The sequence below is a fragment of the Acinetobacter thutiue genome (assembly GCF_030385805.1).
In the GTDB taxonomy this organism is placed as follows: domain Bacteria; phylum Pseudomonadota; class Gammaproteobacteria; order Pseudomonadales; family Moraxellaceae; genus Acinetobacter; species Acinetobacter corruptisaponis.
In genome coordinates this window covers 458,046-570,595 of the sequence record NZ_JAUDZE010000002.1, presented here as the reverse complement: position 1 = coordinate 570,595, position 112,550 = coordinate 458,046, and the positions used below count along the sequence as shown (strand labels likewise).

Here is a 112,550-nt window from a genome sequence, read left to right as displayed (position 1 = left end):
TGTAAAGCCAGTTGATGAGTATTGATCAGGTAAATCATACGTTGGTAACAAGGCAGGCTTTTGAATAAATGAAGATAGTTATGTCTCAGTGCCGTAAAGAATGCTTTAAAGTTATTGAAATGTGAATGTTTATACCAAATTGCAATAAAGACAATTTCAGAAATACTGAGCTGTGCAGGGCGAATTCTTAGGCATTTAAGATTTTGCTTTAAGAATTTCCAGTAAACTGATTCAAATTTTAGAAAGAAATCATCAATTATACAGAATAATTGGGTACTATCGAACATAAGGACTAGAGTCGTAAGTTTTGTGTGGTAACCAACTGATGGCTCTAGTCCTTCTCTTTTTCAAGTCTATGGCTTATCCGTGATTCAGGTTATAATATGTTATTATGCAAAACAACACCAAATATTGTCATATACGAATTTTATACCCAACTAATCAGCATTATGTACTTCATACTTACCATTAAGTATATCTTTCTTTACCTCATCTATTTTTTGTTGTTCTTTTATCAGATTAGCACGATCTGTAAAATTTAATAAATAAGCATGAAAAAAATAGTTTTTGTTAGCCTCAAATTTAACTGGAAAATATTGCTTTCCCAATATTCCTCCTGTCCATTTATACTCATACTCTCCAGGCGACACCTCAAAATACCCATATTCTCCAGTATTCAAAGAAATTGTGGGTTGTCCTTTGATCTCAAACTCCACATCTCTTCCCGCACCATAAATTCCAGATTTCCATTGATAAACATATATACCTGACATATTAGGTGATGGAACTCTAAAGTTTGTTGTCGTGTCTAATTTTAATTGTTCATAAGGCACTGCTGCACAACCAACAAAAAATAAAGATACTAATGTTATTAATGCTAGTTTTTTATACATTTCCAACTCCTATGGAAGCTATTAATTGAATTATTAATCAAATTAAAACTATATTTGGCAAAATTAAAACATAGCTTTGACTAATATAAAAAATTTTACAAAGATACACAAGTTCCACTTAATATTACTAAACTGCTTATTTTACTGTCTTGTTCTCGCATTTTTTGCCACAATATCCACAAATTTTAGGTATAGAATAAGACTATGATCGGATGTTTAATTGGCGAAGTGTTTGCCTTGGAAGCCCCAACAGTTTTACTCAATGTGAATGGTGTTGGCTATGAAATAGACACACCACTTTCGACATTTTGCCAATTACAAAAGGGCCAGAAAGTGACATTATGGACACACTTGGTGGTCCGTGAAGATGCCCAGCAACTCTATGGCTTTAACGATGCGCAGGAAAAAACCATTTTTCGCACTTTGCTGAAAGTTAATGGTGTCGGTCCTAAGATGGCTTTGGGGATATTGTCCACTTTAAGTGTTGAATTATTAATTCATACCATTGAACACGATGACATCAATACCCTGATCAAGGTTCCTGGGGTTGGCAAGAAAACTGCTGAACGCTTGATGATTGAATTACGGGATCGCTTCAAAGCATTGGCACAGTCAAGCAGTAGTAGCAATGCAAGCTCAACCACGGCTCAAATCCAGTTTATGGCAAACTCACCTGTTGCTGAAGCCGAAGCGGCATTGCAGTCACTCGGCTATAAACCTGCTGAGGCACAAAAAGCGGTTGCAGCCGTTAAGGCAGACTATACAGAATCTGCCGATATTATTCGTGCGGCACTTAAATCCATGATGAAGTAATACCTATATGCAAGATCGTCTTATTAGCGGAACAGAAAAACCAGAAGATCATTTTGATCGTGCAATTCGTCCAACTTCATTGGCAGACTATATTGGACAGCCTGTCGTCCGTGAACAAATGGAAATCTTCATTGGTGCCGCACGTGGACGTGGTGAAGCGCTTGACCATACTCTAATTTTTGGCCCACCTGGTTTAGGTAAAACCACGCTTGCCAACATTATCGCTCGGGAAATGGGTGGTAATTTAAAATCAACCTCTGGTCCTGTGTTGGAACGTGCAGGCGATTTGGCCGCAATGCTGACCAATCTTGAAGAGGGGGATGTTCTTTTTATTGATGAAATCCACCGCCTTTCTCCAGTGATTGAAGAAATTCTTTATCCAGCGATGGAAGATTACCAGTTGGATATCATGATTGGCGAAGGCCCTGCTGCCCGATCAATTAAACTGGACTTGCCTCCATTTACACTGGTTGCAGCCACTACCCGTGCTGGTCTGCTCACCTCCCCCTTACGCGACCGTTTCGGGATTGTGCAACGTCTAGAGTTCTATTCGGTTGAGGACTTAACCCATATTGTCACACGTTCAGCAAACTTAATGGATGTACCAATCACACACGAAGGTTCTGCTGAAATTGCTCGCCGTGCCCGAGGAACACCACGTATTGCCAACCGTCTGTTACGTCGAGTTCGTGACTATGCCCAAGTCAAGGGTACAGGTGAAGTGACTCAGGATATGGCCCAGCGTGCCTTGGATATGCTGAATGTGGATAAGGCAGGTTTAGATACGCTGGATCGCCGTTATCTCAGCATGTTGCTTGAGCGTTTTGATGGTGGGCCTGCTGGTGTTGAGGCTCTAGCGGCAGCAATGGCGGAGGACAGTGGCACACTTGAAGATGTCATTGAACCTTATCTCATCCAGCAAGGTTATGTCATGCGTACTGCACGTGGTCGTATTGCCACCAATATGGCGTATTTACAGTTTGGATTAACGCCACCTGAATAATAGAAAAATATTTAAAAACCCTTTTTATAATGAAGTAATTAAAATAATATAGCCACTTTAATTACTTTATTATTTTCTCAGGGTAAAAATGAAAAGCAAAATATTAATCTCCATTTTATTTAGCAGTTTATTATTAACAGCTTGTGGAGGTGGGAGTACAGATTCAAACAATAATGACTCCTTTCAAGGTACAGAAAAGCTGGATTATACAAAAAAAGAAAATATTGCTTTCATTAGTGAACCGGTTGTAAACCTTTCCAATGAATATGATAATCCAGTCATTAATATAGGGACTGTGGCACATGAAATTTATAGTCTCATTCGTAATGCAGATCCCGAGAAATATACGGTATCATGTCAATCAGGGACAACGAAAATCAACAATGATGGTAGTGTCAGCCTAAATAATTGTAAAAATCTTATAATACATTCCACTCAACGCTCAATTCTCGTTTTCGGTGAAGATGAAACCACTATCTTATCTGGTACCATCCAATCCAAAACATCTACGTCCTCAACTTTCGAAAGAACAGATTTAACACTAACAAATTTTAATTTTGATTTGGCAGATGAAATTCATACAGTTAATGGAAATATAAGTACTACATCCACCTCAGTAAGCCCTGATCTTAATCGTGTTTTATTTGAAGCAAACAAGTTTACATATCAATTCGTAGATAAAACAAATAAAAGCAATAATCAAAAATATATCTTAAATGACTATGTCCTTACTTCAAATTATTCAGATTCAACGGGAAATATAGAAAACATAGCAAAGGGCCAATTAAATGGAAATAATAATGGCAAAATTTTCTCTGTCAACTTTAACTCTAAAGTCCCATTTTACGATCAGCGCTCTCTTGAACATTTACAACCAAGTAATGCAATCATTGAGATAAATGATATAAACAACAAACAAAATTCAATCTCAATTACAGAAACTGTTGATGGCCAGGCCTTGATTAATGCCTATGCTGATGGTCATAGCGTTCAAGGATTCCCTCAAACGGTCAATTGGATTGATTTTTATTAATTTTAGCCTCAAAGGCCCCATATCGGGGCTTTTTTCTTCAGCTCAACAATATGTTATTTATTACTATTTCCTTAACTGCATTGAAGCAATATCATTTCCCAGTTGCTTTATAGTACGCAAAAACAGGTAATAGAAATGGCAAATCACTTCCAATTTAATATTCGTGTATATATCGAAGATACTGATGCAGGTGGGATTGTCTACCACGCCAATCACATCCGTTTTATGGAACGTGCCCGTACAGAATGGCTACGCTCCACAGGCATCGCACACTATTGGCATCAAAAGGATTACAGCTTTGTTGTCCACCAGATTCAGGTTAAATATGTACGCCCTATATTAATGGACGATTTAATTACCGTTACAGCACGTGTTATTTCGTGTAAAGCCGCGTCATTTGTGTTGCAACAAAATATATATCGTGGTGAAATCTTGCTGGCTTCAGGTGAGGTTACGTTGGCATGTTTAAACAAGGATTTGATGCCACGCAGACTTCCTGATGAAATTCGTGACCTGATTCAAAAAGAATTGGCACAGGACTAAAAATAAACTTTCGGCACTCAACTTATGGCAACAAATTTAGAATCTTCCCTGCACATTTCTGACCTGATTTTACAGGCAAGTCCTGTCGTACAATTGGTCATGTTGATCCTGTTACTTGCTTCTATTTTTAGCTGGTATTTGATTGCCAAACTACATATGGGCTTTAAAAAGGCAGCGCAGGATGATGAGCATTTTCAAAAAATGTTCTGGTCAGGTGCCGAACTGAATACCTTATACAATAATGCCCAGCTCAACTCCAAGCGTCGCGGTCTAGAAGATATTTTTTATCAGGGTTTGGGTGAGTTCTTTAAACTGCAAAAACGTAAGGCCGACACCAACCAAACCATTGAGGGAACTGAACGTATTCTTCGTGTTGGTTTAAGCCGAGATCAGGGTGGATTGGAGCAAGGTCTAGGCTCATTGGCAAGTATTGGTTCTGTTGCGCCTTATATCGGCCTGTTTGGTACAGTCTGGGGCATTATGAATGCCTTTATAGGTCTTGCCGCAGTGGATCAGGTGACTTTGGCAACTGTGGCACCAGGCATTGCAGAAGCATTGATTGCAACCGCGATTGGTTTATTTGCTGCTATTCCTGCGGTACTTGCCTTTAACCATTTCACCGCAAAAGGTGAAGCGATTTATTCAGACCGTGCCCTGTTTGCCGAAGAAATGGTTGCCCTGTTACAGCGTCAAGCGATTGGAACGACACAGGAAGATGCATAATGGCGATTCAACGATCTGGACGTTTTGAACGCATCAAGAAGCCACTGAAAAGTGACATGAATGTCGTGCCATATATTGATGTCATGCTGGTGCTTTTGGTCATTTTTATGGTCACTGCACCAATGATTACCAGCGGGATCAAGGTGGATTTACCACAAGCCAATAATCACCCAATTGAATCCAAAGATACGCCTGCAATGGTCACCATTGGCAAAGATGGCAATATCTATTTGCAATATCAAGAACATAAAGACAGTGAACCACTTTCCCTAGCACAACTTGAGTCTGTGTTAAGTGATGCTCAAAAACAGGCAGAACAGGAAAATAAGCAACTTACTGTACTGGTTAATGGTGATCAATCTCGCCCTTATGGAGAAGTTGTCTCCCTAATGGCAAGTTTACAAGAAGCAGGTTTAACCCAAGTCGGCTTACTGACAGAGCCATTAAAATAAGTTATGAAAAGATTTCAAGAGCCACCTTTTAAGCAAAATGCGATTGCACTGGGTTTTACACTCGGCGTTCATGCCATCGCCATTGTTGGCTTACTTTTTTTAGGCTTGAGTAAACCACCTGAGCAGCCTAAAAAGCTAACCACCATTTTAGTTAAGCCTGAAGACTTACCTCCTCCATTGGCAAAACCTGTAGAACAGGAAACAACGGCTGAAAATCAGGCAGAAGAAATATTAAGTCCAATTGTAGATGAAGCTCAGCCTGAAAATCTTCCTGTTGCCCCTCCGCCACCTACTGCTCAGCAACTTGCTGCCGAAAAGCTGAAAGCTGAACAGGCGCAACAGGCAAAGTTGGCTGAACAAAAACGTAAGGCTGAGGAAGCCGCCAAAGCAAAAGCACAGGCAGAAGAACAACAGAAGCAAGCGGAAGCTGTCGCACAAAAACAACGTGCAGAAGCTGATGCCAAAGCCAAGGCTGCCGAAGAAAAACGTAAAGCCGATGCCGAGGTGAAAGCAAAAGCTGCGGAGCAAAAACGACAAGCTGAAAATGAGGCAAAAGCCAAACAGGCAGAAGAAAAACGTCAGGCAGATGCCATAGCAAAAACAAAAGCGGCTGAACAGGAAGCAAAACGTAAAGCTGATCTGGCCGCTAAAACCAAGGCAGATAATGCAGCCAAGTTGAAAGCTGAACAAGATGCCAAGGCAAAAGCCACGGAAGAAAAGCGTAAAGCAGACGCTGACGCCAAGAAAAAAGCAGAGGCAGATGCCAAAGCCAAGGCTGCTGAGGAAAAGCATAAAGCAGATGCTGACGCTAAGAAAAAAGCGGAAACAGATGCCAAAGCCAAGGCTGCTGAAGAAAAACGTAAAGCAGATGCTGACGCCAAGAAAAAAGCTGAGCAAGATGCCAAGGCCAAAGCTGCTGAGGAAAAGCGTAAAGCAGATGCTGACGCCAAGAAAAAAGCGGAAACAGATGCCAAAGCCAAGGCTGCTGAAGAAAAACGTAAAGCAGACGCTGATGCCAAGAAAAAAGCCGATGCCGACGCCAAAGCAAAAGCGGATGCTGAAGCCAAGCGTAAGGCAGACGCAGATGCTAAAGCCAAAGCTGAAGCCGATGCAAAACGTAAAGCAGATGCCGACGCTAAAGCAAAAGCGGATGCTGAAGAAGCCAAAGCTGCTGCCGCTAAAAAAGCTGAACAGGAAGCAGCGCAGAAAAAGGCAGATGCCAAGAAAGTTGCCTCAACAGCCAAACGAGATTTTGAAAGCAAAATTAAACGTGCCTGGGACATACCATCAGGTTCATCGGGTCAAAAGGCAACTGCCCGTGTCACCTTAAGTGACAGCGGTGCCGTTTTATCAGTGATTGTTTCAGCAAGCGATCCAGATGTAAAAGCCAGTGTAGAAGCAGCAGTTCGTGCCGCCGCACCTTATCCAATGCCAGAAGATCCTGATGCCCGTCGTGAGGCAAGAAGCTTTACTTCAAGTTTCACAGCAAAATAGTAATTTATCGTGAATAGTTACATGCCTGTCATAGCACAAAGCATGTAACTATGTTAAATAATCAACAGCCACAACAATACTATGCAAATTATTGTAATTATGGACAAGACTCGTAAACATCTCATCTCCTTAGCAGTTTTTACTGCGATTAGCGCTGTTGTTCCAGCAACAACTTTTGCACAACTCCATCTTGAAATTGCCAAAGCCCCTGAACAGGCGCCTAAAATTGCGATTGTACCATTTACCAATGACAAGGCGATTTATCCAATTGTTGAAAGCGATTTAAACCGTTCAGGTCGTTTTACCAGTGCATCACAAAATTTACCTGCCACTGCAAATATTGATCAAATTCAGGCTGGCGACTGGCAAAATGCTGGCATTCCCTATGTTGTTGTCGGACAAATGAAAGCTATTGATGCCAATACATTTGAAATTCAATACCAGTTGTATGATGTACAAAAACAGCAATACCTACTCAATGAAGTCCTGACTGTACCAAGCTCACGTATCCGCCAGGCGGGACATATGATCAGTGATGCGATTTATCAGGCACTGACAGGTATTGCAGGTGATTTTAGTGGTCGTATTGCTTATGTACTTCGAAATCAGGCAACTCCAGCTCAACGTTATACCCTACAGGTTGCTGATACCGATGGCGAACAACCTAAAACCGTTCTTTCGTCACGTGATCCAATCCTCTCTCCTGCCTGGACTCCAGACGCAAAGAAAATCGCCTACGTTTCTTTTGAAACCAAACGCCCTGCAATCTATCTTCAGGACTTGGCCTCAGGACAGCGTGAAGTTTTAGCAAGCTTCAGGGGCTTGAATGGTGCACCAAGCTTTTCACCAGATGGCAAGTCCATGCTCTTTACCGCTTCAATGCATGGTAACCCTGAAATCTATCAAATGGACTTAGTCAGCCGCCAAGTCAAGCGGATGACCAACGATTCAGCGATTGATACCGAAGCACGTTATGCACCAGATGGTAAGTCATTTATCTTCACCTCTGACCGTGGCGGTTCTCCACAAATTTATAGCTATCGTTTTGATGATGGTTCAGTTAAACGCTTAACATTTAAAGGTGCGTTCAATGCCCGTGGCACATTAAGTGCGGATGGTAAAAAAATTGCATTAGTTCATCGTCCAAGTGGGAGCAACTATAAAGTTGCCATTCAGGATATTAATACAGGCATTACCAACATCCTGACACCGACCAGTCTGGACGAATCACCAAGCTTCTCACCCAATGGGCAAATGGTGGTTTATGCGACACGTGAGGGAGAGCGCGGCTTACTCTCTATCATGTCAACAGATGGTCGCTTCCGTATGAACTTACCAAGTGAGCAAGGCGAAGTTCGGGAACCAGCTTGGGCACCCAAATAAATTTGATTAATTGGAGAAACATATGAATATTAAATATCTTACACTTCCCCTACTGGCAGCGACCTTGGTTTTTACAGGCTGTGCAAGCCGTAAACCTGCTGCTGAAATTACCGCAGGTAATACACCAAACAGCGCAACAACGGTAAGTACCGATGGTCTAAGTGAAGATGCTGCACTCAATGCACAAAACTTGGCAGGTGCGTCCTCAAAAGGCGTAACCGCAGCGAATAAAGCATTTTTAGCAAAACGTGTTGTACATTTTGACTATGACAGCAGCGACTTATCTCAGGAAGATTATCAAACATTACAAGCACATGCCCAATTTCTTGTTGCAAATGCCAATTCAAAAGTTGCTTTAACAGGCCATACCGATGAGCGTGGTACACGTGAATATAACATGGCACTTGGCGAACGCCGCGCTAAAGCTGTAGAAAGCTTTTTAATCACCAATGGTGTAAATCCACAGCAGCTTGAAGCTGTAAGCTATGGTAAAGAAGCGCCTGTGAACCAAGGGCATAATGAAGCTGCATGGAAAGAAAACCGCCGTGTGGAAATCAACTATGAAGCGGTTCCGCCATTATTAAGATAATGCTTTAAGAAAAAATGCTCACATCATGTGAGCATTTTTTATGGCTGCTGTTGAGTATTATCATCCTGTTTAGATGACTGCATCGACTCAATCATATCGTGCTTATTAAAGTCCTTATATTCAGGCTTGGCTTCATAATCTTTCCAGGCATCTTTCACATTTTCCTTGGAAATTTCATCCAAACTAATCGGTTCACTTGGGGTTGGGGTCGCTTCAAAATTCTTGGTTGACATTTTATTCTCCAAACATCCTGTCTAATATGCACCCAACATAGCATGTAAATGAATGCTTGTAATCATAAAAGCAACATAAATAAAGTAAGATAATTTTTATTTTTTGGCGTTCTCATCTAGAATAGCCGCATTCTTTTATCAATTTTGATGCAGCAAAATCGGAGCTATTCAATATGTCGTCAAACCTTACTTTGTCCCAATATTTACAACAACAAAATGGGAATTTGACACCAGAGTTGGCTCAGGTCATTGAAACAATTGCAAACACATGCAAAACCATTGACCAGGCTCTGCAAAAAGGTGCCCTGGCAGGTATTTTAGGCAGTGCGGGCAATGAAAATGTTCAGGGCGAAACACAAAAAAAGCTGGATGTCATTTCAAACGATTACCTGATTGATGCCCTGAAAGTTCATCCACAGGTGGGGGGCTTGGCTTCAGAAGAGCTGGATGACTTCACGCCTGCACAGGAAAATGGTAAATATCTAGTTTTGTTTGACCCACTTGATGGTTCAAGCAATATTGACATCAATATGTGTGTGGGTACGATTTTCTCAATCTTACCTGCTAAAAATGCCGTAACTCAATCTGCTGACTTTATGCAGGCAGGCACAGCACAGGTCGCTGCTGGCTATGTACTGTATGGTCCATCCACCATGCTGGCGCTTACTGTAGGTGCAGGCGTTGCTTTCTTCACATTTGATCCAACGACACAAACTTTCCTGCTCACGACTGAACAGGTTCAGGTTTCAGCAGATACCCAGGAATTTGCAATCAATTCATCTAATCAACGCCACTGGGAAAATCCTGTAAAACGTTATATTGATGAACTGTTGGCTGGAAAAACCTCAGTCCGTGAAAAAGATTTCAACATGCGTTGGGTGGCGTGTATGGTCGGTGACATTCATCGTATCCTATGCCGCGGTGGTATCTTCCTCTACCCTTATGACCTTAAGGACCCGAAAAAAGCTGGGCGTTTACGTCTGATGTATGAAGCAAACCCAATGAGCATGCTGATTGAACAGGCTGGTGGTGCATCTACAACAGGTCGTGTTCGCATTATGGACATCCAGCCAACTGAGTTACACCAACGAGTTCCTGTGATTATCGGCTCTAAAAATGAAGTGGAACGCGTAACAAGTTATCATTAATTATTTTTTAATAATCAGGGCATTATAAATTGTAATGTCCTTTTGGATATTTACCCTATGGCGGTTATTTTTTTAGAATCAAAAGACAATGCAAAAATCAAACATTTGCGTGGACTCATCGAACTCAACAGTGCCCGAAAAAAACATCAACAAACGGTACTCGAAGGAACACATCTGTGCCTAACATGGTTACAACAACAAAAGAAAATCTTTTCCCTGTTTACCACTGAACAAGCCTTGTCCCATCCAGATTTGCAAAAGATAATTGAATTGCACAAGGGGCATATCTTTGTGATCAGTGAGGTTTTATATAAAGATCTCAGTACACTAGGTACAACCCTACCCTGTTTGGCCATTATTGATTTGCCCTCAAATATTCAAACTATTGATTTTAACAAAGACACCCTGATTCTTGAAAATGTTCAGGATCCAGGTAATGTGGGTACATTATTACGCTCAGCAGCAGCGGCCAATGTTCAACAAGTCATTTGTACCCAGGGTTCAGCATTACTTTGGTCTCCCCGAGTACTACGTGCAGGCATGGGCGCACATTTTAGTTTAAATTGTTTTGAGAATTATCAACTTACAGATATTTTACCAAAATTTAATATTCCCGTGTTTGTCACCAGCTCTCACCGTTCCACCAGTTTATATGGCAAGGATTTAACCCAGCCCTGTGTCTGGATTCTAGGTAACGAAGGACAAGGTGCAAGTGACTATGCCCTTGAACATGCCCAGGCTGTCACTATTCCTCAACCTGGTGGTCAGGAATCCTTGAATGTTGCAATTGCGGGATCAATCTGTCTGTTTGAGATGGTTCGCCAACGTCAGTAAAACGTTAAATTATTTTAAATACGCTTTCTCCGCCGAGAAAATCAATTACACTACTAAAAATAATTGCTTAAGTTGTCAACGCATCCACCATTTTCAACGTTATAGAACTAATGAATTGAAATAATGGTGGGTATCCATGACAGGATTTTCCATCTCTATGGATTTAGCACCGAAACAGGCCCGAACCGATAATGGTACTGACCGCAGTACTGTTGAACAACGTCTGCGTTTTTTTATGCAAGACGTTACAGGTCGTGCGCTTGTGATGATGGAAAGTGCAACCCAGGGACAACAAGGCATTGCAATGGATTTGGTTCAGGAAGCTTTTATTTCATTGCATAAGTCATATTCAGATAAAAGTACCGAAGAATGGTATCCCCTGTTCTACACCATTTTAAATAACAAACTACAGGATTGGCGACGCAAAGAAGCACGCCGAGCAAGTCCATTTTCATTGTTTAAAAAGGTGAATTTGGATGATGATGATGAAATCATTGATATTGTAGATGAATCCACGCCTAATCCATTCGATTTTCTCGATCAGGAAGTCACAATGGAGGAAATTCAGGCTGCAATCAACCAATTACCAGTACGTCAACAACAGGCATTTATGCTAAGAGCGTGGGAGGGTTTTGATACCATGACCACAGCTCAAATCATGGATTGCAGTGAAGGCAGTGTGAAAACACATTATCACCGTGCAATTCAGGGACTCAGAATCGCTTTAGAGCATTTAAACCCACATATGGGAGGATCATCAAATGAAAAAAGATGAATTCACCAAACGAGTGACTTCCAAGCTTGACCAACTCGCAAGAGAACAGCATCACAATAAAATGTTGGTGATGAATCATGTTCTGGATTCTGTTCAAAAGAGACCTACGTCTTTTTACAGTATCTGGAAAATGACTGGTTTTGCATTTGCCGCTGCAATCATGGGCATTGTAGTTCTCCCAAGCTCTCTGCAACTCGCAGACAAACCGCAAAACCAGGTCATCGTGAATCCAAAGCTTTCTCCACAAATGGTTGAAGATATGGAAATGCTAATGGTCTTAGGTGAGGATAAAGTTCCACATGGCAGCTAGAAAGTTAGCACTTGTTGTGTGTACATTGGGTTTATTACAAACTAGTTTTGCTGGTTCAGAACGGTTTTGGGTTTTCTCTAAACCCAGCAAACCTACAACTGAAGAAGCATGGGATGATTTATCCCCTGAAGAACAGCGTATCTTAATTAAACGCTACCAGACATTAAAAGAGATTCCAACAGACCAAGGTTCACAACTCCAGCAAAGAATGGAGTGGTTTACACAATTACCCGATGATGAAAAACAAAAAATGCGTGACGTCTGGCAGAAAATGAGCACCCAGGAGCGAAATAACTTACGTAAACGCATGCAAAATGCGAGTTTGGAAGAACGTGTAACAATTAGAGATGAATATCTAACTAAATATTCTGAGCACTAATTCATTCAACACATCAATCATTATTTAAAATATATAAAAAATAGCGCTATAAATAGCGCTATTTTTTTAATTCACCGCTTCTATTTTCTGAATCGGCGATAAATAAGTAAACTTAACAACCCCAATATTGAGAAAATCCCCGTGCTGCCACCGCCGCTACCCGCAGGGCGAGTATCATCGGTTGTTGTAGCCGTACTAATGACACTCACTGTTGCAGCATTTGAAGCAGTGCCATCTGCGTCATAAACTTGATAATTAAATGAGAAATTAAATGGATTAAATGTATTTACTTCCTGAACATAAATATTACCACCATAACAGATTTCTTTATCATCTGGCTCAGGACAGGCCCCTTGACGATCTGCTGTTATGGTCAAATCTCTGGTTGGTACATTGGTTAAACGAATTGGTAATTCAACACCCTCTTCATTTTTCCAGAAAGCAGGTTTATTTGGGTTATTCTCAGGTCCTTTACCACCCTCACCTGTATCACCATCATCATTTGCAAAACTTAATAAATTTAATGTGGCTTTTTCATGTTGTCGGTATTTTAAAGTTACAGACGTATCTTTTGCTACAGGAGCAATGTTAACAAATGCTGCCTGAATTAAACCTGATGAAGTTTGTTCAGGCTGAATACCTGGCTTAGTAGTAATTGTATACTTACAAAATGCTTTATCACCCGCCTGTGTAATCACATCATCTTTACGGTAAATCACGATCTGTTGTAACTTTTCATTCCAGTCACACATCAAATTTGGATCGGGAGGTTGTTGAATGTTTAGCACTTTACCATTAAGCTGACCAACCCCAAGTCGTTCTACTTTTATCTCATAACTATCTGGATTAAAGAAATCTAATTTATAACTACCTTTATCATCACCTTCAGTCAATTCAACTTCCCGAGGTAATGGAAGTTTATAATTATTTAGGTCTACAAATATTGCACGATATTTTAAATTTTCTTTTGTATATTTTAATAAGTTCTCATATTGCTCTAATCGAGATTTATAATAAGTCAAAAAAATCTCATCATTTGGTTTCTCAACAAGATCTTTAAAAAAGTCATATTGACTTTGATAACTTTTAATTAATTCACTAATTGAACTATTCGCTAAATCACTAATATCACCTGCTGTTAGCTTCATTAGCTCAACTGAACCAATATCACATCTATTAGCTGCTTCAGGATTAAAATATAGGGTTTGATTGGTATTACGTGCCAAACCACGTTGATCTGTTGAGCTACAACCCGTTCCCTCAATATCAACTAAATCTGTTTCTGTTCCATTATTTTTAGGGTAATACAGTGGAAAGAAAGAAGTATATTTAGAAGCAGGTTGCAATGGACTTAATAATGTTCGAATATCAATATCACTTATATTAATATTGGTTTTATTATCCTTTAAAGCTTCTTTTGGTAAATCACACTGATTAGCTGTCCGATCTGTTGTATCATCTTTCTTTAATGATAAAGCATTATATTGAACAGTAAATCTAACAGATTCCTGCTCCGATACATCTCCCAATAAATAGCGACAAGCGTAACTATCACTTCCACCATTATACGCTATAATATTAGAATTTAGATTTTTAGAACCAAGCTTATCATACAAAAGCGTCGTATAGCCTTGATTTTCAACAATCGTATTACTGGTTAACGTTAAACTACTGCCATTACTTAAAATACTAGACTTATTATTTGAAGTATTTTCAGCTGTAGCGTCACCCGTAAATTTAATTAAATTACCTGTCGATATTTTTACTGAATTTTGGGCAATTGTATTATTAGTTAAAATAACCTCTGGTTCTCCACATAATTCAAACATACTGTCAGAATCTGTGGCCCCATTTTCAATAAAACTACTTCCTGTAAGGTTAACTTTTCTTTTAGAATAAACAACATCATTAAAACAACTCATTGAAAGCACACTGCCTTTAGGTGCAGTATTTTTTTGAATTAAACTGTCAGTTAAAGTTAATGAAGCTGTTGGTCCAGCTAAAAAGATCGCCCCACCTTCCTGATCTGCTTTCGAATTCAAAATTTGAGTGTTTTGTAAAACTACATCTGCTCCAGCATAGATTGCCCCTCCTTTATCACTTGTTCTCCCACCTGTTAAAATAAGATTATTTAATGTTAACTCCTTGGCTCCAAATGTTGTATTAAAAATACGTGAGTTATCTGCTTTAATTATAGTTTTTAATGGTGTTTCCGCAGGATATTGATTCACAATATCATTAATCAAAACCTTTTTTTCTTGCCAATCGACTGGGCTTGCTCCCCAAATCAATACATTAACATTAGGTATTAATTCTTTTTTAAGTATATATTCCCCTGCTTGAAGCTGAATCACTTTTTGAGTTGTTGATAAAATATCAGTGGATTCACACCCACCATAAGGTTTGCGTAGCTCCGCAGCTTTTAATGCTTCTCGCAATGAACAAGCATTTAAGTTTTCGCCATCTTCATCTTCAAAAGTTGTTACATTTATTGGCGCATCACTTGTTGCTGCAAGTAAAGGCATTGTTGCAAGAATCATAGTCGCCAATATGGCTTTTTTATAATTTTTCATCTCATCATATCCCTGATTATGATTTAAAACGACGGAGTCCAACTAAACCTAACAGCATGAGTATTGCACTAAAGCCAATTCCTCCACCTGAAACATTCACTGTTTTACTTTTAAAGTTATTTGGTGGATCCTGAATAATGGTTGTTGGAATATTAATATAATAATTAGACACATCATTAAAGCGAGTGGTCGTTGTTATCACCCGCAAATTAAATTTATCCGCGCCATGCCAGTCCCCATCTGGTAAATAAACCACATTACCATCTTGATCTATGGTTAACTTACCTTTAGATGGAGTTGCTGTTTGTTGTATATCCAAACACCCTGGTTGCCATGCTTGACCATCAGAACGCTTACCCAGAAACTGTTCACAAGAGGTTGGATCTAATAACTCTCCATCCAATAAGCTATCTGCAATACTAAATTTTGCTGTTTCACCATATAAAATGCTTTGTCCCGCTATTGGAACTTCACTACGGTTCACAACAAGCTCTATTGCACCTAAATCACACAGTTCATCATAACCACTACGACTATTTCCTTTTTGATCAGTTGTTTCACAGCTTGCAAGGCCAATACTGCTTCCATCACTATAAATTCGCCCCTTATTCACGATAAGAGAGTCTGACAACTTTTGATAGGACATTAATAGACGTGGTTTAAAAAAACCCAACATTTTATCTTTAGGGGTCGCATATGGGCATAATAAACCATCTGCTGGTGGAGCATCACACACACCCTCATCATTCACACCACCTGCCACTAATTTATTTGCATTAAGCGCAAAATTTGGACGTTCACTTGGTGTATTGTGCCTAAAATCCTCTACAGTGGTTAAATTACTTTGTACCACTGTTGCATCATCAGCCATATAGTCAAAATCACTACCAGTATTTCCTGCAATAATACTATTAGATATATATGAACTAGGAGCTTCTGTTGTTTTCGTTTCACCATCACTGGTTGTCGTATATTTCCATTTTGATGCCTGCAAATATAGCCCACCTGACTTATTTTTAATCAATGTAATATTGTTTAAAAACATACCTTCACGAATATTTGCAATATAATCCCCTATATTGTGAAATATCGTACTATTTCTTAGGCCAGCACTACGATTACTTAATGCACTACCAATAGTATTATCAGTAAAACCCGTTTGAACATACAACACTACACCATTTGTACCTGTTAAGCTTTCATTATCACGAATAACAGTTTGGCTAATTAAATAGAGCGGCATTTCACTATAAAGTACAGCACCTTGGTCTGCTTTATTATTTTGTAGAATACTATTGCTAATCGTTAGTGTACCTGCCGTTTTTTGTGCGTCAGATAAGATACCAGCATTATAAATTGCCCCGCCCTTATTTGAATAACCACCAGTTAAACGGGAATATTGAATAGATAAGGCTTCACGATTTAGAATTAACCCACCATCATTTACTTTGGTAGAAGAGCCTTGTAGGTTTAACTCAATTAAATTTACAGAAATTAAACTATTTTCGATACTGCCATCATCTATAACAAAAATACGGTCTGTTCCCGCCATTTTAATCGTTGCATTGTTTAATCCCTTTTTATCATCGTTAAAGATTTCACTAGCAGCAGTATTAATGGTCATTGCTGCCTTAATATTTAATGCTGAATTAAGCTGGTATATTTGGTCACGCTTTAAAACAATATTTGAGCTAGCTTCCTTATCACCACAACCATGGTAACCATTCTCAAACTCTGTTTGACTACGTTTATTTAAAAATTCTACGGCTTCTCGTAATGAACAAACGGTATCATCCTTGTCTTCATCAACCAACGTTGTGACTTGAATATCCGCAGAATAAACATGCCCAGTAACCGCAAATAAAGCGCAGGCAAGCGTCCGTTTGAGCATACCGATCTCCTTCTATTTTTCATTTTTCTTGGTATTGCAAAATTTAAATTTGCAACCACATCCTTTGTGCGTACTTTGTCATAGCTCTCACAATTTCTCAAGAAATTTTATATTATTGACGATATTCATCAATCAATGCATAGATTTGCTTGAGTGTCATATTGGAAAGCCTGGTTTTTTCGCCTTTCAGCATTTTTTCAAGTTGGGCTAGCGTTTGTAACAATACTGACGCTTGATGAGGGCCATTATTTAATAAATAGTCAACAATTTGCTGATCAAAATGAATACCCCGTCTTATCATAACAGACTGCAGCAAGGCTTGTCGGTCTGCATATGAACTTCCATTTGGAACTTTTACGCTTACCGCCTGCGTTAATCTGGACTGCAAATCAGGTAGTTCAAGTTTTAACTCAATAGGTGCCACACGGGAAGAAAATACCAGTTGCCCCTCATGATTATTGATTAAGTGGAAAACCGCTTTTTGCCAATGAGGGACACCGCTGATTGCATCAATGTCATCTAAAGCAACCAATTCGTAAAACTCTAATGAGGTAATTGCCTCTATAGGCGCATCCAGTAATTCCAACAAGGATACTTTTATTGCTCGGCGGCCTAACTCCAGATATGAATCACAAATTGCAGACAGCAAATGACTCTTACCTGTTCCAGCTCCACCATAGACATAAAATCGGCTGACCAAGCCTGCATGTAACTGTCGGACTGCATCAACCACATTTCCCCAACCTGGACCTGAAAAATCGCTGATTCGGGCATCCAGTTGTGGTTCTATATCCAGTTGCAGTTGACGCATATCGTTAATATATTCCCCAATTACTTAAAGTCATTTGAATTTGAAGTGCCTGTATCTTGAGAGTTTTTAATTTCAATATCAAGTTCTACATCACCCGCATCAACATTTATGTGCTGAATTTCACCCTGGGGAACACTCACCTCAATCGGTAATCCATAAAGACGGCTTTTTTCGTAATTGTCACGCGCATGCTTTAACAACACCACAATCACTGCTGCGACAGGTAATGCAATCAACATCCCAAGGAAACCACCGAGTTGTGCGCCAGCCAAGACTGCAAACACCACCGCAACTGGAGATAAGCCAATTTTATCCCCCAACAAGAAAGGTTGTAGAATATATCCTTCAACCATTTGTCCAATCATAAACACAACACCGACCAAGAGAAGCTGTGTCCAGTCCAGTCCAAATTGGAACAATGTGGCAACAACCGCCGCAATAATACCAACCGCAAAACCTAGATAAGGAATGATACTCGCCAAACCAGCGATCATCCCAATAATCAGGCCAACCTCCAGCCCAATCAACTGCAATCCAACAGCATATACAATTCCCAGTAATAACATCACCAGAAACTGCCCTTTCACAAATGCACCCAATACACTGTGACATTCACTCACAATTCTCAAGGTCGATGCTTCGTAAGGCCGAGGAATCAGGCGTCTAAAGCTTTGCAACATTCTTTCCCAGTCAAGAAGGAAATAGAATGAAATAATTGGAATTAAAATCACCACTCCGCCCAGTTGAATAAAATTCAGACCTGACTGTGCCAAACGTAGCAACATGGTTTGAATACTGTCTGCACTATAATTGGTCTGGACATATTCCATGATCGTTTTGGAAATTTGTTCGGTATCCAGTTCCATTGGAATAACATTAAAGGTTTTGGATACCCAAGGCAGAAACGTGGAGTTAACCCAATGAATCCCTGCTGGAATGCTGTCTCGCGCATACATGAGCTGTTTCCAGACCAATGGCACAAGAAACCATAACACCACAGTTAAAGTGATACCAATCCCAACGAATACAATACTAATTGCCAGCCAGCGTGGCAGCCTAAACTTTACAAGGGTATCGACAAGCGGGCTAAACAGGTAGGCAATAAAGAATGCCCCTACAAATGGCAATACCACTGGCTTTAACAGATATAATACCCAGAGTAGTAATGCGAGTCCCGCGAGGATGAAGATACGACGCAATACCTGATCTTGCATAAAATCTAGCCTTTCTTGGTGTAATCGTTATAAATGGAAAAAAATTTTAATAAAGATAGCATTTTCGGGCATAAATAACAGAAGAGTTTCGTATATTCGGGTTATAATCTGCCGCCAATGCGGAGACTTCACTATGAGCAACTCAACTTCTACCCCAAATACTGGTTTAAGCTATAAAGATGCGGGGGTCGACATTGAAGCGGGCGACGCACTGGTCGATCGTATCAAATCTGTCGCTAAGCGTACCACTCGTCCTGAAGTCATGGGCGGTTTAGGTGGTTTTGGTGCCCTATGCAAAATTCCAAAAGGTTATGAAGAACCTGTATTGGTTTCGGGAACGGATGGCGTAGGAACTAAACTACGTTTAGCACTGAATCTCAATCGTCACGATACGATTGGTCAGGATTTGGTGGCAATGTGTGTCAATGACCTTCTCGTTTGTGGTGCTGAACCATTGTTCTTTCTGGACTATTATGCAACGGGTCATTTGAATGTTGATGTGGCTGCAAATGTAGTGACAGGTATTGGTAAAGGTTGTGAGCTTGCTGGCTGTGCATTGGTCGGTGGTGAAACTGCCGAAATGCCAGGCATGTATGAGGGCGAAGATTACGATCTTGCTGGTTTTGCCGTGGGTGTGGTTGAACAGAGCAAAATTATTGATGGCTCTAAAGTAAAATCTGGTGATGTGTTGATTGGTGTTGCTTCAAGTGGCGCACACTCAAATGGCTATTCATTACTACGTAAAATTCTGGATGTTAAGAATGTAGACTTAACTCAAGTGATTGATGGCCGCCCTCTTGCGGATGTTGCAATGGAACCAACCCGTATTTATGTAAAACCAGTGTTAGAACTTTGCAAGCAAGTCGATGTTCATGCAATGGCTCATATCACAGGTGGTGGTTTACCTGGTAACCTGCCACGTGTACTTCCAAACGGCACACAAGCTGTGATTGATGAGTCGAGCTGGACATGGCCTGAATTATTCCAGTTGTTACAGCGTGAAGGCAATGTAGAGCGCTTTGAAATGTACCGTACCTTTAACTGTGGTGTAGGCATGGTGATTGCGGTTGACGCAAGCGAAGCTGACAAAGCAATTGACCTATTAAATGCTCAAGGTGAAAAAGCCTGGAAAATTGGTCACATTCAAGAAAATGCTGAATCAGTTGAGGGTGCAGACGAAAAAATTCGTGTGATCTTTGCATAATGAGAATTGCGGTACTTGTTTCTGGTAACGGTAGCAACTTACAGGCCCTGATCGACGCCCAACATGGTAAACAGCTGTCAGGGCAAATCGTTGGTGTTCTCTCCAACAAAGCTGATGCCTATGCATTACAACGTGCCGAGGATGCCAATATTGCCACCGCTGTGATTTCCCATAAAGACTTTCCAAATCGGGAAACTTTTGATGTAGCCATGCATCAGCAACTGTTGGCATGGCAAGTTGATCTTGTGATTCTTGCTGGCTTTATGCGGATTTTAACACCAGACTTTGTCAGTAAATGGCAAGGCAAGATGTTAAATATTCATCCTTCCCTGCTTCCTTTTTATAAAGGGATGAATACACATCAACGTGTGTTAAATACAGGAGATCGATTGCATGGTTGTACGGTTCATTTTGTAACAGCTGAACTGGATGCGGGACAAAGTATTGCCCAGTCTGTGATTCAGGTGAGTTTACAGGATACAGCAGAAAGTTTGGCACAACGTGTACATGAACTTGAGCATTTTATTTATCCTCAAGTAGCACAATGGTTATGTAATGGTCAGCTCACCTGGAAAAATGGTCAGGCTTATTTCAACCAGGAACCATTAGAAAAACCAATTCAGTTTGCCCAGTTTTAAAAATAAAACGCATCTTCAGATGCGTTTTTTATTTGAGTTAAATAACCAGACTTTTAATTTTTTCGGCAGTTTCCATAGGATGTTCTAGAGGAAACATATGCCCCCCCTGCGCAATTGAAAATGGAATATCTAGTTTTCTTTTTGCCACTTGCGGAAATTTTTCCTTTAAAAATACACTGTCACTTCCAACCACGAGATGTACAGGAACAAGTGGTTTTGGCATTGGCAACCACCACATTGACGGTGTGGTTCTAAACATCGCCACTTCATCATCTTTTGGAATGGTTAAAGTCACACCACCACGCTGTGGATCATTGGTCAGGGCGTAATCAATATAAGCCTGAAAGCAATCAGCATCAAAATGTTGATAAAACCCTCTTGAACCTAATAGCTCAGCTGCCTGCTCACGAGATTCCCAGTGATCACGTCGGCGTACCGACAAACCTGCTGGCGTGATTTTATCGACCAGTTTAGGTTTAAAAATTTTAGCAAGATGAAAGACAAACGAGGCTTTGCCAATAATCAATGGAGGATCGAGCATAATCACTTGTGAAAACAATTCTGGACGACGATAGGCTGCCATCAAGGTGAGTACTGAACCCAGGGAATGCCCTAAGCCAATCACTTTTCGCCCTTGCGCCTGCTGTACAATGCTATCAATGATTTGATCAACCAAATGTGTCCAGCCATGTGTGATCGGATAACGTTTATCTGTTCCAATTTCTGCCACATAAATAATGTCATATTGATCTTTGAGCTGATCAAACAGTTTTTGATAGACTTTTGATGGAACACCATTGGCATGGGCAAAATGAATCAAAGGTTTCATAAGCTTGTCTTTTATTTTCACTGATTGGTCAATTATCTCGTTCTATGCATGTATTGCAAATAAAAGGGAGAACTGTGCAGTTATTTTTACAATAAAAAGGCTGTGATATACACAGCCTGATTAAGATCAACACAGCGCTTTTATCGAAGCGCTGCATCAGATATGTTATTGTATTTTCGCATTTTGCTGAGTTTCCAATTGTGCTGCAAGAGAGCTACTAATCCCTTCGCCAATCTTTGCACCCATACGCCCCAAAATAGACTCTAAAGGATTACGTTGAACGGTATAATCCACTTTTTGATCCACCTTTAACTCACGCATCAGGGTAGTAATGCTACCACTACGATCTGCAACACCAAGCGCAATTGCCTGTTCACCCGTCCAGAATAAACCAGAGAAAACCGCTGGATCATTCGATTTTAAACGTTTGCCACGTCCCTCTTTAACCGCATTGATAAAGTGACCATGAACATTATCCAGCAATGCCTGAACGTGCGCACGCTGTTCAGGGTTAATCGGCTTGGTCATACTCAGGATATCTTTGTTATTACCCGATGTTAATGTACGGTCTTCTACACCCAATTTCTGTGCCAAACCGCTTAAACCATAGTTCGGCATGATCACACCGATCGAACCCACCAAACTTGATGGATTGACAATGATTTCATCCGCAGCCGAAGCGATATAATAGGCACCCGAAGCACCCATATCACCAATGACAGCATAGACCTTTTTATTTGGATGCTGTTTTTTCTGATAGCGAATTTCTTGCCAGATTTCATCCGACTGCACAGGTGATCCACCAGGCGAGTTAATATTGAGAACAATCGCCTTGCTGCCACTTGCTTCAAATGCCCGTTTTAAGGCCTTGTTGGTATCTTCACTGTTCACTGTAGACTGACCCGCAGAGGAATCAATGGTGCCAACAATATCAACAATTGCCAAATGACTGCTGCCAATACTGGTAGTTGATTTTTCTGTGCTGGTCGAACACCCCTTACTCATTGCAATCAGTACAATCAGTAAATATGCAAAACCCAAACATTTAAAAAAGATACTCCAACGGCGGCTACGGCGTTGTTCTTCGACAGAAGCCAAGACAGCTTTTTCTAAAATCTGCCATTCTTTGCCTGTCACATTATTCGAATTTGTTGATTCATTTTGTGGTTTTGGTGGCCAATCGGACATAAGATTCCAATCCAATGTATTTTAAAAGTGGCTTTATTATATACGTTGATTGGTACAAAACTGTTTAAATAACTTGTTTGAACTTATAATTATTTTTTGCATTATACTGGTTTCCTGTAATTCTCAGAATTTCAATACATGACTCAGCCAAATTCAAACCGTTCAAGTTATCGCCTACTCAAGCTCATTAGTCGCCAGCCGATTCAGTTAGGACGTTTTTTTGCACGTTTGGTTGCAGTCTTACTTACCACATTTCAGCTTTCCAAACTTTCAAAAATCATTCGACTCAACATACAGATTGTGTTTCCCGACTTGGGTGAACCAGAGAGAGAACAGCTCACCAAACAGGCGATTCGCAATGAATTAACCTCTTATTTTGAGTTTGTCAGTATTTGGGGAGCCTCCAATCAAAAGAATATTCAACAAATTCAAAAGATTCATGGTGAACATTATTTTCATGCAGCATTGGCAGAACAAAAAGGTCTGGTTTTGATTATTCCCCACTTTGGAACCTGGGAAGTGATGAATTCATGGCTCTCAAAATATACACAGATGACCATCCTGTATAAACCTGTCAAAAATCCTGATGCTGACCGTTTTGTCCGTGATGCACGCAGTCGAGAACAGGCTCACCTTGTCCCTACTGATGAAAGCGGTGTGCGGCAGATTTTTAAGGCCCTGAAACAAGGGGGAACCACTGCAATTCTGCCCGATCATACCCCTGATCATGGTGGTGAAATGATCAACTATTTTGGTATTCCACTTGCCTCAAGCAGTCTGAGTGCAAAACTCATTCAAAAAACCAAGGCCAAAGCACTGCTACTCTATACCATGAGAAATGAACAAGATGGTTTTGACATGCATATTGAACCGATCAATCCCCAGATTTATGAGGGAAGTGCCGAAGATGGTACGCTGATCATTCACCAGACTCTGGAGCAGCTAATTCAACGCTACCCTGCGCATTACCACTGGAGTTATAAACGTTTTAGCGCCAATCCTGCCCTTAAGAAAATTTATGATATTGATGAGAATGACGCTTTGACTAAGGTTGCAGAGGTTCGTCAACAATACCAATCTCAGGAAAATGCTTAGGCTATTTTCTTTCCAGCCATTTCACCTGTTGACGTTGTTGCCTTAGCTCCACTTTGCCATTTTCAAATACAAAACTGATGGTTCCCGCCTGTACCGTCGTGAGCAAAGGAATATGTAACGCTTGCAAACGGTTTTGTAGTTCCTGACTTGGATGACCATAACGGTTATTAAAACCAGCCGAGGCAATCGCAAGTTTCGGTTTTAATGTTGCCAGAAAATCATAGGCCGAACTGTGTTTACTGCCATGATGCCCAAGTACCAAGACATCCACTTTCAAATCAGGATATTGTTGCAACAATTTATATTCAGTTTCCCAGCCTGCATCGCCCATAATGAGGAAGTTTTGATACGGCTGGGCATTCAAAAACTGTAGATACACCACACAAGACTGTTCATTTTGCTGATCTTTGGCAAAAACCAATTCTTCAGGGCGTGGAGATAGAATTTCAATTTTTACATTTGCGTAAGACCAGTTTTGACCTTGCTGGCAAAATGAAAAGTTATCCTTGAACTGCATTTTTTCATTGCGTTCATTGGACTGAACCTGTGTGATTGCAAAGGCTTTTTGAATGGCAGGAAATGCACCACTGTGGTCTTGATCGAGATGCGATAGGATCACGTGGTCCAGATATCGAACGCCCTGTTGGCGTAAGAATGGAATCACCACCCGTTCACCTAAACTAAACTTGCTCTCATCATATGACCCACCTGTATCAATCATTAATATCTGCTGAGGATGCTGTAAAAGAACCGATTGCCCTTGCCCCACGTCCAGAACATTTAAAATCGTGGGTTGAGATTTTACCCCCCATACAATAGGTAAAAAGCAAACCAAAGCCCAAACTTTTGGCAGCGTCCCTTTGGGCATAAATAAAATGATTAAACCCAAAATCAAACTGACCATCATGAATGGCGTACAACTGACACCATATAAATGAGGAGAAATATGCTGTAATCCATTTAGAATCCACATTAACAGCGACAATAAAATATCATTGAGCTGAAACAACAACTGCCCCAATGCTGGAATGATCAGCCAGACACATGCAGCAATAATATCCAAAGGCACAACCAAACCACTTAATATTGGAATGGCAATCAGATTAGTGAGTGGTGCAATCCATGAAATCTGCTGAAAGAAAATCAACACCAAGGGTAATAAGGCAACGAATATTTTCCACTGGGACTCAATTAAAACTTTTATCGCAAAAATGGCTTTTTGTGTTTTTGTTGCCACCTGATCTTTGGGTAGGTCATTGATGGTTTGATAAATCCTGAGCAGAATAAAACATGCACCATAAGACAACCAAAAAGCTGCCGATAAAATGCTAAATGGATCATAGATTAATAACAAACTTGCGCTATACACCAGCAATGCAAAAGGTTGAATCTCTTGCCGAAATAAAATAAAAAGGCTGGCAATGATGACTGTTAACAAGGTTCTAATTGCTGGAATTTCAAAACCGACAAAAGCGACATATAACAGAACACTTAACCCAAATGGCAGTAGCACTAAAATCTGTCGTGGTTGCCACAAATACAACTTCGGATAATAACGTTGCACTAATCTTTGCAAAATCCAAGTCAACATCAAGGCAAAAATCAATACATGAGGCCCTGAAATCGCCAATAAGTGAGAGATTCCAAGCTGTTGAAACTGTTGTTTTAAGGTATTCGATAACAGACTTTCATCACCTGTCAGTAAGGCCAAAAGCAGACCTTTGTGCTGTAGGTTTGAATTTTGTAGCATTTGCCGAAATGCCAAACGTTTCGTTTCAACATTTAACAGCAACTTAGCCCGAAAGCCCTGTTGCTGCTTTAAGTGCTGCTGATAACCCAAGGCATAAATCTCATCAGGGCTTAAAGACTGAATCTGCTGTACGGAAAATGCCGACATCACATTTTGCTGTAAAAACCATTTTTCCTGATCAAATGCGCCTGCAACCGCATAACTATGTGCTGGCTTAATCTTGCCGTAGACTCGGTAATAATGACCAAGCTGTAAGGATTGAGACTGAACAGTTTGATCTTTATTTTTCTTTAAATACAGAAACCAATTTACGGGTTGGACATGTCGATTGAGCACCTCTGCAATTTGTTTGTGTCCATCTTCTGTCAGTTCATCTAGGTTCTTAATATAAACAATGGCTTCAAATGGCTGTGGTTCAAGCTCCCTGAGTTGCAACCGATGTTCTAAAGCCGTATCTGCACAATGATAACCTGTACAAAATAGTGCCCAACTGGCACTGATCAGGATAAGAGATTTATACAGAGGCTGATTTAGATAGAATCGTTTTGCATATAACCCAAAACCAAATATTGCAACTGCCAAAAGTAGCCAGCTCCACCATGTCTGATCAACAAACGGTAGACTTTTCCCCATGACTGCAATACCAGCAATCCATCCCAATAAAATAAGCTTTAACATCTATTTTTAATAAAGTTTTTGATTTTTCTGAGGGCAAAATTAAAGCCCATTTTCAGGGCTTTAACAAGAAATTATGTAAAATATTTATGATTGTCCAATCCATAAACCATCCTGCATATGCAGGATTGAATCGGCTGACTGTGCCAACTGCTCATCATGGGTCACGATCAGCATCGCCATATTCAGCTCTTTTTTCAAGTCAGTCAGTAGCTCAAAAATACTCAAGGCTGTTTTACGGTCAAGGTTGCCTGTTGGTTCATCCGCAAGCACTACAGCAGGCTTGGTCACCAAGGCACGGGCCAAAGCCACACGCTGGCGTTCACCGCCTGAAAGCTCACCAGGTTTATGATCCATGCGGTGTGACAAGCCAACACGATCAAGCAAGTATTCAGCCTGTTTCTTCACATCCTTAAAGTTACTTTCACGACGCAACATTAACGGCATTGCCACATTTTCCAGAGCCGAAAACTCAGGCAGTAAATGATGGAACTGATAAACAAAACCCAGATATTGATTACGCTTATAACCACGCTCCGCTTCGCCTAAATTGTCAAAACGTTGCCCTTGTAAAAATACCTGTCCCTGTGAGGGTTGTTCCAAACCACCCAACACATGCAGCAGTGTACTTTTACCTGAACCACTCGAACCAACAATTGAGACAAATTCCCCAGCCTTAACTTGCAAAGACAGGCCCTTGATCACTTCAACCTTAGTTTTGCCATCATCAAAATGTTTATAGATGTCTTTGGCTTCCAAAACAATCTTACTCATAACGCAACGCCTCGGCAGGTTGGACTTTGGCTGCACGCAATGCAGGGTAAATGGTCGCAAGGAAGCTTAACAATAATGAAACTGTCACAATCACCACCACATCCTGCCATCTGAGATAGGATGGTAGGTAATGCACAAAATAGGCATCAAACAGGTTCAAGCCTAAAGCGGTGTTGAACCATGAAATAATATCACTGATGGTCAAGGCTAAAGTCACACCTAAAATTGTCCCTGCAATCGTTCCAATAACCCCAATCACTGTCCCCTGCACCATAAAGATTTTGGTAATCATGGAAGGTGAGGCACCCAGGGTACGCAGGATTGCAATGTCAGATTTTTTATCAGTCACGACCATGACCAACGATGAAACGATGTTGAATGCGGCCACCACAATAATCAGCACCAATAATAAACCAACTAAAGTCTTTTCCATCTGGATCGCATTGAACAAATTGCCATGCGTATAGGTCCAGTTGGATGCATAGAAGTTGCTTGGCAACTGGCTCACAATATCATTGGCCACTTTAGGGGCAGCAAAAATATCATCCAGTTTTAAGCGCACGCCCTGCGCGCCATCTGGCAGACGCAACAAGGTTGAGGCATCATTCAGGGCGATATAGCCGACCATTGAATCCACCTCTGCCCCTACACTAAAAATACCCACGACCTTAAAACGTTTAAAACGGGGTACCACGCCTGCTGGGGATGGTGTCGCCTCTGGCAGAACCAAAGTCACGTTGTCATTTAGGCCCAAGCCCAGTGCATCAGTCATATCCTTACCAAGGACAATACCGAACTCACCTTTTTTCAATGCATTTAAATCACCAGAGACCATGTGGTTTTGGATGATCGAAACCTTTTTTTCATATTCAGGCTCAATCCCTGTTACCATAATGCCAGCCACCTGTCCCTGGGCAGTCAACATGCCCTGTAACTGGGTAAATGGCGCAACTCCAGTGACATGCGGATGGTGCTCAACCTTTTTTACAAGCTCAGGCCAATCTGTTAGAATTTGAGTAGAAGAAACAGTGGCTTGTGGAACCATTCCCAGAACACGATTTTTTAATTCGCGGTCAAAACCATTCATGACAGATAACACTGTAATGAGGACAGCAACGCCCAGGGTTAAACCAATCATGGAAACCAGGGCAATAAAAGAAATAAAATGATTACTCCGCCGAGCACGAGTGTATCTCAACCCTATATACAGCGAAATTGGCTTAAACATACCATCTAGTCCGAGGTGATTTATTATGGAAAATACACTGCATCATGTTGTTGACGACAACACTGAACGTCGTGTGATGTCTCGTATTGATGCCGTGTTGAGAATCAACTATCAAGTCATTCCCGACGATGTTGCGCTGAATGACCCGTATGACTCTCATTTTGTATTGCCACGCTATTTTCTACTACTTGCTGAATTAGATCAATTTGATCATGCGTTTCGCTACGAATTAGAACAATTAAATGAAAAAGATCAACAAATTGCCCGCATCTTATCCCTTTTTAACCAGAAACTGAACCTGATTACAGGCTCTTTTTATGACAATATCGTGCAGTCACTGTTGCCTGTACCTGAGCAGGTCAATGTTTCTGAACATGGATTAAGCTTTTCCAGCACTCAGGCCATTGCTGGAGAAACCTATATTCATATTACCCTGAGCCATCCTGAAAATTTCTTTCACATCGCGGCGATTGCCCAGGTGGCTTATTGCAACCCTGAAGAACAGGGCAAGTTCCGCATTGGTGCCTATTTCATCACATTAAACCCGCAGGACCGTGCCAAGCTGGCTGCCAGTATTCAACAGGCGCAACAGGATGAGCCGAATTAGTCAGAATGTGAGAGATAACTTATATCTTTAAACGGCGATACAGGCCTAAATCTTTATAGAAATAAAGGAATAGGCCAAACAAAATTACCACAGCACCCACAAATACCTGAGCTGACAATTGCTCATGGTTCAGGTAAGCCCCAATCAATATCGCCAGCATTGGTGTCATCACCGTTGTTAATGACAGTGTGGTCGCCTTTAGGCTCTGCACCAGTTTAAAATAGCAGAACATGGCAATCAGTGAGGCCATAACCACAGTATAAGCAAGTGCCAATAGCGATTTGGCTGAGGGAAAATGAGTGGGTGCATACTGCCAAATCCACGGCAAAAGCAAAGTTGCCAACACGGTTGAGACGAGGATTGAACCTGTTGCCTGAGCCATAGGCTGCACATCCGCATTAATCTTTTTCACCAGAAAAATCGAGAGTGAATACGCAAATACACTGATCAGCATCAGGACAATGCCTATCGGCTGTACATGCTTCTGACTACCGCTGAGACAGATCAAGGCTAATCCAGCAATTGATGTACCCATGCCCAGCCACTGCAATCCTGCTAGTTTTTGCTGGAAGCCAAAGCGTCCTATAAGTCCCGCCATAATCGGTGCCAATCCAAACATCAGTGCGATTAAACCTGAGCTTAAATACGCGGTGGCGGCATAGGTAAAGATCTGTGAACCAATCAGACTCAATGAACCTGCGATATAGCTGAGTAATGCAATTTTATGCGTGGGAAACTGAACCCTTAACAGCATTAAAATGGTTGCAGCCAGAGGCAAGGCAATGAAAAAGCGTAACACCAAAGCCCACATGGGATGTAAATCAGCCACACTCCAGACAATTGCCAACGGTGTGGTTGCCCAGATAAACACCAGCAATGCATAGCTAAGCATGAGATTCATACGTGATGGCATAATGGCAGGCTCAAGAAGAAGCTGTTTTCCGTTTTTGCTTTAAAATGGTCTGGTCTAATGAACTTGAAAACTCACGTTTATCCCGTTCCGAGATTGGCGGTGGACCGCCTGTTTGCACACCTGCGCCACGCAGGGTGTCCATGAAATCGCGCAAATGCAGACGTGCCTTGACATTCGCAGTGGTATAAATCTCACCACGAGGATGGATGGCAATACCACCCTTTTCAATTACCTGGGCGGCAAGCGGAATATCCTGCGTAATGACAATGTCATTTTCCTGCATTCGCTCTACAATTTCCTGATCGGCTCGGTCTGCCCCACTCATCACCTGAATTGATTTAATCCGCACCGATGGGGTAATGCCCACATTTTGGTTGGCTACAAAAGTCACTTCCAGTTGGTAACGGTCAGAGGCACGTAAAATCACCTCACGCAAAATTTTAGGCAGCGCATCAGCATCCACCCACAATTTAAATGGCAGCACGTTGGATAGGCTCAACAAGGAAAAAATATAGTGTAGCAGATTGCCATGACAGTGGAACGAACAATACTGCCAATGTTGAGACAGGTATTTTTTACATCTAAAAATGAATTAAATTCCATAGAATTACATATCCAGACTTGAAAAAATGCTGTGACCCTCGATTTAATAGAATAAGTTTAATCTCTTGTATTATGTTTTTATGAAAAATCAGAACAGTCCAGAAACCATTAAAATTCAAGATCAAAATTTCGGTCATCATGTCGAGCATTGGAACCTGTTGACAGAAACACCCGAAACAGATGTGCCACAATGGTTGGGACTGGCGCTGGATGCACCTGTGATGCCCATGGGTCTATGTGAAGATGAACAGGAGATGGACCAGTCATTCTGGCTGATTCAGGGGCCAAGTGGTGAGGCGATCTCGATTAATCAAATTATTGCGGTTGAGGACCAAAAGCCACGCGCGTTAAAAACCGCATTTCCAAGTTTTGAAAGCCCATATAAATACGAAGCAAAAATTGAACGAGTAATTACCTGTGATTCCGCAACCCAGGCAGTATTAAGATTAAGCCTAAATAAAAATACGGTTATTTATGCCTTTGATAGTTTATTTAGTGTAAATCGCTGTCAATATGACAAAAACCAGAGTTATCAGGTTCAATTTAATGCCTGGGCATACGAACTGGAAATCGTTTCTAAAGATGAGAAAATCATTGTTGATGATCCAGCCTCAATTAAGCACCACCGCGCATTAAATGCAATTCTGGCGGAACATAATGGGATTGCTCCCGATAACCTACAGGAACTGATTAATGAATGGCAGCCAAAAAGCCCAGAAGATCAAGAACCTGTCACTGTCGACTTTTCCAAAATGGTCGCCTATTTATATGGTGAGACATTAGGTCAGGAAGATGAAGCATGGTTTCAGGGAAATATCGTGGGTAAAACTACCATACAGTTTATGCAGGATGAATATACCCTGTATGATGTGACGCTGGTATTGGAAGATGATTTACCCGCAATTTTAATACGTATTGCAACTAAAAATGTTTTGTATAAAAACTTTAACATTGGTGAATATATTCGCGGCAACCTATGGATTCAGGCGAATATTTATGCTAAAACTGCACTAAAGTGACAAAAAATCACATAAATGGCATTTTTAGGCGTTCTAATGAAAATTATACCAGAACAAACGACCACCAGTCTTATTCCATCGAGTGATCAAGGTCTTAAACTTGATGTTGGCGCTTTTTGCTTTTTTTTACTTGGTATGTTTTTAGCAGCACTTATTTTTCATCAAATTGGCTTGTTCTAATTTTTGCCCATTTTCAACTTATACATATAAACAAAAGCCCTCAATGTTGAGGGCTTTTGTTTTAGGGATGTTATTTACTGCTTAACCATGACGTTTCACAAAATCATCCATAAAGTTCACAAGTGCCTGAACACCCTCTAAAGGAACTGCGTTATAGATACTTGCACGCATACCACCTACTGAACGGTGACCTGCCAGATTAAGTAAATGGTTCTGTTCAGCCTCTTTCAGGAATGTTTTCTCAAGTGCTTCATCAGCTAGGGTAAATGGCACATTCATCATTGAACGGTTTGCAATGGCGATTGGATTGTTATAGAAATCGCTAGAATCAATATAACCATAAAGGAGTTTTGCCTTGTCCTGGTTGATTTTGTAGATTGCATCTACACCACCCTGCTCAAGCAGCCATTCAAATACCAGACCAGACAAATACCATGCATAGGTCGCTGGCGTATTGACCATTGAACCATTCTTGGCTTGGTCGCCATATTTTAGGATGCTTGGAATTTCAGGTTTTGCCTGATCCAGCAAATCATCACGAATAATGACAATGGTTAATCCCGCAGGACCAATATTCTTTTGCGCACCCGCGTAGATGAGACCGAATTTGCTCACATCCAATGGCGCAGACAAAATACTTGAAGAAAAGTCACACACCAACGGCGCATTTACCTCTGGAACAGCCGCGAACTGTAAACCACCAATGGTTTCATTATCTGCATAATGCACATAAGCCGCATTATCAGAAAGGTTCCAGGTGCTTTGTTCAGTAATCGCATGTTTGCCATCGATTAAAGTACCCGCCTCAACGATATTAATATCGCCATAACGTTTCGCTTCTTTTAGTGCCTTTTCAGACCAGATTCCTGTATGGATATAATCTGCCTTGTTATTTTTTCCAAGCAGATTTAAAGGAATCGCGGAGAATTGTAAGGATGCACCACCTTGCAGGAACAATACTTTATAGTTCTCAGGGATATTCATGAGCTTGCGTAGATCAGCTTCCGCCTTTTCTGCCACAGCAACATAGTCATTGCTACGATGACTCATTTCCATGATCGACAAGCCTTTACCCTGCCAATCCAACATTTCCTGTTGAGCTTTTTCTAAAACGGCAGTAGGTAGTGCAGCAGGACCAGCGCAGAAATTATAAGCACGCATGAGTTTTCCCTTGTCAAAGTGAAACAAATTGAAATGGGCATTTAATCACAGATTGCTAAAGCTTGCAGCAGCTTATCGCGTAAATATTTCGATTTAACTGAAAATAATCGGTAATTTTTCAATCGTGTTTTTGTATCTGGTTTAAAGCAACGCCTCATTCATCAGTTTGATGTTTTTATCATCAAAAAACTGGATAAATCCATGTTGGAACTAGACTAAAAACTCTATTTTTTACAAATTCACTACACCATTCTTGACCATATAACTATTTAATTAAAAACATAATATTTGAATTTTATAAAAATAATTTAGACTAACGCAGGATATTATTAAATTGCGACATCAAATCATGTTGAAACGGCATCATCAACCGAATTTTAAGGTCAAACGGTTTCCAGGGCAGTTGAGTTTGAGTATCAGCTTGATCAGTTGTGCCCTGTTCTCCATGCCTGTATTTGCCCAAACCCTGAGCTATGGTGAAGCTGAACAATACGTTGTGGAGCATGCCTATGCCACACAAGCGCAGCAGGCGCTACAGCAAGCCTCTCAACTTGAAATGCAGGCGGTAAAGAATCTTGGCCTGCCCCGTATTGATTTAAATGCCCGTGCCTATTCATTTCACAGTGAAACCAGTGTTCCTCTGGAATCCAGTAAACGTAGACTGGAAAACTCATTGACCCGTGGTTTTGATGACAAATTATCGCAATGGCAAAATGTACTCCCACCAGAAGTGATTGACCAGGTTGGCCAGAGTTTTGATCAGGTGGTCAGTGACGGTCTGAATAAGGTTCCAAACGACCTGGATGTCACCATTCAGGATCATGATGTCCGCACCTCGGTTTCCATGGTGATGCCCCTGTATATGGGCGGAAAAATCAACAGCGCCAAGCAAATCGCCAATATTCAGGCACAGCGTTCCAACATCAGCGAAAAGCAGCAACAGGACACACAGCGCTTTGAAATGATTCAGGCTTATTTTAATGTGCAGTTGCAGCAACAATTGGTCAATTCTGCCCTGTTTAATTTAAATGCCATGCAGGAACACTACGGCAACGCAGTCAAGCTTGAACAGCAGGGTTTTATTAACAAAGGCCAGCGGATGCAGTTTGAAGTTGCCCGCAACAATGCTGAACGCAGCTACCAGAATGCACAGGCAAACTTAGGGGCAAGCCAGTTTAGTCTGCAAAACCTGTTGCAAACCAAGCAAAGTGTTCAGCTCTCCACCCCGCTTTTTGTGAATTTAACCCAAAATCATTCCCTGGATACACTACTTGCAAACTATGATCAAAATTCAAGCCTGATCAAGAAATTGCAGATGGATACCCAACTTGCCAATGAGAATGTCAAGGTGCAGCAATCGGCCAAGAAACCCAGTGTTTTTGCTTTTGGGGAATATGGATTGGACAGTAAAGAGAACTGGATTGTCGGTGTGATGGCAAAATATAACCTATTCTCTGGAATTGATAACAACAAGAATATTCGTGCGGCCGAGTTAAAAAAATATGCCGCAGAGTTGATGACTGAGCGCACCAAGCAAGAAGTTGAAAATGTGCTGTATAAATCTTTCAGTGAGTTAAATTCCTCTCAAACCAGCCATCAACTTCTCACCCAAAACACCAAGGCTGCTCAGGAAAACCTGCGTATCCAGCAACTGTCCTTTAAGGAAGGCATGGGGACGGCCACTCAGGTCATTGATGCCCAGAATGCCCTAAACGGTTTAAAAACTGAAATGGCGATCAATGCCTATAAATACATCCTGTCACTGGCAACCTTACTGCAAAGCTACGGTTCGATTGATAAATTTAAGCTGTATGTCAATCAACCCCGTACTGACTATATCCGTTAATTGGAGAAATTTATGAGTCAAGATCAATCATCATCCAATTCAGAACGTGATATAGGTCAAGAGACGATTCCGACTGAAAATCAGAAAGCAGCTTCTGTTGAAGCTGTTCAACCAGAAAAACAGCATGAGGATGTTTCAGCCAACACAACGACTCCGAACAGCAAAGCTGACTCAACTGGATCAGGCAAGGGCAATAAACTGAAACTGATCGTGTTTATTGTGGTTGTCATTTTACTTGGTCTGATTGCCTACGGTTTGTGGAAAGCCTATCTCCCAAAAACGATTGAGTTACAAGGTCGGGTTGAGTCGGAAACGGTACATATCAGCACCAAGGTACCTAGCCGTATTGAGGAATTTTATGTCAGTGAGGGGCAAACCGTTAAAAAGGGTCAGGCTGTGGTGCGCTTTGTCAGTCCTGAACTGGAGGCTAAAAAGGAACAGGCACAGGCAGCCCTGCAAAGTGCAATGGCATTCCATTCAACGGTCTACCGTGGTGCCCAGCAGGAAAATATTGATACCCTCTATGCCAACTGGCAAGCCATGAAAACTCAGGCCGAATTGGCGGCAACCACCTATAAACGAGGTGAAAACCTTTACCAGCAAGGGGTGATTTCCCGTCAGCGCCGTGATGAAATGCTGGCGACCCAGACCTCTGCCCGTGAAACGGCGGAAGCATCCTATCAGCAATATGCACGCGCCAAACGTGGCAGTACTGAACAACAAAAGTCCACTGCTGATGCACAGGTTGCCATGGCTCAGGCTGCGGTGAAAGAAGCCAATGCCCTGGATGAAGAAACCAAGCTGTATTCCCCGACTGATGGAACCGTGTCCAAAACCTATGGCAAACCCACTGAACTGGTGGCGACAGGAATTCCAGTGGTTAGCATCATTGAAGACCATGATTTATGGGTGAGCCTGAATGTCCGTGAAGATATGTATAGCTCCATCTATAAAACCAAAACCCTGGATGGTTTTATCCCTGCACTGAATCGCAAGGCCAGCTTCAAAGTGAAAAATATTGATGCTGAGGGTGACTTTGCCACCATTAAGACCACCCGCCAGACAGGTGGTTATGATATTCGCAGCTTCAAGTTTCACTTGATTCCTGAACAATCCATTCCTGACCTAAAAGTGGGTATGAGTGTCCTGTTCAAAATTGAAGAGGCCAAATAACCGATGTTTGCTGTCATGCTTCGGGAATTACGCTATTTACAACGCCATAAAGCTGATCTTTTTATGGCGGTGATTGCCCCTTTGCTGGTGATTGTTCTTTTTGCAAGCATGTTTTCATCAGGTAAGGCTGATCATTTGCCTATTGCCATTATTGACCAAGACCAAAGTGAAATGAGCCGCAAGGTGATTCATGCGCTCAGCATCAACCATACCCTCAAGGTAAAAACCATTACTGCCAGTCAGGATGAAGCCGAGCGGCTGGTCAACAGTACGCAGGTATGGGGATTTGTCTTGATTCCAGATGGTGCCGAACAGCGTTTGGTCAAGGCACAGGATGCCCAAATCAGCATTGCCTATAACCAGTCCTTTTTTAGTATTGGTAACACCATTTCCTCCGCCATGCTGATCAGCACATTGAATGGCATGGCGGATTACATGGGAGAAAGTTATTTATCAAATAACATACCTTATCTGGACATGCCCACACCGCATATCAAGATTTCCACACTGTATAATCCCAGCATGAGCTATGAACTGTTTCTGGAACCATTCATGGTGCCTGCGGTGCTACATCTACTGCTTTGCTGTTGTGTGGCTTTTGCCATTGGACAGGAATTTAAAAGAAATACCTTTGTTGAATGGGTTGATCCCAAACAGATTGTTTCCAGTTTTCTTGGAAAAATCCTACCCTATGTTTTCATTTTCTGTTTCTGGACATGGTGCTGGATGTTCTGGCTGGCACATATTCGTGGCTATTTTATTGCTGGTTCACTCAGCCTGATTTTAATTGCCCAGTTTCTGCTGTATTTTGCCTATGCAGTGATTAGCAGCACGGTGGTGTTGGCAACCAAGGATTTACCCAAAACCTTTGGTTTTATTGCACTCTATGGCGGCTCATCTCCAAGTTTTTCGGGCATTACCCTACCCTTGAACAATGCACCTGCATTTACCCAGTTCTGGTCAATGATTATTCCCTATACGCCCTATGCGAAACTACAGACCGAGCAATGGGTAATCGGCAGTGACCTATCGGTATCACTGCTTCCCTTTGGTATCCTGATCATTTTCTCAGCTTTGTATTTTGCTTTAAGTATTCGCCTGTTAAGGAAAAATACCCAGGAGCAATGCTCATGAAGTCATTTTTCTGTTATTACATTCAAACCTTTAAAAATATTGCCGCCAATACCTCAGTATTTACCACCCTGATTGCAGCAATCATTCTCTACAGTTTTTTCTATCCAACCGCCTATAAAGCCCAGTCAGCAGAAGATATTCCGATTGTGATAGTAGATGAGGAACAAAGTATCCTGACTTCAAAGATCATCAGCCAGGCATCCAACAGCCCACACATCCACATCATCACTGTGACTGATAATTTTCTCGAAGCAGAGCAATTGGTTAAAAACCAGAAAGCCGAGGGTATCCTGTTATTGCCAGAAAACCTGACCAATAGCCTAAAACATGGCGAAATGGGTGGGATTGGTCTGTATCTCAGCACTGCCTACTTCATCCGAACCAAGGAAGTGGGCACAGGTTTGGCGGGTTCGATTGAATCGACCTTACAGGACTATTTTGAAAAGTTTGGTGAGGCTTCACAATTTCATCCTGAACTTTCAATTCACCAAATCCCATTGTTTAATACCCTGTCAGGTTACGGGAGTTATATCTTTCCTGCGGTGGCCAGCCTGATTATTCATCAGACCATTTTACTTGGCTTGGCAATGCTCATCGCCAGTTACCGTGAAAAAGGCTGGATTGCTGAAAGATTAGAATTCTGGGCGATTTTTGCAGCCATTCTCACCATCAGTTGTCTGGGTTGCCTGTATCTATTCGGTTTTACTTTCTGGTTTTATGAATATCCTCATGGCGGCAATTTCTGGGGCATGTTACTTGCTGTACCGATTTATGTGAGTTGTATTATAGGCCTAGCGATGCTGGTGGGTTCACTGGTAGATATGCCTGAACGAGTTGGGCATTTGATTGTGGTGACCTCCGTTCCCCTGTTTTTACTGACGGGAACCGCATGGCCACATGAAGCAATGCCTGAATGGATGCAGTGGTTTGCATGGACACTGCCCTCCACTCATGGGGTACAGATGTTTGTGCAGCTCAATCAGATGGGTGTACCCACTGCCATTGTTGTGCCAAAACTGATTTATCTCGCGACAGTAGGCGCTATTTTATTGGCGCTTTCCTATTATCGCTTGGTAATGATGAAACCGATAAAAGGAAGCTGATTGGCTTCCCTTTACGGTATAAAACATTGTTAAATCTTAGAATTATTTATCAGCAATGTTAGCTTATCTTTAGCGGAATCCTGTAGCAATACGCCGTGTGCAGAAATCAGGTGTTGAAAATCCAGTTGCAACAAGCGGTCAAAATCACTTTTTAAGCTACCTTGCTTCGGTGTTACCCGCTTTAGCCAAGGTCCACCAATAAATAGCCCCAACCGAAATCCCATGAGATAGATAATGATCTTGCTGAGAAAACTAAAATATTTCCAGTCATTCCAATATTGAATACTGTCTGTGCTAATCAACAGCTTTTTATCTTTTATAAATAAGATTGCTTCTGGGCAAGTTGCCTGCTCAAAGATAAAGAATTCGGAATTTTTGATAGGTGGCTGTGTATCTGCCTGAATAATCTGTTGGGGAATAAGCTTGGGATAATTCACATGATGAGATTGGCTCCAAAATGTTGCCTGATAACGGTCAATATAAAACTGATCATCCAAACCATGAAAATCGCCTAAACGAATGATATGCCGCACTTGTCCCAAGCTTTCCAATTTTTTTAATTCAGGTTCAGAGATTCGAACAGCATTGATTAATGTCAATTCATTCCCCTGTTTCAAAATCATCATGTTACGATTCATTGAAAGACCCAATCCAAGCCTTACACTTCCCCTCAACAAATAAATATTCTCAAATATTTCAACAATTGGATCATGTGGATAGATAGGTGCATAGTTTTTTGTCATGATTATTTTCTCAGTTATTTTAATATCAATATATTTTATACATTTAAAACAAAAATATTAGATTGACCAATATATAAGAAGCTCAGTCAATAAAGCAACAAGCATAAAAAAACCCAAAGCTGAGTTTGGGTTTTTTGCCACGAGACTAATTACTCTTCAGTAGCATCATCTTTTGGTTCTGCTGCAACGTCTTCAGAAGTTACTGCTTCAACCTCAGTAGTTTCCATTTCTTCTGTCGCTTCCAACACTTCGTCATCTTCAACAGCTTCAATTGAAACCACACCCACCAGTGTTTCAGCATCGCTTAAACGAATCAGGCGAACACCCTGCGCATTACGACCCGTAGTTGCAACCTCAGCCGCACGGGTACGCACTAGTGTGCCCCCATCAGAAATCAGCATCAATTCCTTGGTTTCATCAATGGATACCGCACCAACAAGTTCACCATTACGCTCGCTGGTCTTGATGGCAATTACACCCTTGCCGCCACGTTTCTTGGTTGGGAAGTCATCAACTGGGGTACGCTTACCATAACCATTGGCGCATGCACATAGCACTTCACCTGTGACAGGCACAACCACCAATGAAACGATGCGGCTGACAACATTTGAATCTACTGAATCATCATTGTCATCGCTGTCATCATTTTCAACATCAGCATCTTCGGCTTCAATGGTATTGCTGGCAAAGCTGACACGCATACCACGCACGCCTTTGGCAGTACGTCCCATGGCACGAACATCGGTTTCTGCAAAACGGATTGCCTTACCCTCATTCGAGAACAACATAATCTGCTGATTACCATCAGTAATGGCAACACCGATCAGGGTATCTTCCTCATTGAGCTCAATCGCACGTAAACCATTTGAACGAACATTGCTAAACTGTTCAAGTTCAACACGTTTCACTGTGCCTGACGCAGTTGCCATAAATACATAGTGATTTTCAGGGAAATCGGTCAATGGCAAGATCGCTGTAACCGTTTCATTCGCTTCCAACGGAAGTAAATTAATGATTGGACGACCTTTGGCACCACGGGAAGCCTGTGGAACTTCAAACACCCTTAAACGATAGACTTTACCGACATTGGTAAAACATAAAACCGTTGCATGGTTCGAAGCAACAATTAAATGCTGGATGATGTCATCATCTTTCATGGAGGTTGCAGACTTGCCACGACCACCACGGCGTTGTGCCTGATAATCAGAAAGTGGTTGAGTTTTCGCATAACCTGTCTGAGACACAGTCAATACAACCTGCTCTTCTGGAATCAGGTCTTCGCGGCAAAAATCAACACCAGACTCAACAATTTCGGTACGACGACCATCACCATATTGCTGAAAGATCAAGGCAAGTTCTTCGCGAATCACATTCATCAATAAATTGAAGTCATTCAGGATTGCGGTTAATTCAGCAATCTGACCCAAGATTTCCGTATACTCCGCATGTAGTTTGTCTTGTTCCAAACCTGTTAGACGGTGTAAACGCAATTCCAGAATTGCAGCGACCTGTGTTGGTGATAAGCGATAAATATCACCAGTCAAGCCAAATGGACGCGCTGGATCTTCGCCTTCAATTTCATCAGGACGAACAGAAATCGCACCCGCTTTTTCAAGCAGTGCCACCACACCACCGCCAGCCCACTCACCCGCCTGTAAACGTTCACGCGCTTCGGCTGGGTTTGCAGAGGTTTTAATGGTTTCAATGATGGCATCAATATTGCCTAAGGCAACGGTTAAGCCTTCCAAGATATGACCACGTTCACGTGCCTTACGCAATTCAAACATGGTACGGCGGGTCACCACTTCCTGACGGTGACGGATAAACGCCGCAATGATGTCTTTCAGATTCATCAACTTAGGCTGACCATTATCCAGACAGACCATGTTGATGCTGAACGAGTTTTGCAGTTGCGTATGCAGGAACAGGTTATTCACCACCACTTCTGCATTTTCGCCACGCTTCAAGTCGATGGCAATACGCATGCCCTCTTTATCAGACTCGTCACGAAGCTCAGAAATACCTTCCAGCTTCTTTTCTTTCACTAATTCGGCAATACGCTCAATGGTTTTTGCCTTGTTGACCTGATAAGGAATCTCAGTAAAGACGATGGTGGTACGGCCTGTTTTCTGGTCTTCCTCAAAATGGTACTTACCACGGATATGCAAACGGCCTTTACCCGTACGGTAGGCATCCACAATACCCGACTTACCGTAAATAATACCGCCTGTAGGGAAATCTGGACCCGTAATATGCTCCATCAACCCTTCTACAGAAATATTGGGATTGTTGGCATAAGCCAAACAGGCATTCACGACTTCGGTCATGTTGTGTGGCGCCATATTGGTCGCCATACCTACCGCAATACCCGTTGTACCGTTAATCAAAAGATTAGGAATACGGGTTGGCATCACCTGGGGAATACGCTCAGAACCGTCGTAGTTGTCTTCCCAGTCAACCGTATCTTTTTCCAGATCAGCCAAAATCTCATGGGTGAGCTTCTGCATACGCACTTCGGTATAACGCATCGCAGCCGCACTATCCCCATCGACAGAACCGAAGTTACCCTGACCATCCACCAGCATATAACGCAAACTAAAATCTTGCGCCATACGGACAATGGTTTCATATACCGCACTGTCACCGTGAGGATGGTATTTACCGATCACGTCCCCGACCACACGGGCAGACTTTTTATATGCTTTGTTATAATCATTGCCCAATTCGTGCATCGCAAACAATACGCGGCGATGAACAGGTTTTAGACCGTCTCTCACATCTGGCAATGCACGAGATACAATTACGCTCATTGCGTAATCTAGATATGAATGCTTGAGTTCGTCCTCAATGGCAATCGGTCTGATTTCCGATACGCTCATGCATACTCCTTGTTTACAGGTCGATGGTTCCACCTGTTTTTATGTCTTCAATCTTGCAAAAATTCAGTTCAAAAACTTGAACTAAAATAAAAAATACAGCGAAAAATTATAGCATAAAGGACAGGTTAACTGGGAGTTTTCAGCATGGAAAATAGCATTTTTTTACAATAAAAATATTATATAAATTATATAGTTAAAATTAGATGATGATTCTTGATTATCCTATAATGACCAGTTGTTTGATTCATGTCACAGCATCCTTGAAAATTCGACCATTTCACTTATATTTTCCTTAAAAAATAAGCAACTAAAGATGGGTAACAACACTCATTTTTCCAGCGTCTGATACTCGCGATTTAATGATATAGGCAAGCATTTTCCCTTTGGAAATAAATCAAGTCCAGCTCAAGTGATATACCAGTCAACTGGAAAACCATATTATGCATTTGTCCACGATGATGGGTTTGATGATTAAACATATGAGCCAACACCTCAATCAATGGCTCCGTATAGGTCTGGTTACGGCGAATATAGGTCAATGGTTGATGAAAAGCTGATTCATCATGAACCTGGACATAATCAATTAAAGATTGATCATGTTTTTTACGAACTTGGATTAATTCCTTTATGTCTGGATATAAAACATCATCCAGTACATAACTCGAGGGTTGTAGTCCACAGATACGTTCAAACCAGAGAAAATCCCCAACCAACACATGATTTGCAGTCTGAATCAGTGAGTTAAAATAAGCGCCACAGTCCTGATTCAACTGTGTTTCAGGCAAAGCCTCTAAAACTGCAAACAACTTGTTATTTGCCCATTGATTATAATGTGCCAACATCAAAAAATAGGTTTTAAAATGATAATTCATAAATGATATCCCTTTCATTTATTGTTATTTTTAGCATAAAAAAACGCTCCTGAGCAGAGCAGCAAAGCATCGCTTTAACTGCCTGCGCAAGAGCGCTTTAGACTTTAATTCAGAGAATTAAAGTTTAGATACCAATTCAGGTACAACAGTGTTCAAATCACCAACTAACCAGTAGTCAGCAACGCTGTTGATTGGCGCTTCTTCGTCTTTGTTGATAGCAACAATAACTTTAGAATCTTTCATACCTGCCAAGTGCTGGATCGCACCAGAGATACCGATTGCCATGTAAAGGTCTGGCGCAACGATTTTACCAGTTTGACCAACCTGGAAGTCGTTTGGTACAAAACCAGCATCTACCGCAGCACGTGATGCACCTTGAGCAGCACCAAGCTTGTCAGCCAATGGGTCAAGTACTTTGTGGTAGTTCTCACCAGAACCGACACCACGGCCACCAGAAACAACGATGCGGGCAGCAGTCAATTCTGGACGGTCAAGTTTCACGATTTCTTCGTTTACGAAGCTAGAAAGACCAGCATCATTTACTTCACCCACAGTTTCAACCGCAGCAGAACCGCCTTCAGCAGCAACCGCATCGAATGCTGTACCACGAACTGTACCAACGATGATTGCCTCATCAGACTGAACAGTTGCAATCGCGTTACCTGCATAGATTGGACGCTTGAACGTGTTTGCAGATTCAACAGCAATGATGTCTGTGATCATGCTTACGTCAAGAAGCGCAGCAACACGTGGAAGAATGTTCTTACCAGTGGTTGTAGACGCAGCCAATACGTATTTGTAACCGCCTTTCGCGATGTCGGCAACCAAGCCAGCAACGTTTTCAGCCAATTGGTTCGCATAAGCAGCATTGTCAGCAAGTAATACCTTGCTCACACCAGCAACTTTGGCAGCAGCGTCTGCAACTGCCTGAGCGCCAGAACCAGCAACCAATACAGTAATATCACCACCGATTTTTTGAGCTGCCGCAACAACGTTTAAAGTTGCACCGTTAAGTGTCTGGTTGTTGTGATCAGCGATAACTAAAATACTCATGATTTTATCCTTCTGTATTAGATCACTTTCGCTTCGTTTTTCAATTTTTCAACAAGTTCGTCTACAGACTTCACTTGTACGCCAGCTTTACGTTCAGCAGGTGCTTCAACTTTAATTGTCTTAAGTTTAGTACCAGTTGCAACGCCATAATCAGCAGGTGACTTAACATCAAGCGGCTTCTTACGTGCTTTCATGATGTTTGGAAGAGCAGCATAACGTGGCTCGTTCAAACGTAGGTCAGTTGTGATGATTGCAGGAAGTGCAAGCTCAACAGTTTGTAGACCACCGTCGATTTCACGCGTAACCTGAACTTTACCGCCTTCAACCTTAACTTCAGATGCGAAAGTACCTTGACCAGCACCAAGCAAGGCGCCAAGCATTTGACCTACCTGGTTAGAGTCGTCATCAATCGCTTGTTTACCAAGAAGAATAAGTTCTGGTTTTTCAGCATCAACAACGCCTTTCAAGATTTTAGCAACTTCTAGAGCACCAATCTCATCAGCAGTTTCAACCAAAATACCACGGTCAGCACCTAAAGCCATTGCAGAACGAATTTGTTCCTGAGCGTCTTTAGAACCCACTGAAACAACAACGATTTCTGAAACCGTTCCTTTTTCTTTTAAGCGAACCGCTTCTTCCACTGCGATTTCACAGAATGGGTTGATTGACATTTTAACGTTGGTAAGGTCAACCCCACTATTGTCCGGCTTAACACGAACTTTAACGTTGGCATCAACCACACGTTTTACAGCGACAAGAGCCTTCATGTAATCCTCGGCTGTTCTAAGCAAGTAAATGTAGTGAAGAGTATTCTAACTCTTCGTTTGAAACTTTTTAGGTGCCCTATCTTGCAATGTATTTGGCATTTCGGTCAAGTCACAATTTCCCATGTGGCTGTAAAAAAGATGAAATGCTCAGTTCACTAATTTAGGGCACTGAAAAATCAACTCAATTAAGCCGTCCATTCTTATTAATATTACATTTTGATTTTATTAATATTTTATAAAATTCAACCATCTAAAATAGATCTTGCAGACAAAAAGCAGATGTTCTGTAACGGATCATTTCGGGCAAATCCAAACACCCAACAGTTTTTGCAAAAAATGGGCAATAAAGTAAGAACATTGTTTAGGCAGTGTTCAATTGCAAACCCGAAAACGAGTTGTCTATTTAACACTCAATTTTGCAACATAATATATCAGGACCCAGCTTTTTGTGCACGTGGATGGGTTTGGTCATACACATTCATCAATTGTTCAAAATCCACATGGGTATAGATTTGAGTGGTGGACAAGTTGCTATGACCCAGCATTTCCTGAATTGCACGTAGATCACCACTGGCGGAAAGCAAATGACTGGCAAAACAATGCCGTAATAAATGTGGATGCAAATCGACACTGATTCCTGCCCGCTGGGCCTGTAACTTGACTCGATTTTCAATCTGTCGTGGGGTCAGTGCATTGCCTTTTTGTGAAATAAACACGGCTGAATCTGCGCCAAAACCACCCTGCCATATCCGATAGATTTTTAGCCATTCAACCAGACTTTCTTTGGCTTTCTTTCCAAAAGGTACAATTCTAGTTTTATTGCCCTTACCTGTAATGCGTAATAATTGCCGATTAAAATCAATATCCTTGATAGTTAAGCCCTGTAACTCAGCTAAACGTAGACCACTCGAATATAACAGTTCAAGCATCGCCCTATCCCTTAACCATAATTGCTGCTCAATTGGTTTTTCAGGTGCAGGCTGATCCAGAATCTGATTGATGGTTTCAATATCAATCATCCCTGGCAAAGGTCGGGGTTGACGTTTTAACTTAAAATCTTCTGATGGGTTCTGCTGTAAATATTGTCCTTGCTCAGCCCATTTCATAAATTGGCGGATGGAGGTCAAGTGACGTTGCAGGCTACTGGAACTCAAATGGTCGCGTTCAACACGCTCGGCTAAATATTCACGTAAGTCCGAAGCTTCAATATCCTGTAGTTGTAATTGTTTATTTTCACAAAACCTAAAAAAATCAGTGAGATCTCGTTGATAGGCCGTGATGGTGTGTTCAGACTGATTTTGAATCATCCGCTCTTTTAACCACATGGAAAGTAGTTGTAAAGCTGTCTGCACACTCAACTCCCTAAAATTGCTTTATAAAATCGTTGACATAAATAGCAACTTCATCTGCATACTGCTCAGCAAAATCATGCTCTCCGCCTTGAATCACATAAAGCTCAGATTTCTTAAAGATATGATGTAAATATTGTCCCACAACAACAGGGCTAATCAGGTCCTGATCTCCCCATAATAATAAAACCTGTTGTTGAATATGTGCCAATTGGGCTTCATAGTCTACCTTTGCTGTGACAAACCAATCAGGATATTGCAAATATTCTTGCTGATATGCCTGTCGCCAATCCTGAACTTGAAACGGGTCTAAATTGATACCTCCCGAAGTTGCCATCAGAACCAAGCCTTTGATCAGATCAGTCTTTTGTAATGTAGCTGCGATGGCAAAAATACCACCCATTGATTGAGCAATTAAAATCGCGGGTTGTTGAATCTGTGCAACCACATAATCAGTTAAATCATCAAAATTATTTATATCTGGATGTGCAGCCACACCATGAAAACCTGGATATGCAATGACCTGTTTGGTATAGCTCTTAGGCAATTGTGCAGTCAACGGGTTCCAAAATTCTGTATTACCTGATGCGCCTGGAAGAAAAACCAAGTTATTCATTTTTATCCTTTGAGATTCTATTTTTATTTTAAAAAATAAACACCCTGCAACTCAGGGTGTTTAGTTATCATAATTTTAGCCTTGAAAATATCTTAAATCCAGACGCGCATCATACACATGCGTGGTTGGACCTGTCATCCAGACCACATCGCCCTCACGCCAGGCAATATGTAGCTTACCGCCTGCTAGCTGAACCTCAACCTCATTGGCAAGCAAGCCACGGCGCATACCACTCACCGCAGCCGCACAGGCTCCTGTACCACAGGCCAGCGTCTCACCCACACCACGTTCATATACACGCAAACGGATATGCTTTTCATCAATGATTTGCATAAAACCCGCATTTACACGTGCAGGAAAACGTGTGTGTGATTCCACCTGCGGACCAATATTATCAACATCTGCTGTCAATACATCAGGCACGATGGTCACCGCATGTGGATTGCCCATATTCACCACATCAATATTGATACTCTTTTCATCCATCAATGCCAGTGCATATAAGCCCTCAGCATCTTCATGTTCCTGAGTAATAAATGGGATTTCTTCAGGAAGAAATTTTGGTGGTCCCATATTGACCCGAACCCAACCATTTGCACCTAATTCAGGTTCAACAATCCCAGCCTTGGTCTGCACACGGATTTTAGTTTTGGTGGTAAGTTGACGCTCATGCACAAAACGGGCAAAGCAACGCACGCCATTGCCACACTGCTCAACCTCCGAACCATCGGCATTGAAAATGCGGTATTTAAAGTCTACATCTGGAAAATCAGGTGGTTCAACAATCAGCAGTTGATCAAAACCCACACCAAAATGACGATCTGCCAAACGCTGAATGGTGACAGTATCTAAATAAGCGCGCTGGGTAATCAGGTCAACAACCATAAAATCATTGCCCAAACCATGCATTTTGGTAAATTCTAAATACATCTTAATTTACTCCTCAGGCAACAAACGCTCTTTTTCCCAAAGGGATTCTATGGTTTCACGCTCACGAATTAAATAGGCCTGATCACCATTGACCATAACTTCGGCAGCGCGACCACGGGTATTATAGTTTGAACTCATGACAAAACCATAAGCACCTGCGCCCAACACAGCGAGAACATCATTTTCCTGAAGTGCCAAATCACGCTCTTTACCGAGAAAATCACCAGTTTCACAGATTGCACCAACCAAATCCCAAGTTTTTACTTCAACATCAGAATTTAGATTCACCGACTGAATATCCATCCATGCTTCATACAAGGCAGGACGAATCAGGTCATTCATTGCCGCGTCGATAATGGCAAAGTTACGGTGATTAGTTGGTTTGAGTAAATCCACTTTTGTTAACAACACACCTGCATTGGCAGAAATACTACGTCCTGGTTCCATATAGACTTTTAGGCCCAGTTTTTCCAAAGCTGGACGCATGGCATTGGCATACTCTGCCACGCTTGGCGGAGTCTCATCTTTATAACAGACCCCCAGACCGCCACCGATATCAATATGTTTGAGGCTAATCCCCAAGTTTTTCAACTGCTCAATCATTAAAATAACCCGATCAAGCGCATCGACAAATGGTTTGGTTTCTGTCAACTGTGAACCAATATGGCAGTCAATCCCGACAATCTCAAGATTCGGCAGTGAAGCTGCATATTGATAGGTTTCATTGACCGTATCGCTTGGAATCCCAAACTTGTTTTCTTTCAAACCTGTTGAAATATAAGGATGGGTTTTCGCATCGACATCTGGATTAACACGTAAGGAAATCGGGGCTTTTTTACCGAGTTTCGCCGCTACTTTCTGGATACGATCCAGCTCGGCATGCGACTCCACATTAAAACAGGCAATACCAACATTTAAAGCTTTTTCAATATCCGCTTCGGATTTACCTAAACCAGAAAATACAATTTTTGCTGGATCTCCACCAGCCGCAAGTACACGCGCTAATTCTCCACCCGTGACAATATCAAAGCCAGCGCCTAATTTTGCCAGAACATTCAACACCGCAATATTTGAGTTTGACTTCACCGCAAAACAGATTTGATGATCAATAAAATCAAAGGCACGGTGCATATCCAGATAATGCTTCTCAAAAGTTGTTTTTGAATAAACATATAAAGGCGTGCCGAATTGCTGTGCGAGCTGGTCCAATGAACATTGCTCAGCGTGCAATACCCCATTAATGCGAGTGAAACTCATGAAGATGTCCTTATTTACAAACTTAAGGTGAGGTGGTCTGTGATGGTGTTGCCTGACTTTCAGTATTTACATCAGATGAAGCCTTGGCCTGAGCGGCTTCATTTTTATACAGCAGGTATTTTGCGCGTTTGTCATGGTTTGGGTCAGATGGCAATTGCAACGCCCCTGACTGACCACATGCCGTGAGTAGCATACTGCTCAATAATAAACCGATGGAACAAATGACTTTAAGCATCTGAGCACCTAACTTTTACAATTCGGAGCAGTATAGCGTGATCATTAGATTGGCTAAAGTCTAAAACTATAAAAAAACGCCAGCGTTTCGCTGACGTTTTTAGAAAAGGATTCTGCTACTTGCTAGTTTTTCTTTTTATAAAAGAAATAACCAATTGCCAAAATAACGAACCAGATTGGGCTGACCTTTAACGATTCCAGCGTGGTTTCATCCAGCGCAAGGAAATAGATGGTTGCAAGGAAGAATAAAATCACCACCCAACAGGTAAACACACCACCTGGCAGTTTAAAAGTTGATTGTGCATGCAGTTCAGGTCTATTTTTGCGGTAGTTGATATAACTCCACATAATGATGATCCACACACAGATAAACAGGATGGTTGACAAAGTGGTCGCCAGAGTAAACGCTGTCACTTCATCATTGGTTCCAGTTTGCACTTTATAGATGAACTGTACAAATGCACCAATAAAGATACAGATTGATGAGAAGATCAGTGCTTTTGCAGGAACCGCCGATCTAGACAATGTACCGAATAATTTTGGTGCCTGTTGATCTGTCGATAAACCAAATAGCATACGACTGGTCGAGAATACCCCACTGTTCATAGATGACATCACCGAGGACAACACCACCAGATTCATGATAATTGCAGCAGAGGCGACACCTGCCTGTGAGAAAATATTCACGAATGGACTGACTTTAGGATTAATCTGGTCCCAAGGTGTCACACACATCACCACAAACAATGCCAATACATAGAAAATAATGATACGGATTGGAATTGAGTTAATCGCTTTTGGTAAGTTGCGCTTTGGATCCTGTGTTTCAGCGGCGGTTGTACCTACCAGTTCCACCCCAACAAAGGCGAAGATAGCAATCTGAAACCCAGCCAGGAAACCATCCAGACCTTTCGGGAACATACCTCCATGCGTCCAAAGGTTGGAAATGCTCGCAACCGTGCCATTGGTGCTGGTGAATCCAGTAAAGATCATCCATAGACCAACGGCGATCAACACAATAATCGCGGTGATCTTGACCATTGCAAACCAGAATTCCATTTCACCAAACAGCTTCACAGTGACCAGATTCAGCCCAAGTACAAATAGAATTGCAACAGTGCTGATCAGCAATCCACCCATTGGTGTAAAGGATTCACCGCCATTGAAAAATTCCAGATAGTAGATAATGGCAGAAAGATCGGCGATACCAATGGTGACCCAACACAACCAATAGGTCCAGCCCACAAAATAACCCGCCCAGGGACCAATTAAATCAGTGGATAAATCAATAAAAGATTTATAGTTCAGGTTGGATAAAAGTAGTTCGCCTAACGCACGCATGACGAAAAACACCATGATACCAATTAGGCCATAAATGAACAGAATGGATGGACCAGCCAAACTAATGGTTTTGCCCGATCCCATAAACAATCCTGTTCCAATTGCTCCACCAATTGCAATCAACTGTAAGTGTCGGTTGGACAAACTACGGTGCAGCCCTCCATTTTCACTGGATGACTCAAGAAACTCATTTGACATTGTTATATTCAACTCTCAGTTTTTATGTCACAAAATTAGCTTAAAAACTTTAACAATAGAAAAAGTTTTTGCAGATTTTCTTCAGATTTTTAAAATTTCAGGTTTTTTAGTTGCTTTTTCACTCAATTTTCCTCTCTTTCATATTTAAACTGGCATTCCTTGTGCGTAGCAGTTTACGTGCCAAACTTAAGTTTGGCGACTGTCTGTAGATAAAATTTGTATTTCGGATACGCTATTGCTACATTTTCAATAATTTTGATTGATCTATCACGTATCTTAAATATGAGCAAAGTTAAAACAGTTTATCGTTGTGAACAGTGTGGTGCTGATCACCCCAAGTGGGCAGGACAATGTTCAGAATGTGGTGAATGGAACAGCTTAACTGAGGTACGTCTAGAGCCAACAATTTCCCATCGTGCCCGCCCAAAAATGGGGGGGTATGCAGGTCAGGTCGCCAATATCACCACACTGAATCAAATTTCAGTCTCACGTGAAACCCGCCTTCCTACGGGAATCAGTGAATTTGACCGTGTGCTCGGCGGTGGACTGGTCACGGGTTCTGTGGTGCTGATTGGCGGTGATCCTGGTATTGGTAAATCGACCATTCTGCTTCAGACCGCAACACACATGGCAAGTAAGAAAAGCACTGCTCTATATGTCACAGGCGAAGAATCACTTTCTCAGGTGGCATTACGGGCACAACGCCTTGATCTTCCTACAGATCAGCTTAAAGTTATGGCGGAAACCTGTGTGGAACGGATTTGCGAGGTTTTGGCACAGGAAAAGCCTGTCGTGGCGATTCTGGATTCAATTCAAACACTCTATACCGAAACTCTACAATCTGCCCCAGGTGGTGTGTCACAGATTCGTGAATCTGCCGCCCTACTGACCCGTTTCGCTAAAAATAGTGGTACAGCATTGTTTATTGTGGGTCATGTCACCAAAGAGGGTTCACTTGCAGGCCCACGTGTTCTGGAACACATGGTCGATTGTGTATTGTACTTTGAAGGACAATCTGACTCGCGTTACCGCATGATTCGAGCAGTCAAGAACCGTTTTGGTGCAGTCAATGAACTGGGTGTGTTTGGCATGACCGATAAAGGCCTGCGTGAAGTCGCCAATCCATCCGCCATCTTCCTCAGTCGTTATGATGAAGCTATTCCAGGTTCAATTGTAATGATTAGCCGCGAAGGTACCCGTCCCCTGCTGGTTGAAGTACAGGCACTGGTGGATGATGCACACGGACAACCACGACGTGTGGCACTGGGTCTTGAACAAAACCGTTTGAATATGTTGCTGGCTGTGATGCATCGTCATGGTGGCGTACAAACTTCTGGTCAGGATGTCTATGTCAATGTGGTCGGTGGTTTAAAAATCACTGAAACAGGTTCAGACCTTGCCGTTTTACTGGCCTGTGCTTCCAGTCTACGAGGCAAGGCCTTGCCCCAACAATTGGCTGTGTTTGGTGAAGTGGGTTTGTCTGGCGAAATCCGTCCTGTTCCAAATGGTCAGGAACGTTTAAAGGAAGCTGCCAAGCATGGCTTTAAATATGTGATTTTACCAAGGGCCAATGCGCCACAGAAATCAGTTGAGGGCGTTCAAATCATTGCTGTGGCACGTCTACATGAGGCTTTGTCTGAGGCCATGCAGCTTAGTGATGAATTAGGCTAGGCTAAAACAGGCTTTGACATAAAAAAACATACTTTTCTGGTTGAAATTACGCATAAATACCTGCATAAATACATTTACAAATTGGATTTAAATAGGAATTTTCGATGCAAGTACACCAGCGTGGCTTGATGGCAGCTCTTTTAATGGCAACCTTGGTTGCTGCACCGCTTGCGGAAGCAAAGCGTGCAGGTGGTGGTAAAAGCCACGGCATGAGCAGATCTAGTTCATCTAGTCAGTCTTATAACCAGTCCTACCAACAACCACGTCAAGCAGCGCCAGCACCTCAACAAACTGCCCCTCAACGATCAGGTCCAGGTGTAGGTTCAATGGTTGCGGCGGGTGTTGCTGGTGCAGCAGTTGGTGCTGTGGCAGCTAATGCATTGGCAGATGACAAACCTCACAACCCAACCGCAACTGAGCAACAGGCTACAGATGCACAGGCAGCCCAAGCTCAGCAGCAAGAAGAAAAAGGCGGAATTCCAGGCTGGATCTGGGTACTTCTCGCCGCTGCCATTGCTTTCTTTGTGTTCCGTAAATTGGGCGCAAAAAAAAAATTAGCAGCTAACAACCCTTACGCACCAAACAATGGTGGTCAGAATAATTTTGGCCGCCAAACTCCACCTCAGGCCAATGCCCGTCAAACAGGTGACAATACCAATATTTTTGGTCAGTCTGTTGGTGGTGGTGCAGCCACTCAAGCGCCTTTTGGTGCGGCATCGATGAGTAGTGGCCATCAGCTTCCTGATGGTACTGAACCTGCTGCATTCCTGCGTGTTGCACGTCAGCGTTTCAACCACATTCAATCTGTCAATAGTGCAAGTAATGTTGAAGAAATTCGTCGTTATTTAACACCTGAGCTTTTTAATTCAATGTATCAGGACATCATGGCAAATCAGGATCAGGATGTTGCTGAATTTAGTAACCTGAATGCAATGGTGGCAGACACTGCAACTGAAAATGGTCAATATGTTGTCAGCGTGCGTTTTACAGGAACTGTAAGTGAAGACTTAAACAGCTTGCCACAACCATTTACTGAAATCTGGCATTTTGTTAAACCTGCTGGTTCACAACAGGATTGGGTTGTTGCTGGAATTCAACAGGCTTAAAAACCTACCAAATAAATAAAATGGCTACTTTAGGGTAGCCATTTTTTTGATTTGTCGTTTTTGTATATCTGCTTTATTTAGTAAAAAATTTATTTTCAAAACAGGATTTTTTCTAATTATAAAAGCTGAAACAATCCTACAAGACCTTAATTAAAAAGCATCACGAACGGCAACAATACCTCCATCTATTTTACCCGCAGCAACCTCCTCTTTATTTCCACCTTTATAAATAAATTTTTCTCTGTTATAAGAGTCAAAAAACCAACCTTTAGATTTATTATTAGCTTCATGATACCAAATTAGATCTGGTGTTCCAAATTGAAAACTAAAGTAATCACCCATTACAGCCCAACCAAGATTATTAATTTTCGCTGCAAGTGCTGTAATTTCATGCTCTGTTGGTAGTCGCCAGTCACTATATCCACAAAATTTTTCACTATTCATTTTTGCAATATAAGCTGTAGTATTACATAAGATTAAAGACTTTCCGCATGACTCTCCATACGGTGGCTTATTATCTATTATTCTTTCAGGATAGAACTCTGCTGGATCAGCATAATCACCATTACCCCATGAATATCTATAATCTTTACTTCTAAAGCCTACATTTTTATCTGAATAGTGAGATGTTTTTTCTAATTCCCACATTAACCCCGTCTTGTTATCCAATACACAGTCAGGGTCTATACGATCAAGCCAAGTATCAACTATTTTTTCTCCTTTCTTATTAAACTTGGTAAATTCTGTTGTATCTTTTGTTATACATGCACCATCTACCACTTTCTCATTTATCAGACATTTCCTTTCTTCTTCACAGACCCCATCTATAAGTTTTTCACCCACATCACAGATCGGTTCTACTTTTTTACAAACACCATTAACCAATGTTTCTCCAACATCACAGATAGGCTCTACTTTTTTGCAAACACCATCAACGATGTTTTCATTTGCCGCACATTTTTTCTCTTCTTTTTTACAAACACCATTGACTAACACTTCCCCTACTAAGCATTGTTTTGGCTCTTCTTTCACAGGTGGTGGTGTTTGCCATTCATCCAAATCTTTCCATTCATCTAACTCTTTTTTGGCAAAATTAAGGTTGTCAAAAGCCTGCTGATTATCAGAAATTACATTATCATAATCTTCTGCATTTCGCTGAAGAAGTAACATGCTCTTTGCCACAGCAACAATCACTGGCGTACAAGGTGGACATAAACCTGCTAGTAGATAGCCACCTAATGCCGTCACAAAAATTGATGATACATTCTTACCAGCATTAACTAATACTTTTTTAGCGACTTCCTCAACTTTTCCGTCTAAAGCATCTTCAACAATACCACAATCTAGTTCTCGGCTTTTAATAGGACTTCGAGCAGCCATAATTTCATTAAAAGTTGCTTTGCTTGTCGCAGAAATTGAACTAAACACTTGACTCACTGTTGAGCGTACAGACATATTTCTTTGCTCAAATTGTGATACTACGCTGTTGTATTCTTGGGTAATATCTTTCTTTTGTGTTTTATCAATTTGACCTTGTGAATTTAATGGAGCTAAATAGATTTTTCCTTCTTCATAAAAGTATGCAAAAGTACCTAAAACATTACCATTTAGATCAGATAATGTCTGATAAACGGTATCGTCATTTATTTGTTTGACCTCAACTTTAATATTTGATTTTGCATTCGATACGATTAGTTCATTAAAGTCATCTGAAAATAGAAAGTTAGTTCTACCATCATTATTTTCAACAATACCTGCCACTTGTTCCTTATCATAAAAGTACGAACTTTTATTTATACCATCATCAATATAATACGATGGTATCCCATCAATATTTGCACCATACAACTGATTCTGTTTGATTGGAGTTTTATCTAGCTGTGTACTTTGTCCCTTATCATCACTTGTTGAAGAACCATCTCCCCCACCACATCCAGTTACCATCATCATGGCACTAAATACAGCTGTATAAATTAACGAACGTTTCATAACTTTTCCCCACCAATAGATATTAATAAATATGCTAACTGAATCACATACTTTATAGACATTCCCAAATGGGAATATCACATCATAAAAAATTAAGATAAAATCAAGGCATAAATCATTTGATAGACTCAGTATGAGCAGATCCCCCTGCTATCCAATACGGGTCTATCAAATGATTTAAACATTAAGACAATTAAATAAAACAGATGAAATTAAATATGCTCAAACTCAAGCGTTACCCCCATCAACAACTGCATCAACTCAGTTTGGGAAGTACAACCCGTTTTGGCAAAAATATTTTTAATATAGACACGAATGGAACCATAAGTAATATCCATATGTTCAGCAATCTGTTCAAGACTCAAACCATTAACAAATAAATCACATACTTCCAGTTCACGTTTAGCCAGTTTATATTTTTGGACAAGATAATCTTTAGCTAAATATTGTGCTTGATTAGTTTGGGTCACAAAAATAATCGCCTGTTTTTGATGATACTGCGCCTCAGTTTCTGAAAAAGGTAAAATACTGAGCATTAATGAGCTATCATTATCATCATAAAGTGCCAATACTCCACCTGCTTCATTATTCAGATCATCATTCTCAAACAAGGCACTACGTATAAGCTGATTTAATTTTTCCTGAAAAATCTTTAAGGTCTTTAAACTATTGTTTTTATCCAGTTCCAATATAGATGACTTTTCAAATACTTTCTTTACAATTGCATTGGCATAACATAAACGGTAATCCTGATTTATTAAGATTACTCCTATTTTAAAACGGTCCAATACTTGGTAAATATTCTTCTTATCTTCCTGCAATATTGTCATCTGACGGTAAATCTGTAATGCACGACGTAAATGTACCCCTAAACGCTTTAATATTTTTTCCTCCTGTTCGCTATATTCATCTAGTTGAGGCGAACGATGTACCGCAAATACCGCCCAACTATAGGCACTTCGCTCCAATAAAACTGCCGCTACATGGCTGACATTGGTGGGTTTTGCACATTTTTCATAAAATAGAAACTCATCTGTTTCCGCAGGCATGGCAGCATAATGTGCAAATGTATTCAGTACAGTATCGCCCAATGCTTTTTCTGCCCAATAAGGTGCATGTAAACGCATATCCAGTACTTTGACCTGTTCATCCTGATAGGCCTGCATACTTTCAGGCGGTATATTGTGGGTAAAGACAAAATCATAATTGGGACTTAACTGGTCTGTTGCAGTAAAAATCGCCGTGGTACTTCCTGTAAAATCAACAATTTCCGTTAATACATCCTGCCATAAGGCTGGGTTTAAGGCAGCCTCATAGATCATGCCAATCACTTTATTTTCTTGTTCAGCCAACATCCGTGTATCCCCCGAGTTAAATCGTACACAGGTTCATGCTAACTGAGTCACACAAAATACACATATCCTCATTTAAGGATGTTTTAAGCAAAATTTAAGCTTTCGCTGAAATAAAATTCTACTCTGGCTTAATATGAGCTACGGATACTCATGAGTAACTGCATCAGTTCCACCTGAGAACTACAAGGCGTTTTTGCAAAGATATTTCTAAGATAGGTGCGTATCGAGCTTCGGGTCAATCCCATTTGCTCTGCAACCTGTTCCAGATTCATGCCATTCACAAACAGGTCACAAAGCTCTAGTTCTCTTTTGGTCAGATTATAGGTTTGTTTTAAATATTGATGATTTAAATGATATTTTTGCTTATTCTCTTGTTCATCCCTTAATGCCATTGGCGCATCATCAAAACTCAGCATCACCAAGGGGCGAATACCAAAAAATGACATTTCTTTTTCAGAAGCCAGTAAATTGATTGTGCAGGATAAGCTATGCTCTGTTTCTGTAATTAAAAACTTTATGTCCTTATACTGTTCTAACTGTGCTTGCTTGTATCGAAATGCCTCCTCAATTTGATAAAGCTTTTCTAAAAACTGAATCTGATCTTTTTCAGGTAAAGTCAATCGCTGATCAATGACCTGCACACATTCATTTTCTTCCAAGAAACCAAGCATCACTGGATTGTTGTGCACAACCTGCCCAGACAAATTCAGCAGCATAATTGGCTGGTTGAGTTTATCAATCAGGTTATAGCCAACGATATTATCCAGGGAAAATTCATATAAATGTCGCTGTGCCATAACAATACGCTTTAAATGTGGCAATAAGCGATCCAGAAATTCCAACTCCTGTGGATTCAGTGGCTGCCGTTGCTGTGAGCTACTCACGCTCCAGAACACGCATAGCTTTTCATCCAGAATCAGTTCATGGGTTGCCACATACCTTAGACCATAAGGCAAAAGGATTTTCTGATATAAATCAGAATTTTCCACAAATTCTTCAGGTACATGCGTATGGCATTGATACCAGCCCTTTCGTTCAGGGTCCAGAAATTTCCCCCAGCGTGGGTCTGCCTCAGTTGGATAACGCAGATAATCCAATTCAGCCGAGGCATACGCCTCTAATGGCAGTGAACCAACACCATTGCTAAAGGACAATACATTATAAGAAAAGTCGATGGCCTGAATATGCACATAAGACACATTCAAGATTTTAAGTAATTCTTTGGAAAAGTTAAACCATCCATCTTTATTTAGGGGAATCTGATAAATCAGCTCACATAATTCATTATAGTAATTTTCAAGTAAGTCCATTACATTTATGTATCAAGTTTCATTCCCTTATCACCATATTGTATTTAATTTGTTATTTCAAGTATTTAAAATACATCTCTACAAAACAGGATAAAAAAAGCCATTCCCTATACAGGGAATGGCGGAGTGTAAAGGTAAGCTACCCAGTCATGTGATTCCATTAAAATGGAAAATCCATCACTAGATTATCATTCTTGTTATCTTAATAGATAAACCAGTCTAAAAACCATTCCTCATCTGGGGAATAATTTTTAGATCAGACACATTAGAATGTATAACCCGCGTTTACCATAAAGCCTTTTAGGTTATTGTCCGCGTAGGTGTAGGTAAATCCAACACGGTATTCATCAATCCATGCTTTTGGTTTTAGGTTTTTAAAACCAATCGAGCCAGAAAGATCATGCTGGAAATCAGAATACAGTTGAGCGCCATAGAAATCTGTTCTTGCATACTGCAACTTGGCAATCAATGGACTGCCTGCAACTGTTTTATGCAGGACATGGCTATACTCCACCCCATTACGGAAAATGGTGTTTTGCAAGTCATAACCACTGTCAAAATCACCCACTTGCAGCGCATCCGTTTTATAGTAAGAAATCATGTTGATGATAGAGATATTGGAATGCTCAGTGATTGGGAATTGGGCGTTGCTGCTTAACCCTCCACCATAAATCAGTGCCGCTGTACCAAAATCCTGTGATCCTGTTGCACCAACACGGACCTGTGGCATGAGATACCAGGTCATTGCATCATTTGAAGTCACCTGGAAGTTAAGGCCTACCCCAAGATTCAGGCTGCCAGAAAGTGCATCTTCTGTATCCACCAGGGTAATTGGCGCATCAATCACCAAACCCATTTTTTTGGAGTCAAACCAATGTGAATAAGCCAATGGCAGGTTATAAACATTGAGACCATAGCCTTGTTGGGTATAGCGGCCAAAACGCGGCATCATTGAAAAACTGGAAGATGACTGGTCTTTTAAGCCGAATGCCTGATTGGTTGCCATGTCAGATAAACTATCTGTCATTGAAACAGCCATATTTGAAAGCAAGCTGGTTGGGTTGCCTGCAACTGGGTCAATTGGTGAGTTCTTTACCCATTCCTTGGTTAATGCCTTTAACAGGTCTTTATCCATGCCTTCCAGCGCATCAACAAATTTTTCCTTACTTTCCTCGCGGGTTGCACCCGTATAGCTACGCTCAATACCTAAAGATGGAATCTTGAAAACCAAGGTAGATGAGTTCTGGGCATAACTGATGTTGACAGGAACACTACGCAAATCAAGTTTTGCATTCACTGCTGATGTATCTGAATAATTTGGGAATATTTTACGCATATTTTCAGATTCATACTGATCGGCAACATTCAGGATCTTGTTATAGCCAATCATCTGGGTCACACCATCCACCTGCACTTCAGCAGTGAAGATATCTTTTGCAAATACTGAACCTGTTCCCATCACAGCAATTGCTAGACCCGTTGTCCAAATCTTGATATTCATTTAACCATTCCCCCGAATGAATCCGTTTCAAAAAACAAATATTTCAACTGGTAGATGGTATGTTATTTTTTGTTAAAAAAACATTCCTCATTTGAGGAATAGACTTTTTATGTTTTATCAGATAAAGCAATGCAAAACAGGTAATTGGATCAAAAAAAAGCCTTGCTGAAGCAAGGCATTTAAAATATTAGATTCAATTCTTTGTAATCAGGACACGAACTGGAGGAACAACCAATATAATCCACCTGAGATTGCAATCGTTGCTGGCAAGGTAAATATCCATGCAGAAAGGATTGTTTTCACTGTCGCAAAGTTCAGCCCAGACTTGTTGGCAACCATCGTCCCTGCAACCGCGCTGTTTAAAACGTGGGTTGTGGATACAGGCATACCCAAGCCATCAGCAGCAGCAATTGTACTCATCGCAACCAGTTCAGCCGACATCCCCTGCCCATAGGTCATGTGGTTCTTACCAATACGCTCGCCTACAGTCACCACGATACGTTTCCAGCCCACCATCGTACCCAGACCCAAGGCCAAGGCCACCGCAACTTTCACCCAGTTCGGGATATATTGCAGGAATGAATCCAGGTTACCACGGTATTCTTTTACAACTTTTGCCTGATCCTGACTCATCTCAGGTAAAGCCTCAGCCTTATCCAGACGCTTGAATGTGGTGGTACTTAAGTACATATCATTACGGATTTCACTTACCGCTGCCTCTGGAATGGCTTTCAAGTCACCATAATTGGCAACACGCTCACCCAAATGTGCAGTCATGCTGGCAAGTGCAGGCACAACCTCAGGTGTCTGTTCTTTGGTCTGGATGTATTTGGTTAGCACATCACGTGCTTTGGCATCTGTCAGCTCATTTTGATTGACATTAAGCACAGTCGCTGTTTGTACTGAAAGTTGTTCAAATGACTGTAAGTGTTTTGCATCAAGATTCTTGTTTAAAGAATACGCCAACGGCACCAAACCAATCAGAATCAACATGATCAGCCCCATACCTTTTTGCCCATCATTTGAACCATGCGCAAAGCTTACACCTGTACAGGTAAAGATCAGAATGGCACGAATTAATGGTGGTGGTGGCTTGTTGCCTTCTGGCGGCTGGAACAGTTCTAGTTGACGCTTAAAAACTGTTTTTACCAATAAAAAGACAATAGCCGCAAAGGCGAAACCAATCAGTGGAGAGAACAGTAAGGCCTTACCGACCTTAATCACCTGATCCATATCTATGCCAGATGCACCACCGTTACTCGAATTTAGAATGTAGTTCATAATACCTACACCTAAAATCGAACCAATCAGGGTATGTGAACTTGATGCTGGAATGCCCAGAAACCAGGTCCCCAAATTCCATAAAATTGCGGCAATCAACATGGCGAACACCATGGCAAAACCAGCCCCGCTTCCCACATTCATAATGAGTTCAACAGGAAGCAAGGCAATAATACCGTATGCAACCGCACCACTCGCCACCATAACTCCAAGGAAGTTACAGAAGCCCGCCCACATGACAGCCACAGGAGCAGGCAATGCATTGGTGTAGATCACCGTCGCGACAGCATTTGCTGTATCGTGAAAGCCATTGACAAACTCAAAGCCCAGCGCAATAAAAAGTGCCGTTGATAGAAGAATAACTGAATATAAACTTAATGGTGGAACATGCGCCAAATCAGCGCTCACCTGAAAACCAATATAAATAAGTGTTGCAATAATAATTGTTAAAAACACCGGCATAAAGAATTTCGGTGTAGGAACATGCACATTCGTCGATTTTGCCTGTGAACTGGCAAGCGGTGAATCCGAAACAGGAGGAAGATTAGAATTCATGTATGACGGCAAGAGGATAATTAAATCCCCTGTATTGTTTAATTAAATTATGACAATTATATGACAAAGGACTGTCACATGAAGCCAAAATTTCATAGTTTTGTCACATTTTCTGGGATTTTATTAGGACAATCTCACTATTTTTTAAAAAATTAATTATTAAAAACAGCATGTTAATAAAAATAATTTTAAACCAAAACTGTTTGTCTGATTTTGCAACAAATACAATGAAATATGACATCTTACTGTCATATTTCAGATTATTTGCGTTCTTTTTAAGCATTATTCAGCTCAATTATGACAACTTAATGAAGTTTTTATGACATTTTCCATTTGGTCTGATGAATCACCCTGACTGGGCATTGAAAATACACGCTTTGGCGTAGCTTCTGTTACAATGCGACTGCTTTTTAAACTTGCTATGTACTGGGGTTCCTTATGTCCACACTTGCCACCCTGAAATCACTTCTTGCCCAGCGTATCCTGATTATTGATGGTGCAATGGGAACCATGATTCAACGCCATAAATTACAAGAAGAAGATTATCGTGGTGAACGCTTTGCAGATTGGGCATCAGACCTTAAAGGCAACAATGATTTACTGGTATTAACGCAGCCACAGATTATTCAGGGCATTCATGAAGCCTATCTGGATGCTGGCGCAGACATTATTGAAACCAACAGCTTTAACGGCACCCGTGTTTCCATGTCTGACTACCACATGGAAGACCTCGTTCCAGAGATCAACCGTGAAGCGGCTCGGCTCGCCAAACAAGCCTGTGAAAAATATTCCACCCCAGACAAGCCTCGTTTTGTTGCAGGTGTGCTTGGTCCCACTTCCCGCACCTGCTCAATTTCACCAAATGTAAATGACCCTGCTTTCCGCAACATTACCTTTGATGAACTAAAAGAAAACTATATTGAAGCTACCCATGCCCTCATCGAAGGTGGCGCAGACATTATCCTAATTGAAACGGTGTTTGATACGCTGAACTGTAAAGCAGCGATTTTTGCGGTTAAAGAAGTCTTTAAGCAATTGGGTTATGAATTGCCTTTAATGATTTCGGGCACCATTACCGATGCCTCTGGTCGTACCCTGACAGGTCAAACCGCCGAAGCCTTTTGGAACTCAGTGCGTCATGGTGATTTATTGTCGATTGGTTTTAACTGTGCCTTGGGTGCAGATGCGATGCGCCCACACGTTAAAACCATTGCCGATGTTGCTGATACTTTTGTTTCAGCGCATCCAAACGCTGGTTTGCCAAATGCCTTTGGTGAATATGATGAAACGCCTGAGCAAACCGCAGCTTTCTTAAAAGAGTTTGCTGAAAGTGGTCTCATCAATATTACAGGTGGTTGTTGTGGTACAACGCCAGACCATATCCGTGCCATTTATCATGCTGTTAAAGACATCAAGCCACGTCAAATTCCTGAAACCAAACCTGCTTGTCGCCTCAGTGGTTTAGAGCCATTTAACATTTATGATGATTCACTATTTGTCAATGTGGGTGAACGTACCAACGTCACAGGTTCAAAAAAATTCCTGCGTTTAATCCGTGAAGAAAACTTTGCCGAAGCTCTGGAAGTTGCACAGCAACAGGTTGAAGCTGGCGCACAGATTATTGACATCAACATGGATGAAGGGATGCTCGATTCGCAAAATGCGATGGTGCATTTTCTGAATTTGGTGGCGTCTGAACCTGATATTTCCCGTGTACCGATTATGATCGACTCATCTAAATGGGAAATCATTGAAGCGGGTTTGAAATGCGTTCAAGGTAAACCTGTGGTGAACTCGATTTCCCTCAAAGAGGGTTATGATGAGTTTGTCGAAAAAGCTCGCCTATGCCGTCAATACGGTGCAGCGATTATCGTCATGGCATTTGATGAAACAGGTCAGGCAGATACGGCTGCACGTAAACGTGAGATCTGTAAACGTTCTTATGATGTGTTGGTGAATGATGTGGGCTTCCCTGCCGAAGACATCATTTTCGATCCAAACGTGTTTGCTGTCGCAACAGGAATTGAAGAACATAATAACTACGGTGTCGATTTTATTGAAGCGACAGGCTGGATTAAACAAAACTTGCCACATGCCATGATTTCAGGTGGTGTGTCTAACGTATCTTTCTCTTTCCGTGGTAATGAACCTGTGCGTGAAGCGATTCACTCTGTGTTCCTTTATTATGCCATCAAACAAGGCATGACTATGGGAATTGTCAATGCTGGACAAATGGCAATCTATGATGATATTCCCAAAGAACTGAAAGATGCGGTTGAAGACGTTATCCTGAACCAAAATCAGGGTGAAAGTGGACAAGAAGCCACTGAAAAATTACTTGAAGTTGCAGAAAAATATCGTAGTCACGGCGGTGCAGCCAAAGAGGCTGAAAACCTTGAATGGCGTAATCAGTCTGTTGAGAAACGTCTTGAATATGCCTTAGTGAAAGGTATTACCACTTATATTGATGAAGATACCGAAGAAGCCCGTTTAAAAGCCAAGCGTCCCCTTGATGTGATTGAGGGTGCATTAATGGATGGCATGAACGTGGTCGGCGACTTGTTTGGCTCAGGGAAAATGTTCCTACCACAAGTGGTGAAATCTGCCCGTGTCATGAAACAAGCGGTGGCTTGGTTAAATCCGTACATTGAAGCAGAAAAAACAGGTAGCCAGTCCAAAGGTAAAGTCCTGATGGCAACCGTTAAAGGCGATGTACACGATATTGGTAAAAATATTGTAGGCGTGGTCTTGGGTTGTAATGGCTATGATATTGTTGACTTGGGCGTGATGGTGCCTTGTGAAAAAATCCTGCAAACCGCGATTGATGAAAAATGTGACATTATTGGTTTATCTGGCCTGATCACACCATCATTGGATGAAATGGTATTTGTTGCTAAAGAAATGCAGCGTAAAGGTTTTAGCATTCCTTTATTGATTGGTGGTGCAACTACTTCTAAAGCCCATACCGCAGTTAAAATTGACCCACAATATTCAAATGATGCTGTGATTTATGTGGCAGATGCCTCTCGTGCTGTGGGTGTAGCGACGACTCTACTGTCTCAGGAAATGCGTGGTAACTTTATTGCCGAACATCGTGCTGAATATGCCAAGATTCGTGAGCGTTTAGCCAACAAGCAACCAAAAGCAGCTAAATTGAGCTATGCCGAATCCATTGAAAATGGCTTTAAAATTGATGATAACTATGTACCGCCAAAACCAAATGCTTTAGGTACGCAGGTTCTTAAAAATTATCCACTTGAAACCTTAGTACCCTATTTTGACTGGACTCCTTTCTTTATCTCATGGAGCTTGGCGGGCAAGTTCCCGAAAATTCTGGAAGATGAAGTGGTGGGTGAAGCAGCCACTGATTTATATAATCAGGCACAAATTATGCTAAAAGACATTATCGACAATCAACGTTTTGATGCCCGTGCCGTGTTTGGTCTATATCCTGCACAACGTACCGATGCGGATACCGTGAGTGTGTTTGATGAAAACAGTCAGAATGTCACACATACCTTTGAACATTTACGCCAACAGTCCGATAAAGTCACAGGTAAGCCAAACTTGTCTTTGGCTGACTATATCAGCACTTCTAAAGACAATACCGATTATCTTGGTGGCTTTACAGTATCTATTTTCGGTGCAGAAGAATTGGCAAATGAATATAAAGCCAAAGGTGATGATTATTCAGCGATTTTAGTACAGTCTTTGGCGGATCGTTTTGCTGAAGCATTTGCCGAGCATTTGCATGAGCGTATCCGTAAAGAGTTCTGGGGCTATAAAGCCGATGAAGTGTTGGATAATGAAGAACTGATCAAAGAGAAATATGTGGGTATTCGCCCTGCACCAGGGTATCCTGCCTGCCCTGAACATTCGGAAAAAGCAGTATTGTTTGACTGGTTAGGTTCTGAGGAAAAAATTGGAACAAAGCTGACTGAACACTTTGCCATGATGCCACCATCTTCGGTGAGTGGTTTCTATTATTCACATCCTGACAGTGACTACTTTAATGTGGGTAAAATCTCACAAGATCAGCTTGAAGATTATGCGAAGCGTAAAGGTTGGACACTGGATGAAGCGAAACGTTGGTTAGCACCGAATTTGGATGATTCGATTGGGTAATTTAGAAAGTCCTTTTAACTCCCTTACGAAGCAATGCTTCTCACTTTCTTTAAAAAGAGGAGGATGTCATGTAATTAAATGAATTATGTGACAGCTCCTCCCTTTTTCAAAGGGAGGTTGGGAGGGATTTGTACTTTACAATTTTAGACTGAATATTTCCCACTCTAACTTTCATTTTAAATGACCATCTTTCTTTATCTTTAATAGGCTCTGGATACTTTAATCTGCTAACTATTTTTATTTTCTCTAATGTATCAAGCTGATCCAAAAATATTTTTTTACGCCTTAAATAGCCAGTCAAACCATTCATTCCAGATCCTAAAAATGCTATATTTAAATATGCAGTCCCAATAATCTTAGTATTGAACTCATAAGTAATTAAAACTGCCAATAGTTGTTCCCTTAATTTACGAAATAAAGTCCTTTCATACCGTCCCGTAATGACTCTTACAAATTGCTGAGCTACAGTACTTGCTCCTTGAAACTCTTTCCTTACATGCGTAAAATAAATTGCCCTCAACATAGCGTAGTGATCAATACCATAATGAAAATTAGATCTATGATCTTCTGCTAAATATAATATTTTTATAATTTCATCGTCTAATAATATATCTAAATTTTCTAAATAATTACAACATTTTAAAAAATCATTATTTGAATTATCTAAATTAAAAAATATAAAGACCTTGCCTAAAACATAAAATGGAGTCGTTAAGAAAAAGTATAAAATTCTCATACTTTTTCTCGAACTTCAGGAATAAACTTCTGAAATGGTGTTTTGGATAGACAAACTATTCCTCTTTGATCAGCAACCATAGAATAAAAATCTCCATCAAACCTTGTTGCCATACGATCACTAAAAAAGAAATACTTTTTCTTCAATTCAAAACGACAATAAATAGTTGATTGTCTTTTTTCACCATATTCTGTCGCATGTAAAGTCAATATATCTGGACCAAAGATATTCTTTTGAATCGAACCTTCTATACTAGCTCGTGCTCTATTCTTACCTGTATATTCTAAAATATGTCTCCGATGTGTTTTTCTTTTCCCATAACTTGAATCTTCGTAAATTTTTTCAGAAGCACCTCTTATATTATTTCCCTCTAATCTTAAAAATAAATTATGTTGTAACTCCATTTTTTCATAAGGCCTATATGCAGTTGTATTTGTTTTTGATTTTAAATACCATTGACCTGAAAAATCTGGAATTCCAAAAACTCTTTCTCTAACCCAGAAAAAAACTATTGCAATAATTATAGCAGCAAGAACAGCTTCCCAAACATCCCCTAATGCAAAATCCTCAAAGATGAAACTAGCAGTCATAGGTATACTCATATATTCCCCATACTAAATAATAAATTTCTAAACTTTATAAAAAACTTTAAATTCTATTCAACCACATATTTATTAATCCTGCCCAACCCTCCTTTAAAAAGGAGGGAGTACCTTGAATCAAAAACCATCATCAAATTCGTGGCAAGCCCCCCCTTTACCAAAGGTGAGAAACTACGTTTCGCAAGAGGGGAATTCCAATCTATGTTTAGCAATATAATAAACCTGCTCCATCACAGCATCAGTCTCAGTCAAAATCTGATGATTGCTAAATCTCAGCGCCCTAAGCCCTAATTCACTCAGAGCATAATCTCGATTTTGATCTGCTACCAAACCGTCTTCTGTAAAATGCTGTCCGCCATCACATTCAATTACTAAATTTACTGTGGGACAATAGAAATCCACAATAAAATTTAGAAGTGGTTTTTGCCGATAAAACTGTAATCCCAAGATTTGCTTACGGCGTAATCTTTGCCAAAGTAATTGTTCAGCATCCGTCATATTATTTCGTAAGTCACGGGATGGCTGCTTTAAATTTTTATTATACGGTTTCATATTTTATATTTTTAAACCCTCAACCTTTCCACAAACAACACCCCATCCAAATGATCAACTTCATGCTGAACAATCCGTGCAGGAAAACCCTCATAGCTCGTTTCAATCACTTCACCCTGTAAAGTGTAATAACGCACTTTCACCACTTGAGCACGTTCAACCTGCCCACGTTCATTTGGCACACTCAAACACCCCTCTTCACCCAAACAAGTCGCTTGGGAAAACTCTAAAATCTCAGGATTCACCATCACCACTGCATCTATCTCAGGTGCATCGGGATAACGTGGGTTTGGTCGGGATGCCACAATAATCACACGCTTGGAAATATAAACCTGTGGTGCTGCAATTCCAACACCATTACGCTCAAGCATGGTGGCATGCATGGCAGATGCAAGCCCCATCAACCATTCACTATTAAATTCCGCATCTGCCACCAATGCCGCTTTCAGCTTTAAAATTTCTTCACCACGCTGTGCCACAGGTAAAATCACACTCATCACATAACCTTATAATTGTTTTGACCAAATCGTAAATAATATCGTATGGGATATTGAATCGGGTTGCCATAATTTTCATTTAAGAATCTTGTCATAGTATATGCACGATAAAAATAACGTATGGCAAATCACAATGAACGCGACCCAGCTTTTTCTTGGTGTGATCTTTAGCTCGATTGGCTTAGGCTATTTTATGTATGGTAAAAAGCAGAAAATGACCATCCCCCTAGCCTGCGGCCTAATTCTGATGATTTATCCTTACTTTATAGAAAGTACCACTTTACTGAGTGTGATTGGTGTCATCCTTTCGCTTCTACCCTATTTTCTGCGCTTCTAAAAACAAAAAACTCCCCTTACGGAGAGTTCTTTTATCGCATCTAAATTAAAGGTTTTTCTTTAATTCATCTTCAACAATTTCAATCTCAAGTTGGCTAAACTTGCGAATTTCGCCCTCTGCATGCTTTTCAAGCATCCCACCAATCAAAGGTACTTTTACCTTTACAGTCCAAGTCAGGGTAATGTCTACTTTGTCACCGTTACCTGTTACCTTACGCTCAGCTTTCGCCTCCAGCGGCAGGTTTGCACCCAGCTCAACCGTTGAAGTCAGGTTTTTCAAATGGGTAATATCCGCACGCTTTAAACGGAACGCATTTTTTAATAGTTTTTTCGCAACTTCTGGAATATTCACATCAAGGTTATATTCACGGCGTAGGGTATAAATATCGCCATTGATGTTGGATTCAATAATTTCCAGATTCTCGCCTGGGATACGCTTACACACTGCTTCATGCAATGAGGTGTCGGCAACCAGTCTTGAAAAATCTTCAATTGAAACACCGTGAATTGTTTCATTAACCGTAAATTGATGTGCCATCTTTAAACTTCCGTTTCATTGTATTTAGGATTTCGGGATTGCGCAAAATTATAGCACTCTCTTTTGTAGAACAAAGCATCATCTTGAAAAAATGGGTGACTGCACGGATTAGTTATTTTTATTGTAATGATGTCGCATACATAGTTTTACCGTTACGCGTTCGGTACGGCTGATGTATAGGTAATGGCTACCGTATTCAATCACGGCATAAAAGTGTTCAGCGCCATCATCCAGTCCTGTCGCTGACCATGTGGTGCCCTGTGGAAACTCATCCAGCCATGTGGCTTTATAGAAATCTGAAACTGAGTCAAAAGCCAGATAGGTATCGGGGTCGTCCATAATCCTGGCAGCGACCTGATCAAATTTTTGCTGTTTAAACGCATCCAGACTCAGTAGCACAAACGTTTCCATAATTATAGATAGAGTTAAATTTCAACATCATATCTAAAGTTAATATTTAGCCGAATTACAAAAATACTGTGATTTTCCTAGCGTTATATTTTGCTGGGAATTTTCCAGTTTTTCCACGTTATTTTCTGTGTTATCAGTTATTTTCGATCATGCTCTTATTTGCTAGACCGCGTTCAATATGGTATCAACCTATATAGTACTTTTATCTTTTTACAACGATAAACAATAAGGAGTAAATATGTCTTACCAAAATATTTTAGTCGCTGTTGATGATTCTCCTATTTCCTACGCAGCGGTTGAACACGCCCTTTCCTTAGCAAAATTATCAGGAGCAAAAGTGACCATCCTGAGTGTGGTTGCAGTTGACCCTTTTGTTGGCGTGGACTTTTATCAGGTTGCGCCAGCAATTACCGATCATTTTATGCAGGCTGAAACCCATGCCAAAACCCAGCTTCAGGATATTGCCCAATCTTTTGTCCGTGATGGCATCAGTGTCGCGACAAAAATCCATCATGGCCCAGCGAGTGAAGGCATTATCTTTGTAGCCGATGAGGTGGGAGCCGATCTCATCATTATGGGTTCTCATGGACGTACAGGGGTAAAACGTCTGCTATTGGGTAGCGTTGCTCGTGCCGTTTTAACTGAATCACATATTCCTGTGCTGATCGTTAAGCAATAACATCCTGTTCTCAATGGAAAAACCTTGTGTTCTACAACAAGGTTTTTCTTGAGGTATTTTATTCTCGAAATGTTTCCCATGCTGCAAAAGCATGTTGCTTATAAAGTTTTAATACTGAGAATTGCGGAATAATTGCCTCACTTTGCGTTGGTCTTAAAAACACAAAATCATCGACCTGAATTTCACAATCCTTGGGAACATTTACCAGTTCCTGATTGCTACTCCGCCCATATAAGATATGTGGATGGCATTGTTTCGGATAGACATAAGTGGCCAGCCAATATCCGCCATAAATAAACAGGGCTTTGGATTTGTGTGGCAATTTATCCAGCACAGACATGGCTGGAAGCTGGGTATAAGGCAGAACTTTTAATACAGGTGCTGCAATCCACAATGCGGGCTGCAATGCCCTTAAAAAATCACTGTCAAAATCACTCGGTTTTAATAGCATCGAACCAAAGGATAAGTCATTGCAGACACTTTCAGTCGTATGAAAACTGAAAGTAGGACTTCCCCCGCCATTGAAACAAAGATTATCATTCCACAGTGTAGGAAACTGTTTTTGGATCAGCTTTTGGTAATGGGTATAAATCTGTTGTGATTGCTGATAGGCCAGTTCTGTTTTTTTAATCAAGGCTGGAATCTTAGTGACATGCGCATCATAACCCATTAAACCCGACAGTTTTAAATACTGCGGATATTGCTGAATCAGCTTTAATATTTCGGTGAGTTGCTGGGTTGACTGCACCCCACCACGATGCAAGCCGACATCAATTTCAATATTCACTTGCAGGCAAATCGAATAGCTGCGGGCTATCTCCAGATATTGCTGTAGGCGTTGTGTGGTATCCACCAGCCATTGAATCTTTGCATCAGACCATTGCGAATGTTGTTGATAGAAATGGTGTACCACTTGGGCTGGCATCGGCTTGCCCAGCAAAATATCCGCTTCGGCAAAGTTTTCTAATATTGCAATGATATGCGGCTGATGGAACACCATAAATCGCTGGGTATTGATCTGCTCTGCTAATAATTTGAGCAAGTCCAGACAAGCCAGCGATTTCACCACCAGACGTGGTTTTAAGTGTTGGGCATGCGCAAGCCTTATCTGAACATGCTGGATATTTTGTTTTAAGGCAGCTTCATCCAGGATGAGTTGTGGTGTCGCTATCCCCTGCTTTTTTAGATCAAGATTAAGTTGTTTAAAAAAATAATCCAGCATTTTTTTATCCTCTATCTCATTAAGAGAAATTTATAACCTGAGTTCGGAAAAAATATGATACTCGGAAAAGTCATCCACAACTGTTTGAGACAGGACTTCATTGATAAGATGTTGTTTCTGCGATTTATTAACTTAGCTGAGGGTATTCAACGAGTTTTGTGGTGAGCTGCGATTATAGCAGCGCAAGATGCCTTCCTTGCGAAGCATTCGCTTCTCATTTGGGCGAAACCAAAGTAAGGCGAGCCGCAGGCTTATCCTGAAAATGGATGAAAACTCGGCAAGACTCCGTTAAGGTAATTATTTTTCAATAAGTTAAAAAACATTGAAGTCAAACTTTAGTTAAAATCAACCTAAAAATAACTTTTCCAGATATGGATTTAAAAACTTGGCCTGTGGGTCAAGCTGCTGACGCAAGGCCATAAAATCATCCCACTTTGGGTATAACGCCCGAAGCTGTGCGGTGGTCATGCCATGCATTTTGCCCCAATGTGGCCGCCCCTTATATTTCTGTAAAATTGGCTCAACTACATCAAAGATTAAACGTGGGTCCTGTTTATGATATTGATGTACTGAAATCGAAATTGAATCCTGCTGATAAAAAGGACTAAGCCAAATATCATCGCCTTTGACAAAGCGAAATTCCAGTGGAAAAAAGGTGGCAACCTTATGCTTTCTCAAGGCATGCAACACCTCATCCAGACATGCAATGCCCTGATCAACGGGAATCTGGTATTCCATTTCATTAAACCTGGTATTGCGTGGCGTTGGAAATATCTTGCTCGACCAATCAATATAGGTGGTTGGTTTGACAAAAATACCCAACAATTTCTGTAAATACGGATTCAGTGAGGGAAAGCTTTTGGTCAGTTCAGAACACATGGTCAGCAAGGTATCATCCGATGGGAAATTTTCCTTGCGTGGCAAAATCTCCTCATCGGTTTCATCCAGCGTTTTCAGCATCAGCTGTTTTTCATAGGAAAATACAAAACACTCAATATGCCTATGCTGATGTTTCCATTGCTGGATGTGTTGCATCATATCCTCAACAGGACACAGCTCAATATGTTCCCTCAGTTTATAGCGTGGGCGGTTTTGCATGGTGATCTTGGTCAATATTCCCAGACTCCCCAGAGAAACACGCCCAGCGGTAAAGATTTCAGGGTTTTCGGTTCGGCTACATTTCAGAATCTCACCTGAAGCGGTAAGCAACTCAAAGGCTTCCACATAAGCCGAAATACAGTGCAAATCAGCTCCTGTGCCATGCGTTCCCGTTGAAACAGCGCCAGCCAGACTCTGCTGGTCAATATCGCCCTGATTGATCAAAGCCTGATTGATGGGCTTTAAATATTGTTCCAGATCATATAAATGGGTGCCTGCATAAATATCACATCGGCAGCGCTCCACATCCAGATTGGTTACACCCATCATTCGATCAAGTGACAATAAAGTTGCATCGGTACACACCAACGGTGTAAATGAATGTCCTGCTCCGACCACCCGTATTTTTGCATGATCCCGAACGATACCCTGCAATTCCTGAGTATTGGCAGGCTGTAGAATCTGTTGTGGATTTGCTTTGTGAAAGCCTGACCAGTTCGTCCATGTCGTTTGGGTTAAATCACTCATCTCGTCTCTCCCTTACTTGTGGCCGTTTTTAAATTGCCATGATTGGTTCTTTTTGCGAGTTCCTGTTCTGGAATCGGTTTTGGTCGTGTGCCTTGATCATAATTACGCTGATTTTTATCCCGCAATAATTGTTCCGCCAGCAACTTGAATTTGCTTTGGCAGGCAGCCAGCGTCCATTGCCCAAACAGGGTATGTCCACCCTCATAGGCCTGTTCCTGATATTCCTCGTAGGTGGTGACATAGCCCATATAATCATTGCAGTAGCAGGCTAACCAAACTTGTTCTATATCAGACTGATCAGCAAATACCTGTTTTACCGTATCCACAACCCGTTGTCCTGCAATAGTGGTGAACTCGCCTGGACAGCAGACCATTGCCAAATTCCCCAATCGAATCATCTGTAAGGGCAAAACGTTTGGCACTAATGGACTCTGCTGAATTGCGCCTGCCTTGACCTGTCGGTTCATCTCTGCAATGAGAGGATCAAGAATACTGGGCGGAAAACCAATCGGCTGACCCAAAATCTTTTTGGCACCTGCTTCCAATAGAATCTGTTTCGGTCCCTGTGAAGCATAGAGTTGTTGATAGTTGACAAAATCTGCTGCCTTGGGATTTTTGCTCTTTTGTTTACGGAATTGGTCTGCCAAAAACTGCATGCCTTTCACCAACGGCTTTGGCGCACCCAAACCATCGACAGGCGTACCTGCAAAAAAGGCGGTGCCATGACAGGGTTGACTGGTTTTTGCGCCAATCTGCCTCTGTGCAAATTCAGGTGGAATCTCAATATTGCTTAAATCCACATAGGACAATACCGCATCAATCTTTCCCTGAACCTGTTGCAAAGGCTGTTGAAATGCAGCCAAAGCCAGTTCACCTTGATAGCGTCCATTTTGCTGTGCATATTGGTATTCCTGCTCGCCCTTAATTTTATTGCGAATCTTGAGCTGGTTCTTGCCATGAAAATGCGGAGAGACATCGCCTGCGGTGGCTTGGGCAAAGATGGTGACAGGATTTTGAATACCTTGCTGAATTAAGACTTGTTCAGAAAATGCAGCGGCATAACCTTTATTGTCCCCATCATAAGCCTTTAATTTATTACCAAGACAGGTGGCATGTACACCAAACAATGAAATAAAGGCCTGTAATTTTTGTTCCCGATAAAAACCGATCAGTTGCATTTCACGGTTTAACGCCAAATGTGTTTCACGCTCTGAATGTGGCCTCACTTCTGGATTACGGTTATAAGCCCTGATCGAACGATTCCACGCCACAGGCGTATCTTCGGCAAAATGCTGGGTGGTCAGGAAAATCTCAGTGTCCTGTTCATGTTCAATGGCCGTTTGAATACTCAGCACAATGGCATCTACAATTGCACCTAAATGTTCAGGCACAAAACCTGGGGTCGGCATATTGTACAAAGCTTCATGCGCGCAGCCCCCTGGCCCAGAATGGGTATGAGTTGCCATCAATACCAATTGATTTTCATCAAATTGCTGCCCCCATATTTGCTGTAGTCGCTGCACGGATTGACTGCGCATGGCATGGGTAATACAGCCTAAATCCAGACAGCAGATAATGAGTCGATGCTGTTGCTGATCAACAATACTAAAGCTACGTGCATATAACGCCGTACGTTTTTCATAGGCACGATGTGACCATTGCCCATAGCCAAACATGGCATAGCCTTTTGGAGTAATTTGAATTTCCTGTTTATCCCAACCAACCTGATACATTGGTATTTTCCTTTTAAGTTCTTTTTCTAGCTGTCTGTTATAAAGCATGTTGAAAGTTAAACAAAATTATGCGATACCCAAAAGGGTGAAAAAGATTTTATTTGGGGGGCAAAACGGACTTATGCCTAAACGAACCATCCATACAAATACTGTACAGCAGTTTATTCCACCGACCATTCTGGCAAGCCTGATTCACTATGCAGAACAACAACAGTGGGACTATGCAACATGGTTTAAGGATTCAGGTCTGGATATAGGGCAAATCCAGCAAACAAATGGTGTCGTTCGTTTTACCCAAATGTGTGATGTCATTAGAAAAGCCATCTCAGCTCAGCAACAGTCCGATTTAGGTTTAAAAATTGGCAGTAGCGAGGGACTGATTTCAATGGGGATTCTGGGTTTTGCCATGCAATCCTGTAAAACCGTTGCTGATGCCTTACAGATTGCACTTCGCTATCATCCTATTTCAGGCAGTGTACTCAATATCGAGTTTTCAATTCAGGGAGATAACTGTCAACTTGAAGTGACTGAAACAAACCCAACTTTTGACCTCCAAGCCTTTTTCCATGATGAATTGTTTAGCAGTATCATCACCTGTTTAAACGCCATGTTGGGTGATCATGATGATGTAATCAGCCTTGAACTGAGTTATTTACCCACTGAATATTTAGCAGAATATAAAAACGTATTTGGCTGCCCAATCCAGTTTAACAGTGATAAAAATGTCATGCGTTTTAAAACCAGCATGTTAGCGCGTAGCTTAAAAAATTATAGTCCAGCCAACTATGCCACCGCGATACTGATTTGTGAGCAGACCTTAAAGGAAATTGACCAACTTAATCAGGCAGGTTATGCCGATCTACTCGATCACTTGATTGAACAGCATTTACCTGAACGTTTTGAGATGGAGCAGGCAGCTGAACATCTACAAATCAGTGAACGTCATTTAAGACGGCAACTGTTATTGGAGGGCTTAAGTTTTCAACAAATTCGACAAAATGTACTGGAACGTAAAGCAAAACAACTGCTTGGACAAAACCTGTTAATCAGTGAAATTAGCCTACAACTGGGCTTTAGTGAATTACGCGAATTCCGACGTGCCTTTAAACGCTGGACTGGGCAAGCTCCTTCTACTTATAGGCAAGCTAAAGAACCAATTTAATTAAGGTAAGTTTCAGTATCTCACTAGAGAGATAAAACCGAAAACGATTAGCAAAAATTGGAATAAATCTTTCCAAAAATTTAAAAACCAACAAGCACAAAACCTAATTAGCCACCTGATAAAACGGCACATCACCATTAATGGTGGCACGATGCATAATCCGATGCTCATCACCATAATCAAATAAAGCCTTATGCTGCGTACAACGATTATCCCAAATTGCCACATCCCCCGCCTGCCACTGCCAACGCAAATGGAACTGCTCGTTGGTTGAATGTTCAAATAAGAATGCTAAAAGTTCTGAACTTTCAGTTTCATCCAATTCATTAATTCGTGTGGTAAAGCCCTCACTCACGAATAAAATTGGCTGCCCCGTAATGGGATGGGTTCTGACCACAGGATGAATGACAGGTGGATTACGCTTAAAAGTTTCTTCCAGTTTTTGACGCTCAACATCATTATGCGCAAAACGTTCAATCGGGAAAGACTGACGAATGTCATGTGTTGCGGTTAAGCCTTTTAACTTTTGCTGCAAGCCTTGATCCAGTGCAGCAAATGCCGCTGCCCCACTCGACCATAGCGTATCACCGCCTACAGGAGGAATCTTGATCGCTTGTAATACACAACCCAATGGCGGTTTCTGGCTGAAAGTTACATCAGTATGCCAAAGCTCATTATCACGTAAGTCTTGTTTCCAACTGTCCAATACAATGATTTCAGGTACATTTTCAACCGTTGGGAAAATTGGATGAATATGTAAAGAACCAAAACCGCGAGCAAGCTCAGCTTGTGCCTGAGGTGCAAGCTGCTGGTTGCGGAAGAAAATCACATGATGATCCAGCAATGCTTGTTGAATCTGTTGTGTAGTATTTTTATCAACAGTATTTAAATCAACATCGTGAATAATTGCACCGATTGTTGGTTTAATAACCTCAATATTTAACGTCATCTTCTAGCTCTCTCATCTCTACAATGTACACTTATAACTGTTGGCCATACCAAGGAGATAATTGCTTCTGTAACCAACGCAAAAACAATTCAAAACTCACTGCGACAATCGCAATCACAATAATGCCTAACACCACAGTATCAGTAATCAGGAACTGGGCTGCTGACTGCACCATAAAGCCAATACCTCGATCTGCCGCAACTAATTCCGAAGCCACTAGCGTCGACCAACCCACACCCAAACCAATACGAATACCCGTTAAAATATGCGGTAAGGCTGTCGGCAGAATCACATGCCAAAACACTTGTGACTGGCTAGCCCCTAAAGATAAGGCGGCACGCTCGCGGTTGAGCTGATGGCTGAGTACACCATGAGTACTACTGATAATCACAGGCGCAAGGATTGAAAAGAAAATCAAAAGTACTTTGGTGGTTTCACCAATCCCGAACCAGATCACCAATAATGGTAAATAAGCCAAAGGTGGAATTGGGCGTAATAACTCAACCAATGGATCAAGCACTGCACGCACCCATTTGTTCACCCCCATCCATAAACCTAAAGGCACACCAATCGTAATTGCAGCAACTAAAGCCAATAAGACACGGGAAATACTTGCTGCCAAATGCTGCCATAAGGTCGCTTTCATAAAACCTTGTTGGCTGACTTCTAGAAATTTTTGCCATACCGCTTGGGGACTCGGCAAAAATAAACTCGGGACAATTTTTAATGCCGTGATCAAATACCAGATCACTAATACACTGAGTACACTGGAAAGACTGAGCGCTAAACTACGATGACGAATAAAGAAAGCCTCAATTGGACTAAAAACCGAACCAGACTGTGCTTGGTTAGTCGATCGTAATTCCTCGGCCTTACTCACCTCATAGGCTGTATTTTTTGCTTGACCCGTCATACAACCACCTCATGCCCTGTCTGTTTCTGCACACGCAGGCGTTCAAACAATTGCTCGCGTAATTGAATAAATTTAGGATCAGATTTAATTGCACGGATCGATTCACCTTTCTTATAACGATCAGCGAAATCCAGTTTTAAAGTTTCGACAATCTTACCTGGACGAGCAGTCATCAACACCAGTTGATTACTCAGCAATAGCGCCTCTTCAATGTCATGTGTGATCAGGAAGAATGATTTATTTTGTTCAATCCATAAATCCAGCACCAACTGCTGCATAGTTTCACGGGTAAATGCATCAAGTGCAGCAAAAGGCTCATCCAATAAAATGAATGCCGCATGGCTGATCAAGGCACGTGCGATCCCAACCCGTTGTTTCATGCCACCTGACAATTCCCAAATATTGGCTTTAGCCACATGACTCAAGCCAACAATTTTAAGAATTGCATCGACTTGCTGTTGAATTTCTTGCTCTTTTAAACCTTTGAGCTGCAAAGCAAAACCGATATTTTCAGAGACATTTAACCACGGTAATAGCGCATGATCCTGAAATACCACCGCACGGCGTGCATCTGGCGCAGTGACGACTTCATGATCCAGTGTAATCTGGCCCGAACTTGGTTTTTGAAAACCCGCTAAAATATTCAGTAATGTTGTTTTACCACAACCAGACTCACCCAAAATCACAGTCAAAGTGCCTTCTTCAATCTTCAGATTGATATCTTGTAATACAGGCACGGTCTGTTTTGGAAAGGTTAAATGAAGATGCTCGGCAGCTAATACGCTCATTTAGATCTCCTATGGCTGTAAGAATTGGGTGGTGACATTAGCTTGATAATCAGGTTTTACTTGATCCACCTTGCCTTGGCTTTTTAGGAATGTTGCGGTATCGAAAATATTTTTGGCAAATTCGCCTGATAAAGTGGTTTGCTGCTGCTGACGATCAAGGTAGATATTTCCAGAAAGAAGCAATGGAATATCTTTCACATCAGAGCCTGTCAGCTGAGCAATTTTCTGGATATTGTCCACATTTTGTTCAAATGCTTTTGGATCTTGGTTATAGCTTTCGATCTGCTTTAAGCTGGTTTGAACAAAGGCTTTTAAGAACTCTGGATTTTTCTCGGCAAAATCTTTACGAACCACCCATAAATCATAGGTTGGTGCGCCCCACTCGCCGACTTGTTTCGAGTCTGTTAATACATGACCACTGGCTTTGACTTTACTTAATGCAGGTTCCCAAACATAAGTTGCATCGATATCACCACGTTCCCAAGCTGCTGTAATTTCAGGTGGACGTAAGTTAATAATCTTGACTTGGTTATCCACAATATTCCAATGCTTGAGCGCTGACAATAAGCTGTAATGCGTGGTTGAAACGAATGGTACGGCAATGGTTTTGCCAATCAAATCTTGAGGTTCTTTAATGCCTGATTTGTTACTCACCACCAATGCCTCTGAACCGCCTAATTTAGCCGTTACCAAAAATACTTCAATCGGTAAATCACGACTTGCAGCAGCAGCCAGAGGGCTAGAACCGATATTGCCGATCACCACATCACCCGAGGCCAATGCATTGACCACATCTGAACCTGCATCAAATTTACGCCATTGAATTGCTTGATTACTATCACGCTCATAATCACCATTGGCTTGTGCAACCTTGGTTGGATCCACACCAGTTTGGTATGCAATCACCACTGCCTTGTTATTTTTAGACTGAATAGGTGCAGCATCTTTTTGATTTTGATAGACAATAAAAGCAACAATCGCCACAAGGACGATCGCTGTAACAATTAGCGGCTTAGAGTTCTTGATGCCCATAATTAGATGATCTTTCAACAATATCTGCTTATGGTATGGGCCACGCCTTATGATTAAAAATAAGAAAAAATGAGTTACTTATTCATTTAAAAGATAAATAGTGATGAATTGTTCTGCTTTTTTGATTTATCATGATATCGACTAACCCTGAATTTGATTTAAGGTTAACTTATATAGGTGAGGATTTTATGTAAATGTAAAATATTTAATTGTGATAAATAAATCCCTAATCATACAATCCATTTAAAACAAGATTTTTAGTTTTAAAATCCATATTCACAACCATTTAATAAAACCCTATTATTTATCAAAAATAGATATATAAATAAATTTTGATTATTTTCCTGAATATAAAAACAGTCATAAGATAAAAACATCATCCCGCTGATGTTAAAGGTTATAAAAATGAATGCTCAATTTGATTCTACCCAAGCCGTAGAATCCATTACTACAACTCACGGTTTATCTGCAAACCCACAAGACATCTTACAGCGCGCACAACACTACGCGGAAGAAAATGAACTCGATTTCACAGGCAGTATTCCACCTGCTGAAGCATGGTTTCTAGTTCAACAAGGTCATGCCATCCTGGTCGATGTACGTACCAATGAAGAACGTAAATTTGTCGGCTATGTGCCTGAAAGTATTCATGTCGCATGGGCAACTGGCACATCCTTTAACCGCAATCCGCGCTTTCTAAAAGAACTGGATAGCAAAGTTGGCAAAGACAAAACCATTCTATTGCTCTGCCGTAGTGGTAAACGCTCTGCTTTAGCTGCAACGGCGGCATTTAGTGCGGGTTTTGCCCAAGTTTATAACGTGCTGGAAGGCTTTGAAGGTGATTTAAACGAGCAACAACAACGTAATCAAGGCAATGGCTGGCGTACACATCAGTTACCTTGGTTACAAGATTAGTGCTGCTTTTTGACCCAGCGATTTTAGGATTAATTTAATACTTGGTTTTGCAAGGAATCAGCGTGAGCAAATGGAAAATCCAGCCTGTTGTTGAGGGCTTACAGCAAGCACGTCATGAATGGCGTGAGCGTCAACACCGCATCAAAGAGTTTGGCGGACGTGAACTGCCTTCAAAGGAATCGCTTAAGTCCATACTGGATGACTTGTGCGGTATTTTATTTCCAATGCGGCTGGGGCCAAGTGACCTGCGCCAGGAAACTGAGGACTACTACATTGCCTATACGCTTGACCGTGTGCTGAATGAGCTGTTCTCACAGGTTAAACTGGCCCTGAATTACGAGGCCAAAAGTCGAGTAAAGCAAGTTCCTGTCTCCAGCAATGACCATTTGCTCTACGAGCAGCAAATTGCTTTGGCCCAGACCATTGTGCAGGATTTTGCCAATACCCTGCCTGACATTCGCCGTTTGCTGGATGCTGATGTCTGTGCTGCCTATGAGGGTGATCCAGCGGCACATAGCGTGGATGAGGTGCTGCTATGCTATCCAGGTATTTTTGCCATTATTTATCATCGGGTTGCGCACCAGCTTTATCACAGTGTTCCCCTGCTCTCCCGCATTATTTCCGAACTGGCCCATTCCGCAACAGGGATTGATATTCACCCTGGCGCACAAATTGGCAAGGGTTTCTTTATCGACCACGGTACAGGTGTGGTGATTGGGGAAACCTCTGTAATTGGGGAATATGTCCGCATTTATCAGGCGGTTACTCTCGGTGCCAAGCGTTTTGAGCTGAATGATGATGGTGCATTGAAAAAAGATTATGCCCGTCACCCAATTGTGGAAGACCATGTGGTGATTTATGCAGGAGCAACCATTCTAGGTCGCATCACCATTGGCCGAGGTTCAATTATTGGCGGAAATGTCTGGCTAACCCACAGTGTTGCGGCAGGCAGCCAGATTTTACAGTCACCAAGCGAATCACTGCATAATAGCAAGGTTTAATCATGCAGGAAAATCAATATAAGCCACCTGAATAATGAATGGATTCAACCCATAAATTATGCATATTCAGTATTTATATTTATTTTTCATAAATATATTCTTATGAGTAATAAGATAATAATTCATTGTTATTTATCTCATAATAATATTTTTAAAAATAATGATTAAGCTCTAGTCTAATTAAACAAATAATTCAATACATTTTAAAAATCAACACTCTTTATTAACAAAGCCAAAGTCATACAGGAAAATTTATTCATGGCAAAAACCACAGATAAAGTCCAACTTGCGCTTGGGGACCATGCAGCCAGACAGCTTGCCAATGCCACCAAGACTGTTCCACAACTTTCCACCATCACCCCACGCTGGCTGACTCATTTATTACAATGGTTACCTGTAGAAGCAGGTATTTATCGCGTCAACCGTGTCAACAATACCGATGACATTCAGGTGGCCTGCACGCAACGTGATGAGGCGACCCTGCCACAGACCTTTGTGGATTATGACCCTCAGCCACGTGAATATTTCCTCAACGGCGTTTCAACCGTTCTGGATATTCATACCCGTGTGGCGGATTTATATAGCAGTCCACATGACCAGATTAAGGAACAGTTACGCCTGACCATTGAAACCATTAAGGAACGTCAGGAAAGTGAACTGATCAATAACCCTGAATATGGTTTATTGGCCAGTGTGGCGGATGAGCAACGTCTTTCAACCCTGAGTGGCCCACCGACTCCAGATGATTTTGATGATTTGTTGCGTAAGGTCTGGAAAGAGCCAGGCTTCTTCCTTGCCCATCCAGATGCGATTGCCGCATTTGGCCGTGAATGTACCCGCCGTGGTGTGCCACCACCAACGGTAAGCCTGTTTGGTTCACAGTTCATTACCTGGCGTGGTGTACCTTTGATTCCATCCAATAAAATCCCTGTGGAAGATGGCAAAACCAAAATCCTGTTACTGCGTGTTGGGGAAAAACGTCAGGGTGTTGTCGGCCTGTTCCAGCCAGGTTTGGCAGGTGAACAATCTCCTGGGCTTTCTGTACGTTTTATGGGCATTAACCGCAATGCCATTGCATCTTACCTGATCTCACTGTATTGCTCACTCGCCGTTTTAACTGATGATGCCCTTGCGGTACTCGAAGATGTGGAGGTGGACAAGTATCATGACTACCCAGTTAACTACAAGTAATCTAAACGGTAGTCCAACGGGTTCTGAAGTGGTCGGTGTTCAGCCACCGCCCAACTTCCCAGATGAAGCAACACTTTCACGGCTTGCCTCTGAATTTTTTGCGGCATTGCCCAGTTCTGGGAATGGTCATCCATCTGGCTTGAATCTGGACTTGCCGAATGTCGGCACGCCACCACATCCTCCTCAACCTGCCGAACCATTGGCAGCGCTGAGTGGACGTATACCCAATATTGCCTATGAAAAAAGTTTAAACCCTGAATATCCTGAGCATATTCCGAATTATCCAGATTATCCTGAGCGTCGGGCGATTGCATCTGCGCCTGTGGTCGGTGGTGCAAACCTGCCTAAACCGCCACTTGAGCCGAATTTTCCACAGGCAATTCATAGCCCACCCAATGTGCCTTTGGTTGAACCAACACATCCCTCAGCCCGTGATGCTTCACCTTTTTATTTTTTAAATGATTTTGCTGCGCCCTCCGTGTCAAATTCTGAATTTGATGCGGCACAGTTTGCCACCGCACAATCATTTCAACTTCCTCAAGGTGATGGATTAAAAAGCTTGTTGCAGGATGAACCTAAAATCCAGTCTCAACCTGCCCATAACGCATCTTCTGGCTTTTACTTTCTGGATATTCCATCAACGCATCAGGCATATGGCAATTACCAGCCCTCACAACCACAATTTGTTGCCAGTGCAGCTCAGCCATTGGATGTGCATGCCATCCGTCGTGACTTTCCCATCTTGCAGGAACGGGTCAATGGTCGTCCTCTGGTGTGGTTTGACAATGCAGCGACCACGCAAAAACCGCAAAGCGTGATTGATCGGATTGCCTATTTCTACCAGCATGAAAACTCCAATATTCACCGTGCAGCGCATGAGTTGGCAGCTCGAGCCACCGATGCCTATGAACATGCCCGTAATGTGGTGGCTCGTTTTATTGGGGCGAAATCATCCAAGGAAATCATTTTTGTTCGAGGCACTACCGAGGGCATTAACCTGATCGCCAAAACTTGGGGTGAGCAAAATATTGGTGAGGGTGATGAGATCATTGTCTCGCATCTGGAGCATCACGCCAACATTGTGCCGTGGTTTCAGTTGACTAAAAAAGTCGGGGCAAAACTGCGTGTGATTCCTGTGGATGATACGGGACAGATCATTTTGGCGGAATTACCCAAGTTGATTAATGAACGTACCAAGCTGATTTCCATTACCCAGGTTTCCAATGCCTTAGGTACGGTGACACCTGTTCCCGAAGTGATCCAGATTGCCCATGCCAAAGGTGTACGGGTATTGGTGGATGGCGCACAGTCTGTTTCACATATGCCCACCGATGTACAGGCGCTGGATGCTGACTTTTTCGTATTTTCTGGTCACAAGGTATTTGGCCCAACAGGGATTGGCGCAGTTTATGCCAAACCTGAACTGCTCGAAAGCATGCCTGTCTGGGAAGGCGGTGGCAATATGATCGAGGATGTCACCTTTGAGCAAGTCATTTACCAGCCCGCACCAAACAAGTTTGAGGCAGGCACAGGCAATATTGCCGATGCGGTGGGTCTAGGGGCTGCACTGGAATATGTCGAGCATCTTGGTATTCATAATATCGCCCGTTATGAGCATGATCTACTGGAATATGGTCAACATGCGCTGAGCGGTGTTAAGGGCTTGCGCCCGATTGGCACAGCCAAAAACAAAGCCAGCGTGATGTCTTTTGTGCTGGCTGGCTATTCAACTGAACAGGTTGGTAAGGCGCTGAATCAACATGGTATTGCGGTCCGATCAGGCCATCACTGCGCCCAGCCGATCTTGCGTCGTTTTGGTGTGGAACAAACTGTTCGCCCCTCTCTGGCATTTTATAATACCACTGAGGAAATTGATTTACTGGTGTCGGTGTTGCATCAGCTCTCGAGAAATAAGCGCACTGTTTAGTGTTTTAATGTCACAAGGAAGCTGCCATTGGCGGCTTTTTTGTTTTCGCAACAACAATCTACACAAATAATTTCTGTACTTGCATCCCCTATTTTTACAAGATTAAGCTGCTTATCAATTTAAAAAATGCTTGACATTAAAGCTAACTTTAATCTTATGCTGTTTATAGAAATAGACAATTTCCATGAATTATAGAGGTCAGATCAAGATGCAAACTATACTCGGTGCAAACGGACAAATCGCTCAGGAATTGGCTAAAGAGCTAAAACGTAACTACACATCTGATCTTAGATTGGTCAGTAGAAATCCTAAAAAGGTCAATGACACTGATCAAGTTTTTCCTGCCAACTTGCTGGATCAAACCCAAGCTGAACATGCCATTCAAGGCAGTGAGATTGTATATTTTGCCGTTGGTTTACCGATGGACACAGATATGTGGGAACAGCAATTTCCAGTCATGATGCGCAATGTCATAGATGCCTGTAAAAAGTATCATGCCAAACTGGTATTTTTTGATAACACCTATATGTATCCACAAAACAATCAACCGCTAACTGAGCAAACTGAATTTGCACCTGTAGGACGAAAAGGTAGGGTTCGGGCAGAAATCGCCAACATGCTGTTGAAAGAGATGCAGGCAAAAACTATCACAGCCATGATTTGTCGTGCACCTGAATTTTATGGGATAGGCAACACTCAAAGTATTACCAATTCGCTGATCTTTGATAACCTGAAACAAGGCAAAAAGCTCAAAGTGTTTTTAAACGATAATACCTTGAGAAGCCTGATCTGGACACCCGATGCCAGTAAAGCAATGGCATTGATTGGCAATACGCCTGATACCTACGGTCAAACTTGGCACTTACCAACCGATGATCACCGACTAACTTATAAACAGTTTATTGCATTAACCTCAGAGCTTTATGGCAAGCGCCTCTCCTATAGCGTGATTCCTAAATGGGTCTTAAAGATCGGCAAGTTATTTAGCCCACAACTCAAGGAAGTACAGGAGTTGCTGCCACGCTATGCACAAGACAATCTGTTTATTTCAGATAAATTTAAACAACGTTTTCCTGAATTTAAGGTCACAACGTATAGACAAGGAATTGAACAAATTCTAAAAGAACAACAGCAATAAATCCTCTAAAACGCTATCAAAAATCGCATGATCTTTAGCTTGCTCATGCGATTTATCAAATTTTTATCCCATTTTTCATATTTATCCCATCTTTTGTGCAAAGCAGAAATTCAGATATTTTTTGCGTTATTGCTTATTTTTCTTATTTAAAAATTGCCATTAATCTAGCCTCAAGTTGTTATAACAAGTTGCTGACAAATGAATCAGGCATTGCTCAATAAAGTGGATGGCGAACGACCTTTGTATGATCAGGTTTACCAAACCTTATTACAACAGATCGGTGATGGGACTTATCCAGTCCAGCATAAACTCCCCTCTGAAAAGGAACTGAGTGAATTATTTAATGTCAGCCGTATCACCATTCGTCAGGCCTTAAATCAACTCCAGCTTGAGCATCTGGTTTACAAAATTCAAGGCAAAGGTACTTTTGTCAGCGCACCAAAAACATTCCAGAACATTTCCCAGTTACAGGGCTTTGCCGAAGCTATGCGTAATATGGGACATGAAGTGTTTAACGTGGTGAAAGAATTTCGCTTTATTCCAGCCACACCGCAAATTGCATCGAAACTCAAGCTTTCGGTCAACAGTATGGTGGTTGAGATTAAACGGATTCGTTTGGTGGATCGCAAACCTGTTTCCTTTGAATTGACTTATTTACCTGAAGCGATTGGTGTGGCGTTGCAACAGATTAATCTTTCGACTCGTGATGTGTTTTTAGCCATTGAAGAAGATTTATCCATTCCGCTTGGACATGCCGATTTAAGCATTGATGCCGCCCTTGCTGATGAAACATTGAGTGAATTGTTGCAAGTGGAAATCAATGCGCCACTGCTACGAGTGGAACGATTGACCCATAACCATGAGGGACATCCCATTGATTTTGAATACCTATATTTCTCAGGAGAGAGCTTTCAATACCGTTTAAGGGTAGATCGAAAGAAATCCAAATAACTTTTTAAGGGGGCTTATGCAATAAGCCCTTACAAGACCCGTTATCGAGGCAAAACATGAATACCGTTTATTTAGACTATGACCTTGTGGTCATCGGTGGGGGGACGGCTGGCCCAATGGCAGCGATCAAGGCCAAAACCACTAACCCTGCCCTGAAAGTTTTATTGATTGAAAAGGCCAATGTAAAACGCAGTGGCGCAATTTCAATGGGCATGGATGGCTTAAACAATGCCGTGATTCCTGGCTATGCCACGCCTGAGCAATACACCAAGGAAATTACCATTGCCAATGATGGCATTGTCAATCAAGCCACTGTTTACGCTTACGCCAAACATAGTTTTGCGACCATTCAGCAGCTTGATCAATGGGGCGTGAAATTTGAGAAAGATGAAACAGGCGAATATGCGGTCAAGAAAGTACATCACATGGGCGCATACGTGTTGCCAATGCCTGAGGGTCACGACATTAAAAAGGTGTTGTACCGTCAGTTAAAACGAGCACAGGTCAAAATCAATAACCGTATTGTCACGACAAAACTCCTTAAAAATGCTGACGGCGCGATCAATGGCGTATTGGGTTTTGATTGCCGTACGGGTAACTTTTATGTGATTAAAACCAAAGCTGCGATTTTATGCTGTGGTGCGGCTGGGCGTTTGGGCTTGCCTGCTTCGGGTTATTTAATGGGAACTTATGAAAACCCAACCAATGCAGGCGATGGCTATGCAATGGCGTATCACGCAGGTGCGGAACTGTCCAATCTGGAATGTTTCCAAATCAATCCATTGATCAAGGATTATAACGGTCCTGCCTGTGCCTATGTCACTGGTCCATTGGGTGGCTATACCGCCAACAGTAAAGGTGAACGCTTTATCGAGTGTGACTATTGGTCAGGTCAAATGATGTGGGAATTTTATCAGGAACTGCAAAGTGGCAATGGTCCTGTGTTCCTGAAAATTGACCATTTAGCCGAAGAAACCATTCAGACCATTGAGGAAATTTTACATACCAATGAACGCCCAAGTCGGGGACGTTTCCATGAAGGACGAGGCACCAATTATCGTCAGGACATGGTGGAAATGCAGATTTCCGAAATTGGTTTTTGTAGTGGGCACAGTGCTTCTGGTGTTTGGGTTAATGAAAAAGCTGAAACTTCCGTTAAAGGCTTATATAGCGCAGGCGATATGGCAGCCGTACCGCATAACTATATGTTGGGTGCCTTTGTCTATGGCTGGTTTGCAGGCACCAACGCGGCTGAATATATCGCCAGTGTTGGAGATTCAGAACTGAATCAGGAGGAGATTGAAGCGGAAAAAACTCGCATTTTTGCACCATTGCATCGTCCACAAGGACTGTCTGCGGAACAAGTGGAATATAAGTTGCGCCGTATGGTGAATGACTATTTGCAACCACCAAAAACTCGCCAAAAGATTGAAATTGCCCTCAAGCGTTTTGAGGAAATCAAAGCGGATATCGCCCAGATTAATGCCACCCATCCACATGAATTAATGCGAGCGGCGGAAGTTTCGGTGATTCGGGATTGTGCGGAAATGGCAGCACGAGCATCCCTATTCCGTACTGAAAGCCGTTGGGGTTTATATCATTATCGTGCTGATTTTCCTGCCAAGAATGATCAGGACTGGTTCTGTCATGCACACCTAAAAAAGGATGAACACGGCAATATGGTCAGCTTTAAAAAGCCCGTTGAACCGTACCTGATCCCGATTGATGAGCAGGAAGCGAATTCATATAACTTATTACGTATTCAGAAAAAATTAGTGGCTGACCCAGCCTAAAAGAGATCACGATTATGGCGTTTATTTTTAAGGAAATTGCCCACCGCACTGCTGCTCCTGTGCTGGTGGATGAAGATAAATGTATTGCTGATAAAGGCTGTACCGTCTGTGTCGATGTCTGCCCAATGGATTTATTGGCGATCAATCCAGATACGAAAAAAGCCTATATGCAGTTTGATGAATGCTGGTACTGCATGCCATGTGAGAAAGACTGCCCGACTGATGCCATTCAGGTCAACATTCCATATTTACTTAAATGAGGGGAACACCATGCAACTCAACAAATTAGCGAAAAGCATTATTTTAAGCACGACTTTACTGTCTATTTTTAGCGCAGCACAGGCCGAAGACATCCGTATAGCGATTGGTACACAGGACACCACCATTAACTGTGCCACGGGTGGCTTGTTGATTCGTGAATTGAATCTATTGCCTAAATACCTGCCAAAAACAGGTAAATATAAAGATGCCAAATATGACATCGTCTGGAAAAACTTTACCTCTGGCGCACCCTTGACCAGTGAAATGGTGGCAGGTCGTCTGGATATCGGTGCAATGGCAGACTTCCCTGCGGTGAATAATAATGTTGCCTTTAAAAAGACAGGCAAGGAAAGTATTTTCCTCACTGTCCTGTCTGGCAGTACCACAGGCAGTGGTAACGGCATTGTCGTGCCTGTGGATTCAGACGTGACCTCGATTCAGGAACTCAAAGGCAAAACCATTTCTGTACCGTTTGCCTCTACTGCACATGGCTTGTTGTTACGTGCCATTGCAGCTCAAGGCTGGGACCCAAAAACCGATGTCAAGATTATTGCCCAAGCGCCAGAAGTCTCTGGCCCAGCACTCAAGAGTAATAAAATTGATGCCCATGCTGATTTTGTACCCTTTGCTGAATTATTTTCCTATCAAGGTTTTGCCCGCAAAATTTATGATGGCGCACAGGCTAAAACCCCAACCTTTCACGGTTCTTTAGCCAATAAGTCTTATGCACAACAATATCCTGAAATTATTCAAGCCTATTTAAGAGCAACCATTGAAGCAGATCAACTAATTCGTAAAGAACCTGAAAAATACAGTGAACTGATTGCAGCCAAAACAGGTATTCCTGCTGAAGTGGTGTATTTATTTCACGGCCCTTTAGGCTTACAAACTCGTGACCTGACATGGAAACCTGAATATAAGAAAGCCACCCAAACCGCAGTTGAAACCCTGAAATATTTGGGCCGTGACGATGTCGATATTGATGTGAATCAGTTTATTGATGATCAATATATCCAAAAGGCGTTTAAGGCAGCAGATTTAAATTACACGCAACAACTTAAAAATTATGCCCAAGCGCCACTGGTGGCGAAAGATGCCCTGACACAAAAACCTATCCAGAGCTTTGAGCGTGTCTCGCAAATCTGGGTCAAAGGTGAAACCAAAGTGCGTAGTTATGTCACCCCTGAAAATGCCTTTAAAGATTTAAAGAATTTGCAGAAACAGGGCAAAACCATCCGTGTGGTGTACAACCAAGACCGTGATTTAAAAATTAAAGTACTGGCAAATCTAGCATGGTATGCCACCGATAAAAATGGTCAGATCAATGCGTTCTTGTTGCGCGGCAATGCCAATAATTGGGCAAAAGCGCATGGCGGTAAAGTTTATGACTTTAATAATGCACAGAAATTGGTGAAGTGATCAACTCCCTCCTAACCTCCCTTTAGAAAGGGAAGAGTCTCACGAATCTTAGTCAGTCTTTAGACTCGTGAAAAGTCCCCCTTTTAAAGGGGGATTTAGGGGGATTTTGAGATTTAGGAGAAATAAATATGAATAGTTTAGCGGACACCCAACCAATTCAGTCTAAGGCAATCCGCCCTGTGTTTAAATTTTCCAGACAACAGACGATTTCTTATGGCTTGAGTGCGGTTTCGATTATTTTAAGTGTGGTGTTGTGGCAATTGCTTTCCCATTACCATATTAATTTGGGCATCGTGAATTTTGCCAATGTCCCCTCACCATTGGATGTTGTGCGTTCATTTGTTGCCTTTGTCGAACTGGATACTGCCCTTGCCCATGTCAAAGCCAGTATTGGACGAGTATTAATAGGCTTTGTTTTGGCTGGGTTTGTGGGCGTGATTTTAGGTTTATTGATTGGTTATTCCAAAACCATTGCTGCGATTTTTATGCCGCCACTGGAAATTTTACGCCCGATTCCTGCGGTGGCATGGATTCCATTGGCGATTTTAATATTTCCCTCATCTGAAGCATCGATGATTTTTATTACCTTTTTAGGTGCATTATTTCCGATTTTGCTGAATACCATTCATGGCGTGGAAGCAGTGGATCGACGTTTGATTGCATCGGCAAAAAGTCTCGGTGCGGGTCAATTTGCCATTTTACGTGAAGTGATTATTCCAGGTTCGTTGCCAAGTATCACCACAGGCTTGGCAATTGGTATGGGCACCTGCTGGTTCTGTCTGGTCACAGCCGAAATGATTTCTGGGCAACTCGGTATCGGCTATTTCACTTGGGAATCTTTTACCCTGCAAAACTATGCCGACATTATCGTGGGCATGTTATTGATCGGGGCTTTGGGGATGTTGAGTAGTGCCTTATTACGCTATCTCGGCAAGAAACTCACCCCGTGGTATCAGTTAAGGAAAGCATAATATGAGCACAATCTCTGAAAATGATTCAGTCGGGCATATCCATTTAAAAAATATCAATCTGCATTTAGGACAGGATAAACAACGCTTTCAGGCGCTTGATCATGTGTCCTTTGATATTCAGGCAGGTGAATTTGTGTGCCTGTTAGGGCCATCAGGTTGCGGTAAATCTACTTTACTCGGTGCATTGGCAGGACATTTACCAATTAGTTCAGGCACGATGTTGCTAGATCAACAACCAATTGCTAAACCATCTTCTGATCGTGGTTTAGTATTTCAGCAACACACCCTATTCCCTTGGAAAAGTGTACTGGAAAATGTCTGCTTCGGTTTAAAAATGAAAGGCATCGCCAAAGCAGAACGGCTACAACAAGCCCAGCACATGATTGAACTGGTCGGACTCAAAGGCTTTGAACATAAATACCCTGCCGAACTCTCAGGTGGCATGCAGCAGCGAGTCGAAATCGCCCGTGTATTGATTAATCAGCCTCGTGTGCTGTTGATGGATGAACCTTTTGGCGCACTAGATGCCCAAACCCGTTTAAAGATGCAGGAATTACTACTAGAAATTTGGCAGAACATTCAGACTTCAGTGCTGTTTATCACCCATGATATTGATGAAGCCTTATTTCTTGCAGATCGGGTGCTGATTATGAGCCATCGACCTGGACGAATTATTGAGGAAATCAAGCTGGATTTTGCTCGTCCTCGTCATGTCGATTTGGTCACTTCGCCTGAATTTACCCAGATTAAAAAACATTGTATTCAAGTATTAAAACATGCCACGCAAGTTGAACTCAGCCGCCTCAATCCATTAGGCCTGAATCAGAAAGTAGCCGTTTAGGAAGATTAAAATGAGTATAAATTATCCAACACCACCTGATCTTGATGAAGATTATGCCGATTATGTGTTGCAGCTCAATCAGGATGATGAAAATATCCGTTTTGTGGCGATTATGAATATCGCCGATGAAGAACAGCCTGAATTATTGGCTTGGTTACACTATGCGGTATTGCATGATTCTGCCTCCAAAGTACGTGAATTAGCAGCCACCCGTTTGGAGGGTTGGGAGGATGCCACCTCGCTACACACGTTGGCGCAAGCATTAACAGACATTCATGAAAATGTCCGTTTAGCTGCGGCACAAAGTCTCAGTGAAATTAAAAAGCCTGAATCTGCTGAACATTTAGCGACTTATTTACAACATCAGGATGATTTTGTCATTGCCTCCATCTTACGGGCAATCAGGGAATTACGAGCTGAACATTTATTTGATGATATTTTACAGCATGTGCAACATGCCAATCCGTTGGTGCGTAAAGAAGCGGTCAGCACATTAAGCTGGCTACAAAAACAACAAGGCTTGGCGGCTTTGGCAAATATTGCCCAACATGATCATGATGCCGAAATTCGCCGTATTGCCACAGGTGGCTTGGGTGCAAGCCAAAATCTCAGCCCTGAAATACTGGCAGCTTTGCAGAGTTCACTCATAGCCGAAGAATGGCAATTACGGGTCGAAGCAGCATTGACTATTGGTAAGCTGAAAGCGGTCGAACTGGAAAATATCCTGTTGCAACAACTGGATGATGTGTATTGGCAAGTACGAATTGCGGTAACTCGTAGCTTAGGTTTACTCAAAGCTAAATCTGCAATTGCAAAATTACAGGAAAATTTCCAGCATGACATTAGCAACTTGCGTAAGGAAGTCGCCATTGCATTAGGTGAAATTGGTGGCGAACAGGCACAGGATATTTTACTTGCCCATGCAGAAGACCCTGACCCAGAAGTGCGTAAATCTATTCGTATTGGGCTGGCCTTGATTCAGGAGAAACTCAATGCAGCTTGAACCGACTGAGATCAAGGTCAATGTTGAACAGCAACGTTTATTGCTGAGTTGGGCAGATGGTCAGCATAAGGATTTTAGCCATGAGCAATTGAGAGCCAATTGCCCCTGCGGATTTTGCCGTGCCAGTCGTTTATGCCAGAAAGAGATTCAGTATCCTGAAAATGTTGCCATTTCAGCGATTTACTCACAAGACTACGGCATTCAAATCTGCTTTGATGATGGACATGACAAAGGCATTTTTCCGTGGGCCTTTTTGAAAGAACTTATGGTTTAACAAGAACATTCAAAGTGATGAAAATATCTTTAACAACTCTGCCATTTCATCATTTTGAATGATTCACTCCTTAAAATATCGAGGTTAAATCAGTCCAGCTATTCATCATTCGCTATAAAAATAAATTCTTTGGAAATTTCCATGCAACCATCAGATACCACACCTCCGATTCAATCTGTCTCCTTCTGGGATGCTTTTCGCTTCTGGCTTAAATTGGGGTTTATCAGCTTTGGCGGACCTGCTGGCCAAATAGCGGTAATGCATCAGGAACTTGTGGAAAATAAACGCTGGATTTCTGAAAAAAGATTTTTGCACGCACTCAACTATTGCATGTTGTTGCCTGGTCCTGAAGCACAACAACTCGCCACCTATATTGGCTGGTTAATGCATCGAACCACAGGCGGTCTCGTTGCAGGGACCCTGTTTGTTTTACCCTCCCTGTTTATCCTGATTGCCCTGTCATGGATTTATGTGCAGTTTGGTGATCTACCGATTATTGCAGGCCTGTTTTACGGAATTAAACCTGCCGTAACCGCAATTGTATTCCATGCAACTTATCGCATTGGCAGCCGCTCACTAAAAAATGCTTATCTTTGGTTGATTGCTGTGGCTGCGTTTATTGCCATCTTTGTGTTCAACACCCCTTTTCCCTTAATCATTTTAGCGGCTGCGATTGCTGGCTATGTGCTGAGTAAGCAAAAACCAGATTTATTTAACGCTCAGGCTTCCCATCAAAATGATCATAAAAGTTATGGGGCAGCCCTGATTGATGATGATACCCCCACGCCTGCACATGCAATTTTCCATTGGGCCAGACTCGCCAAAATCCTGAGCATTGCAGCATTGCTTTGGTTTGCTCCAATGCTGGTTTTGACTCTGGGACTGGGATGGCAACATGCCTATACCCAAATGGCATGGTTCTTTACCAAAGCTGCCTTGCTGACTTTTGGCGGTGCGTATGCGGTTTTACCCTATGTCTATCAAGGTGCGGTCAATCATTATGCATGGCTGGGTCCAACCCAGATGATTGATGGTCTGGCACTGGGTGAAAGTACCCCAGGCCCACTAATCATGGTGGTGGCTTTTGTTGGCTTTCTGGGCGCATATAACCATGCATTATTGGGTGCTGATCATTTATTTTTAGCTGGGACAATTGGGGCAGTTATTGTCACTTGGTTTACATTCCTGTTTTCCTTTGTGTTTATACTGGTGGGTGCGCCAATTATTGAATCCACTCATAATGAGTTGAAATTTACTGCGCCACTTGCCGCCATTACTGCTGCTGTGGTCGGTGTCATTCTCAATCTTGCCTTGTTCTTTAGTTATCATGTGCTCTGGCCAAACGGCTTTCATCACCCTTTTAATTATGAAGCGGCATTTATTACTTTGGCTGCATTTATTGCACTATTCAAATTTCAGCTCAATGTGGTGTATGTGATTTTTGCTTCGGCCTTTTGTGGTTTAATCCTCTATATGAGTGGTTAAACATGTATACACAACTTAAGCAATTATAAGTACCAGATTGTGTCACTCAGTTGTTTTATTTCAGATTGATCATGACTGACATAGAGCATCGGAATTTTAATATCTTGTTTGACGCGTTGAAAAAAAGGAATGATCTCGGCTTTATGCGCCGTATCCAGTGCAGATAGTGGCTCATCGAGAAGCAGCAATTGTGGCGAGTACAGCAACGCTCGACCTAAAGCCACTCGCTGTTTTTCGCCTCCAGAGAGCTTAATCGGCATCCGCTCAACCAGATGCTCCAGCTTGAGCAATTCAATTATATAGTCCAGCTCAAATTTTCGTTGCTGCGGTGCAATATGCTTAAAACCAAACAGTAAATTCTGTTTGACATTTTTATGTGGGAATAGCTGAGCGTCCTGAAAGACCAAACCTACGCGACGCTGTTGCGTACTGAGATAAATGTTCTGACCTTGATCGAACCAAGTCTGGTTCTGGATTTTAATCCACCCCGATTGTGGTCGGATTAAACCTGCTATGCTGTGTAATATGGTGGTTTTCCCCGAACCAGAAGCCCCAAATAAACCAATCACCGATTGATCAGATTGAAAGCGTTGTTCCAAAGAGAATTGCCCTTGTTGTAGCTGTATATGACAATCAATCATGCTGAATACCCGCGCTTATTTTTCTGATAGCGATTGAACCACTGCGCAAACCATAAGGCAAAAAACGCTACCGATAAGGACAGGATAATCAATCGCCATACTGCCGTTTCGGTATCAGGCTGCTGCATCAAGCTATACATGGCCAACGGCAAAGTACGGGTTTCACCAGTAATATTGCCAACAAAAGTGATGGTTGCACCAAACTCGCCTAAGCTACGGCAAAAACATAAAATACTGCCGACTAAAATCCCACTGCTTGCAAGCGGCAATGTCACCTGCATAAATGCACCAAAGGCAGAAGCACCCAACGTTTTGGCTGCCATTTCCAGACGTTGATCAACCAGTTCAATCGCCAGTCGAATGGATTGCACCAATAAGGGAAATCCCATCACTGCGGATGCCAATACTGCCCCTTTCCAGTTAAAGGCAAATTCCAACCCCAACGGCGCAAGATATTGTCCTAAAATACCGCGATTACCAAATACCTGTAGCAGCAAATAACCAGGCACTACAGGTGGCAAAACCAAAGGCAGAAACACCAAAGTTTCAAACAGGGATTTACCCCAGAATTCCTTTCTTGCCAATATCCATGCAATCAGGGTCGCAGGAACTAAACTAGAGACCAGACAAGTCGCTGCCACCTTACATGACAGTTTCAGTACTTCCAGTTCTTCAGGAGTGAGCATCATCATTATTTAGAATACGCAGACTATATTTTCCAAGTCTGGGCTAATTTTCTCCATGCACATACCCCCATCATATTGCTCAGCATCGCTAATTTAGTCAGGTTGATCTTCAAATTTCGCTATATTTCCACAAATATAGCGAATAATACAGTTATACAGAATACCTTAAATCAAAAGCGATCATCATGAATATTTTTTTGGACTCAAACAAAAAATTGTTATTCAGGCAACTTTAATCGTGTTAAGCCAGCAATATGTGTAACAAACTGGTTAGAGGAATCATTTGCTACAGCTTAGCGCAAACTTAAAAACTTTAACGCTCTAGCTGAATATCCTGATTTTGTCGAATGGTTTGAATTTCCCTGCCTTCAGGATCGACATAAACCAGCTCCACACGGCGACTTAGGGCACGCCCCATTTTCGGGTTTTCATTTTCAATCAGTTGGGTCTTACCTTTTGCCTCTGTCGCAATACGATTTAGAGCAACACCTTGCTGAGTTAGATATTGAGATACTGCCTGCGCACGACGCAAGGACAATTTTAAATTATATTGTTCATTTGCCTGCTGATCGGTAAATCCATACAGTGTCAAGGTGTAAGCTGGATGCGCTGTTAGGAAGTTCACAATCTGATTGAGTACATTGATGGAATCTTGCGATAAAACCGCCTGATCCAAAGCAAAATGCACAACATTCGGCACAGGTTGATCAGCAACCTGCCTATTTTCAGAGATGACTGTTTTTTGTTGCGGCGACCAAATCGGCCAAGGCCCTGCAACACCATGACATCCCTGCTCAATGCCATTCAGTTCCTGTAAAGATGGATAACTAATTTTCGGAAGCTGTTGAGGAACATCTGCACTGCAACTAAACGCCCGACTATTTGCCTGATCAATCAAGCGCTGTGCTGATAAAAACAGTTCCCGTGAATGCCGCCAGCCCAACTCACAATGTTCAGCAGCTGCCCAGACCAGCATCACCTCTGCCTGTGCAACCTGAGACTGGGCACAGGAAAAACCCGCATGCTGTTTCAATAATTCAGCATTTGCCCATAAATCCCGACGCATTACACTTGAGGTAGACAGAATCGGTGTGGTTAAACTTAACTGCTTAGCCTGACCCTGCTCCAATGCCACTATAATCATTTCCGCCTGAGCAAGAGCCTCCTTTCGCGCAGCTTTTGCGCTTTTTTCACTTCCCTCATGGGCTGCATAAGTCAACCATGCGGCAGCTTTGGCAGCATGATAACGTTCAATTCCCTGTTCATTCAAAAAAGGAACGAGACGTGCCTGCAAGGCAGCAACCTGTTGGTCTTTTGGATTATAAATGCCTGTTTGGACTGTGTTTGGGGAATCTTGTGCCGTAACAGGTGCAACCAACTGATCAGGATTTTCTGCCCAAACCATCACGCTCCAGCAAACCGCAACAGTTGCAGCACCACGATAAAATTGACGCAAGACAGGTGTGACATATTTCATCTTTATGGTTCTCTTGAAGCGTTCACGGTAGAATTGTTGCGAGAAAACAGGTTCTCATCAAACTTGAATCTAAAGCGTACATATGCGCCCTGAATCGTTGTGTCACTATCCACCAGATCATCATCTTTATAGCCAGAGAAGTTATAACCACCTGATAACCAGAGGTTTGCAGCCAGCAGATAGCCCACTTCCGCCCCAACCAGAACACGGCGGCCCGAACTCATGTTCGACCATAACACACCTGTATGAACACCCGCATCCCAACGTTCATTGATGTCATACATTGCCCGACCACTGAGCATATGTGTCATACCACTTGACTCCAAACCAGAGAACGTGGTGTCCACATTTTTAACCGCATATTGGCCTGAAAGGGTAATATCGCGACCTGGATGATAATTCAAGTGATTTGAGAAAATATAGACATGCTTTAGGTATGGATTATTTAAATCTGACTTGTTACTGTCATAGCGGTATTCCACCTTGGTCAGCGCATCAAAACGATTGTGCTCAGTGTCACGGTAGGCAGCACCCACCTGGAAACGATCAACCAGGCGATCACCACTGTTTTCATTCTTGCTGTCAGTCAGGCTAACTACATTTTTCGCCAATAAAGTCACATCATCGGAATATTTGTAGGCAATACCCAGATTATTCAGGATGGTGTCAGACTGGTCAGCCCAACGTGCTTCAATTCTCGCAACAGCTTTCCAGTTTGGATTGGCCAGATATTCCACACCTAAAGATGCAGCAGTATTATCGGAATTTTGGTTATCGGTATCTGCTTTTGACAATGACTTCACCTGTTCAAAGCTGGTGGTTGCATAGAAGCCTTTTTCCAGTTCCCAACGGTTACGTAAACCGATTGCAGCTTCAGCTTCACGAGCGCTGATACCATCACGAACACGATATTCACTAAACGCTGTGCCGTTATTGTTATATTTGCTATCCAGACCAAACACTGTGACATTACGACGCTGATTGTTATTTAGGTCATACAATCCCTGAATACTAGACACCAACTCATGGCGACCATAGGCACGTAGTTTTGAATTAATCTGGTAATTCGCACCCAAGGCAAAAATACGGCGCTCAGCTTCGGAAACATCCTGCTCATATTCAGCAAAGACATTTGAACCCTGCCAAGGAAGCTGTGTGGTGATTTTTGTACGTGCGGTTAAACCATGATATGGCGCTGTTTGTGAAGCCCCCAACAGTGCTGGATTCTCAGACTCATCATAATATTTCAGGCCCAGCTCAACTGCCACAATACGGCTGATCGCACGTTCAATACTGGCAGAAACACCTTGATTGACACCACTTTGCAAATCTTCAGTACGGATAGCCTCCAGTTTTGCCAAACCGATCTTACCCAGTTGCGCACGCCCTTTTATACCACTTTCCTTACGTCCAGCAGTGATTGGTGCCGCAGTGTTATAGAACCCAGTATCTGCCTGATTATGGTAGGTTTTCAGCTCCATATTCTTATAGGCATAGTTCAGTTCAACGCGAGCCGCATTCCCCGACAATTTACCTGTTGCATCTGGTGTGGTGTTAATCTGTGTTAAAGAGTTTAAACCGTCATTGATATTTTCAGAACGGGCAAACTCAGCAATCAATTTACCCTTGTCGGCAAATTTCACCACGGTATTGACACTGGCCAACTGGTCCTGCGTCAGTGGATTATTGCTTTTTACATAAGCCCCACCCACTTTCACCTGATCAAGCAGCTTCACCGAGCCTGTAACACCACCAACCGTGTATTCATCCCCACCCTGATCAGATTCCACTGTAATACGCAGATAGACTGGATTCAGGTCAGCATCGACACTTGGTACAGGATCTTTTAAGTAAATGCTGTTGCTAAAGGTATCCACTTCATAATCAGTAAAACGTGCCAAAGTGCTACGCGAAATGATCAGGCCTGGATTATTGCGGTCACGGGTAACCACCTCAACTTTTTCACTATTGGCAAGCACATCATCGGTATTGACATTGCCCATGCTATAAGGACCCGAAATCCCCATGGCACGTTGTTCATTGGTCACCTGTTGCGTATTGGTCTGCGCAGCAAAGGCCGTTACTTTATAGCGGTCTGTTTCGACAGCCCCACGAACACCTGTTAATGAACGGCTATATTGACCTAAAGCCAGGCCCTCATCATTTTCGGTACGTGTAACATAATCACCGTACATGGCATAAGAACGGCCTTTATCCACACGCACGTAGAGCTTACTGGTTGTTTGTGCATCAAAACCTTTCGCTGCCGAGTCACCATAAACTGGATAATATTCATCTGGACGAATATCACGGAACAGACGCTGATTTTTATCCTTGTCAGAATCATAGGCAAGAGTCAGTAGATATTCACCCTTGACTTTACCTTTCAGGAACATGGCTGCACGCCCTGTCACATTGCTTTTGCCATTATCTGATGATGAAATCTCTTGCAGTTCTTCCTCAAATCCATCCTGCGAACGGACATTACTTAACTGTTTCGGATCAAATTTCTTAAAGTTAATTGATCCTTCCACCAAACCAACTGCGATAATCGGACGTAGATCAGGTAAGAAACGTATTGGTGTACTGCTATGGAAAATACCACTTTCAACCGACAGCGTTCCTTCCCCTGCCTCGATTGGCGCCTGTATTGGTACAACAAGCGTACCGCCCTCAACAAAGACCTGAATACCAGGTTGTTTTGGGTCCAGGTCAGTCAACTCAATTTTACCAATCGAGCTGTCGAGCGTAACAGGCGTACGGCTAGAAACCAATGTGCCATTACGGTCAACAATTTTCATGGTCACGTTAAAATAATCACGGCCGTTGGCTTGCGGTTGTACTTTGGCTGACTCAAGTAACAGCTTATCCATTTGGTCAGGGACAATCACATTGACCTGTTTGCTATCCCGAACATTGCCCATCATGTCGACTTGACGAACTTCAATACTGTTTTTACCCACAGCAAGATCGACACCGATAAAATCCAGACCTGCAACCTGTAGGTCAGGCAATATTGCGCGCTTACCAATTCGTTTCTCAGAAACCTGTGTGCCATTTACCCACAGTTGTAGTTGTGTGCCAGCAGCACCCTTAACCTGAACCGCTGTTTGGGCATAACCAAGAAGCTGCCCATCTTTTAAGTTGATAATTTCTAGCTGATTATTGGCAGCATTTTCCAGCACTGTTTCCAGACTAAGCATTTTCGCAGCTTGAGTGGATTCGGCTGGCACACTCTCAGTTGCTGCCAATGTTTCATTCAGTGGCAAGGCAACTGAAGAAGCAACGCCAGATTTTTCTGGTTCAAAAGTAACCTCTTTCAGTTCCTTAACCTGTTCCTTGGAAAAATCAAGGTTACAATTGGCCCTGATTCCCTGTGCCGAGATACAACCACTTGCTGGCTGACCTTTAACATCGGTAATTTTGGAAAAAACTGGATCAATTGTAAGGTCTGAACGTAACACCTGTTCTAAATTGGTGTTGTCCTGTTCAATGCGTTTTTTACGTTCTGCTATCTGCTGCAATAAGGCTTGCGAACATTGTCCTGTACCATTGGCAATTGCAAAATCGGCACGATGTAGTTCACCACGTTTTAAATCCACAAAACGGCTATTTGGATCACCTGCCTGACGATTGCCAATTAACACCAACTCAGAATCAACTGGCAAACTGGTACGATCAACCTTTAAGACGTGGGTTTTGGCACTGATCCCATAAAAATCATATTTACCTTCACTGTCAGTCACCACATAGCTACCATCTTCAAGGTAAATACGCACACCTGGCACACCGACTTCACCTGCATCCTGTACCCCGTTACGGTTACAGTCAGTAAAAATCTTACCGACAATAAAACCATCAGAGATCATTGCGCCAGGCGTTACTTCTACTTTTGCAGATGCTTCGTTTGATTCGACTCCCTGACCATCTTTTGCCCGAACACGGTTAATGCCATCACCATTCAAGGCATTTGGACCAATATAGACGCGATACTGAACCTTAACTTCCTTACTTGGAGTCAGTGTACCTAAACCTAGTTTCAAATAAGGACCTTTTCCACCCAATGGATCAGCAACCCTGGTTCCATCAACACGCATGGATCCTTGCACATAGATAAAGCCTCTAGGCAAGGTATCAGTAATCGAAACATCTTTGGACTCAACAGTTCCACGATTGGCAACTGTCACGGTATATTCTTCAAACTCACCGATTTCCGAGTTTTTATTGGTCGCAACTTTTTGTACAAATAACGGCGAGGTTGGTACAGCCAAATCAGGATCAATTGGAATATCGATATTTAGTGCTGGATCACCATTATTTAAGGTAAATTTGCCAGCATAAGACCATTCCAGATCAACAGCCTTATCCGCAGGGAAACTTGGATAAACCGATTTATCACTGACAAAGCTATAACGTGTATTTCCAGGAATTGTGGTTGTATCCACAACAAAACTGTAGGTTCCTGCTTTAACAAGGGGATAAATAAATTCACCCTCACTATTGGTGACCTGCTTAGCTGGAATTGTAACCAGTTCTCCAGTCTGCTCATCAAGTTTGTATGCAACATTGTCCGCAATTGGCTGACCATTCTGGTCTAATAGGGTTATGGTTGCCCCTGCCACAGGTAAACCTGTCTTGGCATCAAACACTGTTCCATATGGATCCATAAGTACCTGAGTACTAATATCGGTAAATGTCTGGGTTGAATTACCCTGCGTATCCAGACAGTCCGTCAGGCTAACTTGTACTTGATCGCGTTTGACTGTTTGTAATAATGAATCATAAGCAATACCTACACCTGCAAATGCGGTTGGTAGCGTGTAATGGAATACGCCTGTATTCGGGCCAGTTTCTACACCAATGACCTCTTCAAGATCACCTGTCTTGGTTGATTTAATCTTAATCTTTACCTTGTCCGCAGTATAACGGTCCGCATTACAGCTGGCATTTTGCGCTTCAAGATAAAGTGGTTTATTCACGCTGCCTGTAGTCAAGACATTTTGGAAATCACCAGATTTATTATTAATCGCTGCGAGACCACCTACCACGGTTAAAGCAGGATTAGACAATACCTCTTTTTGGCTATTTGTGGTTGCATACGAAACTTTATAGGTATTTTTAACCGTTGTTTTGGCAATGTTACGGTTCATTGTGACCGTAAGGTCAACCTGTTCGGTTGTATTGGCGTCTATTTGTGGAAAGCCAACCACCAATTGATCAACCTTGCTTAAGTCACCTGGCAAGGTCGTTGTATAGTTATTGCCTGTTTGCTTATACAAAACCTTGGCCTGCGTATTTTTTAACTGTGCAGACTTAAATGTTGTATTGGCAGGCAGATCATCAACTAAAAGCACCATTTTCTGTGCCTGACCATCGATCATCACATCCACTGGTCTTGCCGCTTTTTTACCTTGATTGGTTATGGCCAAAGTATAGTTAAGGTCATAGCTGGCATTGGCTGACGGCTCAAAAGTTTTCTGGGCAACCTCTTTGGTTGCAACCAGTTGTGGTCCATAGCTGATGGCACTATCTGTAGCCGTTGCTATTACACTGTTGTCTTCAACAAGTGTTGCTTTTAACGGTAAATTTAACTGCTGACTCTCGGTCAGGGTCGCACTCGCTGTTGCAACGACCCACAAATGAACGCTCTGGCCTACCGCCAAAGCAACAGTGGTTGTCAGTTGTTGATCATCGGTGTCGAATTGACCGTTTTTATTGGTATCTACATAAATTTTAACATTGCTTAGTTCATTTATTGTTAACGCTTCTAGCTGTACATTGACAGGAGCATTACTATTGTTGACTAAGGTATTTGCCCAAATAACACGTGTACTTGGTTCAATTTCCTGAACTGGTGGAGTAGTTAAAGCAATTGCGTAAAGAGCAGAAATATTGATTTCGACGGTATTTGAAACTGATTGTTGGGATTTACCATCGGGTGCAACATAAGTTGCATAGGCAATATTTTGGATAGAGCTACCCACTTCAGGCATATTCGCTGCATAACCATACTGCGCTGACAATATTGATACTGTCAACGTTGATAACATGAATGTCATGTTATGGAATGCGTTAGATTGCTTCTGTTGTAGCACAGCGCTTACCCTTCAACTAAATAGTCTAAAAAATTTAAAAAATTATTTGAGATGAACACCTGCCTAAGCAAATGTTCACATCTCTAGTTATTTGTTTTCATTTCAAGTGAATGAATAAAGCTTATGGTGTAAGTGGATTCACTTTAATCACAAACTCTAATGTTGCACTTGCATTTGGTGCTAAAGGCGACTGTTCTGCTGAAACAGTACCTGTATAGCCATCAACATAACTTGCTGTGTTTTGTAATGTTGCGCTTGTTGCAAGTGGAGACACACCTGAGATTGCTTTCAAGGTAGTGTATGACGGCGTATTATCGCTAATCACCACATTCGTTACGGTTGCATTACCTTCATTGGTCGCAACAATACGGTATTTCACACATTCGCCTGGTTTGGCACTCACAGTGTTCTGTGTATAAGTTGCGCCTGTGCCTGTTGTACAATCAACCAAAGCCTGATCCTTAACCAAACGTACCTGACCTTCAGTCACTGTGGTTAAGTCAGTATTAGAGATACTTGCGTGTGCAATACCAGTCACAGTTGTTGGGTTAATGGTGAAGATAACTGAACTTGGTGTTCCAGGGGTTGCATTGCTTGGCGCTTGAACCTTGATGAGTAAGTTCACAGAAGCGTTACGTGCAATCGCGCCTGTTACCGCTGCCAAATCACTACCTGTAACTAGGGTATCACCTGCATCAATGTTACCGTCGTTATTCACATCGATAAACAAGCTGGTTACCCAACCATTACCAGATTGGTCATTGGTCAAGGTAAATGGCAAGCTGCCTGGTGTTGCACCTTCAGCAATGTTACCTGTGTTGGTTAAAGTGTGTTTATAAACAACAGTACCACCTGGTGCAACTTGGCCAATGCGGTCATTTTGCAGGCTTAACTTACGATCCGCCTGAACAGTAACCTTGTCCACCATCACATCACTTAGGTTTGTCGCTGGTGAAGATACCTTGAAGTAAACTTGTTGGTCACCTGCTGGTGCATTCGCAGGAGGCGTTACCACAGCAACAAGTTTAATGTTACTGCCACCATTAATATTACCAGTATTGGTTAATGGTGCGCCTGTTGGGTTACCACTACCATCAGCCACATAGAATTTAACATCCCAACCTGTTGGTAATGCATGTGCAGGATCAATACCTAGATTGAAGTTATCGCCTGTTACACCAGCATTATCAATTTGAAGTGGGAAATTCACAGCCTGATTTGGTTTGGTACTACGAACATCAATATCTAAGCCAGTATCCTTACCAGATGCGCCAGCCACTGAACCAGTAGTATCTGAAGCATCACCATTATGTAAGTCAACTGTTGCAGGCGTTACTTGGCTAATCACCAAATCTAACGTATCTGTCTTAGTTGCATCAGACTTAGGACTTGTGGTCAAAGTCGCCTTAATAGCCGTTGATGTTGAATAGTTTGCTGGTAGCGTTACCTTTGCAACAAGGTTGTATGTACCACCACTTGGGATAGAACCTGTTGAAACAAATGGCGTTACACCGTCAGCTTGATACAAGGTAACAATACTACCTGCTGGTAATGTGCCTTTATCAATCGCAACATCAAACTCTTCACTCACATTACCCGTGTTATGGATAACGATTGGCTCGCCACCTTGACCTGAAGTGCTAAATTCAGCAACTTCACCCTGCTTGATTGAAGCAATGACAATTTGGTTATCTTTTGCGGTTGCAGAGGTTTTCTCCGCATCTGCGTAGGCATCAGTTTGGCTATCATTGATTGTGCCTTTTTTGATGCTTAAGATATTTACGTCATTCGGGTTAGAAGGTGTATTTCCTTCTGGGCCTGATGGACCATCTGGGTCAACATTTGCAATGTTCGTGATCACGCCCGCTGGTGTATTTTGATCTACGCGAACCTTAAAGGTTAATGTACCTGTAGTGTTCGGTGCCAGAGTTGGAATCGTTAAGGTTACAGTACCTTTACCTGATCCTGGAGTGGTTTCAACAAACTTATAACCATCAGCATCAACACCATCAGTTTGTGTCACGCCAGCAAGTTTTGCAGAATTAGCAACATAAGTTAAACCAGCAGGTAACAAGTCCGTAACTGTAACATCAGTTGCTGTTGTGTTACCTGTGTTTTGGTAAACCAACTTATATTCAACTTCACGAGCGGTTGGACTAGCTTGGGTCGCATCAATTGCCGTTACGCTGGCAGATTTAATCACACTAATCACTGCACCGTTGGTAATTTTAACGGTGTCTGTATTTGTTGCTGTGAGTGTATTGTCTAAAGTACTTTGTGCAGTGATGGTTAATTTACCCAAATCACCAGCAGAAAGTGCAACACCACCTGCACGAGTTGTTGGAGTGGTTGCCTGAACAATTAAGTTCACCGACTCACCTGCTGCCAAGGTAACACTTGTTACAGGAGTCTGGCTATCAGGAACACCATCCTTATTGGCATCAAGATAAACTTTTAAATTACTGAAGTCATATTGGTCACCAGAGGTAACATCCGCCACATTTACCGTGAACGTATCACTACCGTTACCCGTGTTGGTTAAGGTGTGTGATAAAGAAACCTGGTTGTTCGCATTGGCATTTGCTGTTCGGTCAGCAATCAACGTGAAACTTGCAACTGGCAATACTGTGGTGGTCACAATATTTGAAGATACAGTTTTAGTGTTTCCTGTGCTATCAGTATAGCTTGCAGATGCAATGTTACTGATATTTGTACCAGCGGCTGGTGCAGCGGCATGTGCAGATGAAACGAAAGCAGCACTACCAGCGACCAATGCAATGGAAGCTGCTAGCTGTGTAAGTTGTAGACGATTTGACATTATTTTACCCCTTATACGTAAAATGCCAATTAATTACTTGTTTTTTCACTATTTACGCGTGTTTGAGCAGAAACCGTCACAGACTTTCCAGCTGGAAGTTCTGCAATGGTCCAACGCAATGCACGATAATCTTTCAGTGGTACATTCACCATTTGATTACCCTCTTTGCGTTTTAAAGGCATTGGGGCAAAATGTGTACCGTCGGTACTTGCTTCAGCATTCTCTGGCTGAGACTTCGCCAGAAATTGAGTTTCTACAGGTATCGGTAAAGTCGCGGCCAGATTCTTGATTTTCCCAGTGGTGTTATTGGTATAGGTTGCCCGATACTCAATCACATCATTTGGTTTTACCTTGGTCACCAGCTTTGAAGTTGATTTCCCATCAGTGCCTGCACTGATCAGGAAAGTTTTGAGTTCTACTGAAACGGGCTCTTTTGTCGTTTTAGCCTCGGCGAATACACTTCCAGCCAAAACAAGAACCGCAGTACCAAGCAAACATTTCTTGTACATATTGTTTAAATACGCCATTCAATTATTCCTAGTCTTCTTTTTTATTTTTTGAACAGTAAGCTTTTTTACCATTCAAAAAACCGTTACTCATTTTTACAAAAGTATATCAACAATCAACAAATTTGTTTGAATTATTTCACACTTTTACAAAAAAATATTCTATTACTTCAAACTAAAGCAACTTCCATACCATTTTTTTCACCACAATATCTCTGCATATTTTTTGACCTAATTTTTAATCAGACTTTCTGCTTATTGAATCACACAGAACCTTAGAGTTCCTGTTGCTGATGGTTTTAGCAAACCTGTTAGCGACCATTCAAGAACTTCTCCAGAATGTGTTGCATTACAAGTATTTCCACTCGGTGTTACCCTGCAGCTCACATCACCAAAATTAGTACCAGTTGGTAAACTATCTTTCACCTTGACATTCTGTAGGTTCTTCACACTATTGTTTTTATAGGTGATCTCATACTCTAAATTTTGTTGTTTTGTGGCCTGGTTATTTACTAAAAAGCCTAAAGAATCAGATGGAGTTGACGAACAACTGGTCACTGCGCGTACTTTTTTTGTCAATGTCAACCCTGCACTGCCAATAAGTGTCACGTCTTGACGTTGTTGGGTCTGCCTGGAAATGTTAAGTGAACTGACCTGATAGCTTGCCTGTAACGTTCCAATATGCTGGGCACCAGCAAAAATATTGGTGGGTGAAAGTACTCGTTGAACAAGACAGATATCGGTATTGGGTTGTAATAAAACAGTACCAGATGGCGTTGGATCAAATACTGTCTCACCAGCATCAACAGCACCATTACAGTTGCTGTCTCGGTAAACCAGTGCCTGCCAAGGCTGATCATTATTTGAGTTTGAAGAACTTCGGATAAGTTGAGTTAGTTGTACAGGTGCTTGTGTAGTCAAGCGATGTGGATAATCGGTGACTTCACCTACCGTAATAGTATGTTGTCCATCTTCTGTTAAAACCACATTGAGATTGGCATCACCAAAATTATTGTTTGGATAACTTGTGGCTGTGGTTTTTGGCACCGTAATCGTATCCGTATTGCGACTGTACGTTCCTGTTGGACTTACCCCGCTAACTGAGGTGTATTCAGGTAAATTGGTTTGTACAATACAGAATGGGTTACTTAGAACACTTTTCTCAACTTTAAAACGATAATCCCCATTGTCATTGCTTATTGATACAACATTGAGATCAACACCTGAACAATTGGCAAGTTTAAGCGAACTGCCAGCAATGCCCTGCTCATTTGCATCAATGATTCCATTATAGGCATTTGCCACAATGTTGCTGACGCTACCACCATTATCATTAAAGACTTTGCCTGATATTAAAACTAAATCTTTACGGCTATTGGTTAAGGTACAAATAATTGCTGCATCGTTTGTATTAATCGTTAATTTATTGCCATTTAAAGGCGTAGTGTTGCCAGTACAGACGAGATTCCCCGCATACTCATTTTCATCGCCTTTGCTAAACGCCTCAATGATACTTCCTGTTGTTCCAAGCATGGCCAGCGGAACAATAATTGGTGTACCTGCTGTAGAGTTTGCTCCCGTGGCGTCCGCAACTGAGAGTCCTGTTGTTGCATTTGTGGTAAAGCCAACACTGTTCACGGTTGCACTATCACCAGCTAAGGCATTTTCCCATTTTTTGATTAAAGTGAGCGTAGTAAGTGTATTAGTTAGGGTACAAACAATATCTGCCCCTGCTGCAATTCCCGTTCTGGCTAAGGTGACTGTCCCATTTGTTTTATTAACAGTGACTGAACTTGCTCCTATACCCGTACATACAGCATCGGTCAACCGATATCCTGTCGGCATACCCGATTCAGTTAAGACGACATTTGTTAATGACAGACTCGGAGAAAAATATTGGGTTATGCCTGATGTTTCAGTTTCTGCAACTGTTGTCGTAATTGAATGGTTTAAGATTCCGCTATTTGCACTGGCAGTAAAATCAAATTTTCCAACCCCACCACGGCTAATTTTTTTAATTGTTAAACTTGGCGTACTATTAACAAATGTACAGGTAATATCTGCTCCACCAGTAATTAGTCGACCAGATGAAATGGTCAGCGTTGACCCGCTTAAATCACCAAACTCACCAATATTTCCTGTAATAAAACTATTGGCATCAGTACATTTCGCATCCTTTAATACATAACCCGTCAATAGAGTTGGCTCACTAATCGTCACATTTGAAAAGGTGTCATTCACCGTTAAAGCAGCAGAAGTACCTTTACCAATATTGGTGGAAGAACTTGAGGAGGTTGTTGCCACATTTGTCGATGTACTGGATAAATTACTGTTGACGAAAGCAAATGTGCCTGTACCACCACGTGACTCTTTTGCAATCTTGACAATTGGCACTTTAATATTGGAAAAATTGCAGTTTATATTTGGGTTATTGTTAATTTCAGTGGAGGTAAAGGAATAAGTTTTTGTACCCGTTCCTGATGTTGGTGCAGTGCCAACAAGTGCGCCAGACGTGCCATCAGTATTTCGAACACGGCAAGTTGCACCTAGTAATGACCAGCCAGCCATATTTGTTTCTGAAATGTTTACACTCCCTGATGACGAGGTGACTGCAAAAGGCTGACCAGAAAATATTGTTCCCCCATCAACCTGATATTGATCAATTGGTGTTTGTGTAACAACGGTCGCACTGGTTTTATTTGTGCCTGTTAAAGAAAAATCAAATGAACCTGTTCCACCAATACTTGCTTTACTTAGGTAAATCAAAGCCCTAGCAATTGTTGTCTGAACACTACTGCTATTATCAATAGGATAGATATCATTATATGGAGATGCATTGATTGTTGCGGTATTGGTGACAACGCCCGCACTAGAGGAATTAGTGGTTGCATTAATAACTATTGTACAGGTGGCATTTTTTGGTCCACTAAATTTACCTGTCACAGTCTTACTGGATATACTTGCACTACAAGTCGTTCCAGTGCCTGTTCTAGCTGGTGTGCCAACAAGAGTGACTACATTAAAGTTTGATGGAACTATATCCTGGAAATTCAGCTCACTGGTTGAACTAATTGCACGATCCCCTTTATTGGTAATCACCAACTGATATTGAACCGTATCCCCAGTACTAACCATCAAAGGTTCAGATTGAAAAGTTCCACTTGTACCCTTACGCTGAGTTTTTTCAATTTTTAAATCCACATCCTGAGTAGCATCGTCATCAATAATTGTATAGGTTGCCGTGCCATTACCTGATGCACCACACCCATTTGAAGACATCACATGATAAGCATTGCTTTGATTGATTGTGACGGTAAAAGTTTCATCAGGCTCAGGAACGGTATCACTGATAATCTCTACAGGGACATTCAGGATATAGGGTGTACCACTTCCATAGTTACCAGCGGGTATTGTGATGGTAAAAGTATTGGCCACCCCACCATTAATTTTATAGTCTGTACCTAGCTGTGCTGTACCATCAGTAACTGTAAAGGTCAGTGGAATGCCTGCTGGTGGCACAGTTCCAACCACAATGACCTGTACGGGCTGAACACCACCGCCATTTTCGGGTACAGAATAATTAGCAGATGTAAATTCAATAATCGGCTTAACTTCAATCTGGATACCATCTAAAAAATTCCCTGAAGTTCCTGAGCCTGAAGTAGACTGAAAACCAATGGTCGTTTGCCCTGTTGCACCTGTATAAATAAAGCTTCCACTATAGTCAGCCCATCGAGTTGTATTACCTACAGGTACAGTATTACTTTGCACAGGATTACATGTACCAGCACTACATGTCGTTACATTACCTGTTCCTGTTGTACCAGTCGCCACAGATACTACTGGTTGCGTACCTGCACGAAAATTCATGGTATCAGGATTGGTATTTCGTCCATTATGGCTAAATCTCCAATTGACTTGCTCGCCATTGACCAAACAAATATTTTGGGATATTTCTGAAATGTATTGGGCATTTAATTCAGCGAACTGCGTTCCTTCTTTAGCAACCATGTTGCCTGTGCCTCCCCCCCCAATACCCCGAGGTCCTGACCACAGTTCCATAACCTGTCCATTTCCACTTGGGACATACGTGCAAGAATCTACGGCCTCTTCCTGGTAATAGGGATGTGTGGTTAACCAACCAGGAACTTTAGTACTGTCAATGTAAACACGGCAGGCATTACCTGTATTTGCAATTTTAGGACTTTCAAAACTCAGGTTAATAAAACTACGCTGATATGCAGCCTGAGCAATACTGATGCTACTGACCAGTGAAAAAAACAAAATCAAAAGTTTTAGAACAGCATGATTAGCCAGTTTCATCATCTTGAATTTTTCCATTGAATTACTGCCCCACATAGCGCACCCCAAAACTGAATTCGTAACTTTGACCACCAACCACACTATTTAATGTTCCTGTCAGCTCACCTGCATTATTTAAAGCAGGGGCTGTCGTGCCACTACATGCTGTACAGGTTGGAACTTTCGATAACACCGTATAAGCAGGTGTCATATCCCTAAAGGTAAATACATTATTGATTGTGGGACCTGAATTATTTAAGGTTACTTTGTAGAGGACGCACTGTCCCTGACCATTGCCCTGCTTGCCAATATTTAGCTTATTTAAACTATAAGCTTCGTCAGCAGTGCCATCACAATTGAAATCACGTGCCTGCAATTTGGTTAAACTTAACTGTGACTTATTCACGGTGGTCACATCCTTAACAGATGCTACAATTTGATTCGCTGAGTCTTTTAAATTCACAATGGTTGTGTTGGATTGGGTAACATTATTTGAAGCAGTATTATTCACCTGAACAAACAACCTGACCTGTGACTGTGATGCCAATCCACCACTCGGTAAATCTGATAAATGATTAATTAAGGTATCACCACCATCAAACTGTCCATTATTATTGGCGTCATAATAAAGTTTGGCATTAAATTCAGACTGATCATTGCTTAGAACAAAATCATAACTGCCAGAAAAAGCTGTATCACTATGATTGACCAATAGATGGCTATATACCACAGTGCCTAATGGTGCGACCTGACCATATAAATCTGGCATAAATTCCAATTGAGGCTTGGAGTTTACACTTTGAATGGTTATGGCATCTTTAATAATGTCCTGAGCAGGGTTACCTGTAGCGACAAAGCTGGTTGAGATGACGCGGAAATAAATCGGTACAGTAATGTCATTATTAACTTTATCGACCTCAACAACCGCACAGACCAGTTGGGTTTCCCCATCATTTAAATAAATCGTCTTACCATTTTCATTACCCAACCCACTACAGTTTGTACCATTTGTGGATGCATAAAAACGCACACGGTTTACGCCTGCGGGCAAAGTCAGGCTAGAAAAATCACTGCTGGCATTTGCACTGAGCAAATACTCTGTTCCAACACCTGTATGTTTCACTCTTAATGGAAAAATTGCCTGTCCACCAGTCACAGGGTTATTACTGGATTTTACTGTTAAGGTTTTCCAAGCAGCACCATTATTATCAACCACACCATTACCCTGCCCCGTATTATCCGCATTGGTTAAATCTACTAGTTGTGAAACAAGAGTAAGGGTCAAAGTACCCTGATCTTTAATTGTACTGGTTTTACTACCGTCACTCACAGACTGTGCTTGTGGTGTAACTTCAAAAACTGTATTTGTGGTTACCGCATAACTACTTGGGAAACGGACTTTTACCACAACAGGGATATTGGTATTGGCTGCCAATGAGCCTGTGTCGGGAATACCATCACCATTGCTATCCAATAACGGAGTCACACCATCCGCACGATACAACTCAATTTGACTGCCTGCTGGAAATGTACTGCCAGTTAAAGTGAGGTTAAAACGGTCTGTGGTATTCCCCGTATTCCAGACATAGTTGGTAAATTTAAGTTCACCGCCCTGTGATACCGCACTGGCAGTAATGGTATTAGTATTATCATTGACATTGCTTGCACTGCCATTCATTTTGACAGCATAGACTGGAGCAACATTTACAATTGCAGTATTTGTTTTGTCGGTC

At 41.8% G+C, this 112,550-nt stretch carries 94 protein-coding genes and 2 pseudogenes (1 of these 96 only partly in view); 44 read left to right on the top strand and 52 right to left on the bottom strand.

Annotated elements, in window-relative coordinates; all coding sequences use genetic code 11:
* Together QTA56_RS08670 and QTA56_RS08665 are read right to left on the bottom strand one after the other, a co-directional pair.
* Positions 1–287, bottom strand: a pseudogene (locus QTA56_RS08670) (IS982 family transposase); the annotation flags it as partial.
* 150 nt (positions 288–437) lie between these two features.
* Positions 438–893 (bottom strand): DUF2846 domain-containing protein, encoded by a 456-nt coding sequence (locus QTA56_RS08665; protein ID WP_267980566.1) that lies wholly within the window; start codon positions 891–893, stop codon positions 438–440.
* Positions 894–1,097: 204 nt separating this feature from the next.
* On the opposite strand from QTA56_RS08665, the gene ruvA reads away from it, so the two are divergent.
* From ruvA to pal, 9 genes are all read left to right on the top strand, one after another.
* Positions 1,098–1,706 carry a Holliday junction branch migration protein RuvA gene (gene ruvA, locus QTA56_RS08660; RefSeq protein ID WP_267980565.1) on the top strand — a complete coding sequence of 203 codons (609 nt, stop codon included), beginning with the start codon at positions 1,098–1,100 and terminating at the stop codon, positions 1,704–1,706.
* Positions 1,707–1,713: 7 nt separating this feature from the next.
* Positions 1,714–2,709, top strand: a complete 996-nt coding sequence (gene ruvB / locus QTA56_RS08655; protein ID WP_267980564.1) for a Holliday junction branch migration DNA helicase RuvB — start codon at positions 1,714–1,716, stop codon at positions 2,707–2,709.
* 88 nt (positions 2,710–2,797) lie between these two features.
* Positions 2,798–3,742 (top strand): hypothetical protein, encoded by a 945-nt coding sequence (locus tag QTA56_RS08650; protein WP_267980563.1) that lies wholly within the window; start codon positions 2,798–2,800, stop codon positions 3,740–3,742.
* A 135-nt stretch (positions 3,743–3,877) separates the two neighbouring features.
* On the top strand, positions 3,878–4,285 hold the full coding sequence (gene ybgC / locus QTA56_RS08645) for a tol-pal system-associated acyl-CoA thioesterase (RefSeq protein WP_267980562.1): 408 nt from the start codon (positions 3,878–3,880) through the stop codon (positions 4,283–4,285).
* A gap of 24 nt (positions 4,286–4,309) precedes the next feature.
* Positions 4,310–5,008, top strand: coding sequence for a protein TolQ (gene tolQ / locus QTA56_RS08640; protein ID WP_267980561.1), 699 nt, complete (start codon positions 4,310–4,312; stop codon positions 5,006–5,008).
* Complete coding sequence (tolR, locus tag QTA56_RS08635) at positions 5,008–5,460, top strand: protein TolR (protein WP_267980560.1); 453 nt, start codon at positions 5,008–5,010, stop codon at positions 5,458–5,460. The genes tolQ and tolR overlap by 1 nt, the downstream gene beginning before the upstream one ends.
* Positions 5,461–5,463: 3 nt before the next feature.
* Positions 5,464–6,954, top strand: coding sequence for a cell envelope integrity protein TolA (gene tolA / locus QTA56_RS08630; RefSeq protein ID WP_267980559.1), 1,491 nt, complete (start codon positions 5,464–5,466; stop codon positions 6,952–6,954).
* A gap of 99 nt (positions 6,955–7,053) precedes the next feature.
* Entirely contained in the window at positions 7,054–8,337 is a 1,284-nt protein-coding gene (tolB, locus tag QTA56_RS08625; RefSeq protein ID WP_267980580.1) for a Tol-Pal system beta propeller repeat protein TolB, read from the top strand.
* A gap of 22 nt (positions 8,338–8,359) precedes the next feature.
* A complete protein-coding gene (gene pal / locus QTA56_RS08620; protein WP_004777287.1) occupies positions 8,360–8,926 on the top strand; it encodes a peptidoglycan-associated lipoprotein Pal in 567 nt (188 codons plus the stop codon).
* Positions 8,927–8,964: 38 nt separating this feature from the next.
* Here the strand turns inward: pal and QTA56_RS08615 are convergent, their stop codons facing one another.
* Positions 8,965–9,159, bottom strand: coding sequence for an NF038105 family protein (locus QTA56_RS08615; protein WP_267980558.1), 195 nt, complete (start codon positions 9,157–9,159; stop codon positions 8,965–8,967).
* 173 nt (positions 9,160–9,332) lie between these two features.
* Between QTA56_RS08615 and QTA56_RS08610 the strand changes: the two genes are divergently transcribed.
* The 5 genes from QTA56_RS08610 to QTA56_RS08590 all read left to right on the top strand — a co-directional run bounded on the left by QTA56_RS08610 (position 9,333) and on the right by QTA56_RS08590 (position 12,605).
* On the top strand, positions 9,333–10,307 hold the full coding sequence (locus QTA56_RS08610; protein WP_267980557.1) for a class 1 fructose-bisphosphatase: 975 nt from the start codon (positions 9,333–9,335) through the stop codon (positions 10,305–10,307).
* A 57-nt stretch (positions 10,308–10,364) separates the two neighbouring features.
* Positions 10,365–11,141, top strand: coding sequence for a TrmH family RNA methyltransferase (locus QTA56_RS08605; protein ID WP_267980556.1), 777 nt, complete (start codon positions 10,365–10,367; stop codon positions 11,139–11,141).
* Between the two features lie 157 nt (positions 11,142–11,298).
* Entirely contained in the window at positions 11,299–11,916 is a 618-nt protein-coding gene (locus QTA56_RS08600) for an RNA polymerase sigma factor (RefSeq protein WP_267980579.1), read from the top strand.
* Positions 11,903–12,226 carry a ferritin family protein gene (locus tag QTA56_RS08595; RefSeq protein WP_267980555.1) on the top strand — a complete coding sequence of 108 codons (324 nt, stop codon included), beginning with the start codon at positions 11,903–11,905 and terminating at the stop codon, positions 12,224–12,226. Before QTA56_RS08600 ends, QTA56_RS08595 begins: the two co-directional genes overlap by 14 nt.
* Positions 12,216–12,605 (top strand): DUF3106 domain-containing protein, encoded by a 390-nt coding sequence (locus QTA56_RS08590; RefSeq protein WP_267980554.1) that lies wholly within the window; start codon positions 12,216–12,218, stop codon positions 12,603–12,605. The genes QTA56_RS08595 and QTA56_RS08590 overlap by 11 nt, the downstream gene beginning before the upstream one ends.
* Positions 12,606–12,685: 80 nt before the next feature.
* Here QTA56_RS08590 and QTA56_RS08585 read toward each other — a convergent pair whose 3' ends face one another.
* From QTA56_RS08585 to cxpE, 4 genes are all read right to left on the bottom strand, one after another.
* Complete coding sequence (locus QTA56_RS08585) at positions 12,686–15,178, bottom strand: CSLREA domain-containing protein (RefSeq protein WP_267980553.1); 2,493 nt, start codon at positions 15,176–15,178, stop codon at positions 12,686–12,688.
* Between the two features lie 16 nt (positions 15,179–15,194).
* Positions 15,195–17,069, bottom strand: coding sequence for a rhombotarget A (gene rbtA / locus QTA56_RS08580; RefSeq protein ID WP_267980552.1), 1,875 nt, complete (start codon positions 17,067–17,069; stop codon positions 15,195–15,197).
* 112 nt (positions 17,070–17,181) lie between these two features.
* Positions 17,182–17,880 (bottom strand): DnaA regulatory inactivator Hda, encoded by a 699-nt coding sequence (hda, locus tag QTA56_RS08575; protein WP_004676821.1) that lies wholly within the window; start codon positions 17,878–17,880, stop codon positions 17,182–17,184.
* 20 nt (positions 17,881–17,900) lie between these two features.
* Entirely contained in the window at positions 17,901–19,094 is a 1,194-nt protein-coding gene (gene cxpE, locus QTA56_RS08570; RefSeq protein ID WP_267980551.1) for a chloramphenicol efflux transporter CxpE, read from the bottom strand.
* A gap of 133 nt (positions 19,095–19,227) precedes the next feature.
* Between cxpE and purM the strand changes: the two genes are divergently transcribed.
* Positions 19,228–20,298 carry a phosphoribosylformylglycinamidine cyclo-ligase gene (gene purM, locus QTA56_RS08565; RefSeq protein ID WP_267980550.1) on the top strand — a complete coding sequence of 357 codons (1,071 nt, stop codon included), beginning with the start codon at positions 19,228–19,230 and terminating at the stop codon, positions 20,296–20,298.
* The gene (purN, locus tag QTA56_RS08560; RefSeq protein ID WP_267980578.1) at positions 20,295–20,936 is read left to right on the top strand and encodes a phosphoribosylglycinamide formyltransferase; all 642 of its coding nucleotides are present in this window, start codon (positions 20,295–20,297) and stop codon (positions 20,934–20,936) included. The genes purM and purN overlap by 4 nt, the downstream gene beginning before the upstream one ends.
* Positions 20,937–20,973: 37 nt before the next feature.
* On the opposite strand, the gene QTA56_RS08555 is transcribed toward purN, so the two are convergent.
* Together QTA56_RS08555 and sppA are read right to left on the bottom strand one after the other, a co-directional pair.
* Positions 20,974–21,765 carry an alpha/beta fold hydrolase gene (locus QTA56_RS08555; RefSeq protein ID WP_267980549.1) on the bottom strand — a complete coding sequence of 264 codons (792 nt, stop codon included), beginning with the start codon at positions 21,763–21,765 and terminating at the stop codon, positions 20,974–20,976.
* 165 nt (positions 21,766–21,930) lie between these two features.
* The gene (gene sppA, locus QTA56_RS08550) at positions 21,931–22,953 is read right to left on the bottom strand and encodes a signal peptide peptidase SppA (protein WP_267980548.1); all 1,023 of its coding nucleotides are present in this window, start codon (positions 22,951–22,953) and stop codon (positions 21,931–21,933) included.
* Between the two features lie 138 nt (positions 22,954–23,091).
* Here sppA and QTA56_RS08545 point away from each other — a divergent pair, with 138 nt between their 5' ends.
* Entirely contained in the window at positions 23,092–24,048 is a 957-nt protein-coding gene (locus QTA56_RS08545; RefSeq protein ID WP_267980547.1) for a lysophospholipid acyltransferase family protein, read from the top strand.
* A gap of 1 nt (position 24,049) precedes the next feature.
* On the opposite strand, the gene QTA56_RS08540 is transcribed toward QTA56_RS08545, so the two are convergent.
* The 3 genes from QTA56_RS08540 to QTA56_RS08530 all read right to left on the bottom strand — a co-directional run bounded on the left by QTA56_RS08540 (position 24,050) and on the right by QTA56_RS08530 (position 28,475).
* On the bottom strand, positions 24,050–26,476 hold the full coding sequence (locus QTA56_RS08540; RefSeq protein WP_267980546.1) for a DNA internalization-related competence protein ComEC/Rec2: 2,427 nt from the start codon (positions 26,474–26,476) through the stop codon (positions 24,050–24,052).
* 84 nt (positions 26,477–26,560) lie between these two features.
* Positions 26,561–27,247: a lipoprotein-releasing ABC transporter ATP-binding protein LolD gene (gene lolD / locus QTA56_RS08535; RefSeq protein WP_267980545.1), complete on the bottom strand. Its 687-nt coding sequence runs from the start codon at positions 27,245–27,247 to the stop codon at positions 26,561–26,563.
* Positions 27,240–28,475 (bottom strand): lipoprotein-releasing ABC transporter permease subunit, encoded by a 1,236-nt coding sequence (locus QTA56_RS08530; RefSeq protein WP_267980544.1) that lies wholly within the window; start codon positions 28,473–28,475, stop codon positions 27,240–27,242. The genes lolD and QTA56_RS08530 overlap by 8 nt, the downstream gene beginning before the upstream one ends.
* A gap of 25 nt (positions 28,476–28,500) precedes the next feature.
* Here QTA56_RS08530 and QTA56_RS08525 point away from each other — a divergent pair, with 25 nt between their 5' ends.
* Positions 28,501–29,082, top strand: coding sequence for a PilZ domain-containing protein (locus QTA56_RS08525; RefSeq protein ID WP_267980543.1), 582 nt, complete (start codon positions 28,501–28,503; stop codon positions 29,080–29,082).
* 19 nt (positions 29,083–29,101) lie between these two features.
* Here QTA56_RS08525 and QTA56_RS08520 read toward each other — a convergent pair whose 3' ends face one another.
* Both QTA56_RS08520 and QTA56_RS08515 read right to left on the bottom strand, forming a co-directional pair.
* Positions 29,102–29,995: a DMT family transporter gene (locus QTA56_RS08520; protein WP_267980542.1), complete on the bottom strand. Its 894-nt coding sequence runs from the start codon at positions 29,993–29,995 to the stop codon at positions 29,102–29,104.
* A 10-nt stretch (positions 29,996–30,005) separates the two neighbouring features.
* Positions 30,006–30,479 carry a YaiI/YqxD family protein gene (locus tag QTA56_RS08515; protein ID WP_004676796.1) on the bottom strand — a complete coding sequence of 158 codons (474 nt, stop codon included), beginning with the start codon at positions 30,477–30,479 and terminating at the stop codon, positions 30,006–30,008.
* Positions 30,480–30,678: 199 nt separating this feature from the next.
* Between QTA56_RS08515 and QTA56_RS08510 the strand changes: the two genes are divergently transcribed.
* Together QTA56_RS08510 and QTA56_RS08505 are read left to right on the top strand one after the other, a co-directional pair.
* Positions 30,679–31,617: a hypothetical protein gene (locus QTA56_RS08510; protein WP_267980538.1), complete on the top strand. Its 939-nt coding sequence runs from the start codon at positions 30,679–30,681 to the stop codon at positions 31,615–31,617.
* A gap of 36 nt (positions 31,618–31,653) precedes the next feature.
* Positions 31,654–31,797 carry a hypothetical protein gene (locus QTA56_RS08505; protein WP_004761646.1) on the top strand — a complete coding sequence of 48 codons (144 nt, stop codon included), beginning with the start codon at positions 31,654–31,656 and terminating at the stop codon, positions 31,795–31,797.
* Between the two features lie 81 nt (positions 31,798–31,878).
* Here QTA56_RS08505 and serC read toward each other — a convergent pair whose 3' ends face one another.
* Positions 31,879–32,958, bottom strand: coding sequence for a 3-phosphoserine/phosphohydroxythreonine transaminase (gene serC / locus QTA56_RS08500; RefSeq protein ID WP_267980534.1), 1,080 nt, complete (start codon positions 32,956–32,958; stop codon positions 31,879–31,881).
* A 349-nt stretch (positions 32,959–33,307) separates the two neighbouring features.
* On the opposite strand from serC, the gene QTA56_RS08495 reads away from it, so the two are divergent.
* Genes QTA56_RS08495 through QTA56_RS08480 form a run of 4 tightly spaced genes read left to right on the top strand, consistent with a single transcriptional unit; the run spans position 33,308 to position 38,214 of the window.
* Positions 33,308–34,804: a TolC family protein gene (locus tag QTA56_RS08495; protein ID WP_267980532.1), complete on the top strand. Its 1,497-nt coding sequence runs from the start codon at positions 33,308–33,310 to the stop codon at positions 34,802–34,804.
* Positions 34,805–34,816: 12 nt separating this feature from the next.
* Entirely contained in the window at positions 34,817–35,977 is a 1,161-nt protein-coding gene (locus tag QTA56_RS08490) for an HlyD family secretion protein (RefSeq protein ID WP_267980531.1), read from the top strand.
* 3 nt (positions 35,978–35,980) lie between these two features.
* Positions 35,981–37,111 carry an ABC transporter permease gene (locus QTA56_RS08485; protein WP_267980529.1) on the top strand — a complete coding sequence of 377 codons (1,131 nt, stop codon included), beginning with the start codon at positions 35,981–35,983 and terminating at the stop codon, positions 37,109–37,111.
* Positions 37,108–38,214 carry an ABC transporter permease gene (locus tag QTA56_RS08480; protein ID WP_267980527.1) on the top strand — a complete coding sequence of 369 codons (1,107 nt, stop codon included), beginning with the start codon at positions 37,108–37,110 and terminating at the stop codon, positions 38,212–38,214. Before QTA56_RS08485 ends, QTA56_RS08480 begins: the two co-directional genes overlap by 4 nt.
* Before the next feature lie 29 nt (positions 38,215–38,243).
* On the opposite strand, the gene QTA56_RS08475 is transcribed toward QTA56_RS08480, so the two are convergent.
* The 11 genes from QTA56_RS08475 to QTA56_RS08425 all read right to left on the bottom strand — a co-directional run bounded on the left by QTA56_RS08475 (position 38,244) and on the right by QTA56_RS08425 (position 50,453).
* The gene (locus QTA56_RS08475) at positions 38,244–38,957 is read right to left on the bottom strand and encodes a hypothetical protein (RefSeq protein ID WP_267980525.1); all 714 of its coding nucleotides are present in this window, start codon (positions 38,955–38,957) and stop codon (positions 38,244–38,246) included.
* Positions 38,958–39,106: 149 nt separating this feature from the next.
* A complete protein-coding gene (gene gyrA, locus QTA56_RS08470) occupies positions 39,107–41,836 on the bottom strand; it encodes a DNA gyrase subunit A (protein WP_267980524.1) in 2,730 nt (909 codons plus the stop codon).
* A 356-nt stretch (positions 41,837–42,192) separates the two neighbouring features.
* Positions 42,193–42,708, bottom strand: coding sequence for a DinB family protein (locus QTA56_RS08465; RefSeq protein WP_267980523.1), 516 nt, complete (start codon positions 42,706–42,708; stop codon positions 42,193–42,195).
* Positions 42,709–42,825: 117 nt separating this feature from the next.
* Positions 42,826–43,761 (bottom strand): FAD-binding protein, encoded by a 936-nt coding sequence (locus tag QTA56_RS08460; RefSeq protein WP_267980521.1) that lies wholly within the window; start codon positions 43,759–43,761, stop codon positions 42,826–42,828.
* 17 nt (positions 43,762–43,778) lie between these two features.
* Positions 43,779–44,528, bottom strand: a complete 750-nt coding sequence (locus QTA56_RS08455) for an electron transfer flavoprotein subunit beta/FixA family protein (protein WP_267980519.1) — start codon at positions 44,526–44,528, stop codon at positions 43,779–43,781.
* A gap of 431 nt (positions 44,529–44,959) precedes the next feature.
* Positions 44,960–45,853, bottom strand: coding sequence for a site-specific tyrosine recombinase/integron integrase (gene xerA / locus QTA56_RS08450; RefSeq protein ID WP_267980577.1), 894 nt, complete (start codon positions 45,851–45,853; stop codon positions 44,960–44,962).
* Between the two features lie 37 nt (positions 45,854–45,890).
* Positions 45,891–46,493 (bottom strand): alpha/beta fold hydrolase, encoded by a 603-nt coding sequence (locus QTA56_RS08445; RefSeq protein ID WP_267980517.1) that lies wholly within the window; start codon positions 46,491–46,493, stop codon positions 45,891–45,893.
* Positions 46,494–46,568: 75 nt separating this feature from the next.
* Positions 46,569–47,423 (bottom strand): diaminopimelate epimerase, encoded by an 855-nt coding sequence (gene dapF, locus QTA56_RS08440; RefSeq protein WP_267980515.1) that lies wholly within the window; start codon positions 47,421–47,423, stop codon positions 46,569–46,571.
* Between the two features lie 6 nt (positions 47,424–47,429).
* Positions 47,430–48,680: a diaminopimelate decarboxylase gene (gene lysA / locus QTA56_RS08435; protein WP_267980513.1), complete on the bottom strand. Its 1,251-nt coding sequence runs from the start codon at positions 48,678–48,680 to the stop codon at positions 47,430–47,432.
* 22 nt (positions 48,681–48,702) lie between these two features.
* Positions 48,703–48,915 carry an LPS translocon maturation chaperone LptM gene (gene lptM / locus QTA56_RS08430; RefSeq protein WP_267980511.1) on the bottom strand — a complete coding sequence of 71 codons (213 nt, stop codon included), beginning with the start codon at positions 48,913–48,915 and terminating at the stop codon, positions 48,703–48,705.
* A 122-nt stretch (positions 48,916–49,037) separates the two neighbouring features.
* A complete protein-coding gene (locus QTA56_RS08425) occupies positions 49,038–50,453 on the bottom strand; it encodes an amino acid permease (RefSeq protein WP_267980510.1) in 1,416 nt (471 codons plus the stop codon).
* Positions 50,454–50,735: 282 nt separating this feature from the next.
* Between QTA56_RS08425 and radA the strand changes: the two genes are divergently transcribed.
* Both radA and QTA56_RS08415 read left to right on the top strand, forming a co-directional pair.
* Entirely contained in the window at positions 50,736–52,124 is a 1,389-nt protein-coding gene (radA, locus tag QTA56_RS08420) for a DNA repair protein RadA (protein WP_267980509.1), read from the top strand.
* Between the two features lie 104 nt (positions 52,125–52,228).
* A complete protein-coding gene (locus QTA56_RS08415; RefSeq protein WP_267980507.1) occupies positions 52,229–53,230 on the top strand; it encodes a Tim44 domain-containing protein in 1,002 nt (333 codons plus the stop codon).
* Between the two features lie 150 nt (positions 53,231–53,380).
* Here QTA56_RS08415 and QTA56_RS08410 read toward each other — a convergent pair whose 3' ends face one another.
* The 5 genes from QTA56_RS08410 to QTA56_RS08390 form a co-directional block, all read right to left on the bottom strand.
* A complete protein-coding gene (locus tag QTA56_RS08410) occupies positions 53,381–55,219 on the bottom strand; it encodes an Lcl domain-containing protein (RefSeq protein ID WP_267980505.1) in 1,839 nt (612 codons plus the stop codon).
* A 212-nt stretch (positions 55,220–55,431) separates the two neighbouring features.
* Positions 55,432–56,574 (bottom strand): helix-turn-helix transcriptional regulator, encoded by a 1,143-nt coding sequence (locus QTA56_RS08405; protein ID WP_267980503.1) that lies wholly within the window; start codon positions 56,572–56,574, stop codon positions 55,432–55,434.
* A 128-nt stretch (positions 56,575–56,702) separates the two neighbouring features.
* A complete protein-coding gene (locus tag QTA56_RS08400; RefSeq protein ID WP_267980502.1) occupies positions 56,703–57,884 on the bottom strand; it encodes a helix-turn-helix transcriptional regulator in 1,182 nt (393 codons plus the stop codon).
* Between the two features lie 265 nt (positions 57,885–58,149).
* On the bottom strand, positions 58,150–59,385 hold the full coding sequence (locus QTA56_RS08395) for a hypothetical protein (protein ID WP_267980501.1): 1,236 nt from the start codon (positions 59,383–59,385) through the stop codon (positions 58,150–58,152).
* Between the two features lie 207 nt (positions 59,386–59,592).
* A complete protein-coding gene (locus QTA56_RS08390) occupies positions 59,593–61,221 on the bottom strand; it encodes an inorganic phosphate transporter (RefSeq protein ID WP_267980500.1) in 1,629 nt (542 codons plus the stop codon).
* 438 nt (positions 61,222–61,659) lie between these two features.
* Here QTA56_RS08390 and metH point away from each other — a divergent pair, with 438 nt between their 5' ends.
* Positions 61,660–65,346: a methionine synthase gene (gene metH / locus QTA56_RS08385; protein WP_267980498.1), complete on the top strand. Its 3,687-nt coding sequence runs from the start codon at positions 61,660–61,662 to the stop codon at positions 65,344–65,346.
* Between the two features lie 106 nt (positions 65,347–65,452).
* Here metH and QTA56_RS08380 read toward each other — a convergent pair whose 3' ends face one another.
* The 4 genes from QTA56_RS08380 to def form a co-directional block, all read right to left on the bottom strand.
* The gene (locus tag QTA56_RS08380) at positions 65,453–66,082 is read right to left on the bottom strand and encodes a transglycosylase domain-containing protein (RefSeq protein WP_267980496.1); all 630 of its coding nucleotides are present in this window, start codon (positions 66,080–66,082) and stop codon (positions 65,453–65,455) included.
* Positions 66,079–66,672, bottom strand: a complete 594-nt coding sequence (locus tag QTA56_RS08375; protein ID WP_267980495.1) for a hypothetical protein — start codon at positions 66,670–66,672, stop codon at positions 66,079–66,081. The genes QTA56_RS08380 and QTA56_RS08375 overlap by 4 nt, the downstream gene beginning before the upstream one ends.
* A gap of 183 nt (positions 66,673–66,855) precedes the next feature.
* Positions 66,856–67,236 (bottom strand): endonuclease domain-containing protein, encoded by a 381-nt coding sequence (locus QTA56_RS08370; protein ID WP_267980493.1) that lies wholly within the window; start codon positions 67,234–67,236, stop codon positions 66,856–66,858.
* An 11-nt stretch (positions 67,237–67,247) separates the two neighbouring features.
* Complete coding sequence (def, locus tag QTA56_RS08365; RefSeq protein WP_267980491.1) at positions 67,248–67,733, bottom strand: peptide deformylase; 486 nt, start codon at positions 67,731–67,733, stop codon at positions 67,248–67,250.
* A 133-nt stretch (positions 67,734–67,866) separates the two neighbouring features.
* Here def and QTA56_RS08360 point away from each other — a divergent pair, with 133 nt between their 5' ends.
* Positions 67,867–68,070 (top strand): amino acid transport protein, encoded by a 204-nt coding sequence (locus QTA56_RS08360; RefSeq protein ID WP_267980490.1) that lies wholly within the window; start codon positions 67,867–67,869, stop codon positions 68,068–68,070.
* 45 nt (positions 68,071–68,115) lie between these two features.
* Here the strand turns inward: QTA56_RS08360 and QTA56_RS08355 are convergent, their stop codons facing one another.
* Both QTA56_RS08355 and QTA56_RS08350 read right to left on the bottom strand, forming a co-directional pair.
* The gene (locus QTA56_RS08355) at positions 68,116–68,607 is read right to left on the bottom strand and encodes a DUF2505 domain-containing protein (protein ID WP_267980489.1); all 492 of its coding nucleotides are present in this window, start codon (positions 68,605–68,607) and stop codon (positions 68,116–68,118) included.
* Positions 68,608–68,715: 108 nt separating this feature from the next.
* On the bottom strand, positions 68,716–69,006 hold the full coding sequence (locus QTA56_RS08350; RefSeq protein ID WP_267980576.1) for a hypothetical protein: 291 nt from the start codon (positions 69,004–69,006) through the stop codon (positions 68,716–68,718).
* A gap of 250 nt (positions 69,007–69,256) precedes the next feature.
* Between QTA56_RS08350 and QTA56_RS08345 the strand changes: the two genes are divergently transcribed.
* Complete coding sequence (locus tag QTA56_RS08345) at positions 69,257–69,697, top strand: universal stress protein (protein ID WP_267980487.1); 441 nt, start codon at positions 69,257–69,259, stop codon at positions 69,695–69,697.
* Positions 69,698–69,755: 58 nt separating this feature from the next.
* On the opposite strand, the gene QTA56_RS08340 is transcribed toward QTA56_RS08345, so the two are convergent.
* The 3 genes from QTA56_RS08340 to QTA56_RS08330 form a co-directional block, all read right to left on the bottom strand.
* A complete protein-coding gene (locus QTA56_RS08340) occupies positions 69,756–70,919 on the bottom strand; it encodes an alanine racemase (protein WP_267980485.1) in 1,164 nt (387 codons plus the stop codon).
* A 345-nt stretch (positions 70,920–71,264) separates the two neighbouring features.
* A complete protein-coding gene (locus tag QTA56_RS08335; protein WP_267980483.1) occupies positions 71,265–72,545 on the bottom strand; it encodes a D-arabinono-1,4-lactone oxidase in 1,281 nt (426 codons plus the stop codon).
* Complete coding sequence (locus QTA56_RS08330) at positions 72,542–74,278, bottom strand: neutral/alkaline non-lysosomal ceramidase N-terminal domain-containing protein (protein WP_267980481.1); 1,737 nt, start codon at positions 74,276–74,278, stop codon at positions 72,542–72,544. Before QTA56_RS08330 ends, QTA56_RS08335 begins: the two co-directional genes overlap by 4 nt.
* 68 nt (positions 74,279–74,346) lie before the next feature.
* Here QTA56_RS08330 and QTA56_RS08325 point away from each other — a divergent pair.
* Positions 74,347–75,440, top strand: a pseudogene (locus QTA56_RS08325) (AraC family transcriptional regulator).
* Between the two features lie 103 nt (positions 75,441–75,543).
* Here QTA56_RS08325 and tauD read toward each other — a convergent pair.
* The 4 genes from tauD to tauA are packed head-to-tail and all read right to left on the bottom strand — an operon-like array spanning position 75,544 to position 79,140.
* On the bottom strand, positions 75,544–76,389 hold the full coding sequence (gene tauD / locus QTA56_RS08320; protein WP_267980477.1) for a taurine dioxygenase: 846 nt from the start codon (positions 76,387–76,389) through the stop codon (positions 75,544–75,546).
* Positions 76,390–76,420: 31 nt separating this feature from the next.
* The gene (gene tauC, locus QTA56_RS08315) at positions 76,421–77,302 is read right to left on the bottom strand and encodes a taurine ABC transporter permease TauC (protein ID WP_267980475.1); all 882 of its coding nucleotides are present in this window, start codon (positions 77,300–77,302) and stop codon (positions 76,421–76,423) included.
* Positions 77,299–78,090 (bottom strand): taurine ABC transporter ATP-binding protein, encoded by a 792-nt coding sequence (locus QTA56_RS08310; RefSeq protein WP_267980473.1) that lies wholly within the window; start codon positions 78,088–78,090, stop codon positions 77,299–77,301. The genes tauC and QTA56_RS08310 overlap by 4 nt, the downstream gene beginning before the upstream one ends.
* Positions 78,091–78,099: 9 nt before the next feature.
* Complete coding sequence (tauA, locus tag QTA56_RS08305) at positions 78,100–79,140, bottom strand: taurine ABC transporter substrate-binding protein (RefSeq protein WP_267980471.1); 1,041 nt, start codon at positions 79,138–79,140, stop codon at positions 78,100–78,102.
* 387 nt (positions 79,141–79,527) lie between these two features.
* Here tauA and QTA56_RS08300 point away from each other — a divergent pair, with 387 nt between their 5' ends.
* The 14 genes from QTA56_RS08300 to chrA all read left to right on the top strand — a co-directional run bounded on the left by QTA56_RS08300 (position 79,528) and on the right by chrA (position 94,292).
* The gene (locus QTA56_RS08300; RefSeq protein ID WP_267980469.1) at positions 79,528–80,037 is read left to right on the top strand and encodes a rhodanese-like domain-containing protein; all 510 of its coding nucleotides are present in this window, start codon (positions 79,528–79,530) and stop codon (positions 80,035–80,037) included.
* A 62-nt stretch (positions 80,038–80,099) separates the two neighbouring features.
* Positions 80,100–81,038 (top strand): serine O-acetyltransferase EpsC, encoded by a 939-nt coding sequence (epsC, locus tag QTA56_RS08295; RefSeq protein ID WP_267980468.1) that lies wholly within the window; start codon positions 80,100–80,102, stop codon positions 81,036–81,038.
* Positions 81,039–81,296: 258 nt separating this feature from the next.
* On the top strand, positions 81,297–82,229 hold the full coding sequence (locus QTA56_RS08290; RefSeq protein ID WP_267980466.1) for a family 2A encapsulin nanocompartment shell protein: 933 nt from the start codon (positions 81,297–81,299) through the stop codon (positions 82,227–82,229).
* Entirely contained in the window at positions 82,204–84,156 is a 1,953-nt protein-coding gene (locus QTA56_RS08285; RefSeq protein ID WP_267980464.1) for a family 2A encapsulin nanocompartment cargo protein cysteine desulfurase, read from the top strand. The genes QTA56_RS08290 and QTA56_RS08285 overlap by 26 nt, the downstream gene beginning before the upstream one ends.
* 208 nt (positions 84,157–84,364) lie before the next feature.
* Entirely contained in the window at positions 84,365–85,294 is a 930-nt protein-coding gene (locus QTA56_RS08280) for an NAD-dependent epimerase/dehydratase family protein (RefSeq protein ID WP_267980462.1), read from the top strand.
* A gap of 198 nt (positions 85,295–85,492) precedes the next feature.
* Positions 85,493–86,245 carry a GntR family transcriptional regulator gene (locus tag QTA56_RS08275; protein WP_267980461.1) on the top strand — a complete coding sequence of 251 codons (753 nt, stop codon included), beginning with the start codon at positions 85,493–85,495 and terminating at the stop codon, positions 86,243–86,245.
* Positions 86,246–86,301: 56 nt separating this feature from the next.
* Positions 86,302–88,038, top strand: coding sequence for a fumarate reductase/succinate dehydrogenase flavoprotein subunit (locus QTA56_RS08270; protein ID WP_267980460.1), 1,737 nt, complete (start codon positions 86,302–86,304; stop codon positions 88,036–88,038).
* Positions 88,039–88,052: 14 nt separating this feature from the next.
* The gene (locus tag QTA56_RS08265) at positions 88,053–88,298 is read left to right on the top strand and encodes a 4Fe-4S dicluster domain-containing protein (protein WP_267980458.1); all 246 of its coding nucleotides are present in this window, start codon (positions 88,053–88,055) and stop codon (positions 88,296–88,298) included.
* Positions 88,299–88,308: 10 nt separating this feature from the next.
* The gene (locus tag QTA56_RS08260; RefSeq protein ID WP_267980455.1) at positions 88,309–89,718 is read left to right on the top strand and encodes an ABC transporter substrate-binding protein; all 1,410 of its coding nucleotides are present in this window, start codon (positions 88,309–88,311) and stop codon (positions 89,716–89,718) included.
* A gap of 128 nt (positions 89,719–89,846) precedes the next feature.
* Complete coding sequence (locus QTA56_RS08255; protein WP_267980454.1) at positions 89,847–90,689, top strand: ABC transporter permease; 843 nt, start codon at positions 89,847–89,849, stop codon at positions 90,687–90,689.
* Position 90,690: 1 nt separating this feature from the next.
* Positions 90,691–91,530 carry an ABC transporter ATP-binding protein gene (locus QTA56_RS08250; protein WP_267980453.1) on the top strand — a complete coding sequence of 280 codons (840 nt, stop codon included), beginning with the start codon at positions 90,691–90,693 and terminating at the stop codon, positions 91,528–91,530.
* A gap of 10 nt (positions 91,531–91,540) precedes the next feature.
* Positions 91,541–92,533 (top strand): HEAT repeat domain-containing protein, encoded by a 993-nt coding sequence (locus QTA56_RS08245; protein WP_267980452.1) that lies wholly within the window; start codon positions 91,541–91,543, stop codon positions 92,531–92,533.
* A complete protein-coding gene (locus QTA56_RS08240) occupies positions 92,523–92,807 on the top strand; it encodes a gamma-butyrobetaine hydroxylase-like domain-containing protein (RefSeq protein ID WP_267980450.1) in 285 nt (94 codons plus the stop codon). Before QTA56_RS08245 ends, QTA56_RS08240 begins: the two co-directional genes overlap by 11 nt.
* A gap of 141 nt (positions 92,808–92,948) precedes the next feature.
* Positions 92,949–94,292: a chromate efflux transporter gene (chrA, locus tag QTA56_RS08235; RefSeq protein WP_267980448.1), complete on the top strand. Its 1,344-nt coding sequence runs from the start codon at positions 92,949–92,951 to the stop codon at positions 94,290–94,292.
* A gap of 23 nt (positions 94,293–94,315) precedes the next feature.
* On the opposite strand, the gene QTA56_RS08230 is transcribed toward chrA, so the two are convergent.
* The 8 genes from QTA56_RS08230 to QTA56_RS08195 all read right to left on the bottom strand — a co-directional run.
* The gene (locus QTA56_RS08230) at positions 94,316–94,933 is read right to left on the bottom strand and encodes an ATP-binding cassette domain-containing protein (protein ID WP_267980446.1); all 618 of its coding nucleotides are present in this window, start codon (positions 94,931–94,933) and stop codon (positions 94,316–94,318) included.
* The gene (modB, locus tag QTA56_RS08225; protein ID WP_267980575.1) at positions 94,930–95,628 is read right to left on the bottom strand and encodes a molybdate ABC transporter permease subunit; all 699 of its coding nucleotides are present in this window, start codon (positions 95,626–95,628) and stop codon (positions 94,930–94,932) included. The genes QTA56_RS08230 and modB overlap by 4 nt, the downstream gene beginning before the upstream one ends.
* 304 nt (positions 95,629–95,932) lie before the next feature.
* On the bottom strand, positions 95,933–97,096 hold the full coding sequence (locus QTA56_RS08220) for an OmpA family protein (protein WP_267980444.1): 1,164 nt from the start codon (positions 97,094–97,096) through the stop codon (positions 95,933–95,935).
* Between the two features lie 2 nt (positions 97,097–97,098).
* Positions 97,099–103,191, bottom strand: a complete 6,093-nt coding sequence (locus tag QTA56_RS08215) for an SdrD B-like domain-containing protein (protein WP_267980442.1) — start codon at positions 103,189–103,191, stop codon at positions 97,099–97,101.
* A 121-nt stretch (positions 103,192–103,312) separates the two neighbouring features.
* Positions 103,313–106,009, bottom strand: coding sequence for a beta strand repeat-containing protein (locus QTA56_RS08210; RefSeq protein WP_267980441.1), 2,697 nt, complete (start codon positions 106,007–106,009; stop codon positions 103,313–103,315).
* Between the two features lie 29 nt (positions 106,010–106,038).
* Positions 106,039–106,536 carry a hypothetical protein gene (locus tag QTA56_RS08205; RefSeq protein ID WP_267980440.1) on the bottom strand — a complete coding sequence of 166 codons (498 nt, stop codon included), beginning with the start codon at positions 106,534–106,536 and terminating at the stop codon, positions 106,039–106,041.
* 234 nt (positions 106,537–106,770) lie between these two features.
* Positions 106,771–110,874, bottom strand: a complete 4,104-nt coding sequence (locus QTA56_RS08200; protein ID WP_267980439.1) for a beta strand repeat-containing protein — start codon at positions 110,872–110,874, stop codon at positions 106,771–106,773.
* Positions 110,861–112,550: the 3' portion of a hypothetical protein gene (locus QTA56_RS08195; protein WP_267980437.1), read on the bottom strand. The gene runs 959 nt beyond the window's last position; the window shows 1,690 of its 2,649 coding nt (coding positions 960–2,649); the start codon falls outside the window, past its right edge; it ends in the stop codon at positions 110,861–110,863. The genes QTA56_RS08200 and QTA56_RS08195 overlap by 14 nt, the downstream gene beginning before the upstream one ends.

What these genes read in the sequence shown, in the direction of transcription:
- tolR (WP_267980560.1), top strand. Translation starts at nt 5,008, where the DNA reads ATGGCGATTCAACGATCTGGACGTTTTGAACGCATCAAGAAGCCACTG.
- QTA56_RS08610 (WP_267980557.1), top strand. Translation starts at nt 9,333, where the DNA reads ATGTCGTCAAACCTTACTTTGTCCCAATATTTACAACAACAAAATGGG.
- dapF (WP_267980515.1), bottom strand. Translation starts at nt 47,423, where the DNA reads ATGTATTTAGAATTTACCAAAATGCATGGTTTGGGCAATGATTTTATG.
- QTA56_RS08395 (WP_267980501.1), bottom strand. Translation starts at nt 59,385, where the DNA reads ATGAATATCAAGATTTGGACAACGGGTCTAGCAATTGCTGTGATGGGA.
- cxpE (WP_267980551.1), bottom strand. Translation starts at nt 19,094, where the DNA reads ATGCAAGATCAGGTATTGCGTCGTATCTTCATCCTCGCGGGACTCGCA.
- QTA56_RS08255 (WP_267980454.1), top strand. Translation starts at nt 89,847, where the DNA reads ATGAATAGTTTAGCGGACACCCAACCAATTCAGTCTAAGGCAATCCGC.
- QTA56_RS08605 (WP_267980556.1), top strand. Translation starts at nt 10,365, where the DNA reads ATGGCGGTTATTTTTTTAGAATCAAAAGACAATGCAAAAATCAAACAT.
- tauC (WP_267980475.1), bottom strand. Translation starts at nt 77,302, where the DNA reads ATGACGGGTCAAGCAAAAAATACAGCCTATGAGGTGAGTAAGGCCGAG.
- tolQ (WP_267980561.1), top strand. Translation starts at nt 4,310, where the DNA reads ATGGCAACAAATTTAGAATCTTCCCTGCACATTTCTGACCTGATTTTA.
- QTA56_RS08505 (WP_004761646.1), top strand. Translation starts at nt 31,654, where the DNA reads ATGAAAATTATACCAGAACAAACGACCACCAGTCTTATTCCATCGAGT.
- ybgC (WP_267980562.1), top strand. Translation starts at nt 3,878, where the DNA reads ATGGCAAATCACTTCCAATTTAATATTCGTGTATATATCGAAGATACT.
- QTA56_RS08400 (WP_267980502.1), bottom strand. Translation starts at nt 57,884, where the DNA reads ATGGACTTACTTGAAAATTACTATAATGAATTATGTGAGCTGATTTAT.
- sppA (WP_267980548.1), bottom strand. Translation starts at nt 22,953, where the DNA reads ATGTCCGATTGGCCACCAAAACCACAAAATGAATCAACAAATTCGAAT.
- QTA56_RS08425 (WP_267980510.1), bottom strand. Translation starts at nt 50,453, where the DNA reads ATGTCAAATGAGTTTCTTGAGTCATCCAGTGAAAATGGAGGGCTGCAC.
- QTA56_RS08340 (WP_267980485.1), bottom strand. Translation starts at nt 70,919, where the DNA reads ATGCTGGATTATTTTTTTAAACAACTTAATCTTGATCTAAAAAAGCAG.
- QTA56_RS08230 (WP_267980446.1), bottom strand. Translation starts at nt 94,933, where the DNA reads ATGATTGATTGTCATATACAGCTACAACAAGGGCAATTCTCTTTGGAA.
- QTA56_RS08495 (WP_267980532.1), top strand. Translation starts at nt 33,308, where the DNA reads ATGTTGAAACGGCATCATCAACCGAATTTTAAGGTCAAACGGTTTCCA.
- QTA56_RS08445 (WP_267980517.1), bottom strand. Translation starts at nt 46,493, where the DNA reads ATGAATAACTTGGTTTTTCTTCCAGGCGCATCAGGTAATACAGAATTT.
- QTA56_RS08455 (WP_267980519.1), bottom strand. Translation starts at nt 44,528, where the DNA reads ATGAAGGCTCTTGTCGCTGTAAAACGTGTGGTTGATGCCAACGTTAAA.
- QTA56_RS08200 (WP_267980439.1), bottom strand. Translation starts at nt 110,874, where the DNA reads ATGTGGGGCAGTAATTCAATGGAAAAATTCAAGATGATGAAACTGGCT.
- hda (WP_004676821.1), bottom strand. Translation starts at nt 17,880, where the DNA reads ATGCGTCAACTGCAACTGGATATAGAACCACAACTGGATGCCCGAATC.
- QTA56_RS08520 (WP_267980542.1), bottom strand. Translation starts at nt 29,995, where the DNA reads ATGCCATCACGTATGAATCTCATGCTTAGCTATGCATTGCTGGTGTTT.
- QTA56_RS08260 (WP_267980455.1), top strand. Translation starts at nt 88,309, where the DNA reads ATGCAACTCAACAAATTAGCGAAAAGCATTATTTTAAGCACGACTTTA.
- QTA56_RS08525 (WP_267980543.1), top strand. Translation starts at nt 28,501, where the DNA reads ATGGAAAATACACTGCATCATGTTGTTGACGACAACACTGAACGTCGT.
- QTA56_RS08460 (WP_267980521.1), bottom strand. Translation starts at nt 43,761, where the DNA reads ATGAGTATTTTAGTTATCGCTGATCACAACAACCAGACACTTAACGGT.
- tolA (WP_267980559.1), top strand. Translation starts at nt 5,464, where the DNA reads ATGAAAAGATTTCAAGAGCCACCTTTTAAGCAAAATGCGATTGCACTG.
- radA (WP_267980509.1), top strand. Translation starts at nt 50,736, where the DNA reads ATGAGCAAAGTTAAAACAGTTTATCGTTGTGAACAGTGTGGTGCTGAT.
- QTA56_RS08220 (WP_267980444.1), bottom strand. Translation starts at nt 97,096, where the DNA reads ATGAAATATGTCACACCTGTCTTGCGTCAATTTTATCGTGGTGCTGCA.
- xerA (WP_267980577.1), bottom strand. Translation starts at nt 45,853, where the DNA reads ATGTGGTTAAAAGAGCGGATGATTCAAAATCAGTCTGAACACACCATC.
- QTA56_RS08275 (WP_267980461.1), top strand. Translation starts at nt 85,493, where the DNA reads ATGAATCAGGCATTGCTCAATAAAGTGGATGGCGAACGACCTTTGTAT.
- QTA56_RS08555 (WP_267980549.1), bottom strand. Translation starts at nt 21,765, where the DNA reads ATGAAACCTTTGATTCATTTTGCCCATGCCAATGGTGTTCCATCAAAA.
- lolD (WP_267980545.1), bottom strand. Translation starts at nt 27,247, where the DNA reads ATGAGTAAGATTGTTTTGGAAGCCAAAGACATCTATAAACATTTTGAT.
- pal (WP_004777287.1), top strand. Translation starts at nt 8,360, where the DNA reads ATGAATATTAAATATCTTACACTTCCCCTACTGGCAGCGACCTTGGTT.
- QTA56_RS08380 (WP_267980496.1), bottom strand. Translation starts at nt 66,082, where the DNA reads ATGAGAATTTTATACTTTTTCTTAACGACTCCATTTTATGTTTTAGGC.
- tauD (WP_267980477.1), bottom strand. Translation starts at nt 76,389, where the DNA reads ATGACGTTAAATATTGAGGTTATTAAACCAACAATCGGTGCAATTATT.
- QTA56_RS08510 (WP_267980538.1), top strand. Translation starts at nt 30,679, where the DNA reads ATGAAAAATCAGAACAGTCCAGAAACCATTAAAATTCAAGATCAAAAT.
- QTA56_RS08205 (WP_267980440.1), bottom strand. Translation starts at nt 106,536, where the DNA reads ATGGCGTATTTAAACAATATGTACAAGAAATGTTTGCTTGGTACTGCG.
- QTA56_RS08265 (WP_267980458.1), top strand. Translation starts at nt 88,053, where the DNA reads ATGGCGTTTATTTTTAAGGAAATTGCCCACCGCACTGCTGCTCCTGTG.
- QTA56_RS08370 (WP_267980493.1), bottom strand. Translation starts at nt 67,236, where the DNA reads ATGAAACCGTATAATAAAAATTTAAAGCAGCCATCCCGTGACTTACGA.
- ruvB (WP_267980564.1), top strand. Translation starts at nt 1,714, where the DNA reads ATGCAAGATCGTCTTATTAGCGGAACAGAAAAACCAGAAGATCATTTT.
- metH (WP_267980498.1), top strand. Translation starts at nt 61,660, where the DNA reads ATGTCCACACTTGCCACCCTGAAATCACTTCTTGCCCAGCGTATCCTG.
- QTA56_RS08345 (WP_267980487.1), top strand. Translation starts at nt 69,257, where the DNA reads ATGTCTTACCAAAATATTTTAGTCGCTGTTGATGATTCTCCTATTTCC.
- QTA56_RS08300 (WP_267980469.1), top strand. Translation starts at nt 79,528, where the DNA reads ATGAATGCTCAATTTGATTCTACCCAAGCCGTAGAATCCATTACTACA.
- QTA56_RS08410 (WP_267980505.1), bottom strand. Translation starts at nt 55,219, where the DNA reads ATGAAACGTTCGTTAATTTATACAGCTGTATTTAGTGCCATGATGATG.
- tolB (WP_267980580.1), top strand. Translation starts at nt 7,054, where the DNA reads ATGGACAAGACTCGTAAACATCTCATCTCCTTAGCAGTTTTTACTGCG.
- QTA56_RS08375 (WP_267980495.1), bottom strand. Translation starts at nt 66,672, where the DNA reads ATGACTGCTAGTTTCATCTTTGAGGATTTTGCATTAGGGGATGTTTGG.
- QTA56_RS08600 (WP_267980579.1), top strand. Translation starts at nt 11,299, where the DNA reads ATGGATTTAGCACCGAAACAGGCCCGAACCGATAATGGTACTGACCGC.
- QTA56_RS08290 (WP_267980466.1), top strand. Translation starts at nt 81,297, where the DNA reads ATGGCAAAAACCACAGATAAAGTCCAACTTGCGCTTGGGGACCATGCA.
- rbtA (WP_267980552.1), bottom strand. Translation starts at nt 17,069, where the DNA reads ATGCTCAAACGGACGCTTGCCTGCGCTTTATTTGCGGTTACTGGGCAT.
- lysA (WP_267980513.1), bottom strand. Translation starts at nt 48,680, where the DNA reads ATGAGTTTCACTCGCATTAATGGGGTATTGCACGCTGAGCAATGTTCA.
- QTA56_RS08545 (WP_267980547.1), top strand. Translation starts at nt 23,092, where the DNA reads ATGACTCAGCCAAATTCAAACCGTTCAAGTTATCGCCTACTCAAGCTC.
- QTA56_RS08650 (WP_267980563.1), top strand. Translation starts at nt 2,798, where the DNA reads ATGAAAAGCAAAATATTAATCTCCATTTTATTTAGCAGTTTATTATTA.
- QTA56_RS08240 (WP_267980450.1), top strand. Translation starts at nt 92,523, where the DNA reads ATGCAGCTTGAACCGACTGAGATCAAGGTCAATGTTGAACAGCAACGT.
- QTA56_RS08280 (WP_267980462.1), top strand. Translation starts at nt 84,365, where the DNA reads ATGCAAACTATACTCGGTGCAAACGGACAAATCGCTCAGGAATTGGCT.
- QTA56_RS08540 (WP_267980546.1), bottom strand. Translation starts at nt 26,476, where the DNA reads ATGTTAAAGCTTATTTTATTGGGATGGATTGCTGGTATTGCAGTCATG.
- QTA56_RS08210 (WP_267980441.1), bottom strand. Translation starts at nt 106,009, where the DNA reads ATGTCAAATCGTCTACAACTTACACAGCTAGCAGCTTCCATTGCATTG.
- ruvA (WP_267980565.1), top strand. Translation starts at nt 1,098, where the DNA reads ATGATCGGATGTTTAATTGGCGAAGTGTTTGCCTTGGAAGCCCCAACA.
- QTA56_RS08355 (WP_267980489.1), bottom strand. Translation starts at nt 68,607, where the DNA reads ATGGCACATCAATTTACGGTTAATGAAACAATTCACGGTGTTTCAATT.
- QTA56_RS08615 (WP_267980558.1), bottom strand. Translation starts at nt 9,159, where the DNA reads ATGTCAACCAAGAATTTTGAAGCGACCCCAACCCCAAGTGAACCGATT.
- QTA56_RS08490 (WP_267980531.1), top strand. Translation starts at nt 34,817, where the DNA reads ATGAGTCAAGATCAATCATCATCCAATTCAGAACGTGATATAGGTCAA.
- QTA56_RS08405 (WP_267980503.1), bottom strand. Translation starts at nt 56,574, where the DNA reads ATGTTGGCTGAACAAGAAAATAAAGTGATTGGCATGATCTATGAGGCT.
- QTA56_RS08590 (WP_267980554.1), top strand. Translation starts at nt 12,216, where the DNA reads ATGGCAGCTAGAAAGTTAGCACTTGTTGTGTGTACATTGGGTTTATTA.
- QTA56_RS08390 (WP_267980500.1), bottom strand. Translation starts at nt 61,221, where the DNA reads ATGAATTCTAATCTTCCTCCTGTTTCGGATTCACCGCTTGCCAGTTCA.
- QTA56_RS08310 (WP_267980473.1), bottom strand. Translation starts at nt 78,090, where the DNA reads ATGAGCGTATTAGCTGCCGAGCATCTTCATTTAACCTTTCCAAAACAG.
- gyrA (WP_267980524.1), bottom strand. Translation starts at nt 41,836, where the DNA reads ATGAGCGTATCGGAAATCAGACCGATTGCCATTGAGGACGAACTCAAG.
- QTA56_RS08360 (WP_267980490.1), top strand. Translation starts at nt 67,867, where the DNA reads ATGAACGCGACCCAGCTTTTTCTTGGTGTGATCTTTAGCTCGATTGGC.
- QTA56_RS08335 (WP_267980483.1), bottom strand. Translation starts at nt 72,545, where the DNA reads ATGAGTGATTTAACCCAAACGACATGGACGAACTGGTCAGGCTTTCAC.
- chrA (WP_267980448.1), top strand. Translation starts at nt 92,949, where the DNA reads ATGCAACCATCAGATACCACACCTCCGATTCAATCTGTCTCCTTCTGG.
- purM (WP_267980550.1), top strand. Translation starts at nt 19,228, where the DNA reads ATGAGCAACTCAACTTCTACCCCAAATACTGGTTTAAGCTATAAAGAT.
- QTA56_RS08465 (WP_267980523.1), bottom strand. Translation starts at nt 42,708, where the DNA reads ATGAATTATCATTTTAAAACCTATTTTTTGATGTTGGCACATTATAAT.
- QTA56_RS08270 (WP_267980460.1), top strand. Translation starts at nt 86,302, where the DNA reads ATGAATACCGTTTATTTAGACTATGACCTTGTGGTCATCGGTGGGGGG.
- QTA56_RS08480 (WP_267980527.1), top strand. Translation starts at nt 37,108, where the DNA reads ATGAAGTCATTTTTCTGTTATTACATTCAAACCTTTAAAAATATTGCC.
- QTA56_RS08475 (WP_267980525.1), bottom strand. Translation starts at nt 38,957, where the DNA reads ATGACAAAAAACTATGCACCTATCTATCCACATGATCCAATTGTTGAA.
- QTA56_RS08595 (WP_267980555.1), top strand. Translation starts at nt 11,903, where the DNA reads ATGAAAAAAGATGAATTCACCAAACGAGTGACTTCCAAGCTTGACCAA.
- serC (WP_267980534.1), bottom strand. Translation starts at nt 32,958, where the DNA reads ATGCGTGCTTATAATTTCTGCGCTGGTCCTGCTGCACTACCTACTGCC.
- QTA56_RS08330 (WP_267980481.1), bottom strand. Translation starts at nt 74,278, where the DNA reads ATGTATCAGGTTGGTTGGGATAAACAGGAAATTCAAATTACTCCAAAA.
- QTA56_RS08245 (WP_267980452.1), top strand. Translation starts at nt 91,541, where the DNA reads ATGAGTATAAATTATCCAACACCACCTGATCTTGATGAAGATTATGCC.
- QTA56_RS08415 (WP_267980507.1), top strand. Translation starts at nt 52,229, where the DNA reads ATGCAAGTACACCAGCGTGGCTTGATGGCAGCTCTTTTAATGGCAACC.
- lptM (WP_267980511.1), bottom strand. Translation starts at nt 48,915, where the DNA reads ATGCTTAAAGTCATTTGTTCCATCGGTTTATTATTGAGCAGTATGCTA.
- QTA56_RS08485 (WP_267980529.1), top strand. Translation starts at nt 35,981, where the DNA reads ATGTTTGCTGTCATGCTTCGGGAATTACGCTATTTACAACGCCATAAA.
- QTA56_RS08250 (WP_267980453.1), top strand. Translation starts at nt 90,691, where the DNA reads ATGAGCACAATCTCTGAAAATGATTCAGTCGGGCATATCCATTTAAAA.
- QTA56_RS08530 (WP_267980544.1), bottom strand. Translation starts at nt 28,475, where the DNA reads ATGTTTAAGCCAATTTCGCTGTATATAGGGTTGAGATACACTCGTGCT.
- QTA56_RS08285 (WP_267980464.1), top strand. Translation starts at nt 82,204, where the DNA reads ATGACTACCCAGTTAACTACAAGTAATCTAAACGGTAGTCCAACGGGT.
- QTA56_RS08585 (WP_267980553.1), bottom strand. Translation starts at nt 15,178, where the DNA reads ATGAAAAATTATAAAAAAGCCATATTGGCGACTATGATTCTTGCAACA.
- QTA56_RS08665 (WP_267980566.1), bottom strand. Translation starts at nt 893, where the DNA reads ATGTATAAAAAACTAGCATTAATAACATTAGTATCTTTATTTTTTGTT.
- def (WP_267980491.1), bottom strand. Translation starts at nt 67,733, where the DNA reads ATGAGTGTGATTTTACCTGTGGCACAGCGTGGTGAAGAAATTTTAAAG.